This window comes from Arthrobacter sp. Y3223065 (genome assembly GCF_059090885.1).
The window spans coordinates 619,783-734,291 of sequence record NZ_JBNHGC010000002.1 but is presented as its reverse complement, the minus strand read 5'-3'; the positions used below and the strand labels follow the sequence as shown (position 1 = coordinate 734,291).

Annotated in this window: 103 protein-coding genes and 1 tRNA gene (2 of these 104 only partly in view); 45 read left to right on the top strand and 59 right to left on the bottom strand. The window is 69.0% G+C overall.

Translation table 11 applies throughout. The features are described 5' to 3' along the window. The 3 genes from AC5RUK_RS08375 to AC5RUK_RS08365 form a co-directional block, all read right to left on the bottom strand. Positions 1-1,878 carry the 5' end (the start) of an NAD-glutamate dehydrogenase gene (locus AC5RUK_RS08375; RefSeq protein ID WP_494151871.1) on the bottom strand. It extends 2,955 nt beyond the left edge of the window, so the window shows 1,878 of its 4,833 coding nt (coding positions 1-1,878); it begins with the start codon at positions 1,876-1,878; the stop codon falls past the left edge of the window. A 78-nt stretch (positions 1,879-1,956) separates the two neighbouring features. Continuing rightward, the gene (locus AC5RUK_RS08370) at positions 1,957-3,270 is read right to left on the bottom strand and encodes a CpaE/TadZ family protein (protein WP_494107819.1); all 1,314 of its coding nucleotides are present in this window, start codon (positions 3,268-3,270) and stop codon (positions 1,957-1,959) included. After that, a complete protein-coding gene (locus AC5RUK_RS08365) occupies positions 3,267-3,914 on the bottom strand; it encodes an SAF domain-containing protein (protein WP_494151870.1) in 648 nt (215 codons plus the stop codon). The genes AC5RUK_RS08370 and AC5RUK_RS08365 overlap by 4 nt, the downstream gene beginning before the upstream one ends. Positions 3,915-4,153: 239 nt before the next feature. Between AC5RUK_RS08365 and AC5RUK_RS08360 the strand changes: the two genes are divergently transcribed. Then, the gene (locus tag AC5RUK_RS08360; protein ID WP_493979122.1) at positions 4,154-4,369 is read left to right on the top strand and encodes a helix-turn-helix domain-containing protein; all 216 of its coding nucleotides are present in this window, start codon (positions 4,154-4,156) and stop codon (positions 4,367-4,369) included. Between the two features lie 4 nt (positions 4,370-4,373). Here the strand turns inward: AC5RUK_RS08360 and AC5RUK_RS08355 are convergent, their stop codons facing one another. Then, entirely contained in the window at positions 4,374-4,934 is a 561-nt protein-coding gene (locus AC5RUK_RS08355; RefSeq protein ID WP_494151869.1) for a hypothetical protein, read from the bottom strand. Positions 4,935-5,092: 158 nt separating this feature from the next. Here AC5RUK_RS08355 and AC5RUK_RS08350 point away from each other — a divergent pair, with 158 nt between their 5' ends. After that, on the top strand, positions 5,093-5,815 hold the full coding sequence (locus AC5RUK_RS08350; RefSeq protein ID WP_494151868.1) for a LysM peptidoglycan-binding domain-containing protein: 723 nt from the start codon (positions 5,093-5,095) through the stop codon (positions 5,813-5,815). Further along, positions 5,812-6,561 carry an Rv3235 family protein gene (locus AC5RUK_RS08345; RefSeq protein WP_494107815.1) on the top strand — a complete coding sequence of 250 codons (750 nt, stop codon included), beginning with the start codon at positions 5,812-5,814 and terminating at the stop codon, positions 6,559-6,561. Before AC5RUK_RS08350 ends, AC5RUK_RS08345 begins: the two co-directional genes overlap by 4 nt. 7 nt (positions 6,562-6,568) lie before the next feature. Here the strand turns inward: AC5RUK_RS08345 and secA are convergent, their stop codons facing one another. From secA to mtrA, 7 genes are all read right to left on the bottom strand, one after another. After that, positions 6,569-9,319, bottom strand: coding sequence for a preprotein translocase subunit SecA (gene secA, locus AC5RUK_RS08340; RefSeq protein WP_493989152.1), 2,751 nt, complete (start codon positions 9,317-9,319; stop codon positions 6,569-6,571). Between the two features lie 44 nt (positions 9,320-9,363). Further along, positions 9,364-10,614: a winged helix-turn-helix domain-containing protein gene (locus tag AC5RUK_RS08335; RefSeq protein WP_494151867.1), complete on the bottom strand. Its 1,251-nt coding sequence runs from the start codon at positions 10,612-10,614 to the stop codon at positions 9,364-9,366. 29 nt (positions 10,615-10,643) lie between these two features. Next, on the bottom strand, positions 10,644-11,366 hold the full coding sequence (gene hpf / locus AC5RUK_RS08330; RefSeq protein WP_493989150.1) for a ribosome hibernation-promoting factor, HPF/YfiA family: 723 nt from the start codon (positions 11,364-11,366) through the stop codon (positions 10,644-10,646). 239 nt (positions 11,367-11,605) lie between these two features. Further along, positions 11,606-12,457 (bottom strand): ComF family protein, encoded by an 852-nt coding sequence (locus AC5RUK_RS08325; protein WP_494151866.1) that lies wholly within the window; start codon positions 12,455-12,457, stop codon positions 11,606-11,608. Positions 12,458-12,565: 108 nt separating this feature from the next. Then, a complete protein-coding gene (locus AC5RUK_RS08320; protein WP_494151865.1) occupies positions 12,566-14,293 on the bottom strand; it encodes an LpqB family beta-propeller domain-containing protein in 1,728 nt (575 codons plus the stop codon). Further along, entirely contained in the window at positions 14,274-15,968 is a 1,695-nt protein-coding gene (gene mtrB / locus AC5RUK_RS08315; protein WP_494151864.1) for an MtrAB system histidine kinase MtrB, read from the bottom strand. The genes AC5RUK_RS08320 and mtrB overlap by 20 nt, the downstream gene beginning before the upstream one ends. After that, a complete protein-coding gene (gene mtrA, locus AC5RUK_RS08310) occupies positions 15,969-16,646 on the bottom strand; it encodes an MtrAB system response regulator MtrA (protein ID WP_493989146.1) in 678 nt (225 codons plus the stop codon). 190 nt (positions 16,647-16,836) lie between these two features. On the opposite strand from mtrA, the gene AC5RUK_RS08305 reads away from it, so the two are divergent. From AC5RUK_RS08305 to AC5RUK_RS08280, 6 genes are all read left to right on the top strand, one after another. Then, positions 16,837-18,270, top strand: coding sequence for a glycerophosphoryl diester phosphodiesterase membrane domain-containing protein (locus tag AC5RUK_RS08305; RefSeq protein WP_494151863.1), 1,434 nt, complete (start codon positions 16,837-16,839; stop codon positions 18,268-18,270). Beyond that, positions 18,258-18,971 (top strand): DUF4129 domain-containing protein, encoded by a 714-nt coding sequence (locus tag AC5RUK_RS08300; protein ID WP_494151862.1) that lies wholly within the window; start codon positions 18,258-18,260, stop codon positions 18,969-18,971. Before AC5RUK_RS08305 ends, AC5RUK_RS08300 begins: the two co-directional genes overlap by 13 nt. Beyond that, positions 18,968-20,227 (top strand): DUF4350 domain-containing protein, encoded by a 1,260-nt coding sequence (locus AC5RUK_RS08295; RefSeq protein WP_494151861.1) that lies wholly within the window; start codon positions 18,968-18,970, stop codon positions 20,225-20,227. Before AC5RUK_RS08300 ends, AC5RUK_RS08295 begins: the two co-directional genes overlap by 4 nt. Further along, positions 20,224-21,249 carry an AAA family ATPase gene (locus AC5RUK_RS08290; RefSeq protein WP_494107811.1) on the top strand — a complete coding sequence of 342 codons (1,026 nt, stop codon included), beginning with the start codon at positions 20,224-20,226 and terminating at the stop codon, positions 21,247-21,249. Before AC5RUK_RS08295 ends, AC5RUK_RS08290 begins: the two co-directional genes overlap by 4 nt. Before the next feature lie 8 nt (positions 21,250-21,257). Beyond that, on the top strand, positions 21,258-22,550 hold the full coding sequence (locus AC5RUK_RS08285; protein ID WP_494151860.1) for a DUF58 domain-containing protein: 1,293 nt from the start codon (positions 21,258-21,260) through the stop codon (positions 22,548-22,550). 66 nt (positions 22,551-22,616) lie between these two features. Then, positions 22,617-23,258, top strand: a complete 642-nt coding sequence (locus AC5RUK_RS08280) for a DUF4166 domain-containing protein (protein ID WP_493989140.1) — start codon at positions 22,617-22,619, stop codon at positions 23,256-23,258. 45 nt (positions 23,259-23,303) lie between these two features. Here the strand turns inward: AC5RUK_RS08280 and AC5RUK_RS08275 are convergent, their stop codons facing one another. From AC5RUK_RS08275 to AC5RUK_RS08255, 5 genes are all read right to left on the bottom strand, one after another. After that, entirely contained in the window at positions 23,304-24,377 is a 1,074-nt protein-coding gene (locus tag AC5RUK_RS08275; RefSeq protein ID WP_494107808.1) for a uroporphyrinogen decarboxylase/cobalamine-independent methonine synthase family protein, read from the bottom strand. A 1-nt stretch (position 24,378) separates the two neighbouring features. Next, entirely contained in the window at positions 24,379-24,744 is a 366-nt protein-coding gene (locus tag AC5RUK_RS08270) for a chorismate mutase (RefSeq protein ID WP_493989138.1), read from the bottom strand. A 147-nt stretch (positions 24,745-24,891) separates the two neighbouring features. Continuing rightward, entirely contained in the window at positions 24,892-26,028 is a 1,137-nt protein-coding gene (gene mnmA / locus AC5RUK_RS08265; protein WP_494107807.1) for a tRNA 2-thiouridine(34) synthase MnmA, read from the bottom strand. An 88-nt stretch (positions 26,029-26,116) separates the two neighbouring features. Next, complete coding sequence (locus AC5RUK_RS08260) at positions 26,117-27,340, bottom strand: cysteine desulfurase family protein (protein ID WP_494151859.1); 1,224 nt, start codon at positions 27,338-27,340, stop codon at positions 26,117-26,119. A gap of 79 nt (positions 27,341-27,419) precedes the next feature. Continuing rightward, positions 27,420-28,076, bottom strand: coding sequence for a helix-turn-helix transcriptional regulator (locus AC5RUK_RS08255; RefSeq protein WP_493989135.1), 657 nt, complete (start codon positions 28,074-28,076; stop codon positions 27,420-27,422). A 175-nt stretch (positions 28,077-28,251) separates the two neighbouring features. Here AC5RUK_RS08255 and AC5RUK_RS08250 point away from each other — a divergent pair, with 175 nt between their 5' ends. The 3 genes from AC5RUK_RS08250 to AC5RUK_RS08240 are packed head-to-tail and all read left to right on the top strand — an operon-like array spanning position 28,252 to position 31,243. Next, positions 28,252-29,487: an NAD(P)/FAD-dependent oxidoreductase gene (locus tag AC5RUK_RS08250; RefSeq protein ID WP_494151858.1), complete on the top strand. Its 1,236-nt coding sequence runs from the start codon at positions 28,252-28,254 to the stop codon at positions 29,485-29,487. After that, a complete protein-coding gene (folP, locus tag AC5RUK_RS08245) occupies positions 29,484-30,428 on the top strand; it encodes a dihydropteroate synthase (RefSeq protein ID WP_494151857.1) in 945 nt (314 codons plus the stop codon). Before AC5RUK_RS08250 ends, folP begins: the two co-directional genes overlap by 4 nt. Then, positions 30,425-31,243 carry a pyrimidine reductase family protein gene (locus AC5RUK_RS08240; protein WP_494151856.1) on the top strand — a complete coding sequence of 273 codons (819 nt, stop codon included), beginning with the start codon at positions 30,425-30,427 and terminating at the stop codon, positions 31,241-31,243. The genes folP and AC5RUK_RS08240 overlap by 4 nt, the downstream gene beginning before the upstream one ends. Here AC5RUK_RS08240 and AC5RUK_RS08235 read toward each other — a convergent pair. After that, complete coding sequence (locus AC5RUK_RS08235; RefSeq protein ID WP_493989132.1) at positions 31,165-32,070, bottom strand: diacylglycerol/lipid kinase family protein; 906 nt, start codon at positions 32,068-32,070, stop codon at positions 31,165-31,167. The two genes, AC5RUK_RS08240 and AC5RUK_RS08235, sit on opposite strands and share 79 nt — an antisense overlap. Before the next feature lie 116 nt (positions 32,071-32,186). On the opposite strand from AC5RUK_RS08235, the gene AC5RUK_RS08230 reads away from it, so the two are divergent. From AC5RUK_RS08230 to AC5RUK_RS08220, 3 genes are all read left to right on the top strand, one after another. Continuing rightward, positions 32,187-33,113: a J domain-containing protein gene (locus tag AC5RUK_RS08230; RefSeq protein WP_493989131.1), complete on the top strand. Its 927-nt coding sequence runs from the start codon at positions 32,187-32,189 to the stop codon at positions 33,111-33,113. A gap of 65 nt (positions 33,114-33,178) precedes the next feature. After that, positions 33,179-33,646: a tRNA (cytidine(34)-2'-O)-methyltransferase gene (locus AC5RUK_RS08225; protein ID WP_493989130.1), complete on the top strand. Its 468-nt coding sequence runs from the start codon at positions 33,179-33,181 to the stop codon at positions 33,644-33,646. Between the two features lie 74 nt (positions 33,647-33,720). After that, on the top strand, positions 33,721-34,305 hold the full coding sequence (locus AC5RUK_RS08220) for an anti-sigma factor (protein ID WP_493989129.1): 585 nt from the start codon (positions 33,721-33,723) through the stop codon (positions 34,303-34,305). Positions 34,306-34,430: 125 nt separating this feature from the next. Here the strand turns inward: AC5RUK_RS08220 and AC5RUK_RS08215 are convergent, their stop codons facing one another. The 4 genes from AC5RUK_RS08215 to AC5RUK_RS08200 form a co-directional block, all read right to left on the bottom strand. Next, a complete protein-coding gene (locus AC5RUK_RS08215) occupies positions 34,431-35,174 on the bottom strand; it encodes a PIG-L deacetylase family protein (protein WP_493989128.1) in 744 nt (247 codons plus the stop codon). Positions 35,175-35,179: 5 nt separating this feature from the next. After that, a complete protein-coding gene (locus tag AC5RUK_RS08210) occupies positions 35,180-36,124 on the bottom strand; it encodes an electron transfer flavoprotein subunit alpha/FixB family protein (RefSeq protein WP_493989127.1) in 945 nt (314 codons plus the stop codon). A 33-nt stretch (positions 36,125-36,157) separates the two neighbouring features. Continuing rightward, positions 36,158-36,973, bottom strand: coding sequence for an electron transfer flavoprotein subunit beta/FixA family protein (locus AC5RUK_RS08205; RefSeq protein ID WP_494107802.1), 816 nt, complete (start codon positions 36,971-36,973; stop codon positions 36,158-36,160). A gap of 155 nt (positions 36,974-37,128) precedes the next feature. Beyond that, complete coding sequence (locus AC5RUK_RS08200) at positions 37,129-38,781, bottom strand: S1C family serine protease (RefSeq protein WP_494107801.1); 1,653 nt, start codon at positions 38,779-38,781, stop codon at positions 37,129-37,131. A 342-nt stretch (positions 38,782-39,123) separates the two neighbouring features. Here AC5RUK_RS08200 and AC5RUK_RS08195 point away from each other — a divergent pair, with 342 nt between their 5' ends. Together AC5RUK_RS08195 and AC5RUK_RS08190 are read left to right on the top strand one after the other, a co-directional pair. Beyond that, positions 39,124-41,190 (top strand): TPM domain-containing protein, encoded by a 2,067-nt coding sequence (locus AC5RUK_RS08195; RefSeq protein ID WP_494151855.1) that lies wholly within the window; start codon positions 39,124-39,126, stop codon positions 41,188-41,190. 75 nt (positions 41,191-41,265) lie between these two features. Then, entirely contained in the window at positions 41,266-42,033 is a 768-nt protein-coding gene (locus AC5RUK_RS08190; RefSeq protein WP_493989123.1) for a PspA/IM30 family protein, read from the top strand. Between the two features lie 115 nt (positions 42,034-42,148). Here AC5RUK_RS08190 and AC5RUK_RS08185 read toward each other — a convergent pair whose 3' ends face one another. The 4 genes from AC5RUK_RS08185 to AC5RUK_RS08170 all read right to left on the bottom strand — a co-directional run bounded on the left by AC5RUK_RS08185 (position 42,149) and on the right by AC5RUK_RS08170 (position 47,837). Further along, on the bottom strand, positions 42,149-43,249 hold the full coding sequence (locus tag AC5RUK_RS08185) for a hypothetical protein (RefSeq protein WP_494107799.1): 1,101 nt from the start codon (positions 43,247-43,249) through the stop codon (positions 42,149-42,151). A gap of 135 nt (positions 43,250-43,384) precedes the next feature. Next, a tRNA-Met gene (locus AC5RUK_RS08180) sits at positions 43,385-43,461 on the bottom strand. A 45-nt stretch (positions 43,462-43,506) separates the two neighbouring features. Continuing rightward, complete coding sequence (locus tag AC5RUK_RS08175) at positions 43,507-46,431, bottom strand: UPF0182 family membrane protein (RefSeq protein ID WP_493989121.1); 2,925 nt, start codon at positions 46,429-46,431, stop codon at positions 43,507-43,509. Positions 46,432-46,703: 272 nt separating this feature from the next. Further along, entirely contained in the window at positions 46,704-47,837 is a 1,134-nt protein-coding gene (locus tag AC5RUK_RS08170) for a YlbL family protein (protein WP_494151854.1), read from the bottom strand. Between the two features lie 273 nt (positions 47,838-48,110). Here AC5RUK_RS08170 and AC5RUK_RS08165 point away from each other — a divergent pair, with 273 nt between their 5' ends. Beyond that, positions 48,111-49,568, top strand: coding sequence for a zinc-dependent metalloprotease (locus tag AC5RUK_RS08165; RefSeq protein WP_494107880.1), 1,458 nt, complete (start codon positions 48,111-48,113; stop codon positions 49,566-49,568). Between the two features lie 58 nt (positions 49,569-49,626). Here AC5RUK_RS08165 and AC5RUK_RS08160 read toward each other — a convergent pair whose 3' ends face one another. Continuing rightward, positions 49,627-50,295 (bottom strand): M48 family metallopeptidase, encoded by a 669-nt coding sequence (locus tag AC5RUK_RS08160; protein WP_494107797.1) that lies wholly within the window; start codon positions 50,293-50,295, stop codon positions 49,627-49,629. Between the two features lie 152 nt (positions 50,296-50,447). On the opposite strand from AC5RUK_RS08160, the gene AC5RUK_RS08155 reads away from it, so the two are divergent. Continuing rightward, positions 50,448-51,524 carry a TOMM precursor leader peptide-binding protein gene (locus AC5RUK_RS08155; RefSeq protein ID WP_494107796.1) on the top strand — a complete coding sequence of 359 codons (1,077 nt, stop codon included), beginning with the start codon at positions 50,448-50,450 and terminating at the stop codon, positions 51,522-51,524. Positions 51,525-51,553: 29 nt separating this feature from the next. On the opposite strand, the gene AC5RUK_RS08150 is transcribed toward AC5RUK_RS08155, so the two are convergent. Together AC5RUK_RS08150 and nudC are read right to left on the bottom strand one after the other, a co-directional pair. Next, a complete protein-coding gene (locus tag AC5RUK_RS08150) occupies positions 51,554-53,686 on the bottom strand; it encodes an ATP-dependent DNA helicase UvrD2 (protein WP_494151853.1) in 2,133 nt (710 codons plus the stop codon). Continuing rightward, a complete protein-coding gene (gene nudC, locus AC5RUK_RS08145) occupies positions 53,683-54,630 on the bottom strand; it encodes an NAD(+) diphosphatase (protein WP_494107794.1) in 948 nt (315 codons plus the stop codon). Before nudC ends, AC5RUK_RS08150 begins: the two co-directional genes overlap by 4 nt. Positions 54,631-54,793: 163 nt before the next feature. Here nudC and AC5RUK_RS08140 point away from each other — a divergent pair, with 163 nt between their 5' ends. Beyond that, positions 54,794-56,056 carry a macrolide 2'-phosphotransferase gene (locus tag AC5RUK_RS08140; RefSeq protein ID WP_494107793.1) on the top strand — a complete coding sequence of 421 codons (1,263 nt, stop codon included), beginning with the start codon at positions 54,794-54,796 and terminating at the stop codon, positions 56,054-56,056. 33 nt (positions 56,057-56,089) lie between these two features. Here the strand turns inward: AC5RUK_RS08140 and AC5RUK_RS08135 are convergent, their stop codons facing one another. The 3 genes from AC5RUK_RS08135 to AC5RUK_RS08125 are packed head-to-tail and all read right to left on the bottom strand — an operon-like array spanning position 56,090 to position 63,068. Then, on the bottom strand, positions 56,090-59,443 hold the full coding sequence (locus AC5RUK_RS08135) for an ATP-dependent helicase (protein WP_494107792.1): 3,354 nt from the start codon (positions 59,441-59,443) through the stop codon (positions 56,090-56,092). Continuing rightward, complete coding sequence (locus AC5RUK_RS08130; protein WP_494107791.1) at positions 59,440-62,700, bottom strand: ATP-dependent helicase; 3,261 nt, start codon at positions 62,698-62,700, stop codon at positions 59,440-59,442. Before AC5RUK_RS08130 ends, AC5RUK_RS08135 begins: the two co-directional genes overlap by 4 nt. After that, positions 62,697-63,068, bottom strand: a complete 372-nt coding sequence (locus AC5RUK_RS08125) for an MGMT family protein (protein ID WP_493989111.1) — start codon at positions 63,066-63,068, stop codon at positions 62,697-62,699. Before AC5RUK_RS08125 ends, AC5RUK_RS08130 begins: the two co-directional genes overlap by 4 nt. Positions 63,069-63,187: 119 nt before the next feature. Between AC5RUK_RS08125 and AC5RUK_RS08120 the strand changes: the two genes are divergently transcribed. The 4 genes from AC5RUK_RS08120 (at position 63,188) to AC5RUK_RS08105 (ending at position 66,797) form a co-directional block, all read left to right on the top strand. Continuing rightward, positions 63,188-63,886, top strand: a complete 699-nt coding sequence (locus tag AC5RUK_RS08120) for a 3'-5' exonuclease (protein ID WP_493989110.1) — start codon at positions 63,188-63,190, stop codon at positions 63,884-63,886. 183 nt (positions 63,887-64,069) lie between these two features. After that, entirely contained in the window at positions 64,070-65,062 is a 993-nt protein-coding gene (locus tag AC5RUK_RS08115) for a methionine ABC transporter ATP-binding protein (RefSeq protein ID WP_493989109.1), read from the top strand. Continuing rightward, a complete protein-coding gene (locus tag AC5RUK_RS08110) occupies positions 65,059-65,796 on the top strand; it encodes a methionine ABC transporter permease (RefSeq protein WP_493989108.1) in 738 nt (245 codons plus the stop codon). Before AC5RUK_RS08115 ends, AC5RUK_RS08110 begins: the two co-directional genes overlap by 4 nt. 161 nt (positions 65,797-65,957) lie before the next feature. Further along, positions 65,958-66,797 carry a MetQ/NlpA family ABC transporter substrate-binding protein gene (locus AC5RUK_RS08105; protein WP_493989107.1) on the top strand — a complete coding sequence of 280 codons (840 nt, stop codon included), beginning with the start codon at positions 65,958-65,960 and terminating at the stop codon, positions 66,795-66,797. Positions 66,798-66,929: 132 nt separating this feature from the next. Here the strand turns inward: AC5RUK_RS08105 and AC5RUK_RS08100 are convergent, their stop codons facing one another. From AC5RUK_RS08100 to hemE, 9 genes are all read right to left on the bottom strand, one after another. After that, positions 66,930-68,183: an AI-2E family transporter gene (locus AC5RUK_RS08100; RefSeq protein ID WP_494107789.1), complete on the bottom strand. Its 1,254-nt coding sequence runs from the start codon at positions 68,181-68,183 to the stop codon at positions 66,930-66,932. Between the two features lie 126 nt (positions 68,184-68,309). Then, positions 68,310-69,644, bottom strand: coding sequence for a glutamate-1-semialdehyde 2,1-aminomutase (hemL, locus tag AC5RUK_RS08095; RefSeq protein ID WP_493989106.1), 1,335 nt, complete (start codon positions 69,642-69,644; stop codon positions 68,310-68,312). 80 nt (positions 69,645-69,724) lie between these two features. Beyond that, entirely contained in the window at positions 69,725-70,699 is a 975-nt protein-coding gene (gene hemB, locus AC5RUK_RS08090; RefSeq protein ID WP_493989105.1) for a porphobilinogen synthase, read from the bottom strand. Further along, complete coding sequence (locus AC5RUK_RS08085) at positions 70,696-71,616, bottom strand: uroporphyrinogen-III synthase (protein ID WP_493989104.1); 921 nt, start codon at positions 71,614-71,616, stop codon at positions 70,696-70,698. Before AC5RUK_RS08085 ends, hemB begins: the two co-directional genes overlap by 4 nt. A gap of 2 nt (positions 71,617-71,618) precedes the next feature. After that, positions 71,619-72,590: a hydroxymethylbilane synthase gene (gene hemC, locus AC5RUK_RS08080; protein ID WP_494107787.1), complete on the bottom strand. Its 972-nt coding sequence runs from the start codon at positions 72,588-72,590 to the stop codon at positions 71,619-71,621. Further along, positions 72,587-73,720 (bottom strand): ferrochelatase, encoded by a 1,134-nt coding sequence (locus tag AC5RUK_RS08075; protein WP_494151924.1) that lies wholly within the window; start codon positions 73,718-73,720, stop codon positions 72,587-72,589. Before AC5RUK_RS08075 ends, hemC begins: the two co-directional genes overlap by 4 nt. Positions 73,721-73,776: 56 nt before the next feature. Then, positions 73,777-74,484, bottom strand: a complete 708-nt coding sequence (hemQ, locus tag AC5RUK_RS08070) for a hydrogen peroxide-dependent heme synthase (protein WP_493989102.1) — start codon at positions 74,482-74,484, stop codon at positions 73,777-73,779. A gap of 64 nt (positions 74,485-74,548) precedes the next feature. Next, complete coding sequence (hemG, locus tag AC5RUK_RS08065) at positions 74,549-76,024, bottom strand: protoporphyrinogen oxidase (protein ID WP_494151852.1); 1,476 nt, start codon at positions 76,022-76,024, stop codon at positions 74,549-74,551. Between the two features lie 2 nt (positions 76,025-76,026). Then, complete coding sequence (gene hemE / locus AC5RUK_RS08060; RefSeq protein WP_494107785.1) at positions 76,027-77,088, bottom strand: uroporphyrinogen decarboxylase; 1,062 nt, start codon at positions 77,086-77,088, stop codon at positions 76,027-76,029. 193 nt (positions 77,089-77,281) lie between these two features. On the opposite strand from hemE, the gene AC5RUK_RS08055 reads away from it, so the two are divergent. Then, positions 77,282-78,610, top strand: a complete 1,329-nt coding sequence (locus AC5RUK_RS08055) for a glutamyl-tRNA reductase (protein ID WP_494107784.1) — start codon at positions 77,282-77,284, stop codon at positions 78,608-78,610. Positions 78,611-78,656: 46 nt separating this feature from the next. Here the strand turns inward: AC5RUK_RS08055 and moeB are convergent, their stop codons facing one another. Continuing rightward, entirely contained in the window at positions 78,657-79,841 is a 1,185-nt protein-coding gene (moeB, locus tag AC5RUK_RS08050; RefSeq protein WP_494151851.1) for a molybdopterin-synthase adenylyltransferase MoeB, read from the bottom strand. Between the two features lie 117 nt (positions 79,842-79,958). On the opposite strand from moeB, the gene AC5RUK_RS08045 reads away from it, so the two are divergent. From AC5RUK_RS08045 to AC5RUK_RS08035, 3 genes are read left to right on the top strand one after another with little or no spacing between them, the layout of a single operon-like run. Further along, a complete protein-coding gene (locus AC5RUK_RS08045; protein ID WP_493989097.1) occupies positions 79,959-80,579 on the top strand; it encodes a TetR/AcrR family transcriptional regulator in 621 nt (206 codons plus the stop codon). Between the two features lie 58 nt (positions 80,580-80,637). Next, positions 80,638-80,862 (top strand): DUF3107 domain-containing protein, encoded by a 225-nt coding sequence (locus tag AC5RUK_RS08040; RefSeq protein WP_136784705.1) that lies wholly within the window; start codon positions 80,638-80,640, stop codon positions 80,860-80,862. A gap of 6 nt (positions 80,863-80,868) precedes the next feature. After that, positions 80,869-81,168 carry a hypothetical protein gene (locus AC5RUK_RS08035; RefSeq protein ID WP_494151850.1) on the top strand — a complete coding sequence of 100 codons (300 nt, stop codon included), beginning with the start codon at positions 80,869-80,871 and terminating at the stop codon, positions 81,166-81,168. Between the two features lie 7 nt (positions 81,169-81,175). Here AC5RUK_RS08035 and AC5RUK_RS08030 read toward each other — a convergent pair whose 3' ends face one another. Continuing rightward, positions 81,176-81,511, bottom strand: coding sequence for a 4a-hydroxytetrahydrobiopterin dehydratase (locus AC5RUK_RS08030; protein ID WP_494107781.1), 336 nt, complete (start codon positions 81,509-81,511; stop codon positions 81,176-81,178). A gap of 100 nt (positions 81,512-81,611) precedes the next feature. Next, positions 81,612-82,307 (bottom strand): ferritin-like fold-containing protein, encoded by a 696-nt coding sequence (locus AC5RUK_RS08025; protein WP_493989094.1) that lies wholly within the window; start codon positions 82,305-82,307, stop codon positions 81,612-81,614. Between the two features lie 51 nt (positions 82,308-82,358). Here AC5RUK_RS08025 and AC5RUK_RS08020 point away from each other — a divergent pair, with 51 nt between their 5' ends. The 3 genes from AC5RUK_RS08020 to AC5RUK_RS08010 all read left to right on the top strand — a co-directional run bounded on the left by AC5RUK_RS08020 (position 82,359) and on the right by AC5RUK_RS08010 (position 86,789). Then, a complete protein-coding gene (locus AC5RUK_RS08020) occupies positions 82,359-83,894 on the top strand; it encodes an RNB domain-containing ribonuclease (protein ID WP_494151849.1) in 1,536 nt (511 codons plus the stop codon). A gap of 286 nt (positions 83,895-84,180) precedes the next feature. Further along, complete coding sequence (locus AC5RUK_RS08015; protein WP_494151848.1) at positions 84,181-85,839, top strand: DEAD/DEAH box helicase; 1,659 nt, start codon at positions 84,181-84,183, stop codon at positions 85,837-85,839. Next, positions 85,839-86,789, top strand: coding sequence for a DNA-methyltransferase (locus AC5RUK_RS08010; protein ID WP_494151847.1), 951 nt, complete (start codon positions 85,839-85,841; stop codon positions 86,787-86,789). Before AC5RUK_RS08015 ends, AC5RUK_RS08010 begins: the two co-directional genes overlap by 1 nt. A 34-nt stretch (positions 86,790-86,823) precedes the next feature. Here the strand turns inward: AC5RUK_RS08010 and AC5RUK_RS08005 are convergent, their stop codons facing one another. After that, positions 86,824-87,687: a PHP domain-containing protein gene (locus tag AC5RUK_RS08005; RefSeq protein WP_493989091.1), complete on the bottom strand. Its 864-nt coding sequence runs from the start codon at positions 87,685-87,687 to the stop codon at positions 86,824-86,826. A gap of 74 nt (positions 87,688-87,761) precedes the next feature. Between AC5RUK_RS08005 and AC5RUK_RS08000 the strand changes: the two genes are divergently transcribed. Continuing rightward, positions 87,762-89,324: an aminopeptidase P family protein gene (locus AC5RUK_RS08000; protein ID WP_493989090.1), complete on the top strand. Its 1,563-nt coding sequence runs from the start codon at positions 87,762-87,764 to the stop codon at positions 89,322-89,324. Between the two features lie 112 nt (positions 89,325-89,436). Here the strand turns inward: AC5RUK_RS08000 and AC5RUK_RS07995 are convergent, their stop codons facing one another. Continuing rightward, a complete protein-coding gene (locus tag AC5RUK_RS07995) occupies positions 89,437-90,426 on the bottom strand; it encodes a YflT domain-containing protein (protein WP_494151846.1) in 990 nt (329 codons plus the stop codon). 163 nt (positions 90,427-90,589) lie between these two features. Between AC5RUK_RS07995 and AC5RUK_RS07990 the strand changes: the two genes are divergently transcribed. From AC5RUK_RS07990 to AC5RUK_RS07980, 3 genes are read left to right on the top strand one after another with little or no spacing between them, the layout of a single operon-like run. Beyond that, a complete protein-coding gene (locus AC5RUK_RS07990; protein WP_493989088.1) occupies positions 90,590-91,867 on the top strand; it encodes a magnesium transporter MgtE N-terminal domain-containing protein in 1,278 nt (425 codons plus the stop codon). Then, the gene (locus AC5RUK_RS07985) at positions 91,851-92,459 is read left to right on the top strand and encodes a DUF1003 domain-containing protein (RefSeq protein WP_494107775.1); all 609 of its coding nucleotides are present in this window, start codon (positions 91,851-91,853) and stop codon (positions 92,457-92,459) included. The genes AC5RUK_RS07990 and AC5RUK_RS07985 overlap by 17 nt, the downstream gene beginning before the upstream one ends. A gap of 3 nt (positions 92,460-92,462) precedes the next feature. Further along, on the top strand, positions 92,463-93,614 hold the full coding sequence (locus tag AC5RUK_RS07980; RefSeq protein WP_494151845.1) for an Mrp/NBP35 family ATP-binding protein: 1,152 nt from the start codon (positions 92,463-92,465) through the stop codon (positions 93,612-93,614). A 59-nt stretch (positions 93,615-93,673) separates the two neighbouring features. Here AC5RUK_RS07980 and AC5RUK_RS07975 read toward each other — a convergent pair whose 3' ends face one another. From AC5RUK_RS07975 to sigE, 3 genes are read right to left on the bottom strand one after another with little or no spacing between them, the layout of a single operon-like run. Beyond that, a complete protein-coding gene (locus AC5RUK_RS07975) occupies positions 93,674-94,096 on the bottom strand; it encodes a twin-arginine translocase TatA/TatE family subunit (RefSeq protein ID WP_493989085.1) in 423 nt (140 codons plus the stop codon). Positions 94,097-94,125: 29 nt separating this feature from the next. Further along, entirely contained in the window at positions 94,126-95,190 is a 1,065-nt protein-coding gene (locus AC5RUK_RS07970; protein ID WP_494151844.1) for an anti-sigma factor family protein, read from the bottom strand. 8 nt (positions 95,191-95,198) lie between these two features. Then, on the bottom strand, positions 95,199-95,804 hold the full coding sequence (gene sigE / locus AC5RUK_RS07965; protein ID WP_493989083.1) for an RNA polymerase sigma factor SigE: 606 nt from the start codon (positions 95,802-95,804) through the stop codon (positions 95,199-95,201). A 300-nt stretch (positions 95,805-96,104) separates the two neighbouring features. Between sigE and AC5RUK_RS07960 the strand changes: the two genes are divergently transcribed. Next, positions 96,105-96,737, top strand: coding sequence for an O-methyltransferase (locus AC5RUK_RS07960; RefSeq protein ID WP_494151843.1), 633 nt, complete (start codon positions 96,105-96,107; stop codon positions 96,735-96,737). Between the two features lie 54 nt (positions 96,738-96,791). On the opposite strand, the gene AC5RUK_RS07955 is transcribed toward AC5RUK_RS07960, so the two are convergent. From AC5RUK_RS07955 to AC5RUK_RS07935, 5 genes are all read right to left on the bottom strand, one after another. After that, positions 96,792-98,393 (bottom strand): leucyl aminopeptidase family protein, encoded by a 1,602-nt coding sequence (locus tag AC5RUK_RS07955; RefSeq protein WP_494151842.1) that lies wholly within the window; start codon positions 98,391-98,393, stop codon positions 96,792-96,794. A 12-nt stretch (positions 98,394-98,405) separates the two neighbouring features. Further along, positions 98,406-98,585: a DUF3117 domain-containing protein gene (locus AC5RUK_RS07950; RefSeq protein WP_127511285.1), complete on the bottom strand. Its 180-nt coding sequence runs from the start codon at positions 98,583-98,585 to the stop codon at positions 98,406-98,408. Between the two features lie 173 nt (positions 98,586-98,758). After that, on the bottom strand, positions 98,759-100,003 hold the full coding sequence (locus AC5RUK_RS07945; RefSeq protein WP_493989080.1) for a hypothetical protein: 1,245 nt from the start codon (positions 100,001-100,003) through the stop codon (positions 98,759-98,761). Next, a complete protein-coding gene (locus AC5RUK_RS07940) occupies positions 100,000-100,392 on the bottom strand; it encodes a DivIVA domain-containing protein (RefSeq protein ID WP_493989079.1) in 393 nt (130 codons plus the stop codon). Before AC5RUK_RS07940 ends, AC5RUK_RS07945 begins: the two co-directional genes overlap by 4 nt. A 34-nt stretch (positions 100,393-100,426) precedes the next feature. After that, on the bottom strand, positions 100,427-101,209 hold the full coding sequence (locus AC5RUK_RS07935; RefSeq protein WP_493989078.1) for an LOG family protein: 783 nt from the start codon (positions 101,207-101,209) through the stop codon (positions 100,427-100,429). Between the two features lie 163 nt (positions 101,210-101,372). On the opposite strand from AC5RUK_RS07935, the gene AC5RUK_RS07930 reads away from it, so the two are divergent. The 4 genes from AC5RUK_RS07930 (at position 101,373) to AC5RUK_RS07915 (ending at position 104,740) form a co-directional block, all read left to right on the top strand. Then, positions 101,373-102,188 (top strand): amino acid ABC transporter ATP-binding protein, encoded by an 816-nt coding sequence (locus AC5RUK_RS07930; protein WP_493989077.1) that lies wholly within the window; start codon positions 101,373-101,375, stop codon positions 102,186-102,188. Between the two features lie 53 nt (positions 102,189-102,241). Beyond that, a complete protein-coding gene (locus AC5RUK_RS07925; protein ID WP_494151841.1) occupies positions 102,242-103,117 on the top strand; it encodes a glutamate ABC transporter substrate-binding protein in 876 nt (291 codons plus the stop codon). Positions 103,118-103,184: 67 nt separating this feature from the next. Next, on the top strand, positions 103,185-103,880 hold the full coding sequence (locus AC5RUK_RS07920) for an amino acid ABC transporter permease (protein ID WP_493989075.1): 696 nt from the start codon (positions 103,185-103,187) through the stop codon (positions 103,878-103,880). Beyond that, positions 103,877-104,740, top strand: coding sequence for an amino acid ABC transporter permease (locus AC5RUK_RS07915; protein ID WP_494107767.1), 864 nt, complete (start codon positions 103,877-103,879; stop codon positions 104,738-104,740). The genes AC5RUK_RS07920 and AC5RUK_RS07915 overlap by 4 nt, the downstream gene beginning before the upstream one ends. A gap of 91 nt (positions 104,741-104,831) precedes the next feature. Here AC5RUK_RS07915 and dapE read toward each other — a convergent pair whose 3' ends face one another. Next, the gene (gene dapE / locus AC5RUK_RS07910) at positions 104,832-105,920 is read right to left on the bottom strand and encodes a succinyl-diaminopimelate desuccinylase (protein ID WP_494151840.1); all 1,089 of its coding nucleotides are present in this window, start codon (positions 105,918-105,920) and stop codon (positions 104,832-104,834) included. 79 nt (positions 105,921-105,999) lie between these two features. Between dapE and dapD the strand changes: the two genes are divergently transcribed. Further along, positions 106,000-106,971 carry a 2,3,4,5-tetrahydropyridine-2,6-dicarboxylate N-succinyltransferase gene (dapD, locus tag AC5RUK_RS07905; RefSeq protein ID WP_494151839.1) on the top strand — a complete coding sequence of 324 codons (972 nt, stop codon included), beginning with the start codon at positions 106,000-106,002 and terminating at the stop codon, positions 106,969-106,971. 20 nt (positions 106,972-106,991) lie between these two features. Next, positions 106,992-107,852, top strand: coding sequence for a hypothetical protein (locus tag AC5RUK_RS07900; RefSeq protein ID WP_494151838.1), 861 nt, complete (start codon positions 106,992-106,994; stop codon positions 107,850-107,852). Between the two features lie 15 nt (positions 107,853-107,867). On the opposite strand, the gene AC5RUK_RS07895 is transcribed toward AC5RUK_RS07900, so the two are convergent. Further along, entirely contained in the window at positions 107,868-108,479 is a 612-nt protein-coding gene (locus AC5RUK_RS07895; RefSeq protein ID WP_494107763.1) for a hypothetical protein, read from the bottom strand. 185 nt (positions 108,480-108,664) lie between these two features. Between AC5RUK_RS07895 and galE the strand changes: the two genes are divergently transcribed. Further along, positions 108,665-109,678, top strand: a complete 1,014-nt coding sequence (gene galE, locus AC5RUK_RS07890; protein ID WP_494151837.1) for a UDP-glucose 4-epimerase GalE — start codon at positions 108,665-108,667, stop codon at positions 109,676-109,678. A gap of 214 nt (positions 109,679-109,892) precedes the next feature. Here galE and AC5RUK_RS07885 read toward each other — a convergent pair whose 3' ends face one another. The 3 genes from AC5RUK_RS07885 to fdxA form a co-directional block, all read right to left on the bottom strand. Further along, positions 109,893-111,176, bottom strand: a complete 1,284-nt coding sequence (locus AC5RUK_RS07885; protein WP_493989068.1) for a citrate synthase — start codon at positions 111,174-111,176, stop codon at positions 109,893-109,895. Between the two features lie 153 nt (positions 111,177-111,329). Beyond that, on the bottom strand, positions 111,330-112,457 hold the full coding sequence (gene dapC / locus AC5RUK_RS07880; RefSeq protein ID WP_494151836.1) for a succinyldiaminopimelate transaminase: 1,128 nt from the start codon (positions 112,455-112,457) through the stop codon (positions 111,330-111,332). A gap of 5 nt (positions 112,458-112,462) precedes the next feature. Further along, positions 112,463-112,786 (bottom strand): ferredoxin, encoded by a 324-nt coding sequence (gene fdxA, locus AC5RUK_RS07875; RefSeq protein WP_127511272.1) that lies wholly within the window; start codon positions 112,784-112,786, stop codon positions 112,463-112,465. Positions 112,787-112,877: 91 nt separating this feature from the next. Here fdxA and AC5RUK_RS07870 point away from each other — a divergent pair, with 91 nt between their 5' ends. After that, on the top strand, positions 112,878-113,126 hold the full coding sequence (locus AC5RUK_RS07870; RefSeq protein ID WP_494151835.1) for a putative acetyltransferase: 249 nt from the start codon (positions 112,878-112,880) through the stop codon (positions 113,124-113,126). Here the strand turns inward: AC5RUK_RS07870 and AC5RUK_RS07865 are convergent. Then, positions 113,114-114,430, bottom strand: coding sequence for an MFS transporter (locus tag AC5RUK_RS07865; protein ID WP_494151834.1), 1,317 nt, complete (start codon positions 114,428-114,430; stop codon positions 113,114-113,116). The genes AC5RUK_RS07870 and AC5RUK_RS07865 overlap by 13 nt on opposite strands. Before the next feature lie 68 nt (positions 114,431-114,498). Here AC5RUK_RS07865 and AC5RUK_RS07860 point away from each other — a divergent pair, with 68 nt between their 5' ends. Then, positions 114,499-114,509, top strand: partial view of an ArsR/SmtB family transcription factor gene (locus AC5RUK_RS07860; protein WP_493989064.1) — the 5' portion only. The gene runs 484 nt beyond the window's last position; only the first 11 of its 495 coding nucleotides appear in the window; the start codon lies at positions 114,499-114,501; its stop codon lies beyond the right edge, outside the window.

The following is a 114,509-nucleotide window of genomic DNA, read 5'->3' as shown; positions in this document are numbered from 1 at the left end:
GTCGACGCCCGCCGGGTACCGGAGGCCGAAGTCGTACAGGAAGTAGTCTTCGCCGTCCGCCGTGGCGATCTCGAACGGGCGCTCGTCCAGTACCTCCAGCCCGGTGTTCTGCAGCACGGGCATGATGTTGCTCAGCGACCGCGCCTCCGGCAGGTACAGCTTCAGCCGGGCGTCGGCGGCGAGCACGTCGGCGCTGTCCTCGGGGACATAGACGTGCAGCACGGGGGCGGCGCCGGCGTCGCCTCCCTCGTAGTTGCGGAAACGGGCGATGTCCTCGAGCGCGTCTTCCACTTCGTAGTCCACCCGGTAGCTGGGCGGGAACGCGTCCTTCCAGTTCGCCGAGAGGCGGGCAGCCTCCTCGCCGTCGAAATTGGCGCGCAGCACCTCTTCGATGCCCTCCGACCAGGACCGGGACGCCTGGGCCAGCCGGCGCTCAAGGTCGGCGGTATCGACCTTCGGCACCGTGGAGTCACGCTTGAGCCGGATGCGGAAGAACAGACGGGCCAGGGCGGATTCGGACATCCGCGCCTCGTAGTCGATGCTCTGCGGGTCGAAGGTGTTGCGCAGTTCCTGCTCGATCCGCAGCCGGACGGCTGTGGTGTAGCGGTCGCGCGGCAGGAACACCAGGGCAGACACGAACCTGCCGTAGGCGTCGGTGCGCAGGAACAGCCGGGTCCGGCGCCGCTCCTGCAGCCGCAGGATGCCCATCGCGGTCTCGGCCAGCTCCTCGGCGTCCATCTGGAACAACTCGTCGCGGGGGTACGTTTCGAGGATCGAGAGCAGGTCCTTGCCGGAGTGCGAATCGGCCGGGAAGCCGCTGTGCTGCAGCACTGCGGCGACCTTTTCCCGGGCAATCGGGACGCTCTTCACCGAGCGGTTGTAGGCGCTGGTGGCGAAGAGGCCGATGAAGCGGCGCTCGCCGTCGACGTTGCCCTGCGCATCGAAGCTCTTCACGCCGATGTAGTCCAGGTACGCCGCACGGTGCACCGTGGAGCGCGAATTCGCCTTGGTAATCACCAGCGCACGCTTTTCCCGGGCGCGGGCGCGGCCTTCTTCGGTGAGGTGCTGGATCCGCTTCGTGTCGCCGATGTGGCGCATCATGCCCAGGCCGCTGTCCTCGCGGACCAGGAGCACGTCTTCGCCGTCCTGGGTGACGAGATCGTATTCGCGGTAGCCCAGGAAGGTGAAATTCCCGTCGTCGAGCCATTCAAGCAGCGCCTTGGCCTCCTGCAGGTCGGGAATCTCGTCGGCGCCTGCGACCGCATCCAGCGACGCGGCCACCTGCCGCACCTGCCGGCGCATGGCCGGCCAGTCCTCGACCGACGCCCGGACGTCCGCCAGGACGCTCTTGAGTCCGGTCATCAATTCGGCGGCCTTCTCCGGCTCGATACGTCCGGTCTCCACGGCCATCCAGGACTCGATCCGCAGGACCTGGTCGCCGCCGGTCTCAAACGATCCCAGATGCGGCAGTGCCGCCGTGTCGCCGCTGGAGACCCCGGCGGCGACCGGCACCTGTTCCACGCCGGCGAGGTCGTGGCTGTCCCGGGCCCGGGTGGTCACGAAAGTGGGGTGCATGATCATCCGGATGGCAATACCCTGCCGCAGCAGCTCGGCGGTGACCGAATCGACCAGGAACGGCATGTCGTCGGTGACGATCATGACGACGCTGGCCTCGGGTTCGTCGCGGATGCCGATCACTGGCTGGGCCGGCGGCCGGTGGACTGCCAGCTCCCGGTGCGCGAGCGCACGGGCGCGGAGCACATCCGGACTGTAGCTCGCGGCATCCTCCGCGGCCAGGTGCTCGTAGTATTTGGCGATGAATTCCTCATCGCCGGTTGCTGAGCTGGACAGATCCGCCATGCTGGATCCAGTCGACATGTAAAACGCCTCCGATAGGTGTGTCCCGACCGCGCCGTTGCGGTCCTTTGGCTAGCCTAACGCGGCGCGTTCAAAACTTCACTTTGGCCGGGTACGGCGGCGGATTCCCCGCCTGGGTGCCGCCGGCCGGCTTCCTGCCAGCCCGGCGATGGCGTGCCGCAGCACAGAGCCGGGCGCGGTCTCCAAGAGGACCGAACCGCCCAAGAGGGCGGCATCGGCCGCGGGGGAATCGGCCGGCAGCAGGGCGCGGATGTCACGCGCGGGCCCGAACCGCTCCCAAGCCTCCCGCAGCTGTGCTTCCGGCCTGGCTCCCACTGCTGCCGCCCGAACCTTGTTGAGCACGACTTCTGCCGGGGCCGAGGGGACTGCGTGCGCCAATTCGTCCAATCCGCGGACCAGCCGCGGCAGCCCCAAGGAATCGGCGCTGCCCACAGCCAGCACCCGGTCCGCCGCCTGGAGCACCCGCAGGGTGGCGCCGTTGCGCCGGGGCGCCATCGAGTCAAAGCTCAGCTCCTCGTCGTGTTCCAGCGAGAAACCGCAATCCACGACGACGGTCTCCGCAACCGCCCGCGCCACCTCCAGCACCGTTCCAAGCGCCGATGGCCTCAGCTCGGTCCACCGGTCCACCCTGGTAATCCCGGTCAGCACCAGCATCGAGGTTCCGGCCACGGCCACCTTCAGGCATACCCGCTCCAAGGCTTGAAGATCCAAGACGCCCTGGTCCGCCAGCCGGCAAGCGTGGGCCAGGGCGGCGGATTCGTCGAGCAGGCCGAGGAACGCGGCCACGCTGGCCCCATAGGTATCCGCATCCATCAGCAGGGTCCGCCGCCCCGCGGCGGCGTATTCGGCCGCGAGGTTGACCGCCACCGTGGTGCGTCCCGGCGCCCCGGCCGGACCCCACACCGCGATCAGTTCGCCCTTCGGCCCTGCAGGTACCGCCGGTCCGGGTTCAGCGCCGTGCGCGTGCAGGGCCCGGGCAGGGTCGGCCAGCGCCGCCGGTCCGGGCGCCGCAGCCCGCCCTGCCGCCCCGGCCGGCGTCAGCGAGCCCAGCTGTGCGACCGACTCGGCGACCAGTGCTGCCAGGGCCACGGGTTCGACGGTTTCGGCACCGGTGCGGATGCCGAGGGCTTCGAGCCGGAGGCGTTCGCCGCCGTCGTCGGTCAGCGCCACCACGGAAACCTCGGCGCTGTGCAGCCGCTCCAGCACGCTGCCGTCGAGTTCCCGGGTCCGGCCTGCCACGATGGCGGCCCGGGCCAGCCCGGACTGCGCCGCCGCCAGCAACTCGGCGAGCTCGGTGCAGCGCCGGACCACCGTCACGGGTCCATGCAGCCGTTCCAGGCCCGCGACGAAGTCGGCGGCCGCTGTGCCCAGCGTGACGACCGGCAGGCTCATGGGGTGCCGGCCGGGTTGAGTACGACGTTGATGCGTGCCCCGTTGGCGAGCGCATGCAGCAGCGCCGGCATGGTGTCATCCCCCACCAGGACGTGCAGCCGTTCCGCTCCGGACGAGCCGAAAGCGGTGGTGGCGTCGGTCAACTGCGACACCTCGGCCGCCTCGAGCAGCCTCTCCGGCTGCTTGAAGCCGTTCCGTCCGTCGGGCAGCGAAACCCAGACATCGACCCTGGAACCGGGGCCGGCGCCCTCGGGCAACGGGCTCTCGATGTTCAGGCCGATCGGCTTTCGGTCCAGGTCGTCGGCGACGCCCAGCACGGAGGCCGGCAGCAATTCCCCGCCCCGGACCAGTGCGGTGGCGACGGCACCTGCCGGCAGCCCCGTTGCTGCCGGCAGGTAGCGGCCCTCGGCCTCACCCAGCCGGACCTCGACGACGACGACGTCCGCGGCGGAGATTGGTTGTCCCACCGCGATGTCCGTCCTGGCTGCCAGGACACCGGTGGTTTGGTCCGCGCCGGTTACCAGCGCGGAGACTCCGGCCACCGAAGCCAACACCAGCAGCAGTCCCACCAGCAGCCGGGGATCTTTCCACGACGGGCGTTTCAACCGTTGTGCCGTGGTTTTTTCGGCGATGGCAGCGCTCACGGATTTTCCCCCTCAGCCCCGCGCCCCGAAGGGACAGCCACGCTGCGGTCCGAACAAGGGCTTCGAGGCCGCGGGTGGCACCATTCTGGTCGTGGCGGCAGGGAAAGGGAACCGCGGCGGCCGATCGGCCCCGGTCTGTGGAAAAACTTTTCGGGTCAACAGCACGGCAGCAGCCGGATCAAATGACATCAAACGATGCCATAATGGGGAAAACTATCCCCGTCCCAAAGGATCTGTCCATGCCACGGTTCCTGACTCTGTCCGATGTGGCGGAGGAGTTGCAGATCTCCTCGTCGCAGACGTACGCCCTGGTCCGCAGCGGCGAACTTCCCGCCATCCAGATCGGCGGCCGGGGCCAGTGGCGCGTCGAGCAGGTCATGCTCGATCAGTACATCCAGGACAAGTACGCCCAGACGCGGCGGCTGATCGAAGAAGCCAAGTCGACCACGGAATGAGCACCTAGTCCGGGCTGCGCGATACGAGGGCGGCAAGGGCCGGGAAGGGCACCGTGTAGACCGACCGGACATTTGCCGCGCGCCGGTCCTCGCCCGAGGGCACTGCCGCGACGTCGAAGGAGTCCGCCCCGACCCGGTCGATTACCCCCTCCGCCGCGGGCACGCCCGAACTACCGGATAGATAGACGGCGACAGGGGCGCGGTCGCGGCCCAGGGCCCGAAGCGCGGAACCGAGGCCGAGCCGACGCGCTCCGGACTCGTCGGCAATCGCATGCCGGCCCATGCCTTCGAGCAGCTGGAGGGCAGCCAGCGGCACGAGCATGCTGCGCACGCCCTGGTTGAGCACCAACCAGGTTGATCCCACATGGGCCAACGTTCCCTCGAACCTGAGGTCTGCGCCGAGATGCAAGCGCAGCCAGCTTCCCAGCTGCCCCCGAAGCCTGTCGGCCAGATGCACCGCGGCCAGCTCGATCCGGGCACGCTCGTTGGCCTCGGCTTCCAGCTCCAACCGCCCCGCGGCGTGTAGCTGCGTCTCCAGATCGGCAAACAGGGCGTCCCAACGCATGGCGCCAGCCTAGGAACCCCGATCAAATTCCGTCAATCGAAACCAGCCACTTTACAACAAGCCTTGGCCAGTGCCACCATGGGTGCTCAAGCAGCAACAAAAAGCAGCAAACTGCATCAAACGGAGTCAAAAGCCGATCCGGACCGGAGGCGCTTCCCATGCTCAGAACCACCGCCGATCTGGCAATCGCAGGGCTGGTCGCGGGTTGCGCCGCCGTGCTGATTCTCGCCGGGACCGAAGTAGGCGCCGGCGCCGCGTGGCCGGCGCAAAACTATCAGGACCTGCTGGCCGTCCTGTCGATCGGCGGCGGCGCGGCCGTGCTCTGTTGGCTGCTCCTGGGCATGGCAGCAGCTGCCGCCAGCGCCGTGCTGGCCAGGACCGGCCACCGGCGCCTGGCGGCTCGGTGGGCCGCCCTGAGTCCCGCGTTCCTGCGGCGCTTGGCGGGCGCGGTCGTCGGCCTCAACCTGGTGATGGTCGCCGGGGCCCACGCGGCGACCACAACGCGTACGGCTGAACCTGCGGCCGGGACCGGTATCTCCGGCGCCGAAGTCGTGGATCCTCAGTGGCAGCCGAACGGCCCGGCAGGTCCGGCAAATCCGCCGGTGGACCCCTTATGGAAGCCCGCGCCGCCGGCCGCGGCACCGGGCGTCGTCGCCAAGCCGCTGACCCGGCACACTCCCGGCAACCCGCGGACCGTTACCGTCACCGCCGGGGATTCCCTCTGGCATCTCGCGGCCGCCGAGCTGGGTCCGCTGGCGACCGACAGGGAAATCGCCGAGCGGTGGCCCGATTGGTATGCCGCCAACCGGACCGTCATCGGCCTCGACCCCTCGCTGATCAAACCGGGGCAAACCCTCGTTGTGCCTCCACCGGGGCAGTGAACCTTTCCGGCGGGCGGAGAGACGCACAGCCGCGGACCACGGACGCCGCGTGGATGGTGGAGCGGCTGGAAGTCAAGGCAGTACCAGTGCAGTACCAGTGGAAGGAACGGCAGGACATGGACAACGTGCGACACCTCCCGGCGGTGCAGGCGCCGGGCAAAGAAGCCGCGGCGGGCGCGCGGATCCAGGCGCTGGCACCCGCGAGCGGGGAGCCTCGGCCCCTGACGGTACGGCGGGTCAAACCGGCGGGGCCGGACGGTTATTTCGCCCCCGTCATCCGGTTGCAGCCCAGGCGGCCGGAGGACACCGGGGCCCACGGAACAGCCGGACCCGCTGCAGTGCCCCGGCCCGTTCCACTGCCCGTGGGCGGGGATCCGGAGACGGAGGCCGAGTTGAGCCACGTCACCGCGACGGCCCGGTCCGTGGCGCAGGCCTGCCTGGAGGCCGTCTCCGGCACGCGGCCGGTCCATCAGCTGGCCCGCTGGCTCGATCCCGTCAGCTATGAAAAGCTGGTGCACCGCGCGGACATCGTCCGGGCGCACCAGGCGAAACTTCGTTCCGATGGCCGGGCCCCGCTGCGGCTGCACCGCAGCGCCGTGGTCCGCTCCTCCCGGGTGTGCCGCGCCGCCGACAGCGCGTATGAAGCGTCGCTCGTGGTGGCCGAGACCCACCGGATTCGCGCCGTAGCGCTGCGCCTGGAGCTGATCCGCGGACTGTGGAAGGTCACGGCCCTGGAGATCGGCTGAACCGAAACTACTTCCGGCGCTTGCCGCTCTTGGCGGGCCGCTTGTCCCTGGCGGGACCTGCCGCCTTGGCCGGAGCCTGGCGTGCCGCCTTGGCCGGAGCCTGGCGCTCGACCCGCGTCTCGGCCTCCCCGGACGCGCTGGGCGCCGTGAACTGCAGGGCAACCGGGCGCTGCGGAGCTTCCAATCCTGCCGCAGTGATCTGCGGCCCCGCCGCCGCCCGGGCATCTGCGACCCCGGGGACAGTCGCCGCGGCAGGCTGCTGCACCTGAACCTCGAGGTTGAAGAGATAGCCAATGCTCTCTTCACGGATGGACTCCATCATGGCCTGGAACATCACGAATCCCTCGCGCTGGTATTCGACCAGCGGATCGCGCTGTGCCATGGCCCGCAGGCCGATGCCCTCCTTGAGGTAGTCCATCTCGTAGAGGTGTTCCTGCCACTTCCTGCCGATCACCGAGAGCACCACGCGCCGTTCCAGTTCGCGCATGGTCTCGGAGCCGAGTGCCTGCTCACGCTGCGCGTAGGCGACCTTGGCGTCGGAGACAATTTCTGCGCGCAGGAAGTCTGCCGTGACTCTCGAGCGCCCGCCGGCTTCCTCCAGCACCTCGTCGATCGTCAGTTCAATCGGGTAAAGCTGCTTGAGGTTGGTCCACAGCTGCTCGTAGTCCCAGTCGTCGCCATGGCCCTCCATGGTGGCTTCGTTGACCATCGCCGTCACCACGTCCTCGAGGAAGAACGAGACCTTCTCGTGCAGGTCGTCGCCTTCCAGGATCCGCCGCCGGTCGTTGTAGATTGCCTCGCGCTGCCGGTTGAGCACGTCGTCGTACTTCAGCACGTTCTTGCGCTGCTCGGCGTTGCGGCCCTCGACCTGTGCCTGGGCGTTCTGGATGGCCTTGGAAACCATCTTGGACTCCAGCGCCACGTCGTCGGGCATGCGGGAGGAGTTCATGATCCGCTCGGCCGCACCCGAGTTGAACAGCCGCATCAGGTCATCGGTCAGGGAGAGGTAGAAGCGCGATTCGCCCGGGTCGCCCTGCCGGCCGGAGCGGCCGCGGAGCTGGTTGTCGATGCGCCGCGATTCATGCCGCTCGGTACCCAGCACGTAGAGCCCGCCGAGCTCCTTGACCTCGTCGTGCTCCGCCTGCACGGCTTTCTGGGCCGCCGCCAAGGCGCCGGGCCAGGCAGCCTCGTATTCCTCGGGATTCGCGGCGGGGTCCAGGCCGCGGCGTTCCAACTCGGCCACGGCGTTGAACTCGGCGTTGCCGCCGAGCATGATGTCCGTACCGCGGCCGGCCATGTTGGTGGCCACCGTGACGGCACCCTTGCGCCCTGCCTGCGCGACGATGGCCGCTTCCCGGGCGTGGTTCTTGGCGTTGAGCACCTCGTGCCGGATGCCCTGTTTCGCCAACTGCTTGGACAGGTACTCGCTCTTCTCCACGCTGGTGGTGCCCACCAGGACCGGCTGGCCCTTTTCGTGGCGCTCGGCGATGTCCTTCACGACGGCGTCGAACTTGGCGACTTCGTTCTTGTAGATCAGGTCCGACTGGTCGAGGCGGGCCATCGGCTTGTTCGTCGGGATCGGAACCACGCCGAGCTTATAGGTGCTCATGAACTCGGCCGCTTCCGTTTCGGCGGTGCCGGTCATGCCCGACAGCTTGCCGTAGAGGCGGAAGTAGTTCTGCAGGGTCACCGTGGCCAGCGTCTGGTTCTCGGCCTTGATCTCGACGCCCTCTTTGGCCTCGATCGCCTGGTGCATGCCTTCGTTGTAGCGCCGGCCGGCCAGGATACGGCCGGTGTGCTCGTCGACGATGAGCACCTCGCCCTTGAGCACCACGTAGTCCTTGTCCCGCTTGAACAGCTCCTTGGCCTTGATGGCGTTGTTCAGGAACCCGATCAGCGGCGTATTCGCCGATTCATACAGGTTGTCGATGCCGAGGTAGTCCTCGACCTTTTCGATGCCCGACTCCAGCACGCCGACGGTGCGCTTCTTCTCGTCGACCTCGTAGTCCTCGGTGTCCTTCAGCCGCATCACGACGCGCGCGAATTCGGTGTACCAGCGGTTCACGTCGCCGGAGGCCTGGCCGGAGATGATCAGCGGGGTACGGGCCTCGTCGATCAGGATCGAGTCGACTTCGTCCACGATCGCGAAGTGGTGTCCGCGCTGCACCAGTTCATCACGGCTCCAGGCCATGTTGTCGCGCAGGTAGTCAAAGCCGAATTCGTTGTTCGTGCCGTAGGTGATGTCCGCCGCGTACTGTTCGCGGCGCGTCGCCGGGTTCTGGTTCGAAAGGATGCAACCGCTGGTCAGGCCCAGGAAGCGGTAGACGCGGCCCATCAGGTCGGACTGGTACTCGGCCAGGTAATCGTTGACCGTCACCACGTGGACGCCCTTGCCGGTGAGCGCGTTCAGGTAAGCCGGCGCTGTGGCCACCAGTGTCTTGCCTTCACCGGTCTTCATCTCCGCGATGTTGCCCATGTGCAGTGCTGCGCCGCCCATCAGCTGGACGTCGAAGTGGCGCAGGCCGAGCGTGCGGCTGGCGGCTTCGCGGACAGCTGCGAAGGCTTCGGGGAGCAGGTCGTCCAGCAGCTCGCCGTCCTGGTAGCGCTGCTTCAGCGTGTCGGTTTCCCCGCGCAACTCGGCATCCGTGAGGGACTTGAAGTCCTCTTCCAGGACGTTGATCGCATCGGCGTAGCCGCGCAGCCTCTTCAGCGTCTTCTTGTCGCCGGTACGAAGCACACGCTCGAGAATCGTTGGCACTACATTGCTCCCAGTCAGTTGCGCAGAAATCTGGCTTGTTCAGTCTACGTGAGAGACGAGTCCCGCACCGTTTTGGTTCCCGCCGGCTGTTTCGCTGCCTCACGGGCCAGGGCGGCGGCCAAATCACCCCTCTCCTCGACGACGACGGCGTCCAGCGCCAGCCATTGGGCCATCATGGCGAGCTCGGCTGCCAGCTCCGCAGCGGTTCCGGGCGGAGCGTCGGCCTCGGCGTGCGCGGCCCGGACCACGAGCCTGCCCGAGGCCCGGTCCGCTTTCAAGTCCACCCGGGCGCACAGCCGGTCCCCCAGCAAGAACGGCAGGACGTAGTAGCCGTAGGTCCGCTTCGGCGCCGGCGTATAGATTTCGATCCGGTAGCGAAAGCCGAACAGGCGCTCCACCCGCTGGCGTTCGAACACCAACGAGTCGAAGGGGCTCAGCAGCGCCCTGCCGGTGGCCCGGCGCGGCCGGGCTGCCTCGGCGTGCAGGTACACGTCTCCCCTCCAGCCGTCCACCTGCACCGCTTCCAGCTTTCCGGCCGCCTGCAGCGTCCGCACCGCCCCGGCCGCGGCCCGCGCGGGCACCCGGAAGTAGTCGGCGAAGCACTTAATCGTCCCGATGCCGTGAGCCAGCGCTGCGGCCTCGATCAGCCTCAGCATCGCCTGCTCCGGATCGGGCCGGTGCTGTGCGTCGTGCGGGGCGGGCAGCACCCTTTCGGTCAGGGTGTAGAGCCGTTCGAACTGCGGAGTGCGCGCGGCGGCGCTGACCAGCCCCTGTTCGAAGAGGTCCTCCAGCACCCGCTTGACGGCGTTCCAGTTCCAGCCCCAGTCAGTCTTCGGCTGGTGCGCGTCATGGCCGATTCGGGCGGCGACCGCCCGGGCGGTCAGGCCGCGCGAGGAGGCAAGGGTGTCCAGGATCTTCGCGGTCAGGTCCCGGACGAGGTCCGGGTCCATTCCGGTCGCGCCAACCCATCGGCGCCGCTGCCACTGGCGGAGGTCGGCGAAATCCTGCGGCTTGATATAGCTGGCTTCGTGCGCCCAGTACTCCATCATGCGGCGCGGCGGTTTTCCCGCGAACCGGTGGAGGATGTCCACGTCGTAGCCGCCGAGCCTGGAGAAAAACGGCAGGTAATGCGAGCGCACCAGCACGTTCACGGAGTCAATCTGCAGCAGCCGCAGCCGGTCAAAGGTCCGGCCCACCTGCCTTGCCGTGACAAGGCCGGTGGGCCGTTCCTGAACCAGTCCCTGCGCCGCCAGCGCGATGCGGCGGGCCTGGGCCGGAGTGATGCGGGCTGTCATGCCTTCATATTAGGCAGCCGCGGCGGCAGTCAGGCCTTCGCGCCCGCCGACGAGCGGTAGGCCAGCACCTCTTCGCGCGCCTCGGCTTCTTCGGCGCTGCAGTCGGCATCGAGGGTAATCACGCCGTACGTCCAGCCGCGACGGCGGTACACGACGCTGGGAGCGTTCGTCGCCTTGTCGATGAACAGGTAGAAGTCGTGTCCCACCAGTTCCATGTTGTCCACGGCATCGTCGAGGGTCATGGCCGCGGCCGGGAAGACCTTGCGGCGGATCAGCACCGGCGAGTCTCCGGCGGGAACGTCATTGTCAATCTCGTAGCCGGTCCGGTCCTCGGCCTGGTCCTGGGCAGTGGCCGCAGCCAGCGCCTCTTCATGCAGCGGCACGTCGGTGCTGGCCGGTTCCAGCGTGGCGGTAGCCTGGTGGACGGCGGTCGGGGTGTGGCGGCCGTGGTGGACCTTGCGGCGGTCCCGGGCGCGGCGCAGGCGCTCCAAAAGCTTGTTATAGGCAATGTCGAAAGCTGCAAACTTGTCCGCGGCCTTGGCCTCTGCGCGGACCACGCTGCCCCGTCCGAGCACGGTGAGCTCGACGGTCATCGAGCTTTCGGCATTGCGGGCATTGGCCTCTTTGGTGACTTTGGCATCAAGCCTCTGGACCTTGTCGCCCAGCTGCTCGATCTTGGAGATCTTCTCCTCAGCGTACTCGCGGAACCGGTCCGAAACGGACAGGTTGCGGCCGTTGATGTTGAATTCCATGGTGCCCTCCATAATTGCCTAGATGACACAACAGCGACCGAAAGTGAAACTCCTTTCAGCCGCTGAAGACGGGTTGCCTCCCTCGCGGGAGCCCATACCTCACGTTAGATCACTGACACTTTTTATTCACCCTTTACCCACGAATATCTACAACATTTCCCGACGATGCCTTGGGGCACTCCGACGGCCGGTGCACGGGTCGGCGCGTAATCGTTACACCGGGCGCCACACCGCGGCGCTCATGCGGGTCGGGGTCCGGCCTCCCCGCCCGCATATCCGCCGGCGGGCCCGGCCGGAGCCGAGGCGGCTGCCAACACCGCTCCGCCCAGGGGAAGTCCGCCGGCGGCACGCAGCGCCCGGGCCAGCTCACCCATCGTGGCCCCGGTGGTGAGCACATCGTCCACCAGGAGGCAGCACCTCCCGGCGATCAAGCGTGCGTATCCCGGCGGCACGGCCATGCTCCCGGCAACGTTCCGTTGCCGGGCCGACCGGCCCAGCGCCTTCTGCCCGCCCGGGGAACCCGGCCGCCGCAGCCGAGGCACCGGGTCCACCTGGCGGACGGCGGGCAGCAACTGCAGACCGGCCGGCAGCAGGCCTTGCCGCGCCAGGCGGGACAACAGCAGTTGGAGCGGATCGTAGCCGCGGCGCCGGCGGGAGCTGCCGCGCGGGGGAACCGGGACCAGCACCGCTGCGGCGGGCCGGCCGGCCCGTGCCGCGGCCGCGTCCAAGGCTCCGGCCAGCACGACGGCCAGCACCGGCGCCAGCTCGGTCCGGCCGTGGTTCTTGAACGCCAGCACGGCCTGGGACAGTTCCCGCCGGTAGGGTCCCCCGGCGGTCACCGGCAGCGGCCGGCCGGCCTCGTCCAGCGGCAAGGAGTCGGCGTCCTGCTCCACGGCGATCGGGCGCACCGTCGCCCGCCGCAGCCGCTGCCGGCAGGCGGCGCACAGGACGTAATCCGGCGCACCGCAGGCCACGCAGTCGGTCGGCAGCAGCAGCCGCCCGAACTGCCCGGACCAGATCCGCAGGGCCTGGGCTGCCCGGCTGAAATACAGCCTGTCCAGCCCGGCGCCCACGTCCGCCGTCGCCCTCATGAGCGGGTCCCTGCCATGCCTCCAGCATGGCCGCGCCCCAACCCGCCGGGGGTGACACAGCCACCGGATGTGGAGACGGCCCGCGCTGCGGCGGCTGTGGAGGCAGGGCTACCCCGGGAAGGACGGATCGATGACCAGCGGCGAATTGCGTTGCGGGGCCCAGCTGTTGCCCACGCGGATGTAGAGCATCTCGTTGGTCTGGGCGTACACATCCTGGTCGCCGTTGCCGGCGCTGATCTCCACCATCCCCTGCAGGGGCGCGGTCCGCAGCGTGCTGCCGTCCAGGTTCAGCACCTCCGCGGTCACCGCTTCTTCGGGCGAGGCCTGCATGACGACGACGGTGTCTTCGTCGGCCCAGACGCCGGAGTCCACCGGCACCGAGGGGTTCAGCCGCTTGGGCGTGGTGATGCCCCGCGGCCTGCCGTCCTGGTCGCGGACGACGCCGGCAATATAGACCGAGGTGCTCTCGCCTTCGCGGGTGGTGATGAGCGCCCTGGAGCCTTCACGGGAAATCTGCAGCTCGGTCACGGTCCGCTCCGTCAGCCATTGGGCGCTGACCGCGACCGCTTCATCCGGCTTTTCGATGGAAACCGCCGAGACTTTCCCGCCGCCGTCTCCGGCCGCCGTCCAGGCCCAGCCGAAGGGATCGACGCTGGGTCCGGTGAGGTTGCTCCCGGATGCCGCCTCCACCGCGCGGCGGTCACCGCCGATCACGAACATCCGGTCGCGCTCGGCGGTCAGGAAAGCAAAGCGTTCCTGGTCCAGCGACATCGCCGGTTCGCGCGGCCGCAGCCGGTCAACGGACGGCAGGTCCTCCGGCCTGACCGGCCGCGATCCCTCGTAAAACACCAGCTCCTCGTCCAGGACCCCGATCTGCACATCGCCGACCGCGGGGTCCGTCACCGCGGCTTGGAACTGGGGATCGGGCGAATTGCCCAGGTCCACTTCCCGCTGGTCCACCGTCATCTGGACGGTGGAGACAGTATTGAGCCCTCCCAACGTCAGCTCCAGCTGCTGTTGCATCTGCTGCCGGCGCAGGAACGTGGTGCCCGTCAGGACTTCGGCCGACAGGTCCACGCTGGCAGCACCCGATTCAATCGGTACGGCCCGGCGCACCAGCTGCGACCCTTCCGGGAAGGCACTGATCACGGCGCCGGCCAGGTACGGTGCCGGCCCCTCCAGCATGGCGGCCACGATGGCCGCGGAAATGCCCTGCCGGTTGGCGAACCAGCGGACGTCCGGCACGGCATAGGTGTACGTCGGATCGTAGTAGTACAGGTTGAACGGAGAAAACAAGCTGCGGAAGTCCACCGTGGAGACCATGGTTCCGTCCGGAACGCTGGAAATCCGCCATTCACCGTCCACTTGGGTCAGTTCCACCGGCAGCGATTCGGTGGCCCCTTCCTCGGCCTGGGTCCGGACGCCCGCTTCGTTGATCGTGGTATCGACCTCCACCTGCAGAACGAATTCGGTTTCGGACGGCGATCCGACAATCCTCACGACGTTCCGGTACACCAGCGTCCGCTGCACCGGCTGCCATTCGCCGGCCAGGTCCGGAGCCAGGAATTCGCGCGCGATCCGGTAATCGTCCTGCGTGGCCGTGCCCGCCTGGATGAAGCCGGCGACGATCTGCTGCGGGGTGTCCCCCGGCGACGGCCCCGGCGGGTTGAAGGTGTAGCCGGTCCCCCCGGTTTCGCCTGAATCGGCCTGGACCGTGCCCACCGGCCCCGACATCGGGATGGAGGAACAGGAGACCAGCGCCAGCATGGCACAGAGCATGACGACGACGGCGCGCAGCCGGGTGAGGCGGGCAGGGTCAGCTGGGATCCGGAACACCGTTTTCCTCCTGTTGTTCGAGGAGTACGTTCTCGGCCACCAACTGCCCGTGCCACGCCGAGGCACCGGCCGGTGGCAGCGGCAGCGGCGAATGCGTGAGCGTGCCGCCGCTGTGCCGCGGCAGCGTGAGCCGGAAGCAGGCACCGTTACCCGGCTCCCCCCACGCCTGCAGCCAACCGCCGTGGAGGCGGGCATCCTCGGTGGAAATCGACAGCCCCAGGCCGCTGCCGCCGGTGGTCCGCGCCCGGGCCGGGTCGGCGCGCCAGAAGCGGTCAAACACCCTGGAGGCTTCCATGGGGGTCATCCCAATGCCGTAGTCCCGGACCGAGACGGCCACGGCGTCGTCGGTTGCCCCGACCGTGACTTCCACCGGTTTGCCTTCGCCGTGTTCCAGCGCATTGACAATCAGGTTGCGCAGGATGCGCTCGATTCTGCGGCGGTCCATGTCCGCGATGCAGCGCGGCTCGTGGGCGATCAGGCGCAGTTCCGACCCGCTGTTGTCCGCCAACGGCTGGGCGGCGTCGAGCGCGGTGCGGGCGATCTCCACCAAATCGGTCGCCTCCGCGTCCAGCGCGGCAGCACCGGCGTCGAAGCGGGAGATTTCCAGGAGGTCGGCCAGCAGCGCCTGGAAACGCTCTACCTGGTTGTACAGCAGTTCCGTGGAGCGGGCGTTGATCGGATCGAAGTCCCGGCGCGATTCGTACAGCACTTCAGCGGCCATTCGGACCGTGGTCAGCGGCGTCCGCAGTTCGTGCGACACATCGGAGACGAACCGCTGCTGCATTTCGGACAGCGCGGCCAACTGCGTGATTTGCTCCTGCAGGCTGTTTGCCATGTGGTTGAAGGAGGCGCCCAGCCGGGCGAGTTCGTCTTCGCCCCGGACTTCCAGCCGTTCCTGCAGTTGTCCTGCCGCCAGCTTCTCCGACGCGATCGCCGCCTGGCTCACCGGGTGCACCACGGCGCGGGTCAGCAGCCACACGATGCCGCCGACCAGGACCAGCAGCAACCCGCCGCCGATCCAGAGCACCCGGTGGATAAAGTCCAGGGTCTGCTGCACGGAGGAGAGGTCGTAGATCAGGTACAGGGCATAGGAATTGCCCGGTGGCAGCGACACCTTGGTGCCGAATCCGATCGCGGGGACATCGCTGTCGCCCACCGGCAGGGCGAGCGCCTGGCGGTACTGCCCGGTGCCGGTGGCGACTTCCTGGGCCAGCCCTTCCGGAATGATGTTGGCGGTGATGGAGGTGTTCGACTGGCTGAACACGTAGAGGTTCTGGCCGCCCGGCAGCGGCGTCAGCAGGTAGTAGCGCGGCGCTTCGGCGCCGGTGCCTTCCAGCAGTTTCAGCGTGTCCGCCACCATGCTGGAGACGGTCGAACGGTCGCTGGCAGATGAACTCTCGAAGATCGTCTTGACCTGGGAAAGCCCGCGCCGGGACTCGGCCTCCGCCTGGTTCACCCGCTCCTGGTAGAGCCCGGAGGCTATCTGGCTGGAAAGGAAAGCGCCGACGCCCATAAAGGCGAAGGCGGTGAGCAGCACGGCGGCCGTCACCGTGCGGAACTGCAGCGACCGCCGCCATTTCCGGTTCAGGAACTCGCGGGCCCGCTGCGTGGCATGCCAAGCGGCCTCAGCTGCCGCCTTCAGCTTGGCTGTCCACCGGCTGAGAACCGGCTCCACTTACCCTTGGCCGGCCTTGTAACCGACCCCGCGTACCGTGAGCACCACTTCGGGGGCTTCCGGATCGCGTTCGATCTTGGAGCGCAGCCGCTGGACGTGGACGTTGACCAGTCGGGTGTCTGCGGCGTGGCGGTAGCCCCAGACCTGCTCCAGCAGCAATTCGCGGGTGAAGACCTGCCAGGGTTTCCGGGCCAGGGCCACCAGCAAGTCGAATTCCAGCGGGGTGAGCGAGATCTTCTCGTCCCCGCGGTGGACCACATGCCCGGCAACATCGATCACCACGTCGGCGATCCGCAGGGTCTCCGGTGCCCGCTGGTCTCCCGGACGCAGGCGGGCGCGCACCCGGGCCACGAGTTCTGCCGGCTTGAACGGCTTGGGCACATAGTCGTCGGCACCCGATTCCAGGCCCCGGACCACGTCGGAGGTGTCCGACTTGGCTGTCAGCATGACAATGGGAACGTCCGATTCGCCCCGGATCTGGCGGCAGACCTCAATCCCGTCCAGCCCCGGGAGCATCAGGTCGAGCAGCACCAGGTCCGGCTTGCTGCTGCGGAAGACCTCGAGAGCCTGGGCGCCGTCCGCGCAGAACACCGGATCGAATCCGTCGTTGCGCAGCACGATGCCGATCATCTCGGCCAGGGCCTCGTCGTCGTCTACGACCAGAATGCGTGCCTTCATATCTCCCTATTGTTCCCTATTCACCTCATCCCCGGCGTAACGACGCACAGGGCACACCGACAGCGCGCCCACGGCCGGGCCCACGGGAATGATAGGAACTGGCGGACCGAAACTATAGGCTGATGAGAGGCTAACACTTCACCGAAGGCCTCCGGCCGTCGGCGACACGAGACGAGGAAGACGGGACGCGATGAGCCACGGGGCCAATGACGCCGGGCACGACAGCAGGGATCCGCAAGGCCAGGGCCCCGGCGGCCCCGGCTCCAACTCCGCCGCCGGCTCCAACGGCCAGGCGCCGGGCCAGCCGGCGTGGGGACAGCAGCCGGTGTGGGGACAGCCCGCGCCCGGCGCGCCGCAACCCGCGTGGGCGCCGCCGGGCCAGCAGCCTCCGACCGCCCAGTCAGGGTGGGGCCAGCAGCCTCCGCCCGCCCCGCCCGTGTGGAACCCGCAGCCGCAGTGGGGACAGCCCGGGCCCGGCGGGCAGCAGCCGGGAGGCTGGCCCGGGCAGCCTGCCTGGACGGGCCAGCCAGGCGGCGGTTGGCCGGCCCCGGCCGGCCCGGGCCCCTACCGCGGCTACGTTGCTCCGCCGAAACCGGGCGTCATCCCGCTGCGTCCGCTCCGCGTCGGCGAGATCCTCGACGGCGCTTTCCAGGCTGCCCGCAAGAACGCCGCGGCGGTCTTCGGGACGGCGGTGCTGCTCCAAGTAGTGGTCAGCGCGCTGGCCTGGCTGGTCGGCGGACTGATCATCTCCGCCTTCGGCGGCCTGCAGGTCATGGCGAACGAGGAACTCACGGACGAATCCGCGGTGGCCTTCGGCCTGTCCATCATCATCTCTTCCCTGGTGCTGGGCCTGCTGTCCGGGGTGGGGATCCTGGTCCTGCAGGGCATCCTTGCTATTCCCACGGCCCGGGCCGCGGTCAACCAGAAAACCGGCTTTGGCCTGATGTTCGCGCTCGCGAAGGGCCGGATCGGCGCACTGGTCGGCCTGGCCCTGCTCTATCTGGCGCTCACTGCTGCCGCGCTGGTCGCGATCATCGCCGGCTCCTTCTTCCTGGCCGACCAGCTCGGCGTGTCCTCGGCCTGGATCATCGTGCTGATCATCCTCGGGCTGACGGCGGTGTCCGTCTGGATCGGCATCAAGCTGATGCTGGCGCCCGCGGTCATCATCATGGAACGCGCACCGCTCTTCCGGGCGCTCGCCCGGTCGTGGCAGCTGACCGACCGCAGCTGGTGGCGGACCTTCGGCATCATCCTCCTGTGCACCATCATCGTCACGGTGATCACCTCCGTGGTCAGCATGCCGATTTCGTTCATCGTGGGACTCGCCGGTCCCCTGCTCGGCGATCCGACGTCGGCCGAGAGCATGCTGGCGACCATGGGGCCGCTCACGCTGGTATCGATGCTGCTGTCGTCCATCTTCTCGGCCATCGGCTATGCCTTCCAAGCGGCCGTGATCGCCCTGGTCTATATAGACCTGCGGATCCGCCGCGAAGGGTTCGACGTGGTGCTGTTGCGCGAGCATGAAGCCTCCGGCGGCCAGGACACCCGGACCATCCCGGGACTCGGCACCGGCGCCGCGCCCGGCCCCGCGGTTCCCGGGCCATCCGGTCCATGGACCACGTGATCGTGGTCCCCATGGGCGTGGCGCCGGTGGCACCGGGCTTCGCAGCTGTCCCCTTCGACGTCCCGGTGGAACCGGGACCGGAAGAGGCGCGTGAACTGCTGGTCCGTGAACTGGCCAAGGAGGAGTACCAGGATGCCCGCCCCGGAGTCTTGGAATCGGTGCTGCAGGCTATCCTCGACTGGCTGGCGGAGCTGATCGCCCAACTCAATGGCTTCACCCCCAATCTCGGCACGCTGGTCCTGGTCCTGGCTGCCCTGCTGCTGATCGGCGCGGCCGTGTGGCTGGTCAAACCCCGGCGCAACTCCCGCCGCCGCGCGGCGGCAGAGATGTTCGACGGCGCCGTCCCGCTCACAGCCGACGAGCACCGCCGGAACTCGCGGGCGGCCGCGGCCGAAGGCGACTGGGACTCGGCGCTGACCGAGCGGTTCCGCGCGCTGGTGCGATCGATGGAAGAGCGGGTGGTTTTGGACCCCCAGCCGGGCCGCACCGCCGACGAAGCTGCCGCCGGCATCGCCACCGCGTTCAGCACCGAGGCCGGGCGGCTGCGTGATGCCGCCACCCGGTTCGACTCCGTGCGGTACGGCAAGGTGCCGGCAACCCGTGAGGACGTCGACCGGCTGGCAGCCCTGGACGATGCCCTGGCCGTGGCGACGCCGCACCCGGGCGGCAGCAGCCCGGCGCCGCTAACGGTTCCGCGATGAGCCGCGCCGGCGCCGCGGATCAGGCGGTTGCAGCACCCGGCGGCTTCGCCGGAGGCGCCACCGGAACCGGCGGCGCGCCCGGATCCCTGCCGGAGACCATCGGCGACGGCGGCTCGGTGCTGTCCACGCTGCGCAACCGGCTGCGCCGGTGGAGCTTCTGGCTCCTGTTGCTGGTGCTGCTGTGCGGGGTGGTAGCGCTGGAGCTGCTCCGCGGCCCGGCCGCCGACCGCGCCGACCTCTCCCCCGGCAACGCCGCGCCCAACGGGGCCAAGGCCGTGGCCGAAGTGCTCCGTCAGCAGGGCGTGCAGGTGACCGCGACGAATTCGCTGCAGGAAACCCGGGACCAGCTGAAGGCAGGCGACACCGCCTTGCTGGTCCACGACCCGGACGGCTACCTGACCACCGGCCAGCTGGAACCCCTGAAGGAGCAGGCTGCCCGCATCGTGCTGCTCGAGCCCGGCTTCGAGGCGCTGCGGGCACTTGCCCCCGGCGTCCGGGCCGCCGGCGTCGTCCCTGCCGACGGTGGCAACCTCACGGCGGCATGCGGCGTGCCGGGCCCTGCCGCAGCCGGCGAAATCACCCGCGGCGGCTTGTCCTACCGCGGCGGCGGCGAACTGTGCTTCGCCTTCGAGACACCCGCCGAAGACGCGGCCCCCTTCGTGGTGTCCGACGACGGCGGCACCATCGTGCTCGGCGCCGGACACGTGCTCAGCAACGAAGGCGTTGTCCGCGCCGGCAACGCCGCGCTGGCACTGCACACTCTGGGAGCCACCGAGCGGCTGGTGTGGTACCGGGCGGGACTGGAGGACCTTCCGGTGTCCGACGAAGCGGTCAACCCCCTGAACCTGCTGCCCCGCTGGGTGCTCCCGGTGTCCCTGTGGCTCATGGGGGTCGGCGTCGCCGCGATGTTCTGGCGCGGACGCCGGCTCGGACCGCTGGTGTCCGAGCCGTTGCCGGTGGTGGTCCGCTCGGCCGAGACGATCGAGGGCCGTGCCCGGCTTTACCAGAGCGCCAAGGCCGTGAACCACGCCGCCGACAACCTGCGCGCCGCCACCCTGACCCGGCTCGCCGCCCACCTGCGGCTGCCCGCAGGAGCCGCCAGCGCCGACGTCGTCGATGCGGTAGCCCGGGACAGCAGCCGCCCGCGGGCGGACGTGGAGCGCCTCCTGCGCCATGAGGCACCCGGCACCGAAGCCCGGTTGGCGGCCTGGGCACAAGAACTGCAGCAGCTAGAGAAAGAGATAATGCACCGATGAGCGATCAGCCAGGACAGCAGCAGGCATCCCACTACGGCGGGGGCCCGGCCGTCGCCACGCCGCCTGCCGACGACGACCGCCTGCGCCAGACGCTGCACGACGTCCGCAGCGAGGTGGCGAAAGCAGTGGTGGGCCAGGATGCCACCGTCACCGGGATGCTGATCGCCCTGCTGTCGCACGGGCATGTGCTGCTGGAGGGAGTGCCCGGCGTCGCCAAGACGCTGCTGGTCCGCTCGCTCTCCGCCGCACTGAGCCTGGATACCAAGCGGATCCAGTTCACCCCGGACCTGATGCCCGGCGATGTCACCGGCTCCATGATTTACGACACCCACACCGCCGAATTCCGCTTCCGTGAGGGCCCGGTGTTCACGAACATCCTCCTGGCCGACGAAATCAACCGGACGCCGCCGAAGACGCAGGCCTCGCTGCTGGAAGCGATGGAAGAACGCCAGGTGTCGGTCGACGGCATGTCGCGGAAGCTGCCCGAGCCGTTCATCGTGGCGGCCACGCAGAACCCGGTGGAATACGAGGGCACCTACCCGCTGCCGGAAGCCCAGTTGGACCGCTTCCTGCTGAAGCTCACCATGCACCTGCCCGACCGGGACGCGGAAATCGAAATCATCCGCCGCCACAGCCAGGGCTTCGACCCGCGCGACCTGCGCGGCGCCGGGGTGCGGGCCGCCGCCTCCGCCGGGGACCTGGTGCAGGCCCGGGCCGCCGTGGCCCGGGTGGCGATCGCGCCGGAGGTGGTCGGCTACATTGTGGACCTGGTCCGGGCCACGCGCTCGGCGCCTTCGTTCCAGCTGGGCGTTTCGCCTCGCGGCGCCACCGCCCTGCTCAACACCTCCCGCGCGTGGGCGTGGCTGAACGGCCGCGGTTTTGTCACGCCGGACGACGTCAAGGCGATGGCCCTGCCGGCGCTGCGGCACCGGGTGGGCCTGCGGCCGGAGGCCGAAATGGACGGCGTGCAGGCCGACGACGTGCTGCAGAGCATCCTCGCCACTGTGCCGGTCCCCCGCTGAGTGACGCCGTGGCGATCACCGGACGTTTTGTCCTGCTGGCCCTTGCGGGCATCATCCCGCTGATCCTCTTCCCGCGGCCCGTCACGGTGCTGGTGTGCTGCCTGCTGCTGGCCGCGGCCGTCGGCGTTGACCTGGTGCTGGCGCTTTCGCCGCGCCGCGTCGGGCTTCAGCGGAGGCTGCCGTCGAATGTGCGGCTGGGAGAATCCGTGACGGCCGGGTTGCTGCTGGCGAACCATGGCCGCACCCGGCTGCGGGCGGTGGTGCGGGACGGCTGGCAGCCCTCGGCCGGGGCCGCCAATCCGGAGCAGCGGGTGCGCCTTGCACCGGGGGAACGGCGGCTGGTCGACGTGCAGCTGACACCGCAACGCCGCGGCGACCTGCTGTCGCACCATGTCACGATCCGGTCGCTGGGGCCGTTGGGAGTGGCCGCGCGCCAGGTCACCATCGGCCTGCCCGGCCGGCTGCGGGTGCTGCCGCCGTTCCATTCCAAGCGGCACCTGCCGTCCAAGCTGCGCAAGCTGCGCGAGCTGGACGGCCGGGTGGCGGTGCAGGTCCGCGGCGCCGGCACCGAGTTCGACTCGCTGCGCGACTACGTGCGCGGCGACGACGTACGCTCCATCGACTGGCGCGCCACCGCCCGGCGGCAGGCCGTCGTCGTCCGCACCTGGCGTCCGGAACGCGACCGCCGGGTGGTGATCGTGCTCGATACCTCCCGCACCTCGGCCGCACGGATCGAGGACGAACCGCGGCTGGACACCGGAATCGAAGCCTCCCTGCTGCTGGCCGTGCTCGCCGAGCGCGGCGGCGACCGCGTGGATTTCCTGGCCTTCGACCGGCGGCCACGGGCCAAGGTCGCCTCCGCGGCCAAAGGCAACCTGCTCAACCAGTTGGTCAACGCCATGGCCCCGCTGGAGCCGGAATTGATCGAAGCGGACTGGTCGCAGATTCCCGCGGAAATCCACGCCTTGTCCTCGCACCGGTCCCTGGTCGTGCTGCTGACCGCGCTGGATTCCGGAGCGGCCGAGGAGGGGCTGCTGCCGGTGCTGGCCCAGTTGAGCGCCAAGCACACCGTGGTGGTCGCCTCGGTCAACGATCCGCACGTGGATCGGCTGCGCACCGTCCGAGACACCGTCGATGACACGTTCCGGGCCGCCGCCGCGGAGCGCGCCGTGCTGGAACGGGCAGCAGTCGCCGCACAGATCCGCCAGCTCGGCGCGGAAGTGGTGGACGCTCCCCCGCACGAACTGCCCCCTCAGCTGGCGGATATGTACATCCGGCTCAAAGCCGCCGGACGGTTGTAGCCGCCGTGGATCCCGTCAACGTCATGAGTGGCCGCCAGCCCGCCTCCCGGCGCGGGTGGTGATGCTGTGGTTTCCGTCTACCAGATGGCGCTGGGGCCGGACTTCCGGTTGCTCCAGCCCGAACTGCAGGAATACTTTTCGCTCGCCCCGCCCGGCGCGGACGACGGCGGAACCGGAGCCGGCGGGATCGGCTCCGGCGTGTTCGACGTCGCCGGCTGCCCCCGTCCGGCGTTGCGGCCGTTCCTCGGCCTGACCAGCGCCGACAACGCCTTGTTCCCCGAGTACCAGCACAATGTGCCCTTCAGGATCGAGAACCGGGCCTCCCTGAATGCCCGCGGCGAGCCGGAGCTCACCGCCGTCAGGACACTCAGCTTCCACCACCGGACCCGGATCGTGGAGGACCGGACCAGCTGGGACCGCGATCTGGGCCTTGCCGTCGGCGCCCTGGGCCGCAGCGGCCGCCTGCTGACGGACGTGGCGTGCTCGGTCGGCGCCGACGGCCGGATGCGCCTGGCCTCGCGGCGCTGCCGGCTGTCGGCCGGCCCGCTCAGCATCGGCCTTCCGCTGCTGCTGGATGCCGCGGCTTTCACCGAACAGTGGTGGGATGGATCCGAGCGCCGTTTCCGGATCCGGACGAAGGTCATCCAGCGCCAGTTCGGCACCGTGCTGGAATACTCCGGGTCCTTCTCGTACAGCCTCGTGTCCTAAGGAGTCAGCCGGTTCTGCCGTGCGGTGGTGGGCCGGCCCTCGGGCTCAGGCCTCCGCGACAACCTGGTTGAGCGCGTCCGCCGCCTGGGTGAGCCGCTTGACCACCGCGCGCGCCGTGTCCGGTGCGTGTCCGGCCAGGCCGGAGGACGGCGTGACCCTCAACCGGGGCAGCTGCGTCAACGGCAGGCCCAGCTGCCGCCAGGGGCGAACGACGGAATCCACGAGCGCGCTGACCTGCGGGACGGTGCCTGCGGCCGGGTCGATGAGGCCTGCCCACACCGTTCGGTCCGCTTCCACCGCGGCAGCGATGGTTTCCCACTGCCGGGTGGTCAGCGCGCCTGTGGGGACGGCGAAACCGTCCAGGCCGCTGGCGGCCACGGCGTCGAGGGACGAATCCGCGGCGGGGATCAGGGCGACGACTTCCACGGCTCCGGCAGCGCGCAGGGCGGCGGCCACCAGGTCCCAGGCGGCGGCCGCTTCCGAGGCCGCGACCGACCGCAGCGTGCGGTATCCGCTGGCCGTGGGAATGGTCCCGGCCAGCACGGCATCGAGCTCCGGCTCCTCCAACTGGACCACCAGATCCGTGCCGGCCGGCAGCGCGGCCCTGACGTTGGCCAGGTGTCCGGCCGCACCTGCCGCGAGCGACTGGGCGAGGTCCCGCCGGGCGCCGGCGTCGATCAGGGCACGTTCGCCGTTGTGCAGGTGGAGGTTTGCCGCCAGGGACATGGGCCCGCGCACTTGGACCTTGAGTTGATTGCCGGGGCGGTCTTCGGCGCCGGCCACATCGGCCAGCACGTTCAGGTCGGTGCGCAGCGCGGACACAGCCCTGCGGTGATCCTGGCCCGGACGGTCCACCAGGCGCCAACCGTGCGGCTGCAGGTCGATGAACAGTCCCTCCAGCATGCCCGCGGTTCGTCCGGTCGGGTCCGACCCGGGGCCGCGGTCCGGCAGTTCGACCAGATGAGGCAGGTTTGGCTCGCCGAGTTCACCGCGGACGATGCGTGCAGCCTCGGCTGGTTCCGCGCCGGGCCAGCTGCCCAGCCCGGTGGCGCTGACGTGGGCGGGCCGCCCGCCGGCGGCAGGTGCGGCGGCGGCAGGCACGTCGGAACCGGCTGCCATCTCAGTTACCGCCGTTGTGCTCGTCGGAGATGGCCTGATGGTGCCTGATGACCTCGGAAATGATGAAGTTCAGGAACTTCTCGGCGAAGGCCGGATCCAGATGCGCTTCTTCGGCCAGCCGCCGCAACCGGTTGATCTGGGCGGTCTCGCGGTCCGGGTCGGCCGGCGGCAGCTTGTGCGTGGCCTTGAGGTACCCCACCCGCTGGGTCGCCTTGAACCGCTCGGCCAGCAGGTAGACCAGCGTCGCATCGATGTTGTCGATGCTTCCGCGCACAGCCAACAGCTCCGCCATCACCTCGGGCGCTACCTGGTCGGAGAGGGAGCTGGCGGTCGGGTCGTAGTCATCGGCAAGGTGGGGCTCGGTCATGCCACCAGTTTATGGTTCGGCCCGCGCAGGCGACGCACCGGTTACCGCTCTATGAAGTACCGCCGGTCCTCCGGGCCGGCCCCGGCCGGAGGACGTTCGCGTCCGGCCCGGCCGGAAGAAGGTTCCCGCTCCCCGAAACTTGCGCCTTCAGGAAACGTTGGCCGGGTCCCAGCTCAACGACCGCGCCGAGTCGATGGTTGCCTGGCCCAGCACCCTGGTTCCTTGGTAGAGCACCATGGTCTGGCCCGGGGCCACGCCGCGCATCGGCTCGATGAGGGTCACGACCAACTGCTGGCGGCCGTCGTCGCCGACCTCCGCCTGGGCCCGCGCCGCCACCGGGTCGCCGTGCGCGCGGACCTGCACCATGCAGTCGAACTCGGTGTGCGACTGGACCTCGGGCAGCGGCAGGCCGGCCCAGGAGACTTTGATGCCGCGCATCTGGTCGACGGCCAGCAGGTCCTCGGGTCCCACCACTACCTTGTTCTCCTTGGGCCGGATCTCCAGCACGAACCGCGGCTTGCCGTCGGGTGCCGGCCGGCCCAGTTTGAGTCCGCGGCGCTGGCCCACGGTGAACGCGTTGGCGCCCTCGTGCTCGCCGACGACCTTTCCGTCCTGGTCAACGATGGAACCGGACTCCATCTCGATCTTTTCGGCCAGCCAGCCGCGGGTGTCGCCGTCGGAAATGAAGCAGATGTCGTGGCTGTCCGGCTTGTTCGCCACGGACAGCCCGCGCCGTGCGGCCTCCGCACGCACCTCGGCCTTCGACGGCGTTTCTGCCAGCGGGAACATGGAGTGCTTGAGCTGTTCGTGGGTCAGCACGCCCAATACGTACGACTGGTCCTTGGCCCAGTCGGCGGCGCGGTGCAGTTCGCGGTTGCCCTGCGCGTCCTCCACCACCTTGGCGTAGTGGCCGGTGCACACCGCGTCGAAGCCCAGCGCCAGCGCCTTCTCCAGCAGGGCGGCGAACTTGATCCGTTCGTTGCAGCGCATGCAGGGGTTCGGCGTCCGGCCGGCGGCGTATTCGGCGATGAAATCGTCCACCACATCTTCCTTAAACCGCTCGGAGAAGTCCCAGACGTAGTACGGGATGCCCAGGATGTCGCACGCCCGCCAGGCGTCGCGCGAATCCTCGATGGTGCAGCAGCCCCGGCTGCCGGTGCGCAGCGTGCCGGGCATCCGGCTCAGGGCCAGGTGCACGCCCACCACATCGTGGCCGGCCTCCACCGCCCGTGCCGCCGCCACAGCGGAGTCCACGCCGCCGCTCATCGCTGCCAGTACCTTCATGAATTCGTTTCCCTACTGATTCGTTGTCTGTGTCCGCCGCGGCCGCCAAGCCCTGCGCCCCACCGCACCGGCCCGGTCCGCCGAGGCGTCAGCCGGACTGGGTGCCTGCGGTTTGGATGCTGGAGACGTGGCCGGCCATCCCGGCCTTCCTGGCCCGCGCGTATGCCTCCGGCAGCGCTGCCACCAGTGAGTCAACGTCTGACTCGGTTGTTGTATGCCCGAGGGTAAAGCGTTGTGCTCCGCGGGCTTCTTCTTCGCTCAACCCCATGGCCAGCAGGACGTGCGAGGGCCGGGGCACTCCCGCGGTGCAGGCCGACCCGGTGGAGGACTCCACGCCGGCCAGGTCCAGCAGGAACAGCAGGGAGTCGCCCTCACAGCCGGGGAAGGTGAAATGCGCGTTGCCGGGCAGCCGCAGGCCCTCGTGGTGCGGGTCCGGGGTGCCCCGCAACACCGCCTCCGGGACGCTGCGCGCGACGCCGGCGATGAGCTTTTCGCGCAGTCCCGCCAACCGTGCGGCTTCTTCCGGCAACTGCCCGACGGCGGCCTCCGCGGCCGCGGCGAACGCTGCGATCGCCGGGGTGTCCAACGTGCCCGACCGGATGTCGCGTTCCTGTCCGCCGCCGTGCTGGACAGGCGTCAGCTTCACGTCCCGGCGGACCAGCAGCGCACCGACCCCGACCGGGCCGCCGATCTTGTGCCCGCTGACGGCCAGGGTGTCCAGACCGGACGCTTTAAAATCCACCCCCAGGTGGCCGAACGCCTGGACGGCGTCCGAGTGGACCGGGATCTTGTGCGGCTGCGCGGCGGCGACGATCTCTGCCACCGGCTGGACGCTGCCGACCTCATTGTTGGCCCACATGACGGTGACCAGCGCCACCGCGGCAGGGTCCGCTTCGATCTCCCGTCGCAAGGCCTCGGCTGAGACCACGCCGTGGGCGTCGACCGGCAGCCAGACCGCCTCGGCGCCCTCATGCTTTTCCAGCCATTCCACCGTGTCGAGCACGGCAGGGTGCTCCACCGGCGAGCACAGGATCCGCCGCCGCCGGGGGTCGGCGTCACGCCGGGCCCAGTACAGGCCCTTGACGGCAAGGTTGTCGGCTTCGGTACCGCCGGAGGTGAAAATCACCTCGGACGGATGCGCTCCGGCCGCGGCGGCGATGGTCTCGCGGGCTTCCTCGACCACCCTGCGGGCACGCCGGCCGGAGCCGTGCAGCGAGGAGGGGTTGCCGCTGCGGCTGAGTTCATGGGTGAGTGCGGCCAGGGCCTGCGCCGTAAGGGGCGTGGTCGCCGCGTGGTCAAGGTACACGGGCACGCCAATATTTTACATGCCCCGGTGCGCCTGGTTTCAGCGCTCCTTCCGAACCCGGGGCGGCCCGGTGCCGGCAGGCGGCTCAGCGCCGGTTGATCCTGGCGCAGCAGAACGGCCCGTCCGGATCTGCGGCGACGCCGTGGGACTGGTCGGCACAGCCGGCCAGCATTCCTTCCAGCAGGGCGAGGTTCAGGCCGCATACCGTTTGCGTATGGCTGCGGGCCAGCAGGTGGAACGGGCAGTTCCCCAGCGCATAACCGGCCCCGTCCGGCAGCGGCCGGTAGCCTGCCGCGGCCAGGGCTGCCTCCAGGTCGCCGGCGCCGGCCCCCAGCTCAAGGCCTTTGGCCCGGGCAGCCTCGGCCACCAGTTCGTGCGCCGGGCGGGCGGTCCTGGCCGATTCCTCCACCGCCGTGGCCAGCAAGTCGCCGGCCAGGTTATAGGCACGCTCCGGCACGGAGGCCGATACTTCCGGCACCGCAGCCGCGTAGACCTTGGCCGGCCTGCCCGAGCCCGGTCCCGATTTACCGCTGAGTTTGCGGAACTCGATGGTCAGCAGCCCGTGCCCGGCCAGCGCGTCCAACTGGAGGGACACGGTGCTGCGCGGCAAATCCAGGGCGGCAGCGGCCTGGTCCCGGGTGACCGGTCCGGCGCTGTAGCGGACGAATTCGAAGAGGCGGCGGCGCACGTCGTCGCCCAGGGCCGAGACGGCAGAGAGTCCGGGTGGCGGCTGGTCGGCCATGGCGCCCCTTCCGGTGGCAGGTGCATTGACTTATCCGGAACTGATTTCTAAAGTCGGATGTACCCATTTTAGAACATCTGGCCCTGCCCGGACAGGCAGCCGCCGGTGCTTCCATCAGATCGGCTGCCAGGGGCGGACCCGCTGCGTGCCCGCCGGCACATGAAGGAGCGCTGCCATGGCAGGGAACCCGATCGTCATCGCCGGAGCCGGCCTGGCCGGAGCCACCGCCGCCAAGGAGCTGCGCAGCGGCGGCTTCAGGGACGAGATCGTGCTGGCCGGTGCCGAGGACCAACACCCTTATCTTCGGCCGCCGCTCTCCAAGGGCTTCCTGGCAGGACGGGAGGACGCACAGTCGGGGCTGGTGCAGCCGCCCGGCTGGTATGACGAGCACGCCGTCCAACTGTTGCGCGGCACCACGGTAGTATCCTTCGATCCCGCTGCCTGTACTGTCACGCTCTCCGATGCAGGCACGCTGGAGTACTCGCAGCTGCTGCTGGCCACCGGGGCATCGCCGCGGAGGCTGGAACTGCCCGGCGCCGGGCTGGGGGGCGTGCACTACCTGCGCACGCTGGCGGACAGCCAGAGCCTGCACGCCGTGCTGGCCTCCGGGGACCAGCGGCTGGTCGTGATCGGCATGGGCTGGATCGGCATGGAGGTTGCGGCCACGGCCCGCCAGCTCGGAAACGAGGTCACGGTCCTGGGCCGCGGCGACATCCCGCTCGCCCCCGCGCTGGGCGACGCCGTCGGCAGCATCTTCGCCGATACCCACCGCCGCGAGGGCGTCCTGCTGCGCACCCGGCGCTGGCCCGTGGAAATCCTCGGCGAGGACGGCAAGGTCACCGGCATTGTTTTGGATAACGGCGAGCGCCTGCTCGCCGACGCGGTTCTGGTGGCCATCGGCGCCGTCCCGAACACCGCGTTGGCCGAAGCTGCGGGGCTGGCCGTGTCCAGCGGCATTGACACCGACCAGACGCTGCGCACCTCCGCGGAGCATGTCTATGCTGCCGGCGACGTTGCCCGTGCCTACCATCCCGGTTACGGCGCACCGTTGCGCAGCGAGCACTGGGCGAACGCCCTGGCCCAAGGGAAGAACGCTGCGTCCGCCATGTTGGGCCATAACCCGTCCAACGACGAGATCCCGTACTTCTATACCGACCAGTTCGGAATCGGAATGGAGTACTCCGGCTATTTCCCGTGGTCGGCGCGGGGCGAGCCGGTGTTCCGGGGGAACTACCAGGACCTCGACGCCCTGGAGTTCATCGCGTTCTGGCTGCGCGATGGCAAGGTGGTGGCTGGTATGAATGTAAATATTTGGGACGTCCAGGAAACCATCCAGGACCTCATCCGATCCGGCCGCAGCGTGCATGCCGCGGACCTGTCCAATCCCGACAAGGAGCTGACCAGCCTGTGAGCCAGCCACTGATGGCGCGGACGCCGTCCAGCGCCTTCCTGCCCGAGCTGTACCACCCGGTGCATGACTTCGGCGTCCGCCGGATCGACTTCCGCCGCCACGTGGCGCTGATGGCCATCGTCAACCGCACCCCCGATTCCTTCTACGACACCGGCCGCACCTTCACCCGGCAGGCGGCCATCGACGCCTCCTTGGCGGCGGTGGCCGCCGGCGCGGACTGGGTGGACATCGGCGGCGTGCCGTTCGCCCCGGGCCCGGCATTGTCCGCGCGCCAGGAAGCCGAGCGGATCGTTCCGGTGATCGAGGCCGTGCGGGCCGGTTCGGACGCCATCATTTCCGCCGACACCTACCTGCCCGAGGTTGCCGAAGCGAGCATCCGCGCCGGGGCCAACGTCATCAACGACACCACCGGCCTGCACCATCCGGAGCTGGCGGCGGTCGTGGCGGAAGGCGGCGCGCATCTGGTCATCACCCACTCGCTCGCCGCCCCGCGCACCGTGTATCCCCGCCCCCGGTACGACGACGTGGTCGACGACGTCGCGGAGTTCCTGCGGCGCAAGGTTCAGCTGGCCTTGGAATTGGGCATTCCGGCCGGGAAAATCATCGTCGACCCGGGCCACGACCTGAACAAGAACACGCTGCATTCGCTGGAAATCACCCGCCGCTTCGGCGAAATCGCCTCCCTCGGTTACCCGGCGCTGGCGGCGGTGTCCAACAAGGACTTCATCGGCGAGACACTGGCGCAGCCCAAGCAGGAACGGCTCTCCGGCTCACTGGCCGCCGCGGTGATGTGCATCATGAACGGTGCGCGGATCCTGCGCATGCACAACGTCGCCGAGGCCAGTTCTGCCATCCGGATGACCGAGGCCGTGATGGGCTGGCGGGAACCGTCTTACCTGAAGCACAACATGGGCGACGTCAACGAACCGGCGGCGCCGTGACCCGCCCGATTCGCCGCCTCCTGCCGCCAGGACCGGAACAGGCCACCGACCAGCAACTGCTGGCCTGGTACGGCGAACTCCCCCGCTCCGGCACGTGGGTCCGCTTCAATTTCGTCGCCAGCCTGGACGGCGCCGCGACCTATGCCGGCCGCTCCGGAACCTTGGGTGACGAGGTGGACCAGCGGGTCTTCCTGCTGCTGCGCAGGCTGGCCGACGTCCTGGTGGTCGGTGCCGGAACGATTCGGGCCGAAGGCTATGGCGGTGAGCTGCTCTCGGCCGAGTCCCAGGCGTGGCGCCTGGACCGCGGCATGAGTCCGCACCCGCCTGTCGCCGTGGTCTCAGCGTCGCTGGACCTGGACCCGGGCAGCGCGTTCTTCACCGCCGCGCCCGTGCGGCCGATCGTACTGACCAGCGCCGCGTCGCCCGCGACCCGGCGCCGCGCACTGGAACCGGTGGCCGACGTGCTCGACGCCGGCACCGCCCGGGTGGAACCGGCGCGGGTGGTGAAAGCGCTGGCAGCCCGCGGCTACGAGCAGATCCACAGCGAGGGCGGGCCCCTTCTCTTCGGCAGCTTCCAGGCGGCGGGACTGGTGGACGAGCTGTGCCTGACCATCAGCCCGGTGTTGGCCGGCGGGACCGCCAAGCGGATATCGGACCACCTTCCCGGCGCGCGCGAGTCGCTGCAGCGGCTTCAACTGCGGCAGGTGCTCGAGTCCGGGTCCATGCTGCTGCTGCGCTACACCGCCGCAAACAGCGCGCCGGGGACCGCGTCCACCGACACCGGCAGCCTCCCCACCCGCTCGCCGTCCGCGTAAGCGGTGACGCCGGCAGCTTCCAACCGGACCGTCCTGACCTGCTCGATGTGGACCGCCGGATGGCTGATGTGCCGGCCGGCATAGACGCGCGGAAAGATGCCGACGAAGGCGGGACGGGACAGTGGCGAGACGATGAACAGATCCAGCAAACCGTCGTCGTACGCCGCCTCCGGCACGACGCGCATCCCGCCGCCAAAGGAGCGGCCATTGGCCACGGCCACGAGCATCGCGTCGGTCTGCCGCGGCACGCCGTCCACGACCAGGCGGTAGCGGATGGGGCGGAAGGCGGCGAGTTCGCGCAGCATGGCCAGCGGATAGCGCAGCCGGCCGCGGGGGAAGCTCCAGCGGTTGGCACGGTCGTTGACCGCCGCGTCGAAGCCGGCCGAGAGGACCCCGGCGAACCAGGCTGTGGAACCGTCCGGATGCGTTACCCGGCCAAGGTCCACCCTGCGGGGCTGCTCCAGGGCGCGCAGGAAATGCCCGACGGCGGCGACCGGCCCGGCGGGCAGGTCGAACAGCCGGGCGAAGTCGTTTCCGGTGCCTGTCGGCACGATGCCCAGCGGAACCTGTGAACCGGCCAGCGCGTTGACTGCTAAGTGAACCATTCCGTCACCGCCCACTACCAGGAGGGCGGAGACCCCGCGGCGCAGCACGCCGGCAACCAGGTCAGCGAGCGCAGCCCACGTTTCCGCCCGCAGCTCGACGGCGGGGCGGCCGCGCTGGGCGAGTTCGGCCATCACTTCCGCTCCGGCACCGGCGGCCGCTCCGAAGGACGCGTGCGGGTTGACGGCAACGGCGATAGGCGCGGAGGACGGCGGCGAAGTCACAGCAGATCATTGTGGCATCGCGACGGCCCGCCGCTGCGGTACGACACAGGCGGCCGGCAGGTGGCGGTTACACTTGGCTTCGCGCAGGACCCCGAGACCCTACAGAGAGGCGGCCGGTGATTCCCCTATCCCACTACGACGTCCTGGGGCTGCCGGTCAATGCCACGGCGCACCAGATCAAGGCCGCCTACCGCCGGGCCGCCCGTGCCACGCACCCGGACCACGGCGGGGACGCCGCCGAGTTCCGCCGCGTCAGCCTGGCCTACGAAATCCTCAGCAACCCGCAGGCCAGGTCCCGCTATGACCGTTCCTACGGTGCCGCCGATCCGGGCGCCTCGCCGGACGGCACCGGAACCTTCGCGGCCGGCCCAGGTCCCCGACACTCTGCGCCCGGACAACGCGGCCCGTCGGCGGCGGACTCCCCCGTCTACGTTCCCGCCTACGGCTCCCCGGACGAATCCCCTGCGCTGCCGGAGAGCATAGCCCGCCAGCACATCCACGGGGTGCCGCGAAAGCGTGGCATCTTCGGTGCCGGAGCCAGGCTGCGCCGCGAGGCGCTGACGGTGCAGCTGATCAGCCGGCAGATCCTGCCGGCCATCCCGTCCGCCCGGCTGGTCAACGGCCTGCATTCGCCGGCGGACAACGGCTTCATCGACCACGCACTGTTGGCCGGCTACCGGCTCGCACTGATTGATTCGATGCTGCTGCCGCGGGGGAACTTCCGCTGGGACGGCCGAACCCTGCACAAGGACGGGCGGATCGTGGAACCGCCGAGGCTGGCACCGGCGGTGCGCAGGATGCAGGAACTTTTTCCGGAGCTCAATGTCACCGGCTGGACGGTGATCCACTCCGCGGACGGCAACCTCCACGAACCGGTGATCGATTACACGCGCGGCTACGACCCGGACGGGATCGTCCCGGTACACGTGGTCAACGCGGCCCGGCTGGTGCGCGAACTCAAACAGTTCCTGTCCTCCGGCCCGGCGCCGAACACCGTGCACGTCCCCTCGCTCGCCAAGCTGCTGGGCGGCATGCACGCCTGACGTCCTGCTTCCGGGCCCGACGGCGGATGCCGGGCCGCGGCCGCGGCGCGCTTAGGATGGAATCCGTGTTCCGCATCCTCTTCTACACTCCCGAAATCCCCGGCAATACCGGCAACGCCATCCGGCTGGCGGCGGTCACCGGGGCCGAACTGCACCTGGTCGAACCGCTGGGCTTCACCTTCGAAGACTCCAAGCTGCGCCGCGCCGGGCTGGACTACCACGATCTTGCCGTGGTCCGGGTCCACGCGGACCTGGAAGCGGCGTGGGACGCCCTGCAGCCGGAGCGGGTCTTCGCTTTTGCGTCCGACGGGGAGCGCTCCTACACAGACGTCGCCTACGCTCCCGGCGACGTGCTGATGTTCGGGCCGGAGTCAGTCGGGCTGCCGGCATCGGTCAAGCAGGATCCGCACGTCACGGCGCGGCTGCGCCTGCCCATGCTTCCGTCGCTGCGGTCGCTGAACCTGGCCAGCTCGGCCTCCATCGCCGTCTATGAGGCCTGGCGGCAGCACGGTTTTGCCGGGGCGAAACTGTAGCGCCTACGCGACGGGATGCCCCGGCGTGTCGGGCTGGACCCTGCCTCCCCCGCGGACGGATAGACTTGAAACCTATGGATACGCCCCAGCCATCTGATCGCCTGGCCAGCCCCGGTAACTCCACCGGGGACAACGACTACGCACCGGATGACGACGTCTCCGTGCTGCACGCCGACCAGCTCACCGGCGGATCAGAAGACACCGAGCGGCGGCCGATGCCGGCCGTGACCAAGTGGCTGCTGCTTGCCCTGGCCGCCGTCGTGGTGGTGGTGGGGGCCATCGCCGTAGCGAAAACCCTGGGCGGAACCTCGGACCAGGACGTCACGGCTGCTCCGGACGTCTTCTCCAGCCAGCAGGAGCTGGAGGGAGGCGGCACAGTGGACGCCTCGGTGTCGCTCCGCGAGAACGCTGCCGTCCTGACGTTCCGCGGCGTCCAGGCGTCCGAGGGGCGCACGTACCAAGTCTGGCGGCTTCCGCTGGACGGCTCGGCACCGGTGTCGGCTGGGACCATCGACGCCGCCGACATCACCTCGGGCAACCCGGTGGTCATCGACGGCATCTCCACCAGCCGCGAACTTGCGGTCTCTATCGAGGCACCCGGCGGGGCCGAGTCCCCCAGCCTGCCGTTCGCCGTCGTCATTCCGCTCGCCACGCCGTAGCCCGGCGCCGCCGGCGACCTGCCGAGGCCGGGTGCGACGCCCGGCGCAGGCCTGCCACAGTGCTGCCGCGTGGGGCAACCAGCCCCGGTGCCGCCGCGAGGGCAGATCGGCCAGCCGACAGCCTGTCAGAATCCGGCGATGGTTTCCGGCGTATTGATCCCCACCACGTGGAAGGCTTCCGCGCTGCGTCCGGGCAGGCCGCCGCGCATGGCGTTCTCCGCCAGGTTCTGGCGCACGCGGGCGTCCATCGCGGCCAGGTCCGGATGCTGGCTCGCGTGGATCCGGATGGCGGCCAGCTTTGTGTCGACGTGGTCGGTGATGTCCACGTAGTGGTTCTCGCGCTCCCGCGGCCCGCCGTAGAACCACAGGAACGGCACCTTGTAGGCGGCCAGCCCTGCCTCGAGCAGTTCGGGATAGGCGTAGGGATTCTCCACGGCCGGGTAGATCGCGCGGGTGACGATTTCGCCGCAGGCCAGGTGGTCCGGGTGGCTCTTCTGGATCCGGTCCCAGGCGCGCTCCGGATGCATGGAGAGCACGATGTCGGGACGGATGCGGCGCATCAGTTCCACCGCCTGGCGGATCACGTCGTGGGTAGGCTCCAGGTAACCGTCGGGTTGATGAAGGAAATGCAGGTCGGTGACGCCGGCGAGCGCTGCGGCCTTGGCCTGCTCGGCTGCCCGCAGTTCGACGATTCCGGCGCGCTGGGCCTCGTCGAAGCCGCCCGCGTCGCCGTCGGTCATGATGCAGTAGCTGACCTGAACGCCCGCTGCCGTCCAGCGGGCGATGGTGCCGGCGGCCCCGAAGTCCAGGTCGTCCGGGTGCGCAGCAAAGACCAGGACGCGTTCCGGCTGGAATTCCTCAACGGTCACCGCGGCTAGCCCTTCCGCCGGCGGATCTCGGCGGCGGCCTGCGGCAATACGGTGGCGAGGTCGCCCACGATGCCGAAGTCGGCGATCTCGAAGACCGGCGAGTCGGCGTCGTTGTTGACCGCAACAATCACCTTGGCCGTCTGCATGCCGGCCTTCTGCTGGATCGCCCCGGAGATGCCCGCGGAAATGTACAGCTGGGGCGAGACGGTCTTGCCGGTCTGCCCCACCTGCGCCGAGTGCTCAATCCAGCCGGCATCGGTGGCGGCCCGGGACGCGCCCACCGCCCCGCCGAGGGCGTCGGCCAGGTCTTCGATCGGCGAGAAATCGCCGCCGGTGCCGCGGCCCCCGGCCACGACGACGCGTGCCTCGGTCAGGTCCGGCCGGCCGCTGGCGGCCTTCTCGGTGCGTTCGGTGATGCGGGCGGCGGGGCCGAAGTCCCCGGCCTCGACCGTCACAACCTGCGGCACCGCCGCTTCGGCCGCCGGAGCTTCGGCCACAACATTGGCCTTCACGGTGATGACCGGCGTGCCTTCGGTGACATTGGCCTGCACGGTGTAGGCGCCGGCCAGCACGCTCTTGGTCACCGTCAGGTCGGCCGAGACGTCAATGGCGTCGGTGATGACCCCGGATGACAGCTTGATGCCGACCCGGGCCGCGATCTCCTTGCCTTCGAAGGTGTTGTCCAGCAGCACCGCGGCCGGAACGGCCTGGCGCGCAGCTGCCGCCACGAAGGCGGACTTCGGGGCCACGAGGGCGCCGTCCACGTCCGCGGCCGGCACGTAGACGGTGCCCACGCCGTACTCCCCGAGCTCGGTCCGCAGGGCGTCGGTGAGATCGCCGTTCAATGCTGCCACCGGTTCTCCGATGCTGCGGGCGAGCGTGAGCAGTTCCCGTTGGATCTTGTGCAGGGCTTGGCCGGGACGGTCGATGAAGACAAGAACAGAAGTCATGGTGCCGATATCCTTCGCGGTTTCCGTGGCGGACTAGAGCAGGTTCTGGGCGGCCAGGAAGTCCACCAGGCGGATCCCGGCGTCGCCCTCATCGGTGATGATGGTGCCCTGCGACCGCGGCGGCCGCGCTTCTGCCTTGGCGACGGCGGTCCAGGCGCCTGCGGTGCCGACCGCGCTGGGTTCGATGCCCAGGTCCGCCAGCGACACGGTGGCAACGGGCTTTTTCTTGGCGGCGATGATGCCCTTGAAGTTCGGGTAACGCGGTTCGTTGATCTGGTCGGTGACCGATACCACCGCGGGCAGTTCCGCTTCGAGGCTGTCGGCGTGGGTATCGCCCTCCCGGCGGGCGCGCACGGTGGTCCCGTCCACCTCAAGGCTGGCGGCGAAGGTCAGCTGCGGCAGGCCCAGGCGTTCGGCCAGCTGCGCCGGAACCAGCGAGGTTTCGCCGTCGGTGGAGGCCATGCCGGTGAGCACCAGGTCGACGTCGCCGAGGCTGCGGACGGCGGCCGCCAGGACCAGCGACGTTCCGGCGGCGTCCGAGCCGGCCAGGGCATCATCGTTCACGTGCAGGCCTTCGGTGGCGCCGATCTGCAGCGCCTTCTTCACCGCGGTGGCCGCCGCTGCCGGGCCCATGCTCAGCGCGATCACCCGGTTGCCGGCCTTCGGCCCGCCGCGCTCCTCCGCCAACTGCAGGGCGGATTCAATGGCGTATTCGTCCAGTTCGGACAGGATGCTCTCCGACCGGTCCACCGTCGCCGGATCGCCGGTCAGGTGCCGGTCGAACTGCGCGTCCGGTACGTGCTTCACCAGCACCACGATGTTCAAGGCTGTGCCTGCTGCTTTTTGCATCCTCGCTGAACTTCCTTCCGCCGTCCGCGGCCCGCGCGGGTGTTGCGGGTCGCTGCAAACACCCTAACCTTACCGGCAACGCCGCGGCGGTAAACACCTGCGGCGCTGCCGTGTGCGCCACCCGGGGCGGCAGGTGCGCCCCGGGGACGTGCGGGTCAGGCCTGGCCTTCGCCCAGGGTCACGTCGGCGGTGCGTTCTTCGCCGCCGCGCAGGTAGGTGACCTGCACCGTGCTGCCGGCGGCGTGTTCGCGGATGGCCGCGGTCAAGGACTGGCTGTCGCCGATGACCCGGTTTTCCACCCGGGTGATGACATCGCCCTTCTGCAGGCCGGCCTCCTGTGCCGGCGAGCCCTCAACCACCTCCACGACGGCCGCCCCCACCGAGAACTGGGTGTTGCCGGAAGAATTGCCGGAGGGCTTGGCGGTCACTGTCACACCGAGTTGGCCGTGGCTCGCCGTCCCGTCTTCGATCAGGTCCTGGGCGATCCGCTGCGCGTAGTTGCTCGGGATGGAGAACCCCACGCCGATGCTGCCGCTGTCCTCGCTGGAGGACGCGATGGCCACGTTGACGCCGATGACCTCTCCGTTGGTATTCACGAGCGGCCCGCCGGAGTTGCCGTGGTTGATCGCCGCGTCGGTTTGGATCACGTTCAGGAAAATGCTGCCCTGGTTCGAGGAGCGTTCCTCGCCGGGGAACTGGAAGTTCCACTGGTCGCCCGGACCGGGCTGGGCACTGTCGCCGGAATCTTCCGGTACGGCGGAGGACGAGACGCTGATGGTGCGGCTCAAGGTGGACACGATGCCGTCGGTGACGGTGCCCGCCAGGCCCAGCGGCGCGCCGATGGCAATGGTGGTGTCGCCGACGTTGAGCTTGTCCGAGTCGGCAAACGTCGCGGGCGTGAGGCCCTTGGCGTCGGTCTTGATCACGGCCAGGTCCGACAGCGGATCGGTGCCGACCACCTTGGCCCGGTGCACGCCGCCGTCGCTGGTGCGCACCTCGACGTCGGGATTGGCAGTCTGGCCACCCAGCGTCACCACGTGCGCGTTGGTGAGGATATGCCCCTCCGTGTCCAGGATGATGCCCGACCCGGACCCGCCGGTGTTGCCGCTGGCCACCGAGATCGTCACCACGCTCGGCGAGGCCTTGGCCGCCGCGGCGGTGATCTCGTTGACCGAGTCCGTGTTGTTCACGATCAACTGCTCGGGCCCGCTGCCGGTAATCGCGGTGCCCGCGGAGCCGTCAGCCAGTGCCTGCGAACCTACGGCGACTCCGCCGCCCGCCAAACCGGCCAGCAGCATCCCGGCGATCAACGTCCCGGTGCCAAAACGCTTCTTGGTGCTCGCCCCGGCCGGCTGCCCGCCGCCGAAGCCGTAGCCGGAGCCCAGCCCGTGGCTTCCATTGCCGTAACCGGAGCCTGAGCCCGTCGCGTTCCCATACCCGGAACCTGTCGCGTTCCCGTAGCCGGACCCGTAACTTCCACTGCCGTGACCGGAGCCCTGGCCTTGGCTCCCGTAGCCGCCGTGGCTGCCCGCGTTGTCCTGGCCGTAGGCCGGCGCGGCATACTGGCCGAAGGTGCCCGGGGCGTTCTGGCCGTACCGGGGCTGCTGGGCTGTGGCGTTCCGGGGCTCCTGCCGGGCCTGGTCTTGTGCCGGGACCTGCCCGGCCGCCTCAGCTGCCGGGCGGCGGAACGGTTGGGTCTCGTCGGCTGACGCCGGGTGCTCCCCGGCACGGGAGGCCGGCGGATTCTCCGGCAGCGGGGGCATGGGCCGGGCGGGCCGCTGCTGCGGTTCCTGGTTGTTCTCGCTCATGGCAGGTCCTTTCTTGGTCTGCCCTCCACTATGCACGGCTTCGCTGGGATAACCTCGCACGTTTCCTGTAAGGACTCTGGAAACCAGCCGGATGCGCACGGCGGCCGCGGTCCCCGCCGTCGGCCGTGCCCGATGCCGAACCGTGGTGGAACGATGAAGCAGGGCGTTCCAGAGCCGGGAAAAGGGCTGCTCCCGCGTTCGCCACCGGCGGAGGGCGGTGGTGGACGGTGCCAAACGCGGACCATAGAATCACCAGTGGGTGGATCCGCCCCGGCCGGGGCCAGGACCACGTTGACGAGCCGGGGCGCCACGGCCCCAGCTTGCGTTGCTGAAGGGACCTTTATGCGCTCACCGCTCAGGCGTCTGGCGGCCGTAGCCGGCCTGACGGCAGTCTTCCTTGCGCCGGCAGCACTGGCGCACGCCGTGCCGCCGGTCGACATCCCGCCGGGCGAGTTCGTGGTGGACCAGGCCGGTGTGCTGGGCGGCCGGACGGCCGAGGTCGAGGACGCCGTGCGCGAGCTGCAGCAGTCCGAAGGCCTGAACGTCTACATCGTCTTCGTGGATGAATTCACCGAGCCGGCCGACCGCGACCAGTGGGTGCTGGACACGGCGGAGCTGAACTCGCTGGGCTCCGTCGATAGCCTGCTTGCCGTTTCCGTCGACGGCCGCGAATACCTGTTCCAGTCGGCCGAGGACAACCCCGTCGTCTCCCGGGACCAGAACATCGCGCAATCAATCCGGCCGGCCCTCGGCCAATCGGACTGGGCGGAAGCCGCGTTGACCGCCGTGGCGGCGGTCGAGGACGCTGCCACCGGCGGCGACGGTTCCGTTGATTCCGGTGGCGGGGGCGGCTCGCTGGGCCCGGTGCTGCTCATTGGCGGCGTCGTGGTGGTCGGCGGCGGCGCGGCACTGCTGTATGCCCGGTCCAAGCGGAACAAGAACCAGCGCCCGCAGCCGCAGCTGCAGACCGGCCCCGACGGCCGGCCGCTGGATCCGCATGACGCCATGTCCGTGGAGGACCTTCGCAAGAAGGCCGGCAGCCTGCTGGTGGCCGCCGACGACGCGATCAAGTCCAGCGAGCAGGAATTGGGCTTCGCCATGGCCCAGTACGGCGACGAAGCCGTGCAGCCGTTCCGCCAGGACATCACCGCGGCCAAGTCCCACATGATGGAGTCCTTCAAGCTGCAGCAGCAGCTCGATGACCATATTCCGGACACCGAAGAAGAGCAGCGTGCCTGGCTCGGCGACATCATCCGCCGCTGCGAGGCGGTCAACGATTCCCTCCAGGCACACAAAGAGGACTTCGACGCGCTGCGGGAGCTGGAAAAAACCGCACCGCAGGCGCTCGAGCGGGCCCGGGCCGCCGCCCGGGAAACCCGCGGCAGGCTGGATGACGGCACGGCCCGGCTGCGGGAGCTTCGCGCCCGTTTTGCCGACAGCGCGCTGCAACAGGTGGCCGACAACATCGGCCAGGCCGGGGAGCGGCTGGATTTCGTCGAGAACGCAGCCAACACCGCGCAGGACAAGCTCGACGAAGGAGACCGCAGCGCCGCCGTGATTGCCGTGCGTGCGGCCGAGGAGAGCCTGCACCAGGCCAACATCCTCTTGGAGGCCATCGCCAAGACGGCCAAGGACCTCGACGACGCCCGGAACAGCATGGACCGCACCATCGCCGACGCGACGCAGGACATCGCCCAGGCCAGGGCCATCATCGCCTCGGGGCAGCACCCCGAGCTGACGGGCCCCTTGGCCGGGCTGGAAGCTGCGGTGTCCGCGGTCCGGCAGGAGGTCGCCGGGGGACGCGTCGATCCGATCATGATGGTGCAGCGGCTGGAGGCAGCCATGGAGCCCCTGGATGCCTCGCTCTCCGGGATCCGGGACGCCCAGGACCGCAACCGGCGTGCCCGTGAGGCCCTGCAACACGCCATCATGTCCGCGCAGGCGCAGATTTCCGGCACGTCGGACTACATTCAGGCACGGCGCGGCGGCGTTCGCAGCGAGGCACGCACACGGCTGGCCGAGGCGGAACGGAACCTCGACCATGCGCTGGCCATCGCCGACTCGGATCCGGAGCAGGCGCTCAACTATGCCCGCCAAGCCAATGCCTTGGCACAGCAGGCCAGCCAGATGGCCCAGGAGGATGTGGACGGTTTCGGCGGCGGCATGGGCGGCTTCGGCGGCGGCGGGATGTTCGGCGGTCGCGGCGGCGGCTTGGGCGGGGCGATCCTCGGCGGCATCCTCATCGATTCCATCCTGCACGGCGGCCACGGCTCGCACGGCGGCGGCGGAATCTTCGGGGGCGGCGGAGGCGGTGACGTTTTCGGCGGCGGCGGCTTCGGCGGGTTCGGCGGTGGCGGCGGCGGCTTCGGTGGCTTCGGCGACGGAGGCGGCGCCGGCGGCAACTTCTAGACCGACAGGCCGGGCAGCCATGTGGGCTGCCTGGAAGGCAAACAGTTCGAGTAATCCCGATCGAAAGGCATCACCGTGGTAAAGCACTCAATATTCGGCCGCATGGCCCAGCTGGCCAAGGCAAACATCAACGCCCTGCTCGACCAGGCGGAGGATCCGCAGAAGATGCTGGACCAGATGGTCCGCGACTACACGAACAACATTGCGGAAGCCGAAAGCGCCGTCGCGCAGACCATCGGCAACCTGCGCATGCTGCAGGACGACTACAACGAAGACCTCGAGAACGCCCGCAGCTGGGGCGCCAAGGCCTTGGCCGCCAGCCGCAAGGCCGACGAATACCGCACCTCGGGCCACGCCGCCGACGCCGAGAAGTTCGACAACCTCGCCAAGGTGGCGATCCAGCGCCAGATCTCCTCCGAGAACGAAGCCAAGGGCGCCGAGCCGACGATCTCCTCGCAGACCGAAATCGTCGAAAAGCTCAAGCAGGGCCTCAACCAGATGAAGTCCAAGCTCAACGAGCTGCAGAACAAGCGCGATGAGCTGATCGCCCGCGCCAAGACCGCGCAGGCCCAGTCGCAGGTCCACGACGCCATCAAGAGCATCGACATCCTGGATCCGACCAGCGAAGTCGGCCGCTTCGAGGAGAAAATCCGCCGCGAGGAAGCAAAGGTACGCGGCCAGGCCGAGCTTTCCGCTTCCAGCCTGGATGCCCAGTTCGAGAGCCTGGAAGACCTCGGCGAGCAGACGGAGGTGGAGGCCCGCTTGGCAGCGCTGAAGTCCGGCACCAGCCCGGCCCCGTCGTCGCTGGAGGCCGGCAAGGAAACTACCTCAGAAAGCTACTGAGCACCAGCCGTCCAGGCCCTCACGCATGAATGGCTCCGGGCCGCACCTTCCCTGGTGTGGCCCGGAGCTTTCTTGTGGGGCCACGGGACCCTGTTCACGGGGTGGTCCGACCGCGTCAACGGCGCGGCTTTACGACCCGGAGAAGGCGGCGGCCGGTGAAGCCCCCCGGCCGGGAGGCAACGGCCCGCGCGCGGCGCAGGGCCTTGGGATTGTAATGCCGGGGACGGTGCTCCGCTGCGTCCGGCACACGGGCACTCCGCCCCCGCGGTGCTGCGGCCGCTCCCCCGTCCTGCTGCGGCGGACGACGGCGGGACCCCGCCTTGGGGACCGCCGGCACGGCCTGCGCGGCCGGCGCCACGGCAGGAGCAGGGGTGGCGGCCTGGTCCGGCCCGGACCCTGTTTCCTCGGGCCCGGGACGCCGCCTGCGCAGCAGGAACCAGCCGGTCAGTGCCAGGTAGGCAGCCGGAACCAACCAGGCGGGGACGGCCTGCAGCGCGTCGGTGAGCAACCCGTGGACGCCGTGCGCGGCGTCGATCAGCCGGTCCTCGACCTCGTGCCCTGCGGCATTCCGGACAGCGAAAAAGGCGTAGTAGGCGGTGCCCAGCCCGGCGAGCAGCAGCAGGTAACCCTGGGCCTTTTCCAGCAGTGTCCCGGCCTCGGGCCACCGGCGGCCGGCGCCGGCCCCGAGCGACGACGCAGCGGCGCACAGCAGCCCGAAACTGGCGAGCAGGCCCAGAACGTAGGCGGCCAAGCCGGCGACAGGGGCTTCGGCTGCGCCCTGCTCCCCGGCCGCGGCCAGCAATTCCGGCAGCTGTGGCGCGAGTGATGCCAGCCCGACTACCGCCCCGGCAACAGCCATCCCGCTGAGCCGGACTAATGATCCGCCCCCCGCCGCAGCTGCCTGCAACAGCCGGACACGCCCGCCTGCCACCAGGAAGGACGCCAGCAGGACCAGCAGCATCCCGGTCCCGGCCGAAATGTAGGCCAGGACGCCGGCAGCGGTTGCCGGATTTCCTGCGGCCAGCAGCGCCGACGAGAAGGACGTCATGTAGCCGCCGGTCAAGACAAGCGCGGACAGTGCGGACCGGCGCACGGCAGCAGCGGGCGGGGTGCGCCAGCTGCCCACGGCGACCGTCAGGAGCCAAGCCGGCAACAGGAGCAGACTGCATGGATTGAACAAGGCTGCCACTCCGGCGGCCAGGGCGTAGCTGCTCACTGATTCCAGCATGGGACAACAACGATCTTTCCGAGGGAAAATCGGGGACGGGTGAAACCATTCTACCGGCCCGGGTTGTGGTCCCGGACACGCAAAAGCCCCGCCCGATATGACATCGGACGGGGCCTTAGCTCTTGGTTGCGGGGAGAGGATTTGAACCTCTGACCTCTGGGTTATGAGCCCAGCGAGCTACCGAACTGCTCCACCCCGCGGCGCAGTGAATACATTACCGGCCGCGGGGTAGCGAAGCAAATCGGTCAGTTGCCCTCGGTCGCCTCCGGAGAAGGCTGCTCCGTTGCCCCCTCTGCGCCGCCTTCGGGGGTGGCACCGGAGATCGCTGCCTCGGCGTCGATGGCGTCCTGCAGCGCCGCCTGCAGCCGCTCCTGGGCCTCGCCGTAGGCGGCGAAGTCGCCCTCCGCCAGCGCGGCCTGTCCCTCCTGGATCGCGGTGCGCGCCGCCTGCAGGGCCGCCTGCAGATCCTCCTCGGCGCTGGTTTCCGGAGCGTCCGGCGTCGCCGGTGTCTCACCGACGTTCTCTTCGTCGCCGGTGGTGGCACCCGAGTCGCCTTGGAACACCTGATCCAAGGCTTCGGACAGCGTCGGGGCGAAGCCGACTTCCTCACCGAAGCTCACCAGCACCCGGCGCAGGATCGGGTAGGAGGAAGCGCCGGAGGACTGGACGTAGACCGGCTGCACGTACAGCATGCCCCCGCCGACCGGCAGGCTGAGCAGGTTGCCGTTCTTCACCTCGGAAGCACCCTGGCGCAGCAGGTTCAGCGCCTGCGAGACTTCGGTGTCCGAGTTGAACAGGTTCTGCGCCTGGCCCGGACCGGGCACGGTGATGTCGCGCGGCAGTTCGAGCAGCCGCAGCGTGCCGTAGTCCTCGGACTTCACACCGTCCTCGCCGGTGCCCGCGTCCGCGTTGGCGGAAAGGAACCCGTACAGCACGTTGCGTGCCTGCTCGCCGGGAACGGCAAACGGAATGAACGGCGTGGTCAGCGAGAAGGACGCCGCGTCCTGGTTGGGCATCTGCAGGGACAGGTAGTACGGCGGCTGCTTGACGGTCGATCCCTCGCCCAGCGTCGGATCCGTGGGAACACTCCAGGCATCGGAGTTCTCGTAGAAGCGGTTGACGTTGGTCACGTGGTACCTGGTGAGCAGCTCCCGCTGCACCTTGAACAGGTCCTCCGGGTAGCGCACGTGTGCCATCAGGTCGGCCGACATTTCGCTGTACGGCTTGATCGTCGTCGGGAACACGTTCGTCCAGGCCTTGAGCAGCGGATCCTGGTCATCCCACGCGTACAGGTTCACGGACCCGTCGTAGGCGTCCACCGTTGCCTTGACGGCATTGCGGATGTAGTTGACTTCCTCCGCCGGCAGCGCCACGGTGGCGCCCCCGGTGGTCCCGGAGTCAATGGTGGCCGACTCCAGCTGCTGGGGAGTCGAGTACGGGAAGTGCTCGCTGGTGGTGTAGGCATCCACGATCCACTTCACGCGGCCGTCAACGATGGCGGGGTAGGCGTTGCCGTCCACCGTCAGGTACGGAGCGACCTTTTCGATACGCTGGCGCGGATCGCGGTCGTAGAGGATCTGCGACTCCGAGTTGACCGCGTCCGACAGCATCAGGTCGGTCGACTGGAATTTCAGGGCGTAGACCAACCGGTTGAACCAGTTGCCGATGTTGGGACCGCCATCGCCGTCGAACGTGTTCCGGGTATCGGTTTCTGCATTGGCGCTCTGCGGCCGGTCGATTTCGATCGGAGTGCTGCCCTCGGGCGCACCGACGATCGAGTAGTCCGGAGATGCTTCGCCGAAGTAGATCCTGGGTTCGTAGGTCGAGTCGTCGCCCAACACGCCCTGCGACGGAATCCCGGAGAGCATGAAGGACGGTTTGCCGTCCGGCTCCACGCGGGACCCGGCGGCCGCAACCACGCCGTAGCCATGGGTGTAGAGCAGGTGCTCGTTCACCCAGCCGGCCGGCACGCCCGCGGTGTTCAGTTCGCGGACGGCAATGACGGTGTCCTGCACCTCGCCGTCGACCGTGTAGCGGTCCACGTTGAGCGTCTCGTCGAACTGGTAGTACTGGCGGAACTGCTCCAGCTGCGCGAACGCGTCCGACACCAGGTTCGGATCCAGCAGGCGGATATTCGCCGTCGTCTCGGCGTCCTCGCGCAGCGCGCCGGCTTCCGCGTCCACCGTGGCTTCGTAGTTCATGGTCTGGACGTCGTCCAGACCGTACGCCAGGCGCGTGAGGCCGATGTTGCGTTCGATGTACTGGGCCTCGACGTCCTGCTCATTCGGAATCACCTGGAAGCGCTGGACGATCCACGGGTAGACCCCGCCGGCGAGGATGGCGGTGACGATCAGCATGGCGGTACCGACGATCGGCAGCCGCCAGCGGCCGATGAAGGCCGAGACGATGAAGAGGATGGCCACCAGCACGGCGGCGACGGCCAGAATGGCCTTGGTGGGAATCACGGCGTTGACGTCGGTGTACAGCGCACCGGTCCAGTTTCCGGCGTCGGACTGCACGGTGGCGTAGCGGTCCAGCCAGTAGTTGACGCCCTGCAGGATGAGGAACAGTGCGGCAAAGACGGCCACATGGATCTTCGCCGCGGTGGAGGCGAAGAACCCCTTGTCCTCCAGCCGGATCCCGCCGTAGAGGTAGTGGGTCAGCAGCCCGGCGATGCCGGCAATCAGCACCACGCTGATCAGGAAGCCGTTGATGAAGCCCAGGAACGGCAGGGTGTTCATGTAGAAGCTGTAGTCCAGGCCGAACTGCGGATCGGTCTGGCCAAACGGCTGCTGGTTGAAGAACAGCAGGACGGTCTGCCACGCCGAGGCGGCGGCGGTGCCGGCGAACCCGGCCAGGACTACCGGGATGCCTATCATCAGCAAACGCCGCACCGGCTCCAGCTGCTGCTGGTAACGGTTCAGGTTGTCCTGCAGCGAGCTGTCCGGCGCGTACACCGGGCGCGAACGGTAGGCCATTCGCAGGCTGAAGTAGACGGCAAGGCCCATGATCAGGAAGGCAATCAGGAAGATGGCAATCTTGGTGCCGGTTTCCTTGAGCATGACTTCCAGGTAGCCCAGCTGGTTGTACCAGAGGATGTCTGCGTAGATTTGGGAGAAGAAGACGAAGCCCACTACCAGGACGGCCACCACGATCAGGGTGGGCACCAATGCGGAACGTTTCTTGCCAGGACTGCTAAGCGGTGTTGGCCGGTCGCCGTAAGACCGGTCTTGTCCGAACGTCACTCGTTACCTCGTTGTCTACATGCGTGGCATCACGGCGAAACCGCCGCTGCTGGGGACACTCCCCCTAGATGCCACGAACGGACGCCTCGGAGGGTTCCGTTCCCATTCTGCCTTGTCAACACCGGCCCCGGCGAACCGCGGCGCCGGGACGGGCCGGCACTGTTGCCGGAATGTGACCGGGCCGCTGCTGAAACGAATCAGCTGCAGCCGGGCAGGGCGGCTGCGTCGCCGCCCTCGCCGATCGACGTCACGGCTTCAACGGCGTCGTCCAGCGTCGCCACCGGGACAACCTGCAGCCCTTCCGGGACGCGGCCGGCCACCTGCGCGCAATTTGCTTCCGGCGCCAGGAACACGGTGGCGCCGGCTTCCCGGGCGCCGATCATTTTCTGCCGGATCCCGCCGATCGGCCCGACGGTGCCCTCCGCGTCGATGGTGCCGGTCCCGGCAAAGTGTTTCCCGCCCGTCATTTCCCCTTCCGTCAGGGTGTCGATGATGCCCAGCGCGAACATCATGCCGGCGCTGGGGCCGCCCACGTTGTCCAGCTGGATCTTCACCTCGAACGGGAAGTCGAATTCGGTGCCCAGCAGGACGCCCAGCTGGTAGTCGCCCTCGTCGTTGGCCTGCGGTGCCACATCCACGGTTTCCTCGCGGCCGTCGCGCGCGATGCCCAGTTCCACCGGGGCGCCCGCGCTGGCGTTGAGCTCCTCGCGCAGCACCTCGATACCGGTGACCGGCCGGCCGTTGATGGTCCGGATCGCGTCCTGCAGCTCCAATACTCCTGCCGCCGCCGCGTCCGGGGTGAAGTCGGCGACCGAGAGGGTCTGCGAGTACTCCACGTCCAACTGGGTCAGGGCAGCCGCGACCGATGACTCCTGCGACGACGCCATCAACGCCGCGTTTTGCTGCTGGATGTCGTCCTGCGTCACGTCCGGCGGATAGACCAGGTCGGCCGGTGCCACGCTGCGCTGGGGGTGGAGCCAGGCGGCCAGGACCTGCAGCATGTTGACGTTCGAGTTGGGCCCGCCTTCCACGTACACCGTCGTCAGGTCCAGGGCACCGGAAGTCTCGTAGGTGGGGCGGTCCGGAACCTCGATCAGCGGGGTGCCGGAGACCTCACCGATGGTGTTGATGGCAGGACCGGGTATCTCGATGACGTAGCCTGCCGGCAGCGCCAGCCCTGCCGCACCGGCCACGACGGCAACGACGGCGGCGGTCGCCATGACCGGCTGCCTGAGGTTTCGGGCCTGCGGCGCGGCCGGCTGCGGACCGGGAGCGTTGGCGGCCCAGCCGTCCGTGCCGTGCTCGGTGCCCTTGTTGGTGGACTGTGTCACCTGCTGGTTTCCCTCTCGCTGCTGTCCGGGTCGCACACCTCACGCGCTGCCGCCCGACGGCGCTCGCGGCGCCTGCTCTAGCGTACGCCGTCGGCCCGGCATCGGTGGTGCTGCGCTGCTCGGCCTTGAGCGAACTGCCCTTCTCCGGCGCGACAAGGAATCCCGGCTGCCGGTAACGTGGGACTCACGCAACATCCCGGGCACAGCCCCCGCCGCCTCCCCGGCAGCCGCTCGACCCGTGCCCGCTCCAACCCTCGAGGACCGGTGGTAGTGATGACCCCTAAGCAGCCCGACGACGACCCGCAGGATCCGCTGGCGGAGATGTTCGCCAAGCTCTTCGGCGGCCAGGCCGGGGCAATGGATCCCGCGGAAATTGCCAAGGCGGCAGGACTGCCTTCCGACCCGAATGCCCTTGCGCAGATGTTCCAGCAGGTCCAGGCGATGATGAGCGCCCCCGCCGAAGGTCCTGTCAACTGGAAACTGGCCCATGAAAGCGCCCGCAAGGTGGCGGCCTCGGACAGCGATCCGTCCGTCTCGTCAGCACAGGGCCGCGCCGTCGACGAAGCGCTCCGGCTGGCCGAGATGTGGCTTGATCCGGTGACGAGCATGCCCGGCACCGGCCTGATCGGCAGGGCCTGGTCCCGTGCCGAGTGGGTTGAGGCAACGCTGCCGACCTGGAAGCGGCTGACGGAGCCGGTCGCCAACAGCATCGCCTTCGCGCTGACCAGTGCGCTGACCGAGCAGGTGCCGGAGGAAATGAAGCAGATGCTCGGTGGGGCGCATTCCATGCTGCAGAACCTCGGCGGCGCGATGTTCGGCATGCAGCTGGGCCAGGCTGTCGGGGCCTTGGCCAAGGATGTGGTCAGTTCCACCGACATCGGTGTCCCGCTGGTGGAGGGCAAGATGGCCCTGCTGCCGGCCAACGTTAAGTCCTTCGGCGAGGGCCTGGACATCCCCGGGCAGGACGTGCTGCTCTTCCTGGCGATCCGGGAAGCTGCGCACACCCGCTTGTTCACCCACGTCCCGTGGCTGTCCGGCTATTTGCTGGGCGCCATCGAAAGCTATGCCCGCGGCATCCACATCGACATGGGGCGGATCGAGGAAGTGGCCCGCGACCTGGATCCCACCAACCCCGAATCCATGCAGCAGGCACTCTCGCAGGGGGTGTTCATGCCGAAGCGCACGCCGGACCAGGAGGCCGCCCTGGCCAAGCTGGAAACAGCGCTCGCGCTGGTCGAGGGCTGGGTGGACGAGCTCACCGCCAGCGCGGCGGCCAACCTGCCCTCCGCCCCGGCGCTGCGCGAAACGGTCCGGCGGCGGCGCGCCACCGGCGGCCCGTCGGAACACGCCTTCGCCGCACTGGTCGGACTTGAGCTGCGGCCCCGCCGCTTGCGGGATGCGGCCGCCCTGTGGTCCGCCCTTAAGGAGGAACGCGGGGTCGAGGGGCGCGACGCGATCTGGCACCACCCCGACCTGCTGCCGACCGCGGAGGATCTGGACGATCCTGCCGGCTTCAGCGCCCGCCGGAAACTGCTGGACGCCTCCGAGGCAGAAGTCGACGAGGCCCTGCAAAAGCTCCTGAGCGGCGGATTCGAAGAGCAGCCCGGCGAGGGCGATGCCGGGAAGCCGGACGGTACCGCCGATGGCGGCCCGGACGGGCCCGCCGACGGTGAGGACTCCGGTACCGGAGACGGCGGTCCGGAGGGTACCGGAAACGGAGACCGGAGCTAGCTGTCCCTCCGGCACCGCCGACGGCAGTGCCGGAAGGTACCGGAAACGGAGACCGGAGCTAGCTGTCGCTTTCGGCGGCCCCGGCGCCGTCCACATCGTCCTCGTCCTGTAGGCCGCGGCCCATGGCAAAGGCCGCGCCGGAGAGGAAGGCCTTGGCCAGTTCCAGCTGCGGATAGGCCTGCAGCAATTGCCAGAAGCGCGGGCCGTGGCCTGCCTCCAGCAGGTGCGCGAGCTCGTGCAGGATCACATAGTCGATGACCCAGCCGGGCATGTCCTTGATCTTGTCCGAGATGCGGATGGTGCCCCGTGCCGGCGTCGCCGACCCCCAGCGGTCGTTCTGGTTGGAAACCCACCGGATGCTGGTCGGGATGGCGTTGCCGGCCAGGTAACGCTGCGACAGCTCCGCTGCGTGCCGGGCCAGGTCCGTGTCGCTCGCAGCGGTCCGTCCCGCCGGACGGGAGCTGCGCGTCTCGAGCCTGGCCAGCATCCGCTGCACCCACTCCCGTTCCTGCGCCTGCGAAAAATGGCCGGGAATGGAAATCACGGCGGCTCCGTCCCGCCAGGCGGCCGAGACGGTCCGGCGCCGGCGCGCGGACCGTTTGACCACCACGGGGGCGCCGTTGGATGTGGTCAGGGCCACCCGCTCCCCCGTGCCGGCCACCAGTGGCACCGGCCGCGTAGGCGTTGCGGTGTCGGGGAATTCCTGGGTCTGTTCTGCTCGGGACATGCGATGAGGTTACCGGGTGTCTTCGACCGTCCGCATCCGCGAACGCCCGCTGCCCGTTTTCTGTGGATAACCGTCCGGCGCCTGCCACCGCCGTGCCAGCATGGAGGACCGGGACGCGCCCGGACCACGGGCTGGCGGCGAGGAGGGTGGCGGTGGCACAGTTGAGGATCAATCCCGGCCTGCGCACGCTCGAAGGCGCCGCGGGCAGCGTCCAGTTCGGCCTGGGTGCCGGCGGACTGGTGATCGAGGGAACCGGGGAAGCGGACCGGCGCTTCCTGCGCCGGCTGTGCCAGGGGATCGAATCGGCCGATCTGGACGACGTACGGGCAGGCTGCGGCCTGGATAAGGAGCGGGCCGCGTCGCTGCTGGCGGCGCTGGCACCGGTCCTGTTGCCGGACTCCGGCGGGGAACGCCTGTCCGGTTTGCGCGCCGACCGGCTCGCGCCGGATGCGCGCCGTTGGTCGGCGGTCTACTCGGCCGACGGTGAAGGACAGCTCGCCGCCCGCGGCCGCTGCATAGTGCAACTGATCGGGCTGGGACGCACCGGCGCAGCGTTGGCCACCGCCCTGGCGGCGGCCGGCGTCGGCACTCTTCTGCTGGAGGACCCGGCGGTGGCCGGCCCGTCGGATGTCGGTTCCGGGGCCTTCCGGGTCGCCGACATCGGCCTGGGCCGCGGGCAGGCCGTGCGGCGGGCGGTGCACCAGATCGATCCCACGGTCTCCTGCCACCTCTTGCCCGGCGCGACCGCGGAGCAGGGCGCCGCGGGCATCTTTCCGCGGGCGCTCAGCCTGGCCGTCTACGTGGACCGCGACGTGCCCGACCCCCGGGTCGCCGCGGCGCTCATGAGCCGGGGCCACCCCCACCTGAGCGTCCTGGTGCGCGAGCAGGACACCCTGATCGGGCCGTTGGTGGTTCCCGGTCAGACAAGCTGCCTTGGCTGCGTGGAACTGCACCGCGCCGACGCCGATCCGGCGTGGCCCGACGTCGTTGCCCGGTTAACCAGCCGTCCGTTCGCGCCGGCGGCAGACCGGGGCCCGGCCGACGAAGTATCGCAGTCGGTAGCCGCGGCCGGGCTGGCGGCGATGCAGGCACTGCTGTTCCTGGACGGGCGGAACCAGCCCGGCAGTTTTTCCGCCGTGCTCAAACTCGACAGCGGCGACGGCACCGTGTCGCGGCACGCCTATCCGCCGCACCCGGCCTGCGGCTGCGTGCCGGCCCCGGCATCCTGAGCGCGCACTGGCCGCGGGCGCCTGCAGGCTCAGTTCGCCGCCAGGACGCGCAGCACATCCTCGCCGTAGCGCTCCAGCTTGGACGGCCCCACTCCGGCCAGCCTGGACAGCTCCTGCAATGACTGCGGCCGGGCTTCGGCGATGGCCACCAGGGTGGCGTCGGTGAAGATCACGAAGGCGGGCATCGAGGCTTCGCTGGCCGTGTCCTTGCGCCATTCGCGCAGCGCCTCAAACGTCGACTCCTCGTAGGTGGGAGGACAACTGTTGCACCGGCCGACCTTGCGTTCCGCCCCGCTGCCGAGCAGGCTGCCGCAGACGCGGCAAACCGCCGGCGCGGCCTGCTTGCGCCGAGCCGGGCGCTGGCCCGACGCGCCGCGGACCGAGGAGGAAGAGGCCGGCCGCAGCCCGTCCAGGAACCGCGACGGTTTGCGGTTGGCGCGGCCCCCCGGGGTCCGGGCCAGCGACCAGGACAGGGCCAGGTGCTGGCGGGCACGGGTAATGCCCACATAGAGCAGCCGGCGTTCCTCGTCCACGGCCTCGTCAGTGTCGGCGAAGGAGATCGGCATCAGCCCCTCGCTCAAACCGACCAGGAAGACTGCGTCCCATTCCAGGCCCTTCGCCGAGTGCAGCGAGGCGAGGGTGACACCTTGCACCGTGGGAGCATGCTGCGAGGCCGCCCGTTCGTCGAGCTCCGCCACGAAGTCGAGCATGGTGAACACACCGCCCGCTGCGGAACCGCGGGCGGTGTCCAGCTCATCGGCCAGTCGCACCAGCGCGGCCAGCGATTCCCAGCGTTCCCGGACAGCTCCGCCGGTCTGCGGAGCCTCCCGGGTGTAGCCCAGGTTCGCCAGGACGTCCCGGACCAGTTGGGGCACGGGCTCAGTTCCGGCCGCACGGGACGAGGCCCGCAGCTGAAGGATCGCGTCGCGGACCTCCCGCCGCTGGAAGAACCGCTCTCCGCCGCGCAGCTGATAGCCGATACCGGCGCTGGCCAGCGCCTGTTCGTAGGCCTGGGACTGGCCGTTGGTGCGGAACAGCACCGCTATCTGGGCAGCGGCCACGCCGTCGTCCAGCAGTCCGCGGATGCGGGTGGCCACCTGCGACGCCTCCGCCTCGTCGTCGGCACATTCCGTGAACGAGGGCTCGGGCCCGGCCGGACGCTGGGCGATGAGCTCCAGCGGCGTCGGCCAGCTGTCCGTGCCCCGCGACGGCTGCCGGGTGCGGGCGGCCAGCAGCGAGTTGGCCAGCTGCACGACCTGCGGCGAGGAGCGGTAGTCCCGGACGAGTTTCACGACGTCGGCTCCGGGGAAGCGTTTGGTGAACTCGAGCAGGTGGCGGGAGGTCGCTCCCGTGAAGGAGTAGATGGTCTGGCTGGCGTCCCCGACCACGCAGAGTTCTTCGCGGTCCCCCAGCCAGAGGTCCAAAAGCCGCTGCTGGAGCGGCGAGACGTCCTGGTATTCGTCCACCACGAAGTGCCGGTACTGGTCCCGTACGGCGGCCGCCACCTTCGAGTCTTCCTCGAGGATCCCCACGGTGATGAGCAGGACGTCCTCGAAGTCGATGATGTTCCGGTCCGTCTTCACGTCCTCGTACGCCTGGTACAGCCGCGCCACCGTCGTCAGGTCGTAGCCTGCCGGTGCGGCACGGCCGGCCGCCCGGCGGACATAGCTGTCGGGCGTGAGCATGGAAACCTTGGCCCACTCGATCTCGGCCGCCAGGTCGCGGATGGCGGCACGGTCGGTGGTCAGCCGCAGGCGCCGGGCAGATTCGGCGATCACGCTTGCCTTGTGGTCCAGCAGGCCGGGCAACGGACCGCCGACCGCCTGCGGCCAGAAGAACTGCAGCTGGCGCAACGCCGCGGCGTGGAACGTGCGCGCCTGCACTCCGCCGACACCAAGGTCGCGCAGCCGCGTCCGCATTTCGGCGGCTGCGCGCGCGGTGAACGTCACGGCCAGCACCCGCTGCGGCGTATACACCCCGGTGTGGACGCCGTAGGCGATCCGATGGGTGATCGCGCGGGTCTTGCCGGTGCCCGCTCCGGCGAGGACACACAGCGGTCCGGCCAGGCTGGTGGCCACCTGCCGCTGTTCGTCGTCCAGCCCGGCCAGGATCTGGTCTTCGAGGCTGCTGTCCGGGAGGGGCCCGGCGGCGGCTGCGCTCATCGTCCGGCCTGCGGCAGCTCGCCGCCGTACCAGTGCTCGATCATCGCCCGCGCAATCGAAATGCCGCTGGCCACCTGGACCTCGTCGGCCCTCAGCGCCGCGGCCAGTTCCTTCCGGCTGAACCAGCGTGTGTCCAGGATCTCCACGCCATCGGGCACCGACGCCGCGTCGGTCGCTACGGCCGTGAAGCCGATCATCAGCGATGCGGGGAACGGCCACGGCTGGGAACCGAGATATCGGGGCGAGTGCACCACGACGCCGGACTCCTCCTCGATCTCCCGCATCACCGCGGCCTCGAGCGACTCCCCCGGCTCGACGAAGCCGGCCAGGGTCGAATAGCGGCTGGCCGGCCATGCGCTGTTGCGGCCGAGCAGCAGGCGGTCGTCCTCGTCGACGACCGAAACGATGACCGCGGGATCCGTGCGTGGGAAGTGCTCGCTTCCGTCGGCGGGACAGCGGCGCACCCAACCGCCCTGCTCGATCTCCGTGCGGTGGCCGCAGCGCGGGCAATGGGTGTGGGTCAGGTGCCAATTGGAAATCGCCGCGGCCTCCACAAACAGCCCCGCGTCCTGCGCAGAGAGCTCCCCCGCCACATCGCGCAGGCCCAGCCACTCGCCGTCGTAGCCGGCCGCTTCTGCACCCTCCGCCAACACGGACAGGACAATGTCCGTCCCGACGGGCACATCCGCGCCTTCCACGGCCCGTCCGAGGTAGACGGACAACGTTGTTGCGGTCCGTTCACTGCTCGGAAGCAACACGATCCTTCCGCCGCGTACCAGCGTCTTGCCGTCGGAAATGAGCATCACGTGGGTGGTGTCCCTGTCCCAGATGCCGTCCACCAGGCCGGGATGGCTGCGTCGCTCACAGCCGCGGTCCATGGTGGTGCGCGCCAACATCAGCTGGCCCAGCGGCGGGAACCCTGCAGCGGCGGTGCTAAGACTCATGCTCTCTACCGTACTCACCACAGCGCCCGGACTGTTATTCGCGCCGCCGCCGCTGTGGACTGCGCGACGGCGGTGCCTGCCGGTGCGGCCTGCGTCACCCTTCCGGCGACTCGCCGCGGCCGTGGCCGGGCTGCCGGTACCGGTTGCACGTACGGTGGACTACGTGAGAAAGACACCCCTGGAGCTGGCGGCGATAGCCAGCGCGGCCGTACCCGGGTTGACGCCCACGGGCGTTGCCGGTTTGCCAGACGATGCGGCGGATTTCCAGTCCGCCGTACTCACCGATGCGGCCGGCAAGCGGTGGCGCGTGCGTTCCCCGAAACACGCCGAGGCCAGCATGCGGCTGGAAACGGAACTGCTGGTGCTCCGGGCCTTCTCGCCTGCCATCCGCGCGGAGCTGCCTTTCCAGGTGCCCACGGTCGCCGGGACCGTCCAGCAGTCCGAGCTGCGCACCTTCGTTTACAACCACGTGCCGGGGAACATGCTGGCGCTGGAAGCGCTGGTCGCCGCCGGCGCCGCCGTCCCGGTATCCATCGGACGGGCAACGGCCGGCATCCACGACCTACCCCAGCGCATGGTCGATGCCGCGGACCTGCCCAGCTACACCGCCGACCAGTTCCGCCAGCGCAAGCTCAACGAACTGGACCAGGCTGCCACCACCGGCAAGATACCGCCGGCCCTGCTGCGCCGCTGGGAGCACGCCCTGGAGGACGTGGCCCTCTGGAAGTTCAACCCGTGCGTGGTTCACGGCGACCTGCACGAAGACAACCTGCTGGTCAATGACGGCAGCGTCAGCTCCGTGACCGGTTGGACCGACCTGCGCATTGGCGACCCGGCCGACGACTTTGCGTGGCTGGTGGCCGTGCACGAACAGTCATTCGCCGACGTCGTGCTGGAGTCCTACCGGAAATACCGCAAGGACCCGGTCGATCCCCACCTGATGCGCCGGGCAGCGCTGTCCGCCGAATTCGCGCTCGCCCAATGGCTGGTCCGCGGACTGGCAGCCGGCGACCAGACCATGGTTGACGAAGCAGTCGACATGCTGAACGAGCTCGAATCCGATGTCGCCGAACACGGCGGCCAGCCCATCAGTGTGACCGCTCCCCCGCCGCCTGCCGCTCCCCCCACGGTGTCTGCGGCTGCGCCTGCGGCTCCGGCCCGGGAACCGGCCGCGGGTTCCGAGGGCCGGAACCGTGCCGCGGAGCCCGCTCCCAAGGTCACGCTGCTCCCGGTTGAGGGTCCGGCCGGCGATCCCGCATCTGCGGCATCCCCCACAGCCAGGCAGGACGCCGCGGAGCCTGCGCCGCCGGAGGACAGCAGCGCTGAAGGCACTTCGGCCGCCGGGGACGAGGCCCGGCCGGCCAAGGAAGCCGACCCTGCGTCCGCGGACACCAGCGCGATTCCGATCATCAACCAGCAGCGCTGACGCTGCTGCCGCGCGGCCTTCCCGTGGCCGGCCCTAGGCGTAGGCCCGCAACACCGCCGATTCCAGTTCCGCTTCGCCGGCCAGATCGTGCGGGCGCACCAGTTTGTCCTGCCCAACGTAGTAAAAGGCAGCCTTAACCCGGTCCAGGTTGATGCCGTGCAGGCGCGCCCACGCCAGCCGGTAGACGGCCAACTGCACCGATTTCACCGACATTTGCCTGCCCGTCGGCGCCGTACCGGTCTTCCAGTCGATCAGGTCCCAGCTGCCGTCGGCGTCGCGGAACACTGCGTCGATGCGTCCACGCACTACGACGCCGCCGACGCGGGTCTCGACCGGCACCTCAATGGCTGCCGGGACCCGGTTGGCCCATTCGGAGGCCTTGAACGTCTCCACCAGGCCGGCCAGCTCATAGGCCTCGTCGACGTAGGCGTCCGCCGCCCCCGGGTAGTCCTCGAGATCGAACATCCCTGTCGTGCCGAAGTATTCCTCGATCCAGCTGTGGAAGGCGGTGCCCTTTCGGGCGGCCAGGCCGGGTTTCCGGGGCACCGGACGCCGCAGGCGCCGCGTGACTTCGTCCGGGTCGTCGGCCAAGTCGACCAGCAGCGACGCGGAGATATGCGCCGGCAGCTCCACCTCGCCGGCGGTGGGGGCGGCATTGTGCCGTTCCAGGAGCAACCTGGCTTCATGTGCCCACTCGGAGTCCGCGGCCGGCTGCCGGTCCTGTGCCAGCGACCCGAGCACTGCCTGCGCGGCCTGTTCCATGGCCGCCCGGCGGCCTGCACGGTGCCGCTGCGGGATACCGCTGCGGTAGACCTGCGGTCCTTCCAACGGATCGAAGGGCCACAAGGCTGTTTCCACTTCGGCCCGAAACGGATTCTCCGGCCCGAGTTCCTCGTCCCCTACCCATTTCCACACCTGCACTGCGGTGGGTTCGTCGTGTGACATCTCGTGCAGTTCGGTCAGAAAGGCCGACGCCGCGGTTGGCTTGACCTTGGTGCCGGTCCAGCCGGCTGAACTGCAGACCAGCAGGTGCTTGGCCCGGGTGTAGGCGACGTAGGCCAGCCGGCGCTCTTCGTCTTCACCGTGCGCCTGGACTTCCGACTTGTAGTCTGTTTCCGCGTTCAGCCAGGACAACTGGTCCGGCTGGTCGGTATCCCACTGGGGAAGGTCGGACCGGTCGCCGCGCAACGGCCAGGGCAGGGCGGCGTGGCCGCTGCTCCACCGGTTGTCCGAGGAGGAGGGGAAGGCGCCGTCGTTGAGTCCCGGGACGAAGACCGCGTCCCACTCCAGGCCCTTGGAAGCGTGGACCGTCAGCAGCTGCACGGCATCGTGCCGCACGTCCACTTGCGCCATGTCCAGGCCCCCCTCCTCGGTGGCAGCTGCTTCCAGCCATGCCAAAAAGGCCAGCAGGTCCACTCGCTGTGATGTCTGCATGAATGCGGCCGCTGCATCGTGGAACGCATCAAGGTTGCGCCGCGCCTGGTGGATGCTATGGCCCGGCTTGGAGGCAACTTCGATGTCCAGCAGCATGGTGCGTTCCACTTCGCCCAGCAGCAGCGTCAGGTCATCGCCGACGAAGCTGCGCAGGTAGCGGACCTCTTCTGCCAAGCGCTCCAGACGCTTAAGCGCGATGGGCGTCAGCGATCGTCCGTGGCGCGAGGTCCAGCCCGGCTTGGGCAGCCGGTCCAGCGCCTCGATCAGGGACGCGGCCTCGGCCAGGTCCTGTTCGACGACGGGCTCCCCCGCTGCCTCATCCCGGTCCAGGTCGGCCGCCTCGCCTGCCGCTGCCGATCGGCGCCGGCTCTCCAGGAACCGGGACCAATCGGCGAGGGCCATCAGGTCGGCCGGCCCGATCCGCCAGCGGGCCCCTGCCAGCAACCGCATCAGCGCGTCGGAGCGTCCGGGATCGGCCAGGACGCGCAGGGTTGCCACGAGGTCCACGATCTCCGGCTGCGCCAGCAGCCCGGCCAGCCCGATGATTTCGTAGGGAATGCCCCGCTCGTCGAGTGCCTTGGCGATGCCGGGGATCTGTGCCCGCCGCCGGCACAACACGGCGGTGCTGACGGGTTCGGCACGGCCCGTTTCCGGATCCCGGGCGAAGACCGTCATCCGCGCTCGTTCGATCGCGTCGGCGAGGGCGAGGGTCTCCTCCGCCTCGGTCGCGTAGCGTCCCAGTGCCACCGTTCCGTCCGTGGCTCCCGGCCGTGGGCGCAGCGGCGGAACGCTGATCCTTCCGGGGCGCGGCCGGTTCGGATCTTCCCGGTTCAGCGGTGCCGAAATCCGGTTGGCCATCATCAGGATGTTTTGGCTGTTGCGCCAGGCCACCGTGAGGAAACCGGCCGGAGCCGGGGCCCTGCGGCCGTCGTCGTCGACCAGGGGGAAATGCTCCCGGAAAGCGAAGAGCTGGCCGGCGGAGGCACCGCGGAAGCCGTAAATGGACTGGTTGGGGTCGCCGACCGCGGTGACGGCATGCCCGTCCCCGAACAGTTCGGAGAACAGCACCATTTGGGCGTGGGAGGTGTCCTGGAATTCGTCCAGCAACACCACTTTGTATCGGCTGCGCTCCAGTTGGCGGGCCTGCGGCACTTCGCGGCCGATGCGGGCCGCGAGGGAGACGAGATCACCAAAATCCAGCACACCGCGTTCCCGCTTGGCCCGGTTGTAGCCCGCGGCCAGGTTGGCCACGGTGATCCGGGTCCGCAGCCGGTCCAGCATTTTCCGCACGTCCTGCTTGGCCGGCTTCGTGCTGCCCTCGATATAGGGAAGTGCAGCGATCCGCTCCACCTCCTCCGCCAGATAGCCGGCTGCATGGTCCGGGGTGACCAGGTGTTCGGAGCATTCCCCGGCGAACTGCATCACGGCGTTGACGAGGGTCGATTTGCTGGCCGCCAGGTGCTCGATGGGGCCGTCGTACGCCTCCACGCAGTGGCTGGCCAGCTGCCAGGACTGCGCGGTGCCTAACAGCACCACGTCGCGTTCGATTCCCAGGCGCAGCCCGTAGTCGCTGACCAAACCGTTGGCGTAGGAGTGGTAGGTCGAGACCTTCGGTTCCATCAGTCCGGCGGCGTCGTCGGCCTCCTGCGGCAGAAGGCCCTTGCGGTCCAGCCTGGCCAACTGCGCGCGGATCCGGGCGGCCAGCTCGCCTGCGGCCTTGCGGGTAAAAGTGACACCGAGGATTTCATCCGGGCGGACGAGGCCATTGGCCACGAGCCAGACCACGCGGTCGGCCATCGTCGCTGTCTTGCCGGAGCCCGCGCCGGCGATGACCAGCATCGGCTGCAGCGGAGAGCTGATGATGGCCGCCTGTTCCGCTGTCGGCAGATGCTGGCCCAGCAGCCCGGCAAGTTCTTCCGGGCTGTAGGTGGTGGTGACCGCTCCGATGCTCATTCGGTGACCTGCCTTCCTTCTGCGCACAGGGGACAAATTTCCGGAGCACGGCAGCCGTGGCCGCCGTTGCCGGTACGCTGCGGATCGTGCCGGGCCTCGAATTCCGAACCCGCCATGAGCGCCGCGGCCTCATGGATCATCGCTGTGGCCCACTCGTCGCCGTCGGCCAGGCTCTCCTGCTGCTGGACCTTGACCGTTTTCAGGTCCTGTCCCAGTTGGACCAGGGAAGCGCCGCCGGCACTAGATGCATGCTCGGAGAATCCTCCGGCCTGGACCGCTGCCTGGTAGCTGCCCAGCTGCGGGTGCCGCTCCAGTTCTGCCTTGGTGGGGGCAGCCCGACCCGTTTTCAGGTCCACGATATGCAGCCGCCCCTCGGCGTCCAGTTCCAACCGGTCCACTTGCCCGCGAAGCCTGGCCACGCGTTCCGGGCCCTGCAGGTCCACGGAGAAGTCCTGTTCCACGCCGACCAGGCTCCGGCCCTCCGCGCGCATCTGGATGACGTACTGGGCAAGCCTCCGAACCATCCCTTCGGCACGGTTGAAGTCCAGCCGTCCCTCCCAGTTCTCCTTCATCCCCAACTGCGGCCAGCGCCGGACCAGTTCGGCAACGTATTCCGTTCCCGTGGCCTCGGGAAAGTCCTGCGCAATTCCGTGGACCAGGGTGCCCAGGCTGCGGGCGAAATCGGTGGCCGCTTCGCCTCCTGCCGCTTGGATGAACCAGTCGAGCGGAGATTTCTGGACGGCCTCTACCTTCGAGGGAGAGACCGGGACGGGTTCCCCGTCCGGCACGACGGGTGCCGTGCTGCTCAGCGGCTGGAGGCCCCACCAGTCGCGCGGGTGCGCCCCCGGGACCGGAACCGGGCTGGCCGCCAGCATAGCGAGCACGGCTGCAGCATCCGACGCCTGTTCCGGACGGGTCGCGGCTTGCTGCGCAGCCTGCCGGAGTTCCGCTGCCAAAGCACGCACGGTTCGCGGCCGGAGGACTTCGGTCGCCGGCCGGGGGGTTTCCGGGTCGAGCCAGGGGTCAACCAGATCCAGGAACTGGGACGGCTGGGCGTCTTCGGACTGCACTGCCGTGCAGATCAGCCGGCGTTCGGCGCGCGAGATCGCCGTGGAGAAACTGCGCAATTCGTCGTACCGGATTTCCCGCAGCCTGGTCACCGCGTCGATCCGCCGGGCGTCCTCGACGCCGTGCTCCAAAACCTCCACGAACTCCGTGCTGCCCAGCAGCTCCCCACGCAGCCTGGTGTTCGGCCACACTCCTTCCTGGACGCCGGCAACGATGACCAGCGGCCAGCCCCGGCCTGCCGCCGAGGCTGGCGTGAGCAGTTCGACAGCTTCGCGCACCTGGGCCCGCGGCGCGAGGTTGTCCATCGGCAATTCCTGGTTTAACAGGTATTCCAAAAACTGCCGCGGGCTCGAGCCGGGCAGTTGGTCCACATACCGCTCGGCGGTCTGGAACAGCGCCATCATGGCGTCGAGGTCCCGGTCGGCCCGCACGCCGACCGGTCCGCCTTGCAATGCCTGTGCAGCCCAGCGATCGGAGAGCCCGGCGGCGGACCACAGTGCCCACAGCATGGTCTCGGCGTTGGCGCCCGGCTCGGCCGCCGCGTCCCGACCGGCTTTGAGCATCCGCGCGATCCTTCTGGCGGATCCGCCTTCCCTTCCGAGCGTGCCGAGGAAAGCGGGGTCGCCGAGGGCTTCCACGAGGAGCGAATCGCTGGACCGGCCTCCGCCGCCGAGCAGCTCTTCGCGCCGGAGTGCCTGGCGCAGGCGGCGCAGGTCGATCGCCGTCGCGCCGCCGATCCTGGAGGTCAGGAGGGCGACGGCAGCGTCAGGGGTGAGAAGTTCCGGCTCCAAGGCCACGGCCAACGCGTCCAGCAGCGGCCGGACCGCTGCCTCGTCGCGCACCGCGGTTTCGGCAACCGGGACCTTGACCGCGATGTCCTGGCCGGTGAGGTAGCGCGCGAGGGCCGAGAGCTGGCCGCCGGTCCGGACGATCACAGCCATCTCGCTGAGCCGGTACCCCTCGAACAACCTGGCTTCCAGGATCCGCTGCGCGACATAGCGGTGCTCGTGGATCGGCGACGCGACCACGTGGGCGCTGGCGGCGGCCACGCCGTTCCGGTCCGCGGCGTCGTGGGCGGGTTCGGCTCCGCCCCCCGCTTCTGCTTCCGCACCGGGATGGACGAGGTCACGGGCGCGGTGTGCCCCGGCGACCTGGGAGATCCGGGCCGCAGCGGACTGCCAAGCGGTTGCGATGCCGGGCGCCATCCGGTGCGAGCTGGTCAGGACCAGCGTTTGGAGCGGCCTGTCCGGTGTGCCAACCAGCCCGGGCAGCTTGCCGAGGACATCCGGACGGGCACCGCGGAACCCCTGGACGACGGTGTCCGGCGAGGCTGCGAGCACGGCATCCTGTCCCTCCACGAGCAAGGCCAGGAGTTCGAAGACAGCGGGATTGGCTTCCTGAAGGTCGTCCGCCAGGATCAGCCGGAGGCGGCTGCGCTCCCGGTCCAGCAGGCCGGGATGCTCCAACAGCAGCTGGCGTGCCGAGGTGATGATTCCGGCGGGGTCGAAGGCCTCGGGCATCCGGAGGTCAATCACGTCACGGTACTCGCGATACAGCCGGGCCGCCGCGATCCAGTCCGGCCGGCCATACTCACCGCCCATCTGCTCCAGTTGCCCCGCGGTGCTGCCGTACTCGGTCAGCCGGTCGAAGAGCTGGCGGACCTCCTGCCGGAAGCCGCGGGTGGTCAGAGCCTGCTGCAGGTCTTCCGGCCAGCCGGCCCCCCGGCCGAAGCCGGCGCGATGGCCGGCCAACAGTTCGGCAATGATCTGGTCCTGCTCGGGCCCGGACAGCAGCCGGGGCGCCCGCTCCACCAGCGGCAGCAGTCCTTCCACCCGTGCCCGCCGGATCAGGTCGAAGGCGTAGGCCGACCAGGTCCTGGTCGGGGACGTGCCCAGGCTGCGGTTGAGGCGCCCGGTCAGCGCGTCGCGCAGGCGCGCGGCCGCCAGACGGTTCGGGGCCAGGAACAGCAGGTTCGCCGGGTCCAGCCCGGTTTCCTCCACGCGACGGACCGTGTGCTCCACCAAAGCGGTCGATTTTCCTGTACCCGGGCCGCCAAGGACCAGTACCGGGCCGCAGCCGGCGGGCAGGTCGATGACCTGCGCCTGGTCCGGGCTCGGAAGCGGCGCACCGGCGGACCTGGTTTCGGGCCGGACGAGCTTCAACCCGGCGGATGGCTTGGTCTCGATCATGGCCCCATCCCATCAGCCGCTTCGGACACTTTGCGCCGGAGCTCCTCAATCGCTGCAAATTCTTCAGGCCCGGGCACCCAGCGGGCTTGCGCCATGCGCACCCTGGCCGGCCACGCCGGCTCCGCCAAGGGTGTGCCTTCCCGGCGGTAGTGCGCGACGGCCTGTTCCATCAGCTCATCGGGCAGTGAACCGTTGGCGCGAATGATGCGCCACCAAGGAACCGCGGCCCCGTGCAGGGACATGATCCTGCCGACCAGCCGGGCGCCACCGGCATCGAGCAGCTCGGCGACATCGCCGTACGACAGCACCCGGCCCCGCGGAATGATTGCTGCGAGGTCGAGGACCGCCTCTACTATCGCATCGCGCATTACACCAGTGTAATTTGGTCGTCCCGCCCGCCCTGCACCGGCTGACGGCAGGCGCCGGCTTGCACACACCCCGCGGCGCCTCCCCGGAATTGTCGGATCCGCCGGATAGCGTTGCGGACATGAACAGCTGGCATACCGGTCCCCGCGCGGCATTCGATCTCGAGACCACGGGCCGTGATCCCCACAGCGCGCGGATCGTGACGGCGTCGATCGTCCTGGTCGACGAAGCGGGACAGCCGCTGCAGGAGCGGGAGTGGCTCGTAGACCCCGGAGTCGAGATCCCGGCGGAAGCCGCGGCTATCCACGGGATCAGCACCGAGCGGGCCCGCAGCGAGGGCCTGCCCGCGGCATTTGCCACCGCCGGTATCGCCGAGGCCCTGACAGGTTACTTCGACGCGGGCATTCCGGTCATGGCCTTCAACGCTGCCTACGATTTCACCGTGCTGGCGCACGAATGCTCCCGGTACGGCCTGACGGCTCCGGTGGCGGCTCCAGTGATCGATCCGTATGTCCTGGACAAGCAGATGGACCGCTATCGGCGGGGGAAGCGCACCTTGGCGGCGCTGTGCGAACTCTACGGTGTCCGGCTCGACGCCGCGCATACGTCGGCGGCCGATGCCCTGGCCACCATCGGCGTCGCGGATGCCCTCGCCCGCCGCTACGCAGGCTTGTGCATCGACGCGTCCGAGCTGCATGCCCTGCAGATCGACTGGTGCGCCCAGCAGGCGGCAAATTTCGAGGCCTGGCTGCGGCGCAAGGATCCGCAAGCAGTCGTGGACGGTGTCTGGCCGGTGCGCCTGATGCCCGCGGCCGTCTGACGCTTCCGCCCTGCACCACCCCAGGCCCCCCGACTCAGCGCGGCGCTGTCAACTTCGGGTCGCCGTATGACGCAACGTCCCGTCGAATTCTGGCGCGTTGTCGCGGCTGTCATAATTAATCCTTGATGGCAGCACATGCTATGGCGGCTGTCGACGCTCCAGAAATCAATTTCCCGAGGTTCCATGATCACCGTTACCGACCTGCGCAAGGTCTACCGCCAAGGCGGCCGCGAAGTGGTAGCCCTGGACGGCGTCAGCCTGTCCGTTCCCAAGGGCACCGTCCACGGCATCGTCGGCCATTCCGGTGCCGGCAAGTCCACCTTGGTGCGTTGCCTGACCCTCCTGGACAGCCCGACGTCCGGGTCGGTGTCGATCAACGGGGCTGAGCTCAGTGCCGCCCGCGACGCCGACCTGAGGTCGGCCCGGCGCCGCATCGGGATGATCTTCCAGCACGCCAACCTGATGGACTCCCGCACCGCCGCCCAGAATGTGGCGCATCCCCTGGAGATCGTCAAGACGCCCAAAGCGTCCATCCGCGCCAAGGTTTCGGAGCTGATCAAGCTCGTCGGCCTGGAGGGGTTTGAGGACGCCTACCCGTCGCAGCTCTCCGGCGGCCAGCGGCAGCGGGTCGGCATCGCCCGCGCCTTGGCTTCCGACCCGGACGTCCTGCTCTGCGATGAGCCCACGTCAGCCCTGGACCCGAAGACCACCGACGAAATCCTGACCCTGATCCGCGATCTGACCGAGCGGCTCCAACTGACCGTGCTGGTGATTACGCACGAGATGCAGGTCATCAAGCGCATCTGTGATTCGGTGTCGCTGCTGGAGGCCGGCCGGATCGTCGAACACGGCCCGTTGCGTGAGGTCGCCGCCGATTTGGGCGGCCGCCTTTCCAGCACGCTGCTGCCGCTGCCTTCGGCGGAGGCGACAGGCGGCGGCACGATGCTGGAAATCCTTTATTCCGGCGAACGGGCGTCGGAGCCTGTGCTGACCGGTGCTGCCCGGGCCTTCGGCCTGGACTTGAACGTCCTGGCCGGCAGCGTGGAGTCGTTGGCCGGCACCCAGTTCGGCCATTTGCGCATCCAATTGCCGGCCGGAGCGGACACGGCTGCCCTCACCGAGCACCTGGTCGGCCAGGGCGTTGCCGTCCGCGTCCTCCAGGAGGAGGCGGCATGAACTTCTTTGACGAACTGACGACCAACCCGGGCATCACCAACGCCCTGCCGGAAGCCATCGGCGAAACGTTGCTGATGGTCGGGGTCTCGGGGGCCTTTACCCTGCTGATCGGCCTGCCGCTGGGCATCTTCCTCTACACCAGTGCGCCCGCGGGGCTGCGGCCCATGCCGGTGACGAACCGGATCGTGTCGGACATCATCGTGAACATCACCCGGTCCATCCCGTTCGCCATCCTGATGATCTCGCTGATCCCGCTGGCACGGGTCATCACCGGCACGTCGATCGGGGCCTTGGCCGCTTGTGTCTCGCTCACCATCGGCACGGTGCCGTTCTTCGCCCGGTTGGTGGAGACCGCGCTGCGGGACGTGAGCTCCGGCAAAATCGACGCGGCCCTCGTCATGGGTTCCACCCGCCTGCAGGTCGTGGCCAAGGTCCTCGTTCCCGAGGCCTTGCCCGGGCTGGTGGCTGCCTTGACGACGACGTTGGTCACGCTCGTGGGATACTCCGCCATGGCGGGACTCACCGGCGGCGGCGGCCTCGGCCAGCTCGCCTACAACTACGGCTTCCAGCGTTTCGACACCACGGTCATGGTGGTCACCATCGTGATCATGGTGGTCCTGGTCCAGCTGATCCAATGGGTCGGCGATGCCGCGGCCCGGCGGGTGGACCACCGCAGCGCTTCCACCGCCGGCTCACAGAAGCGCCGGCGCCATGAGCCGGAAACCGCTGTCTGAACCGCGGCGCCACGACCGTGTCGGGACACTGCCGTCCCGCTCCCCAAGCTTCCCGCCTGCCTGACGGGCAGCGGAAGAATGCAGCCAGTAGCCGCTAGCTGCACCACTTCCGGGACGAGCCGCCCTCGGCCAGCCCGGTCATTCGAAAGGAACGCACGCAGATGCGTAAAGCACTAACGCTCATTGGTACCGGCCTGGCTGCGGCCTTGGCGCTGACGGCTTGCGGTGGCTCCGAATCCACCCCCAGCGCCGAGACCACGCTGGATCCGGCCAATCCCGTCACTGTCACCGTAGGCGCCACCCCCGTGCCGCAGGGCCGGATCCTGGAGTTTGTGGATGAGAACCTGGCCCAGGAGGCCGGAATCGATCTGGAGATCAAGGAATTCACCGATTACCAGACCCCGAACATTGCCCTGAGCGATGGCTCGCTGGATGCCAACTACTTCCAGCATCTGGACTTCTTTGAGCAGCAGGTGGCCGACAAGGGCTACGACCTCGAACATGGCGAAGGCATCCATATTGAGCCGTACGCCGGGTTCTCGTCGAAGCACAAGAGCGTCGACGACCTTGGCGAGGGCGCAACCATTGCGATCACCAACGATCCGGGCAACCAGCCGCGTGCGCTCAAGATGCTCGAGACGGCGGGCCTGCTGACCGGGATCGAGGACGATTCGGCTGCCCTGACGCTGACCGACGAGCAGAACCCCAAGGGCCTGAAATTCGAGGAGAACCAGCCTGAAATCCTGGTCCAGCTGATCGAGGATCCGAAGATCGACCTGGCCATCATCAATGGCAACTTCATCCTGGATGCGGGGCTGAACACAGACGATGCAGTGGTCGTCGAGTCCTCCGAGAACAACCCGTATGCCAACTTCCTGGCCTGGAACGCCGGTGACGAAAATCCCGGCATCGCCAAGCTCGAAGAGCTGCTCCACACGCCGGACGTGAAGAAGTTCATCGAGGAAACGTGGCCCAACGGCGACGTCTTCCCCGCTTTCTAGCAAACAGTCCGGCGCCGCCGGTGTGAGCGGCAGCAGCCGACGCCAGGAAGGTCCCCGGAAGCTTCGGCTGCCGGGGACCTTCCCGTTCCTGGCCCGCTGGTACCTGCCCCGCGGCGGCCCGCCGGCGCCTGGTCAGCGGCCCGGCCGGGCCGGCGCGGGGTCCTCGGCGGTGGCCCTCCCCGACAGCACCTGGATCACCACCCAGCCGACGGCCGTGACCGGAACGGCCAGGACCGCGCCGATGATGCCGCCCAGGATGGTCCCCGCGGTCAGGGCCAACAGGATCACCAGCGAGTGCAGGTCCACCGAGCGGCCCATCACCACCGGCTGCAGGAAGTTGCCTTCCAGCTGCTGCACGATGACCACGACGGCGATCACCACCAGCGCGGCCAGCGGCCCGTTGGCCACCAAGGCCACCAGGGTCGCCAACACACCGGCGACCGTGGCACCGACAATCGGGATGAATCCGCCGATGAAGATCAGCACCGAGAGCGGCAACGCCAGCGGCACCTGCAGGATGAACAGGGCCAGGCCGATGAAGAAAGCGTCAACGGCCGCCACGGTGGCCGTGCCCCGCACGTAGCTGCCCAGCACGTCCATGGCGCGCGAACCGGCCAGTTCCAGCTGCGGCCGCCGGACCGCCGGGAACCAGCTGAGCAGGAAACGCCAAATGCGCGGGCCGTCCTTGAGGAAGAAGAACAGGATCACAGCCATCAGGACGGCCCCGGTGACGACTTCGGCCGCCGTCGACAACCCGCTCAGCGCGCTGCGTCCAACCGTGGCGCTGGTCAGGAAGTCGACCACCCCGGCGAGCGCCTCGTCGATCTGCTGCTGGCTGACCGGCAGCGGGAAGTTGGCCAGGAACTGCTGAAGCTGCATCCAGCCCTCGCGGGCGGAGCTGACCAGTTCATCCGATTCGTTGCGGACCGCGAAGACGATCCCGGTTATCACGCCGCCGAGCACCACGAGGATCCCGAGGAACGCGGTTGCCGTAGCCAGCGCCGCGGACCAACCCCAGCTGCGCAGCAGCCGCACCACCGGGCCCACGGCCGCCGCCAGGATCAGGGCGATCAGGACGGGAATGACGAGCAGCCTCACCTGCAGCAGCCCGTAAATCACCACCACAGCCAGCAGCAGCGTCAGCAGCAGCTGGGCGGAGCGCGTGGCCGTCCGTCCCAGGCCGTCGGACCACATCGCGCGGGGCACGGGGGCGGGGCCGGGATCCGGCCGGGAGAGCGCGGGCGCCGGGCCGGCCTCGGGTTGGGGCGGCACGGCGTCGTACGCCGCCTCCGGGTGGGGCGGCGTACGCACCGGGGCGCCCTCGGGCCGGGCAGCCTCGGCGTCGTGATTTTCCTGCGTTTGCCTGCGCCTGGAGAACAGGCCCATCTGCACTCTCCTGGGTTCGCGCGGCGGTTCCGTGTACCGCCGTCAGCATCAGTCTGCCATGCCCGTCTCCCGGGGACCGGACGGCAGCCGGATGCGGACCCCGTCCCGCGGGTCCCGGAGCTGCGGTCAGGCCGGCGGCGTGGCTGCCGCGGCGGCCCGGGCGGCTGCCGGCAACGCGGCGAAAATCTTCTCCATCGCGGCGTCGTCGTGCGCCGCGGAGAGGAACCAGGCCTCGAAAACCGACGGCGGCAGGTAGACGCCGGCGTCGAGCATGGCATGGAAGAAGGGGGCGTAGCGGAAGGCCTCCTGGCCCTGGGCATCGGCGTAGTTGTGAACGCCGTTGGCCGAGGTGCCGAAGGCCACGCTGAACAGGTTCCCCGCGGTCTGGATGCTGTGGTCCACGCCGGCGTTGGAGAGGGCGGCGGTCAGCGCGGCCTGCAGTTCGAGCGAGCGGGCATCGATCGTCGCGTAGACATCCGGCGTCGCGGCGGTCAGCGTCGCCACCCCGGCGGCCATGGCGATCGGGTTGCCGGAGAGCGTGCCTGCCTGGTAGACGGGACCGGACGGCGCCAGGTAATCCATCACGTCGGCGCGGCCGCCCAGGGCCGCCACGGGCATGCCGCCGCCGATGACCTTGCCGAAGGTCAAGAGGTCGGGCACGAACGGATCGGCGGTCCCCTCGGCTCCCCCGGTCAGGCCCCAGTAGCCGGCATAGCCGGTGCGGAAACCGGTCAGCACCTCGTCCAGGATCAGCAGCGCTCCGTGTTCCCGGGTGATCCGGGACAGGGCCGCGTTGAAACCGTCGGCGGGGGTGACCACGCCCATGTTGGCTGGGGCCGCTTCGGTGATGACTGCGGCGATCTGGCTGCCGCGGGCGGCGAAAACTTCCTCGACGGCGGCGATGTCGTTGTACGGCAGCACCAGGGTCTCCGCGGCTGTCGCCTCGGTGACACCGGCCGAACCGGGCAGTGCCAGGGTGGCCACGCCCGAGCCCGCGGCGGCCAGCAGCCCGTCCAGGTGCCCGTGGTAGCAGCCGGCGAACTTCACGACGAGGTTGCGGCCGGTATAGCCGCGGGCCAGGCGTACGGCGGTCATCGTCGCTTCGGTGCCGGTGGAGACCATGCGCAGGCGCTCGACGGCGGAGACCCTGCCGACGACCAGGGCCGCCAGCTCGGACTCGGCGGGCGTGGAGGCACCGAAGGACAGGCCCCGGTCCACGGCCGTGTGCACCGCCTCGAGGACGGCCGGATGGGCGTGGCCCAGCAAGGCCGGGCCCCAGGAGCACACGAGGTCAACGTACTCGCGCCCGTCGGCGTCGGTGAGGTACGCCCCCTTGGCGCCGACCATCATGCGCGGGGTCCCGCCGACGGAACCGAAGGCCCGGACCGGGGAATTCACCCCGCCGGGCATCAGCTGGCGGGCGCGTTCGAAGAGTTCCTCGGAGCGGACGGCTTCAGTCATGGTCTTGGGTCCTTTCGGGACAGCGGAATCCGCTGCGGGCAGGGTGGTGTGGCGCGGCACGCGGCGGCCAGGGTGAACGTCTACTTCAGCCAGCGGGCGATTTCCGGGGCCCAGTAGGTCAGCACCATGTCGGCACCGGCGCGGCGGATGCCCAGGACAGATTCCAGGATTGCCGCCTTCCGGTCGATCCAGCCATTGGCTGCGGCTGCCTCGATCATCGCGTACTCGCCGGAGATCTGGTACGCGGCCACCGGCACCGGAGACATCTCCGCCACATCGGACAGGATGTCCAGGTAGCTCATGGCGGGTTTGACCATGACCATGTCCGCGCCTTCCGCCAGGTCCAGTTCCACTTCGCGGATGGCTTCGCGCCGGTTGGCGGCATCCATCTGGTACGTCCGCCGGTCTCCGGTCAGCTGTGAGTCCACCGCTTCGCGGAACGGCCCGTAGAAGGCCGAGGCATACTTTGCGGCGTACGCCAGGATGGAGACGTCCTGGTGGCCGGCCTCGTCGAGTGCCTGCCGGATCACCGCGACCTGGCCGTCCATCATGCCGGAGGGGCCGAGCACGTCCGCGCCGGCCGCGGCCTGGGCCACGGCCATCTCCGCGTAGATCGGCAGCGTGGCGTCGTTGTCCACCGTGCCATCGGGAGCCAGCACGCCGCAGTGGCCATGGTCGGTGAATTCGTCCAGGCAGACGTCGCCCATCACCACCAGGTCGTTCCCGACCTCCGCCTTCACCTCGGCAATGGCGCGGTTCAGTACGCCGTCGGGATCCACCCCGGCGCTGCCGGTGGCGTCGCGCACCTGCGGAATGCCGAAGAGCATGATGCCGCCGAGGCCCAGCTCCACGGCCTCGGCGGCCGCGCGCTTGAGCGTCTCGGCGGTGTGCTGGACCACGCCCGGCATGGACTGCAGCGGCACCGGTTCGCTGAGGCCTTCGCGGATGAAGGCGGGCAGGATCAGCTGGTTCGGGTGGGTCCGGACCTCCGCGGTCATCCGGCGCATCGCCTCGGTGGCCCGCAGTCGGCGGGGCCGGTGGTAGGGGAAGCTCATGGCGTTCCTTCGGGTTCGGTGGGATGGTTTTCAAGCGACCGGGCCAGGGCGTCGGCGATGCCGGGCGGCGTCGGTTCGGCAGCGGTGGCGGCGATCTCCAGGCCCAGTTCGGCGGCCTGCCGCGCGGAACTGGCGCCGATCGCGATCAGCCGCAGTCCGGCCGGCCACGGGTCAAGGAGGCCGGCCAGCCTCCTGGTGACGCTGGGCGAGGTCAGGACGACGGCATCGATGGTGCCGCTGCCGGCGCGGCTGCGGAAATCCGCGGCGGTGATGAGTTCCAGGTTGTCGGCGGGCTCGTGGGCCGCGATCTCCAATTCCGCGGTCAGGCGGAGCTCGGGACGGGCGGGGTAGTCCACCGTGCGGTAGGCGGTCACGGGCAGCACCTGCCAGCCCTTCGCCATCAGGCCTTCGAACACCGTGGGCGCGGCGATGTCGGCCTGGGGCAGCAGGACCAGCATCCGCTCGGCCGGACCGCCGGCGGTTTCCGGCGGCAGCGGCCAGGCGTCCACCAGGCCGACGGCGTCCATGCTGCCGGGCGGCACGAGGTCGACGGTGAGGCCCTCGGCCTCCAGCGCCCTGGCGCTGGGGCTTCCGACGGCCGCAATCTTCGTGTCCCCTGCCAGCGCCGCGAGGCTGGTGCCACGCTCCAGTGCGCAGGCCTTCAGCGCCCGCACAGTCGTGATGCTGGTGATGACCAGCCAGACCGCCTTGTTCTGCGCCAGCAGGGTGAGTGCCTGATCCAGTTCGTCCGGCTTGTCCGTCCGTTCGAAGTCGATCAGCGGCAGGACGCTGGCGGACGCGCCGCGGCGGACCAGTTCGGCGGCCATGCCGGCCGCCCGGTCAGGGCTGCGCGGCAGCACCACCCGCAGCCCCTGAAGCTGGTTGTCCGGCGCGCCGCGCTGCCACAGCAACGCCATCGTCAGCGCCCAACCAGGCTCATCAGGTCGCCGGCGCCCTTCCCGAGCAGCTCTTCAGCCAGTCGGGCGCCCAAGGCCACGGCATCTTCGGAACCGGCTGCCTGAACCGTCCGCTCTCCGTGCAGCAGCCGGCTGCCGTCGGGGCTGCAGACCACCGCCCGCAGCACCAGGGAGCCGGCGTCGACCGATGCCAGCGCCCCGACCGGGGCGCTGCAGCCGGCTTCCAACCGCGCCAGCAGCGACCGTTCGGCCGTCACCGCCAGGCGGCTGTCCGCGTCGTCGTAGTCGGCCAGCGCAGCGGCCAGCGCCGTTCCGGAAGCGGCGTCGGCCACCCGGCATTCAACGGCCAGCGCGCCCTGGCCGGGGGCCGGCAGCATGACCGACGGATCCAGCAGCTCCGTGACGTGCTCGGTGCGTCCCAGCCGAGCCAGCCCGGCCGCGGCGAGCACCACGGCATCAAGATCCGCGTGCTTTCCCTCGTGCCTTTCTTCGCCCGTGAGCCCCTTGACCCGTCCCAGCCGGGTGTCCACGTTGCCGCGGATATCCACCACGTCCAGGTCGGGGCGGGCGGCACGCAGCTGGGCTGCCCGGCGCGGGGAGCCCGTGCCGACCTTGGACCCGGCCGGCAGCCCGGCCAGGGTCAGCCCGTCCCGGGCGCACAGGGCGTCGCGGACGTCTACGCGGGCGGGAATGGCCGCAATTTGCAGCCCGTCGGCCACGCCGGTGGGCAGGTCCTTGAGCGAATGCACGGCAACGTCGCAGCGGTCGTCGAGCAGCGCCTCGCGCAAGGCGGCGGTGAAGACTCCGGTTCCGCCGATCTGGGCCAGCGGCCCCCGCAGCACGTCGCCCTCGGTCTTGATCCGGACGAGTTCATACTCCAGGGCCCCGCCGGCGGCCAGCGCCTCGGCCACGGTGGTGGTCTGGGTGACCGCCAGGGCGCTGCCGCGGGTGCCGATGCGGACTTTAACGGTCATGGCTGCGGCACCCCTACGGTCGAATCCATGCCGGCCACCGTCGGCTTCTCGCCGCGGCGGTTGGCGCAACAGCCGGGCATGCACACGTCCATCCAGGGTCCCAGGTCGGTCAGCGCAGGACGGTCGGCGCGGTGCTGTTCCATCGTGCGCTCGCAGACCAGGTCCACGAGGCCCTCGACGAACTTCCGGTGCACGCCCGGGGTCGGAACGCGGGCGGCGGCCAGCCCGAGGCTGCGGCAGGTCTCCAGTGCCTCCGTGTCCAGGTCCCACATCACCTCCATGTGGTCGCTGACAAAGCCCAGCGGCACGATGACCACGCCCTTCACCCCCTGGGCGGGCAGCTCTTCGAGCGCGTCGTTGATGTCCGGCTCCAGCCACGGCACATGCGGCGCGCCGGAGCGGGACTGGTAGACGAGGGACCAGTCGACGCCGGCTGCTCCCGGCACCCGTTCCAGGACGGCCCGGGCGGTGGCCAGGTGCTGCGCCACGTAGGCGCTGCCGCCCTCGTATTCCACCCCGCGCGGCCCGGCGTTTTCGGCGTCGCCGATGGGGATGGAGTGGGTCGCGAACAGCACGTGGATCGGCGCGTCCGCGGCGCCCTGGGCGGCCAGGTCGGCGCGCACCCGGCCCAGGCCCTCGGCCAGGCCCTCGGCGAACGGTTCCACGAAGCCCGGGTGGTCGAAGTACTGGCGCACCTTGTCCACTTCCAGCTTGCCGGCCAGCCCGGTCTCGACCAGGGCCATGCCGAAGTCCTCGCGGTACTGGCGGCAGCTGGAATAGCCGGCGTAGGCGCTGGTGGTCACCGCCAGCACGCGGCGGTGGCCGGCGTCGTACGCTTCCTTGAAAACGTCGGTGATGTAGGGATCCCAGTTGCGGTTTCCCCAGAGCACGGGCAGGTCGAGCCCGCGGCGGGCGAGCTCGGCCTCAAGCGCCGTCTTCAGCGCACGGTTTTGCGCGTTGATGGGGCTGATGCCGCCGTTGGCGCGGTAGTGCGTGGCGACTTCCTCCAGCCGTTCATCGGGGATCCCGCGGCCGCTGGTGACGTTGCGGAGGAACGGAATGACATCGTCCTGGCCCTCGGGGCCGCCGAAGGAGGCCAGCAGCAGGGCGTCGTACTTCTTCGGCTGCATGGTCCCGTCGGCGGCGACGCCGGCACGCGGGTCAAAGGACGGTTCGGCTGACTGGTTCACCGCAGCACCTCGGCGATATCGGCAGTGCTGATGCGCTTGCCGGTGTAGAACGGGATCTCTTCGCGCACGTGGTTGCGGGCGTCGGTGTAGCGCAGGTGGCGCATCAGGTCGACCAGATCGATCAGTTCGGGGGCTTCCAGGGCCAGGATCCATTCCCAGTCCCCCAGCGCGAACGAGGCCACCGTGTTGGACAGCACCTGCGGGAAGTCGCGGCCGAGCAGGCCGTGGTCGCGCAGCATCTTGCCGCGCTCCTCGGCCGGCAGCAGGTACCACTCGTAGGAACGCACGAACGGGTAGACGCAGAGCCAGGACTCCGGCTCCTTGCCCAGCGAGAAGGCCGGGGCGTGGTTCTTGCTGAACTCGGCATCGCGGTGGACGCCCATCGCGGACCAGACCATCTCGGTGGGGGCGAACAGCTGCGTCCGGCGGATGTCGCGTACCGCCGCCTGGAGTTCGTCCGGCTGCGGGCCGTGCAGCCAGATCATCACGTCGGCGTCCTCGCGCATGGCGGAAACATCGTACGCTCCGCGCAGGGTGACATTGCGGCCGGCGAGTTCGGCAACCGTCTCATCGAACGCTGCGGCAGCGGACGGATCCGCGGGTGCGCCGGTGCGCTTGAAGACGGTCCAGAGGGTGTAGAACAGTTCCTCGTCGGTGCCGCCGGCGGCGGGGATTGCTGACTCTGACCTTGCCGATTCGCTCATGCTTACCAGTCTGCCTTCTGCATCGTAATTAATCGAAAACTGTGTTTCTACACATTGTAGAAGATCAGGACGCCGCGGGCCGCAGCGGTGCGGCGAGGTCCCGTGCACGGCGCCGCGCATCCCCCACCACGGCCACCAGCCCGGTGCCCGCCAGCCAGGCCCCGGTGATGCCCAGCCCGGCGTGCGGGAGCAGTTCGCGGCGCACCGCTGCCACCCGGTCGCGGTGCCCCACGGTGGCGGACGGAAGCGCACCGATCCAGCGCACCACCTTCGAGCCCACCACGTCGTCGTCGCCCACAGCCACCCCCATCAGGAAGCTGGCATCAACCAGTGCCTGTCGGTACAGCTCGTCGTCGGCCCAACCGGTAAAGTCCTCGGCCCCCTGCTGCCCCACCGCGCGGCCGTAGGACAGCCGCAGCACGTGGCTTCCCGGACCGGCTTCGTCCGCCAGCCACGGCCATTTTGCGGTGGCATGGGTGAGCGCCTTGGCCTTGACGTCGCGGACCGACGGCGCCACCAGCATCCCGGTGCCCCGCGGCATCGCGTCGAGGTCGGGCAGGTCCACCACCAGCGTCACCAGCGAGACCGCGGGTCCGGTTTCGGGTTCCAGCCCGGCCAGCCCGGGCACGGTGCCGGCCAGCAGCCGGACGGCGGCAGCGCCGTCGGCTGCCATCATGACGGCGTCCGCGCGGAACGCCCCGGCCGGGGACTCGACCAGCCAGCCGCCGTCGTGCCGGGTGACGGCGGTGGCTTCTTCCCCGGTGCGCAGTGCCACGTGGCGGGCTTTCAGGTCGGCCAGCAGGGCCTCGGTCAACCGGCCCATGCCGCCGGCGATGCCCGCCACGTTGGAACCGGCCGGGGCGGCTTTCCGGATGGCACCCACCGCGGCGGTCAGCGACCCGTGGGCGGCCACCGAGGCGCGCAGCCCCGGCATCACCGAGTCCACGTCCAGCACATCCGGATCCGCCGAGTAGACCCCGCCTGCCACCGGCGCGACCAGCTTTTGGAGCACGGCTTCGCCCATCCGGGCGCGCACCAGCTGGCCGAGACTGAGCTGCTCGCGGCGCAGCAGCGAACCCAGCGGCATGACCTTGTCGCCCGAGGCCCGCAGCGCCGCGCGGCGGCCGATGGCACGCACCACGTCCGGGTCGGAGGGGTCGGCCGGAATGCCGAGCACCCCCGTCTTGGGGAGCCGTTGGGCACCGTCCGGCAGCTGGATCCAGGCGCCGGCCGGGTTCGGCTGGACAATGTCGTTGCCCAGGCCGAGTTCGCCGATCAGGTCGGAGACCACGCTGGAGCGCGTGGCGAAAGATTCGGCGCCGGCGTCAAGCACCAGCCCGCCCACCTCGTGCCGGGTCACGCAGCCGCCGAACCGGGGAGCGCGTTCCAGCACCGTCACCTCGACGCCGGCCAGCGCCAGCTCGCGGGCGGCGACCAGGCCGCCGATCCCGCCGCCAATGACGACGGCGGTGCCCGGCCGGGGCTTGCGCCCGGCCTGCCGTTCGGGACGGCGGGCGGGATGCGGGTGCGGGTGCTGCATGGCTACGGGGCCACGGAATGAATCAGGTCGACCACGCGGGTCAGGACCTGCGGGTCGGTCTCCGGCGGCACGCCGTGGCCCAGGTTGACCACGTGGCCCGGAGCGTCGCTGCCGGCGGCCAGCACCTCGCGGACATGGGCCTCCAGCACCTCCCACGGCGCGGACAACAGCGCCGGATCGATGTTGCCCTGCAGCGGCGTGCGTCCGTCCAGCCGGCGGTTCGCCTCGTCCAGCGGCAGCCGGTAGTCGACGCCGATGACGTCAGCCCCGACGTCGCGCATGGCCACGAGCAGTTCGGACGTGCCGGTGCCGAAGTGGACCAGCGGCGCGCCCAGATGGCGGACATGGTCCAGCGCGCGCGACGACGCCGGTGCCACGCGCCGGCGGTAGTCCGCCAGGGACAGCGAACCGGCCCAGGAGTCGAACAGCTGCCCCGCGCTGGCGCCCGCTTCCAGCTGCGCCCGCAGGAACTTGCCGGACGCGTCCGCGGCCCAGCCCGCCAAGGCATTCCAGGTCTCCGGGTCGGCGTGCATCATGGTGCGCGGCCCCAGGTGGTCCCGGGACGGCCGGCCCTCCACCATGTACGCGGCGAGCGTGAACGGGGCGCCGGCGAAGCCAATCAGCGGTTTGGCACCGAGTTCCGCCACCGTCAGCCGGACCGCCTCGCGGATCGGTTCCAGCGCCTCGTCGGTGAGTTCGGGCAGGGCGGCGACGTCGGCGGCGGTGCGGACGGGGGCACCCAGGACCGGGCCGACACCGGGAACGATGTCCACGTCCACCCCGGCCAGCTTCAACGGGATAACGATGTCGGAGAAGAAGATACCGGCATCCACATCGTGGCGCCGCACCGGCTGCAGGGTGATTTCCGCTGCCAGTTCCGGCTTCAGGCAGGCATCCAGCATCGCGATGCCCTGCCGCGCTTCCCGGTATTCGGGCAGTGAGCGCCCGGCCTGCCGCATAAACCAGACGGGACGGCGCCCCGGCTTCCCTCCGCGGTAGGCGGTGATCAGGTCCGAGTCGGCGGTACGCCCATCCAGCAAGGGATGGGAAGCATTGAGTGTCATGACATAGATTCTGGTCCAGCGGCCATGCTTCTGGCCAACCGCGGGCAGCGCCGAGGTGCGCGGGGCGGCGGCGACCGCCGGCCCGAGTGGCCAATATCACCGGCGCCCACGGCGCCCCAAATCAGATTAACGCCGGGTTAATGGGCCAAGCTTGGAGAAGCCGACGCTGGCTTCCCGCTAAGATAGAGGCGCTGTGGTCTTACTTTCACTTGTTGCAACCCATTCCAAGGTCGATCTGGAAACGGTGGCCCGCCTGAGCGCCGGCACCTCCCGGATCGATACAGACGTGCTCGCAGACGGGTCCCCGGTCACCGGCGCGGTGGTCCTGGCGACCTGCAACCGGGTGGAAGTTTACTGCGAGACCGAGAGCGAGTCCGACCTGGAGTCCGCCCGCGCCGCGCTCATCGAACAGATCAGCCGCTGCTCGGGATTGGACAATGCGCTGGTTGCCCGCTCCTTCGACCTGAACACCGGCGAGGATGTTGCACGGCACCTGTTCGCGGTCGGGGCGGGCCTGGATTCGGCCGTCGTCGGCGAACGCGAGGTGGCCGGCCAGGTGCGCCGGGCCCTGATCGAGGCGCAGGAGAAGGGCACCGCGAGCGGGGGGCTGGTCAGGCTCTTCCAGACCGCTTCCCGTACGGCCAAGGACGTGGGCACGCAGACGGCCCTCGGCGGCCGCGGGCTCTCGATCGTGTCCGTCGCGCTCGACCTCGCCACCGATCTGGCCGTCGAGAAGGACTGGTCGGACAAGCAGGTTGTACTCTTCGGGACCGGCGCGTATGCCGGAGCCACCATGGCGCTGCTGCGCGAACGCGGCTGCACCCGGATCAGCGTCTACTCGGCTTCCGGCCGCGCCGCGGCGTTTACCGAGACCCGCGGCGGCGTCCCGCTGACCCACGCGGCGCTGGACGACGCGATCGCCTCCGCCGACGTCGTCATCGGATGCAGCGGCAGCGACAACCAGATCAGTGCCGAGCGCGTGGCTGGCGTGCGCACCGGCGTCGACAAGCCGCTGACGATCATCGACCTCGCGCTGAGCCACGACTTTGACCCCGCCGTGGGCACGCTCGAGGGCGTGGAGCTGATCACGCTGGAGTCGGTGCGCATGGCCGCCCCCGAGGAACAGGCCGAATCGGTCCAGCAGGCGGCCGAAATCGTCGCCAACGCGGCCCGCAGCTTCGAGGCCAGCCGGCAGGCCCGCAGCGTGGACTCCGCCATCGTGGCACTTCGCAAGCACACCATGCAGGTGCTGGAGAACGAGCTCGAGAAGGTGCGCTCCCAGCACGGCTGCACCGGCCCGGCCCAGGAAGTCGAATTCGCCATGCGCCGCATGGTCAAGCAGTTGCTGCACCTGCCCACCGTGCGGGCGCGGGAACTGGCCGCCAACGGCGAACAGGAGCGGTACATCGCCGCCCTGGAAGCGCTGTACGGCATCACGCTCGAAGAACCCGCCCTGCCCCGGGCAGCTGACCCGGCGTCCTGCCCGGTCGCCGGGCACGGCGAAGACGCCGCCACCGCCTGACGCTGGGACAGCGCCGCAGCCCGACCGCCGCCGCAGCAGGCCAGGCCTAGTACACCGGTTTCGAGGGCTCCACGTCCCTGACCCACGCCAGGATCCCGCCGTCGAGGTGGGCTACCCGGGTGTAGCCCTGCGCCAGCAGGCTCTGCAGCACCTCGGCCGACCGCACGCCCGACTTGCAGTGGAATACCAGGTCCTTCTCCCGCGGCAGGTCGTCCAGGGCCTCGCCGGAAAGGATGCGTCCCTTCGGGACCAGGACCGCGCCCGGGATGTTCACAACGTCGTATTCGCCCGGTTCCCGGACGTCGATCAGCTGGAAGTCGCCCCGGCCGGCAGCGCGGTCGGCCAGCATCCGGGCCAGGGTGGGCGCGTCCACCGCGCGGCCGCCCTCGACCTGGGGCACCGGCGCCACGCCGCAGAACGCCTCATAGTCGACCAGCCGGGTGATCGGCTCGGCCTCGGGATCCTTGCGCACCTTCAGCTCCCGCCAGCTCATCTGGAGGGCATTGAAGACCAGTACGCGGCCCAGCAGAGTCTGCCCGATACCGGTGATCAGCTTGATTGCTTCATTGACCATCACGGAGCCGATCTGTGCGCACAGCACGCCGAGCACGCCGCCCTCGGCGCAGGAGGGCACGGAACCGGGCGGCGGCGCCTCCGGATAAAGGTCGCGGTAGTTCGGCCCGTGGGCATCCCAGAAGACACTGACCTGCCCGTCGAACCTCAGGATGGAGCCCCACACGTAGGGTTTGCCCAGCAGCGCCGCGGCGTCGTTGACCAGATACCGGGTGGCGAAGTTGTCCGTGCCGTCCAGGATGACGTCGTAGCCGGCGAAAATCTCCAGGACGTTGCCGGTGTCCAGCCGGACCTCGTGCAACACCACGTCCACGCCGGGGTTCAGCGCCAGGATGCTGTCCCGTGCCGAGGCCGCCTTGCTGCGCCCCAGGTCCGCCACGCCATGGATGACCTGGCGCTGCAGGTTGCTGGCTTCCACCTCGTCGTCGTCCACGATCCCGATCCGGCCCACGCCGGCAGCGGCCAGATACAGCATGGCCGGCGAACCGAGGCCGCCGGCACCGATCACGAGCACCTTCGCGTTCTTCAGCCTCAGCTGGCCGGCCATGCCCACTTCGGGAATGATCAGGTGCCGCGAATACCGCTCGGTCTCCTCCCTGCTGAGGGACCCGGCCGGTTCCACCAGCGGCGGCAGCTGCCCGCTCTCCAAGGTGCTCATTGTTCCAATCTACGCCCCAGCGGGTTGCTGGTGCGTAAACTGGTCGGGACTGACACTTACTGCACCGTGGCGCTGTAAGTTTCCTGACCGCAGCGCCGGAAGAGGCCGTGTAATACCGTGACGACAGAACCCCGCTCAGCCGCCAAGCCCACCCGACTGCCGCGGGAGGAACGGCGGCGCCAGCTGCTGCAGGCGGCACACGAGGTCTTCGTGGTCAACGGCTACCACGCCGCGGCGATGGACGAGATCGCCGACGCCGCGAACGTGAGCAAGCCGGTGCTCTACCAGCACTTCCCCGGCAAGCGGGAACTCTACCTGGCCCTGCTGGATCACCATCTGGAATCCCTGAACGCGATGCTGATGGCGGCACTGAACTCGACGACGGACAACAAACAGCGCGTGCATGCCACCATCCGGGCCTACTACCAGTTCATCGCCCAGGACAGCCAGGCGCACCGGCTGGTCTTCGAATCCGACCTGAACAACGACCCCGACGTGAGCGCCCGCTTGGAGGACTTCAATGCGGGGCTGGCCAGCGCCATCGCCGGTGTCATCGCCGAGGACACCAAGCTGTCGGCGGTCGAGGCCACCCTGCTGGGAAGGGCCCTGGCCGGCATGGCGCAGATCAGCGCGCGGCACTGGCTGCGCTCGGGCGGCGAACTGGACCAGGACGCCGCGAGCGAACTAATCTACCGTTTAGCTTGGCGCGGAATTTCACGCTTCCCGAAGGAACCCTAGGATAGATTCGCCAGTAGGGAACCCACCCGGCTTACAGCATTAACCAGGAGGCATCAGCGTGGAAGTGAAGATCGGCATGCAGAACGTCGGCCGTGAAATCGTGCTCGATTCGTCGCAGTCGCCGGACGAAGTGGCTGAGATCGCGAGCCGCGCCATGAACGGCGGCGCCGAGCTGCGCCTGACCGACGCCAAGGGACGCCTGGTCATCATCCCGTCCAATGTGCTGGCCTATGTCGAGATCGGCGCCGAGGGGCCGCGACCCGTCGGATTCGGCGCCCTGTAACCACCCATGGTCCCACTGGTCCTGCTGGTGCTGGTCGCCGCCGCCGTCGGCTTCATTGCCTGGGCGGTGGACCGACGGCGCCATGCCTACGGGGTGCTGTTGCTGCCCGGGATCGCGGTGGCGGCGGCGGTGCTGCTCTGGTTCATCCTCATGGCCGCCGGCCTGGGCTCCGAACCGGGAGTGCACTTCCTGTCCTGGCTGCTGCCGATGGGCGTTTCCATCCCGGCGGCGTGGGCCGGTGCCTGGTGGATCGGACGCCGGCGCGTGCAGCGGGATACCGAACAGCTGACCGCCCTGCTGGGCTGAGCGAAGCTTAGTCCGGGTAGCTGTCCGGGTCAGCGTCCGCGGCGAGCTTGCGGGCCAGCACGCTCACCGCTGCCGCCGCGGACACGTCACGGGTCGTGACTTCGGAATCGGCGTCATGCGACGTGAAGCGCAGGAAGACCTTGTTGTACCGCCAGTCCAGGTCGGGGTGGTGCCGCTGCTCCTCGGCCAAGTCACCGACGGCGGCAATGAAATTCAGCGCCTCGCGCCCGTTGTCCAGCTTGAACGCGCTGACCAGCGCTCCGCCCGCATAGCGCCACTCCGGCAGCCCGCGCAGCTGCCGGTCGATTTCTTCACTGCCGAGTACGTCTTTCGCACGTCCCACGATGCCCTCCCGGTTTGCCGCGCGGCCCCGCTGCCCGCAGCATGGGGCCCGCCTGTGCCGCCAGCCTACCGGCGAACCCGGCCGGGCTGAAGGCTTCCGCTCAGGCCGTCAGGCCCAGATCGTTCATTCGGCGCGAATGGTTCTGGGTCAGCCGGGCAAACAACTCTAGGGTGGCTTCCGCCTGCCGGTCGGGGTCCTGTCCCCGCATCAGCTCGCTCAGCACGGCGCGCTCAATCCCGATCCGCTGGGCTTGGGTCAAGGCCTCGCCCACCAGCCTGCGCCCCCACAGCGCCAGCCGGGAGGACAGCCGCGGATCGTCGGCCAGCACCTGTTTCAACCGGGCCGCGATCAAGGAGATCTGCTCGGTGTTTTCCTTGATCCGGGCGACCAGCTTCTGCGTCTCGCCATCGAGGGCTCCGGCGATGTGCAGGTAGAAGTCGCCCAGCACGCCGTCGGTGACGTAGGCCTTCATCAGGGACTCGTACCAGTCGGCCGGGCGCGTCCGGTCATGGAAGGCATCGATGGAGGGCTGGAAGGGAGCCATGGCCGTTTCCACGTCCACGCCGAGTTGCTCCAGCTGCGCGGCCACTGCCTCGAAATGTTCGAACTCGGTCACCGCAAGCCGGCCAACCGCGGCCCGGTCATGCAAAGTGGGCGAAAAGCGTGCGTCGGAGGAAAACCGCTCGAAGGCGGACAGCTCGCCGTAGGCCATCACGCCGTACAGATCGATCAGGAATTGCCGGCGGCGGCCGGAATCCTCTCCAGGCGCTGCGGGAACGGGGCTCACGGTGCTCATAAATCCAAGGGTAGCGTCCCATTTCGGCGCGGCTGCCGTTAGGCTGGCCGTGTGCCGTACCCGCATTTGGATCCGAAGGTCAACGAGTCCCAGCATCTGCTGGCACGGGTGCTGAAGGACCTGCGGACAGAGTTCGACCTGCCGCAGGAGTTCGACGCGGGCGCACTCGCGGAAGCCCGGGCCGCCGTGGCCGCCCATCGGCTGCCGGAGACCGATCTGACGGCACTGGAATTCGTGACGATCGACCCGCCCTCGTCCACCGACCTGGACCAGGCCCTGTACATAGAGTCCAACGACGGCGGGTACACGGTCTGGTACGCGATCGCCGATGTCCCCGCTTTTGTGGAAGCCGGCGGCGAACTGGATGCCGAAACCCGGCGGCGCGGCCAGACCATCTACGCCCCGGACGGACGGATCCCGCTGCATCCCGACGTCATCGGCGAACAGGCCGGGTCGCTGCTGGCGGACCAGCTGCGGTCGGCCTACGTGTGGCGATTCGAGCTCGACGCCGGTGCGCGCGTCACGGCGGCCACGCTGGAACGCGCCAGGGTGCGCAGCCGGGCCAAGCTGAACTACGAGCAGGTGCAGCAGGACATCGATTCGGGCGACGCGGCGCCCACCCTCCTGCTGTTAAAGGAAGTGGGCAGCAAGCGGGTGGAGCTCGAACGCGAGCGCGGCGGAGCCAGCCTGAATGTCCCCGACCAGGAGATCGCCCACGACGGCCGGCACTATTTCATTGTCACCAAGCCGCCGTTGCCGGTGGAGGACTGGAACGCCCAGATCTCGCTGATGACCGGGATGGCCGCGGCCAAGATCATGCTGGAGGGCAGGATCGGGATTCTGCGCACCATGCCGGGCCCGGACGCGGACGCCGAAGCCCAGTACCGCCGGCAGACCGAGGCGCTCGGGTTCCCGTGGCCGCATGAGATGGCCTACGGCGACTATCTGCGCAGCCTGGACACCACCGATCCCAAGCAGTTGGCCCTGATGCACGGGGCGACCGCGCTGTTCCGCGGTGCCGGCTACACGCCGTTCGTCGGCGAACTCCCGCCCGAACGGCAGCAGGCGGCCATCGCCGCACCCTACGCGCACGCCACGGCTCCCCTGCGCCGGCTGGTGGACCGTTTCGTGCTGGTGATCTGCCACGCCCTGTGCGCCGGCGAACCTGTTCCGCAGTGGGCCCGGGAAGCGCTGGACGAACTGCCCAAGCTGATGGCGGCTTCCGACCAGCTGGCGGGGCGGGTGGACCGCGCTGCGCTGGACGCCGTTGAAACGGCGCTGCTCAGCCACCGTGTCGGGGAGGAGTTCGACGCCGTCGTCATCACCGGCACCCGCTACCCCGGCAACGGGAACGGCAACGGCCAAGGAAGCCGCAACGGCAACGGAAACGGGAAAGTGCTGGTGGCGGGCAGGGGCAAAGGCAACGGGAACGGCGGCCAGGAGCCGTATGGCGTGGTCCAACTCAGCGACCCGCCGGTCACCGCACGATGCTCGGGAGTGCTGGAGGCGGGGGCCACGGTGCGCGTTCGGCTGACGCTGGCGGACATCGAGGACCGGCGCCTGCACTTCGAACTGGCCGACGGTTAAGGCCCCGCCCGGTGCGCCGGAGGGCCCGGTTTGCCAACGACCGGTAGACTTAACCGTGTAGTACTGGATGCCCGGTCGTTGATTGAGTGAAGTGAATCCATCAACAGATCCGTCCCTACGCGATCTTTAACCTCCTTGGCTGCCTCTTTGGCCGGCCGGGAAAGCAGTTGTTAGCCCGCGATCGGCTTCCACTGGTTGCGCCACGCTTCCGCCTTGTTCCGCTCCCGCAGCACCTGCAGGACCGTTGAGCACCGCCGGCGTCGGCGCCTGAATGAACGGTATGTAATTGAACACTGAAAATATCCAGGTGGCTGGCGAACAGCTCATCCACGCTGACAACAGCGCCGAAGAGCTGGTCGTCGAGGCCGTGCTGGCCTCCGACGAACGCCCGCACGAACTGCCCAAGCAGACCTTCGCCGACCTCAACGTCCGCGCCGACATCGTGCGGTCGCTTTTCGACGCCGGCATCACCCACCCCTTCCCGATCCAGGCCATGACCCTGCCGGTGGCCCTCGGCGGCCACGACATCATCGGCCAGGCCAAGACCGGTACGGGCAAGACCTTGGGCTTCGGCATCCCCGCGCTGCAGCGGGTGGTGGGCCCGGACGACGACGGCTTCGACAAGCTTCCGGTGCCCGGTGCACCGCAGGCCTTGATCGTCGTGCCGACGCGCGAACTGGCCGTGCAGGTCGGCAACGACCTGACCACCGCCTCCAAGCAGCGCAACGCGCGCGTCGCGGTCATCTACGGCGGGCGTGCCTACGAACCCCAGATCGAGATGCTGCAGAAGGGCGTCGAGGTCGTGGTCGGCACCCCCGGCCGGCTGATCGACCTGCACCGCCAGAAGCACCTGAGCCTGAAGAACGTCCGCATCGTGGTCCTGGACGAAGCCGACGAGATGCTGGACCTGGGCTTCCTGCCGGACGTCGAGACCCTGCTGGCCGCCACCCCGGCCGTGCGCCAGACCATGCTCTTCTCCGCCACCATGCCCGGGCCGGTGATCGCCATGGCCCGGCGGTATATGACGCAGCCGACGCACATCCGCGCCGCCGATCCGGACGACGAAGGCATCACCAAGAAGGACATCCGCCAGGTTGTCTACCGGGCGCACAACCTGGACAAGGACGAGGTCGTGGCCCGCATCCTGCAGGCCGAGGGCCGCGGCCGGACCATCATCTTCACCAAGACCAAGCGCACTGCCGCCAAGCTGTCCGAGGAGCTGATCGACCGCGGATTCGCCGCCGGCGCCATCCACGGCGACCTCGGCCAGGGCGCCCGTGAACAGGCGCTGCGCGCGTTCCGCAACAACAAGGTGGACGTGCTGGTCGCCACCGATGTCGCCGCCCGCGGCATCGACGTGGAAGACGTCACGCACGTGATCAACTTCCAGTGCCCCGAAGACGAGAAGGCATACCTGCACCGAGTGGGCCGGACCGGCCGTGCCGGCAACAAGGGCACCGCCGTCACCTTTGTGGACTGGGATGACGTCCCGCGCTGGGGCCTGATCAACAAGGCACTGGGCCTGGATGTACCGGAACCGCAGGAGACCTACTCCTCCTCCCCGCACCTGTTCACCGACCTGGACATCCCCGAAGGCACCAAGGGCAGGCTTCCGCGCAGCCAGCGCAAGCTCGCAGGCATCGACGCCGAGAAGCTCGAAGACCTGGGCGAGACCGGCAAGCACCCTGCCCGCTCCGGCGGCCAGCGGCAGGACGGCGGCCGCAGCGGTGTCCGCCGCGGCGGGGCACGCCAGGGCGGCCCGCAGGGCCGGTCCGACGCGGGCAACCCCCGGCAGCGCCGCAGCGGCGAGGAGGCAGCCGCGGAGAACACGGCCGTCGCCCCGGCCGAGAAGCCGCGCCGGAAGCGTTCACGCACCCGCCGCCGGAACGGCGAGGTCGTCACCGGGACCGCACAGCAGGTCACCGACGGCGCCAGCGGGGAATAGTGGCCGGTATCCCGTGGAGGCCCGACGGCAGCTCGCTGGTGGTCCACGCGGACAACGCCGACTTCCTGCCCACGCTGCCCGACGGCGCTTTCACCCTGATCTACCTGGACCCGCCGTTCAACACCGGCCGGGTCCAGGTCCGGCAGCAGACCTCCATGGTGCGCAGCGCCGATGGTGAAGGCGACCGCATCGGGTTCAAGGGGAAGTCGTACCAGACGGTCAAGGGCACCCTCGCCAGCTACGACGACGCGTTCGACGACTACTGGTCCTTCCTGGAGCCCCGTCTCTCCGAAGCCTGGCGGCTGCTGGCCGACGACGGCACACTCTACCTGCACCTGGATTACCGCGAGGTGCACTATGCCAAGGTGCTGCTGGACATGCTCTTCGGCCGCGAGAGCTTCCTGAACGAGATCATCTGGGCCTACGACTACGGCGCCCGCGCGCGCAACCGCTGGCCCGCCAAGCACGACAACATCCTGGTCTACGTCAAGAACCCGAAGGCCTACCACTTCGACAACGCGGAAGTGGACCGCGAGCCGTACATGGCTCCGGGCCTGGTGACGGCGGAGAAGGCCGCACGCGGCAAGCTCCCGACCGACGTCTGGTGGCACACCATCGTCTCCCCCACCGGCCGGGAAAAGACCGGCTACCCTACCCAGAAGCCCGAAGGGCTGCTGCGCCGCATGGTTGCCGCGAGCAGCCGGCCGGGCGACTGGGTGCTGGATTTCTTTGCCGGCTCCGGGACCCTCGGCGCCGTGGCCGCCGGCATGGACCGGCGGTTCGTGTGCGTGGACCAGAATCCGCAGGCCATCGACGTCATGCGCAAACGCCTGGGCCGCCATGCGGCCGTGGTTGCGGCCGATGAGTCCGCGCTCGGCGAGGTCAGTATCGGCGCCGGCGAGGTCAGTATCGGCGCCGGCGAGGTCGCGGCAGCACAGCCCGCGACCTGAACCAGCGGGCCCGCCGTAGCAAAGGCGTACCCAATCAGCGGACGATGCGGCCGGGAAGGTGCGCCGCGGCACCCGTCCCGGCGGCGAGGATGCGGTCCAGCATGGCCGGGTCGGTGGTGTTTTCGCCCAGCCGGTTCGGCTTGCCCGCACCGTGGTAATCGCTGGATCCCGTGATGATCAGATCGTGCTTGGCGGCCAGCCGGCGCAGCTCTTCCCTGCCCTCTTCCGGGTTGTCCCGGTGATCGATCTCCACGCCGGCCAGCCCTGCGTCGAGCATTTCCTCGACGACGGCATCGCCGACCACCCGGCCCCGGCTGCTGGCCACCGGATGGGCAAAGACAGGCACTCCCCCGGCCTCGCGCACCAGTGCGACGGCGGTGGCCGGGTCGGGGGCGTAGTGCGACACGTAGTAGCGCGAGTGGGCGGTCAGGATCCGGGCGAAGGCTTCGCTGCGGTCGGACACAATCCCGGCTGCCACCAAGGCGTCGGCTATGTGCGGCCGGCCGATCGTCGCTCCGTGGCCGACGCGGGCCGTGACCTCCGCCCACGTGATCGGGAAGTCCTCGGCGAGCAGTTCCACCATGCGCTCGGCCCGGGTCATGCGCGCGTCCCGTGCCTTGTTGATTTCGGCCAGCAAGCCGGGGTGGGCGGGATCGTGCAGATAGGAGAGCACATGCACGCTGATCCCCGCCACGGTACGGCACGTGACCTCCATGCCCGGCACGAAACCGATGCCCGACTCGACGGCGGCGGTGCGCGCCGCTTCCCACCCGGCAGTCGAGTCGTGGTCGGTCAGCGCCACGACGTCAAGACCGGCGGCTGCCGCGGCACGCACCACTTCGTCGGGAGGTTCGGTGCCGTCGGAAACAGTGGAATGCGCATGCAGGTCGATCTTCACACGACCAATTTACGCCAGGATCCCCGCCGCCCGCGGATGTTGGCAGCGCCTTGGGCCGATGAGACGATGGGACGGTGAGTACTTACCAAAATGAAGACGCCTCACAGCAGCCCGCCGGGGAGCAGCCGCTGGAAGACCGCGTCAACAACCGTTCCCAGCGTCCTGAATCGGATGCCTTCAAGGAGTTTATGGGCAGCCACTGGGCTCCGGCCGGCTCGTCCGCCCCGGAGCAGGCAGCCGTCGCGCCCTTCGCCGCGCGCCGCCGTCGGGCGCTCTCCGAGAAATTCCACGGTGAGCGCCTGGTTATTCCGGCCGGCCCGTTGAAGGTCCGCTCCAACGACACCGACTACCGCTTCCGCCCGCATTCGGGGTTCGCCCACCTGACCGGCCTGGGCCTGGACCATGAGCCGGACGCCGTGCTGGTCATGGAGCCCACCGAGGCGGGCGCGGGTGACGACGGCGGCCATCACCGGGCCACCCTCTACTTCCGCCCGATGTCCGGCCGGGATTCCGCCGAGTTCTACGCCAACGCGCGGTACGGCGAGTTCTGGATCGGTCCCCGGCCCACCCTGGAGGAACTGAACCGTCGGCTGGGCCTGCCCACCGCCGACCTGGGCGAACTCGAAGTCGCCATCACCAAGGACGCAGGGGTTGTCCACGTGGGCGGGATGCGGATTCGGCTGCTGCGCGAGGTCGACCTGAACGTGGACGCCCTCGTGGACACCTCCCGGATCAACACCGGCGTGGACCTGGAGGAATCCGACCAGCTCGACGGCAAGCTCTCCGAAGCGCTGTCCGAACTGCGCCTGCTCAAGGACGAGTGGGAAGTCCAGGAGATGAAGAAGGCCGTGGAGGCGACGGTCAACGGCTTCCATGAGGTGGTCAAGGTGCTGCCGCGCGCGCTGACGCATGAGCGGGGCGAACGCGTGGTGGAAGGCGCGTTTTTCGCCCGGGCACGCGAAGAAGGCAACGACCTGGGCTACGACACCATCGCCGCCAGCGGCAACAACGCGACCATCCTGCACTGGATCCGCAACAACGGGCAGGTAAAGGCCGGAGACCTGCTGCTGTTGGATGCAGGGGTGGAAGCCGACTCGCTGTACACCGCGGACGTGACGCGTACGCTGCCGGTCAACGGCACGTTCACCGAGGTCCAGCGCAAAATCTACCAGGCGGTACTCGATGCTGCCGACGCCGGTTTTGCCGCGGCGCAGCCGGGCGTGAAGTTCCGTGACGTCCACACTGCCGCGGTCACCGTGCTCGCCGAACGCCTGGACGAGTGGGGCCTGTTGCCGGTTCCCCTGGCCGAAGCGCTCTCCCCCGAGGGCCAGCACCACCGGCGCTGGATGCCGCACGGCACCAGCCACCACCTGGGCCTGGACGTTCATGACTGTGCGCAGGCGAAGCGCGATTTGTACCTGGACGGTGTGCTCACCCCGGGCATGGTGTTCACGATCGAGCCCGGACTCTATTTCAAGGACGAAGACCTGGCCGTCCCGGCCGAATACCGCGGCATCGGGGTGCGGATCGAGGACGACATCCTGATGACTTCCGATGGTCCGGTGAACCTGTCGGCGGCCCTGCCGCGCAAGCCCGAGGACGTGGAGTCCTGGATGGCCGGCATCTACGGCACCTGAGGGGACTAACGACTCCGGCGACAGCCGCCGAAGCAACGCCACATGGGATGGGATCCGCCGTCTGCAACGGCGGATCCCATCCCATTCGCGTGCGAGGCTGGTGGCGTGCGGGCTACGTGCCGGGGCGGTCGTCGTCGCGGAAGGAGCCTGCGTCCCCCTCGCCGGCTCGTGGGGTGGCGCCCGGCTGGGCCTCGCCGGCCCGGGGGCTGGTGCCCGGCTGGGTCTCGCTGGTCTGGGGGCTGCCGCCGCCGGGCTCGGTCTCGCCGGCCTGGGGGCTGCCGCCGGGCTCGGTCTCGCCGGCCGGCCGGGGCTGGGCGGGCTCGGGAGTCACGCGGATTCCGTACTGCGGGCGGCCGTCGGGCAGATCGGGAAAGCGTCCGCGCACGGGCTGACCGGTCACGCCGGGCTGGGCCGCGTCGGGCTGGGCCGGGCCGGGCTGGGGCTGCTGCGCCGGGGCGTTGCCGCCCTGGCGGTACGGGTCCTCGCCCCACTGGGCCGGGCGTTCCGGGGCCTGCGGCTGTTGGCCGGCAGGAGGCTGCTGCCCGTAGCCGGCAGGAGGCTGCTGCCCGAGGGGTGCCTGGCCCTGGTTTGCCGGCTGGCCGGGGCGCGCGGTGCCGGCCATCGGCAACTGCGCGGCGAGCCGCCGGGCTTCGTGTGCCACCTCGGTGGACACCACCACGTCGTAGCTGGTCGCGATGACCTGGTTGGTGGAGGTGAAGTCCCGCTTGCCGCGCTGCAGTGCGTAGGAAATGATGCCGAACAGCATCCAGAAGGCCGCGCCCATGGCCATCGACGAGATCAGCAGCACAAAGGTTTCGCCGCCGCCGAAGAGCATCAGCAGCAAGCCGACGAAGAGTCCGAACCACGCGCCGGTGGCCGCGCCGGAGAGGGCGACCCGCGGATAGCTGAGCTTGCCGGTGACCCGCTCGACGGTCTTCAGGTCGTTGCCGACGATGCTCACGTGCTGGACGGGGAATTCCTCGTCCGCGAGATAGTCCACCACCTTCTGGGCATCCAGATACGAGCGGTAGTTACCGATCAACTCGCCCTGCGGAAGGGTACGGCTGAGGTCCCGGGAATCTGTACGGCCAAGCATCGACATACCCCCATTGTCGCTGATATATGCAACCAGTGGTTCGGGTATCGCTTCAGGTGAACGTGGGAACCCCTCGTGCACCCTCCGCCGCCGCCCGGGCGCGCCTCTGCGCGGGTCCGGCTGGCCCGCCAAATCCCGGATTTCGGGGCCCAGCACGTAGCCTAAAGGGGTGAGCACAAAAACCAACCGCGTCTTCGTAGCCCGGCTGCTCGGCCTGGACGTCTTCGACCCGCTCGGGGACCGCCTGGGCCGACTGCGCGACGTCGTCGTCCTCGACTACGGCCCTGCCAAGCCGCCCCTGGTGGTCGGCCTGGTGGTCGAGGTCCCCGGTAAAAAACGCGTGTTCGTCCCCATGACCCGGATCACCTCGATCACCGCCGGGCAGGTCATCTGCACCGGGCTGGTGAACCTGCGCCGGTTTGAGCAGCGCGGCGCCGAAACCCTGGTGGTCGCCGAGATGTTCGACCGCCGCGTCACGCTCGCCGACGGCAGCGGCGATGCCACCATTTTGGACATCGGCATGGAGCAGTCCCGCGACGGCGACTGGTATGTGTCCCAGCTCTTCGTCCGGCGCGGCCATTCCACCTCGCCGCTGCGCAGCCTGCGCCGCAACGAGACACTGATCGTGGACTGGCACGAGGCCTACCAGGGCGCCCGCCACGAACCGCAGGCCGCCACTACCTTCGTGGCCAGCCACGAGGACCTCAAACCCGCCGACTTCGCCGAGGCGCTGCACGAAATGACGCAGAAGCGCCGGCTGGAAGTCGCGAGCGAGCTGCAGGACGACCGGCTGGCGGATGTGCTCCAGGAGCTGCCGGACGACGACCAGGTGCAGATCCTGACGTCGCTGGATGCCGAACGCGCCGCCGTCGTGCTGGAGGAAATGGATCCGGACGATGCCGCGGACCTGCTGGCCGAGCTGCCCGAGGAGCAGAAGGAAGAGCTGCTGCAGCTGATGGAGCCGGAAGAAGCCAAGGACGTCCGGCGGCTGCTGGAGTACGAGGAAAACACCGCCGGTTCCATGATGACGCCGGTGCCGGTGATCCTGCCCCCGGAAGCCACGGTGGCCGAGGCCCTGGCGCATGTGCGCCGTGAAGAGCTCACGCCGGCGCTGGCGTCGGCCATCTTCGTCTGCCGGCCCCCGCTGGAGACGCCCACCGGGAAGTACCTGGGCGTGGTCCATATCCAGCAGCTGCTGCGCTATCCGCCGCCGGAGGCGCTGGGCAATATCGTGGATTCGGACTTGGAACCGGTGCTGGACCTGAGCGATGTCAGCGAGGTGGCCCGCACCCTGGCAACGTACAACCTGAATGCCCTGGCGGTGGTCAACAGCGCCGGCCGGCTGGTCGGCGCCGTGACGGTTGACGACGTGTTGGATCATCTGCTGCCCGACGACTGGCGGGCGCAGGACGACTCCCCCGTAAGCGGAGGTGGACGCTTTGGCTGAGAAGGCAGATCGGAAAATCAAGGTCGCGGGACTGGACACCCCGCGCGAGACCCGCACGCGCCTGCTGGTCCGGTTGAGGCCCAACCCGGATTATTTCGGCAAGGCCACGGAGTCCTTCGCCCGCTTCATGGGCACCCCGCAGTTCCTGATGTGGATGTCGGTTTTCTGTCTGCTCTGGCTGGCCTGGAACACGTTCGGACCCGAACACCTGCGCTTCGACAGCGCCGCGCTGGGCTTCACGGCGTTGACCCTCATGCTCTCGCTGCAGGCCTCCTACGCCGCTCCCCTGCTGCTGTTGGCGCAGAACCGCCAGGACGACCGGGACAAGGTCTCGCTGCAGCAGGACCGCCAGCGCGCGGAACGCAACCTGGCGGACACCGAGTACCTGACCCGCGAACTGGCAGCGCTGCGGATCGCCATCCGCGAGGTGGCCACGCGCGACTTCGTCCGCAGCGAGCTGCGCTCGGTGCTGGAAGAACTGCTGGACGACGAGTCCGGGGACGAACGCCGCCGCGGCCGGCGCCGGCCCTCCGATGCCACCACCTCGCTGCCCAAGCTGCCGCCGCCTGGAAGCGGCGGCCAGGAGAACTGATCCATGACTGATCCACACCTGTCGCAACACCCGGATCCGGCCGCCGTAAGGCGCGCGCTGGGAACGGTGATCGACCCCGAGCTTCGCCGTCCCCTCGCGGAGCTGGGCATGCTCAAGGACGTCCGGATTGACGACGGCGGACGGGTCACCGTCGGCGTGCTGCTCACCATCTCGGGCTGTCCGCTGCGCGGCACCATCACGACCGATGTGGAGCACGCCCTGGCAGCCGTCCCGGGCGTTTCCGGGGTGGCGGTGGAGCTGGACGTGATGACGCCGCAGCAGCGCAACGATCTCAAGGAACAGCTGCGCGGTGCCGGACGCGGCAATCCGTTCGCCGATCCGTCCTCGCTTACCCGCATCTACGCCGTGGCCAGCGGCAAGGGCGGGGTGGGCAAGTCCAGCGTGACCGTCAACCTCGCGTGCGCCATGGCCGCCCAGGGGTTGCGCGTGGGCATCATCGACGCCGATGTCTACGGTTTCTCGGTTCCCGGGCTGCTGGGCATCACGCAGGCCCCCACCCGGGTGGACGAGATGATCCTGCCGCCGGTGGCCTACGGGGTGAAGGTCATCTCGATCGGCATGTTCGTGTCGGGCAACCAACCGGTGGCCTGGCGCGGGCCCATGCTGCACCGGGCCCTGGAGCAGTTTCTCACCGACGTCTACTTCGGCGATCTTGATGCGCTGTTCCTGGATCTGCCTCCGGGCACCGGGGACGTGGCAATCTCCGTCGCACAGCTGCTCCCGTCCTCGCAGATCCTGGTGGTGACCACCCCGCAGGGCGCCGCGGCCGAGGTGGCGGAACGCGCCGGCGCCATTGCCGCGCAGACCGGGCAACAGGTGGCGGGAGTCATCGAGAACATGTCCTGGCTGGCGCTGCCGGACGGATCCAGGATGGAAGTCTTCGGCTCAGGCGGCGGAACTGCCGTCGCCGAGCGGCTCTCCGCCGTGCTGGAGACGCCGGTACCGCTGCTGGGAAGCATCCCGCTGGAACCCCGGCTGCGCGCCGGCGGCGACGCCGGCCGTCCCATCGTCTTGGACGGGGCAGACGGCTCCGGATCCGGGGGCGCCGCGGCCGAACTGCGGCGAATGGCGGCGGAATTGGCAGCGCGTCCGCGCGGTCTGGCCGGACGCACGCTGGGCGTCACTCCCCGCTAGCGCGTGCAGGGGCACCGCGCTGGGCGCCACCGAGCGACGACGGATGCCGCGCTTCGCGGTCAAGTCGCCTCGGTGTCGAACGGCGCCGCCTCGCCCGGGGCAAGCCGTGCCGCGGGCCCGGCCGCCGGACGCGCCGGCGCCCTCGAACCGGTTGACATGCCCGTGCCGGCTGCGGTTGCGGCTGCTGCCGCGACCGCCGGCGCCGCCGGGGCCGGACGCGGCGTCTCGTCGTCGTCCAATAATGCTTCTTTGATGATCCGGCGGGGGTCGTATTGCCGCGGATCTAGCTTCCGCCAGTCCATGTCGACGATGTCGTCGCCGACTTCCTCGCGCAGCTGCTCCTTGGCGCCCGCGGCCATGGTTTTCAGCTGTTTGACGAACCTGCCCAGCTGCGCGGCGTATTCGGGCAACCGCTCAGGTCCGAGGATCACCAAGGCAAGGATTGCCAGGATGATCAGTTCTGAGCCGTTGATTCCAAACACGATTGAAGGTTACCCGTTCGCCGGGCCGGTCAGCCACTTGGCGGGCTGACCATCATGCCCAGCCCGCGGATGATGCGGCTGAGCGGATCGTCGGCCGGCGACGGCGCCGGGAGCTTGAGGCGGGAGTTCTCCGACAGCACCACGTGGCTGACCGTCTCCGGCATCTCGGCCAGCGGAAGGTCGGACCACAACGTGTACGTCACCTCGTCGGAGTGGAGCACCACGGTCCAGTCCTCGCCGCCGCGGATCCACACCGCCCGGTTCAGCCCGGCGACTTCCCGGAACCCGTCCATGGTCACGGGATGGCCCGTGGTGGCATTCACCGGCGGCGCGGAATCCGTCACCCGGGCCGTTCCGTCCGCGCTCCCGTCCCCGCGCCGCTGCTCGGTGACGACCACCCGGTGGCTGCCGTCGCTCAGCTCGAGCCGGACGGCAGGCTGCCCGTCGACGATCGTCTGTTCCGCGCTCTGCATGCGGTAGCCAAGCCCGGGCAGCAACGGGCAGGTCCAGCCACTGCGCCGGAGCTCCTCGAGTGCCGCGCTGTCCATGGCGATCGGACGGGCGGCGCCTGCATCCGCGGCCACCGGCACCCAGGCCGTGCCTGTGGCAAGGCCTTGGCCGGCGTCCGCGTCCGGGGTCTCGCCGCCCAAAACGAAAGCCGCGGACAACGTCAGCACGGCGCAGCCGCCCACCACGCCGCCGGCGACGGCCAGCACCCGCCTGACCGGCCTGCGCGCGGGCACCGCCTCCGTCCGGGAGCCGCCGGCCGCCGGGAGGGCAGCGGCACCGGACACCGCGGCAGCGCCGGGTACGGCAGCGGGCCGGTTTTCCGGGGCCCGGAAGGGCACGGCGCCGGGCGGGGGCCCGTCCGGCTCGGCAGCCCCGGGTCGGCTGCAGCGCAGCAACCGCGCGGTCAGGTTGTCATCAGGGGGCGGCACGTCCAACGAGCGGAGGCGATCCTGAATCTGGCGGAACTCGTCAACGCTCTTGCGGCACCGCCGGCAGCGTTGAAGATGGCGTTCGAGTGCGGGGCGGCGGTCATCGGAGAGTTCGCCGTCCAGATACTCCGCCAGCTCTCTTTCCGGGTGGAGCATGGCAACGATCAGTGGGCTCCGGCGATTCGGGGCAGTTTCAGGCGCGCGCGTTTGCCGGCGGGATCCCGGTGCGCCAGCTTCTCCCGGAGCATGGTCCGGCCGCGGTGGATGCGCGAGCGGACGGTGCCCAGCTTAACGCCAAGGGCCGCGGAGACCTCGTCGTAGGACAACCCCTCGAGGTCGCAGAGCACCACCGCGGCGCGAAAGTCCGGCGGCAGCTCGTCCAAGGCGGCCTGGACATCGATGTCCAGGTTGTTGTACTCGAAGCTGCGCTCGGGGCCGGGATCCTTGCCGGGCAGCCTGGCTTCGGCTTCGTCGCTCAGTCCATCGAACCGGATGCGGCTTTTGCGCCGGGCCTGGTCCAGGAACAGGTTGGTGGTGATCCGGTGAAGCCAGCCGTCCAGCGTACCGGGCTTGAAGTTATCCAGCGACCGGAAGACGCGGACAAAGACTTCCTGGGTGAGGTCTTCGGCGTCATACCGGTTGCCCGTCAGCCTGAAGGCCAGTCGGTAGACCTTGGCGGAGTGGTTGCGGACCACTTCTTCCCACGTCGGAGCAACCCACTGATCGTTGCCGGCCGCGGCGTCCGACGCGGCGTCCTGAAGCTTCGTCATCTTTGTGCCCCTTCGTCGACCCGCCCGCCTGCCGCCCGCCTCCTGGGCGTCCGGGAATGCGGCTGGCGTGCTGCCGGTCTGATTTCGGCGTCCCGGGTACCCATCTTGGCCCAAAAAACTGGGAGAATTCTGTAAACGGGCTGCACAAATACCGCTAAGTGCTCCCCGGCTGTCTTCCCCGGCCGGCGGCGCCTGCCCCGACGCCGCGGCACGCGCCCGATCCCGTCAACTGTGGCAGTAGGCTTGGCACTGCGGCCCTGCGCCGTTTCCCCGGAACAGCCGAAGAGAAAGTGATGATACATGAGTGCCGACAAGCAGACGAGTTGGTCCTACACGGAGGGGCTCCCCGCCGAGGATGACGTCTTGCTTCGGGCCCGTGAGCGTTCCCATGAACTGGGCGTTGCGGCCGTCGGCACCGGGGTCGGCGCTGCTTTGACTGTCCTCGCCGCGGGAACCAAGGCGCAGACTGTGGTGGAGATCGGTTCCGGCGCCGGCGTGTCCGGGGTCTGCCTCCTGCGGGGGCTCCCCCCGGCCGCGGTGCTGACCACCATCGACGCCGATGTCGACCATCTGCGCGCGGCCCGCCAGGCGTTCGTCGACGCCGGCATTCCGGGCAACCGCACGCGCACCATCTCCGGCCGGGCGGCCGACGTGCTGCCCCGGCTGACCGACAACGCCTACGACCTCGTCTTCGTCGACGCGGACAAGCCCTCGTATCCGCTGTACGTGGAGCAAGCGGTCCGGCTGCTCAAGCGCGGCGGCATGCTGATCGTCAACGACGCCCTGGACCATGACCGGGTCTCGGATCCGGCCATCCGCGAAGATTCCACCACCACGCTGCGCAAGGTCGGCAGGGCCATCCGGGAAAACGAGCAGTTGCTGTCCACCATCCTGCCGACCGGCGAGGGACTGCTGCTGGCCGTCAAACGCTGACCGTTCCGCTGCGCCCTGCCGGCGGGCAGCCCGGCCGTCCGACGACCGCCTGCGCTAGCCGCGGTAGGAGCGCAGGAAGGACAGCAGCAGCCGGGCACCGTATCCCGTGGCCCCCTTCGTGACCTCGGCCCGGTCGGAGTCCGCGCGGGCCGTTCCGGCGATGTCCAGGTGGATCCACGGGAAGGTGCCGACGAATTCGCGCAGGAACAGCGCCGCGGTGATCGATCCTCCGCCGACCTTCGAACGCTGTGACGCTATGTGCGAGATGTCCGCGATGCCGGATTCCAACGCGAAGCCGTACTCGTCCGCCACCTCGTCCAGCGGCATGTGCCAGACCCGCTCCCCGGTGGCCTCGCCCGCGGCTTCGAAAGCGCGCACCAAGGACGGCCGGTTGCCGTACAGCGCCGCATGCTGCCTGCCCAGCCCCATGGACGCCGCGCCGGTGAGGGTGGCGATATCCACCAAGACGTCAGGCTGCAGCCGGGCGGCGGCGTAGGAGAGGCCGTCCGCGAGCACCATGCGCCCTTCCGCGTCCGTGTTGCCGATCTCCACCGTGGTGCCGTCCTGGACGGTCACCACGTCGCCGGGCCGGTAGGCGTCGGCGCCGATGGCGTTCTCTGCCAAGGCGAGCAGCCCGGTGACACGGTGCGGTACGCGCAGCTCCGCTGCGGCGGCGAGCACCGCCAGCACGACGCCGGCGCCCGCCATGTCGGTCTTCATCGGCAGCATCGGTTCGCGCGGCTTAAGCGACAGCCCGCCGGTGTCGAAGGTGATGCCCTTGCCGACGATGACGATGTGCCTGGTGTCCTCGCCGGCCTGTGCGGGCGTGTAGTCCAGCTGCACCAGCCTGGGCGGAGTCGGCGACGCCGATCCCACGGCCAGCAGACCGCCAAACCCTTCGGCAGCGAGCTGATGCTCGTCCCAGGTGCGGATACCCAGGCCGCTGGACGCGGCGAGGCGCCCGGCCTGGCCTGCCATCCACTCCGGACTCTTCACGTTGGAGGGCATGTTCGCCAGGTCCCGCGCCAACCACGTGGCCCGGGCGCCGATAGCTGCCGTTGCGGCAGTCCCTGCCGAGATTCCGGTAAGCTCCAGCACCGCGGCCATCGGTTTTGGCCCGTCGGACGTGCCCGCGCGCGGCGGCCGGTAGCCGCCCAGCAGGAATCCCTCGATGAAAGCCTGCTGCAACTCGTCCGGCAGGCCGTCGACGGCGGTGCTGCGCACCCGGTCGGTGCCCATCGTCGCCTTGGCCAGGGCGGCTCCGGCCTTGCGCAGCTCCGCTGCGCTGCCACTGCCCAGCCCAATCAAGACCAGGCGCGCCGGCAGCTGCGCGGAACGAGGCGGCGCCGGCGCCGCCAGCACGTCGCCTGCCTTGCCGGAGATCCCGTGGACCTCCGCCAGGGCCGCCACGTCGGCGCCAAAGTCTGCCGCCGCTTCGGCGGCTCCCTGGCGCGGCTGCGGCGTCACCTGCTCAGCATTGAACTCGCCTGCAGCGATGGGTACCGCCAGCACGGTGACTTCCTCGGCACCTTGGGCCGGCGACTGTCCGCGGCCGAGGGCCGGCAGGGCCAGGACGCGCGCCATCTGCGGTTCAATCAGGGCCTGTTCCAGATGACGGGCGGTTTGTTCCTCTGCGGTGGAGGGAACGCGGCTCACAGCAAACGGTTCCTAGCTTGCCACGTCGCTGGTGACGCCGAGCAGGCAGTCCTTGAGGTTGCCCGCTTCTTCGGCGTTGAGTTCCAGCACCAGACGTCCGCCGCCGTCGATGGGCACCCGCAGGATGAGGCTCCGCCCCTCCTTGGTCACTTCCATCGGTCCGTCACCGGTACGCGGTTTCATCGCAGCCATCTGGGAATTCCCTTCCGCCATGGGGCAGCCCGATCCGTGATCGCGCTGCCCGCCAACCTCACATCGGCGGCCTTGGTTCCCCGGCCGCCATGTCCAACCACTACCCATTATCGCGTACATCACAACCGGGTGCTAATTTCCGCGACACGCGGTCCCTCGGCAACCCGCTGGCGCTAGGGCGGATAGTCCCCGCCACCGGGCAGCTCGGCCCATGACCAGAGCCAGGTGACCCAGACAATCTGCCCCGCCAGGAACATCACTGCCAGGCACACATGGTAGGCCCGGCTGCGCGATACGAAGGCCGCCGCCAAAGCCAGCGGAAAGAGCGGAAGCAACAACCGGAACGTGCTGGTCTGCGGATGAAGAAAGGCCAGCAGATAGCCCAAGTAGCAGGCGCACCACAGCCTCAGGTCTGCCCCGATGTTCCGGGTCGGCGCGCAGCAGAGGAACCAGGCCGCCGCGGCTACCAGCAGCAGCGGGGCGATCATCCCGCCCAACAGCCCGAACAGGTTCACGCCCATGTCGAACCAGGGCCTGAACAGGATCAGGTCTTCGCCCCGCCAGGCGGTTTCCGTCTCGGTGTACGCGGTCATCTCGCCCGTGACGGACCAGGCCAGCACCGGCCAGGCGAGGGCCGCGGCACAGCTGACCAGCGCCAGCACGGCTGCGCGGAGGAGTTCCGGGGTCTGGAGCGGATCGGTGCGGCGCTGTTTGATCCGCCACAGCAGGTGCAGGCCGGCGAGCGCGGCGAAGGGCACGCCAACGGGCCGGGAGAGGCACATCAGCACGACCACGGGGATCGCCAGCACGTACTTCCGCTGCAACAGCAGCAGCAGTGCCGCCGCCAGCAGCGCCAGGTTCAGCGATTCGGCATACGGAACCTGGAGGATCGGCGAGACCGGAAAGACCGCCACGAAGACCACGCCCCACAGCGCGGTGCCGTGGGGAGCATAGCGCCGGAAAATCTTGTAGATGAGCAGCACGGCGGCAAAGCCTGCCAGGGTGGCAACCAACGGTGCCAGCAACTGCCACCCCAGCCCGGTGGCCGTCGCCAGGACGCGGACGATGCCGGGGAAAAGAGCGTAGAACGCCCACTGGTTCTCGTCGACCCGCCCGTCCTGGCCGCGCGGAATATCGGTGGGATAGCCCTCCAGGTAGACCTGCCGGTACCAGGCGCTGTCCCAGATTCCGATGAAGGACAGATAGTCAGGATGCGCGCGGGTCCACGGATTCGGGCCCTGCTGACGGGCCACCGCGAGGAAGACCAGCAGCGAATACAGCCGGGAAAGGGCGTAGAGCGCGGACACCTGGACCCACCACGGCCAGCCTGAGATCCGCCGGCGCCAGAAGGAAAGCTCCGCGTGCACGGCCTCCCGAAGCACCCGTGTCCGCGGAAGGCGGTCCTGCACCCCCGTCATCCTTCCCGAGCCGGGTGGGCACCGCCGTCGTGCTGTGGCTGTTCCTGGCTCAGTTGCCGGATCAGGCGCTCCTTGGCTCCCAGCTCTGCCCGCAGGACGTCCAGCACTTCATCCACCTGGTCCATCCGGTAGCCCCGCAGGGCGGTGGAAAACCGGACGCTGTCCAGGTCTTCGGCGCGGGGGTGTTCGGGCAGCAGAACCGCCGGCAGCCGAGCCTCGTGCTCGCTCAGGCCCTGGAGCGCGGCCACGTGCCCTCGCTCCCAGGCGGTGCCGGGGCCGCCGCCGGCCGCATTGTCAGCGGCTGCCTTCTTCCGGGCCCACCGCCCGGATGCAGCAACAGCTGCCGCACCTGCAACGGCGATGGCAAGGAAAACGAGGAATGCGCTCACAGCACCATCGTGCCAGAGAGGACGCCCCGCCGGGTCAAAATCCGGAGCGGGGAGACAACCCGGAGATGATCTGCTCGACTGCTTCCTCGGCGGTATCCACCACACTGACCAAGTCGAGATCAGTCTCCGCGATCATTGCTTCCGCCAGGAGCGTGTTGCGGATCCAGTCGATCAGCGGCGACCAGAATGCCGTGCCCACCAGCACGATCGGGAAGGATGTCACCTTCTTCGTCTGGACCAGCACCATTGCCTCGAACAGCTCGTCGAGCGTGCCCAGCCCGCCGGGGAGCACGATGAACCCCTGGGCATACTTGACGAACATGGTCTTGCGGGCGAAGAAATACCGGAAATTGATGCCCAGGTCCACCCAGTTGTTGAGCCCCTGCTCGAACGGCAGTTCGATGCCCAGTCCGACCGACACGCCGCCGGCCTCGCTGGCCCCCTTGTTGGCCGCCTCCATCGAACCGGGCCCGCCGCCGGTGATGACCGCGAAATTGTGCCGGACCAGCAGCTGCCCGATCTCTTCGGCGATGGCGTAGTGCTTGCTGCCTTGCCGGGTGCGGGCCGAACCGAAGACGCTGATCGCCGGGCCGAGGTCGGCCAGGGTGCCGAACCCTTCGACGAATTCGCTCTGGATCCGCAGCACGCGCCAGGGATCCGTATGCGTAAACTCCGCCCGGTCTTTGGTGTCCAGCAGGTACTGGTCAGCCTGCGGGATGTCCGCCTGGCGGCGCCGCAGCTCCACTGGTCCCTTGAAACGGGTTTTCGGTGCGCCCGGAAGTTGCGACGGGAGCGGAATGTCTTGCTGGTTTGTCATTTCCCAAGGCTACAGATTCGCCGGCCATCCGTAACGGTTTCCCCTGTTTCAGTGGCATTCCGGCGTCCAAGCGGTGCGGGGCGCAGGTTGCTCTTAAATCACGATTCCGGCGGTTCGGTCGCGAATGCATTGCTTGAAGGGAATCTTTCGCTAGATTCGTTCCATGACCAGTGACGCATCGCACAGTAAAACGCCGCCTGCTGCTCCGGCGGCAACCGGAGCCACGTCCGCCGCCCCGGCGGGCCAGCCGCTGGTGTCCCTGAAGAACGTCAACAAGCACTTCGGTTCCCTCCACGTGCTGCAGGACATCAACCTGGAGGTCACCAAGGGCGAAGTGGTGGTCGTGATCGGGCCGTCGGGTTCCGGCAAGTCCACCCTCTGCCGGGCGATCAACCGCCTGGAGACCATCGACGACGGCGAGATCCTGATCGACGGCGAGAGGATGCCGGCCGAGGGCAAGGCTCTGGCCAAGCTGCGGGCCGACGTCGGCATGGTGTTCCAGTCCTTCAACCTCTTTGCCCACAAATCGATCCTGGAGAACGTCACCCTGGGACCGATCAAGGTCAAGGGGATGAAGCAGTCCGAGGCCAAGGAGCTGGCCATGAGCCTGCTCGAGCGCGTAGGCGTCGCCAACCAGTCGCAGAAGCTGCCGGCCCAGCTCTCCGGCGGCCAGCAACAGCGCGTGGCGATTGCCCGGGCACTGGCGATGAAGCCGAAGGTGATGCTCTTCGACGAGCCCACCTCCGCACTGGATCCGGAAATGATCAACGAAGTGCTCGACACCATGGTGCAGTTGGCCAGGGAAGGCATGACCATGATCGTGGTCACGCACGAGATGGGATTTGCCCGCAAGGCAGCGGACCGGGTGCTCTTCATGGCCGACGGCCGGATCGTGGAGCAGGCCACCCCGGAAGAATTCTTCACCAACCCGAAGAGCACCCGCGCCAAGGACTTCCTCGGCAAAATCCTCGAACACTGACCCCTCACACCTGGCCCTCTACTGACGGAGGGCCGACAACGCAAGGAGAAAACATGCGAAAGACCCGTTATGGAATGGCTGCCATGGCAGCCGGAGCTGCGCTCGTGCTGTCCGCCTGCGGTGGCGGCGGCGGCACAGGCGGCGAAGGCGGCGGCGGCGGCGGCGAGACTGCCGGCGGCGGCACAGGCGGCGGCGAAGGCATCCGCGTCGGCATCAAGTACGATCAGCCGGGCCTGGGCTTTTCCTCCGGCGGCCAGTTCACCGGCTTCGACGTGGATGTAGCCAAGTACGTGGCCAACGAGCTGGGCTACTCGGAGGACCAGATCGAATTCGTCGAGTCGCCGTCGGCCAACCGCGAAAACATGCTCGCCAACAACCAGGTGGACATGATCTTCGCGACGTACTCCATCACCGACGAGCGCAAGCAGACGGTTGACTTCGCCGGTCCGTACTTCGTGGCGGGCCAGGATTTGCTGGTCCGGACCGATGACACCGAAATCACCGGCCCGGATGCGCTCAACGGCAAGAACCTCTGCTCGGTGACCGGCTCCACTTCCGCCCAGCGCATCAAGGACGAGCACGCCGCCGGAGTGAACCTGGTCGAGCGTCCCAGCTACGCCGAGTGCGTGACCGCCATGCAGGGCGGCCAGATCGATGCGGTGACCACCGACGACATCATCCTGGCCGGACTCGCGGCGCAGCCGAACAACGCCGGCAAGTACAAGGTGGTCGGCAACCCGTTCTCGGAGGAGAACTACGGCGTCGGCCTGCCGAAGGGCTCCGAGCTGTGCGCGGACATCAACGCAGCCATCAACAAGATGGTCGAGGAAGGTGCCTGGGAAGAAGCCCTCGCGAAGAACACCGAGGGTGTGGACTACTCCTACAACAAGGACCTGAACCCGCCGAAGCCGGGCGAAGCCTGCGCCTAGCAACACCTGTTGTGGGGCGGGCCTCTCCCGCCCCACAACATGGCCTGCCTCTTCCCACCGAAAGGGGATGGACAGTTTGTCCGAGTACTTCCAGAGCTACCTGACGGCGCTGGAGACCTACGACGTCGTCGGAGCCTTGTGGGTCAATATCCAGCTCGCTTTTTGGGCCGCCCTGGGTTCGTTGGTGCTGGGTACCGTCCTGGCCCTGATGCGCATTTCACCGGTGCCCAGCTTCCGTTGGGCCGGCGCCGCGTACGTCAACGTCTTCCGGAACACGCCGCTGACCATCATCATGGTGTTCTGCATTCTGGTGGCGGTCTTCCAGCTTCAGCTGAACCTCTCCGGCGATTTCGACTTCAACTTCTTCCTCTGGGCCATCGTCGGGCTGTCCGTCTACCACGCGGCCTTCGTCTGCGAATCCATCCGCAGCGGCGTCAACACCGTGCCCCTGGGACAGGCCGAGGCCGCCCGTGCCATCGGGCTGAGCTTCCTGCCGGCAGCACGGATTATTATCCTGCCCCAGGCCTTCCGCGGCGCGGTTGCTCCGCTCGGCAACACCATGATCGCCCTGACCAAGAACACCACGGTGGCAACGGCGGCGTCGGTCGCCGAATCCGCCGGGCTGATGAAAACCATGATCGAGTTCCGGCCGGATGTCATCATGGCCATTTTCGCGACCTTCGCCATCGGCTTCGTGATCATCGTGCTGCCGATCGGCCTGGTGACCACTTGGCTCTCCAAGAAACTGGCGGTGTCACGATGAACATCAAGCAGAGCGTCCTCTTCGACGCGCCCGGCCCGAAGGCCCGTGCGCGGATCATGGTCACCAACGTCATCGGCATCCTGATCTTCCTCGGCGCGGCGATCTTCGTCATCGTCGGATTGAACGACAAAGGGCAGTTGGCACCCGAACTGTGGACGCCGTTCCTGACCGGGGAGGTCTGGCAGTTCACCATTCTGCCGGGCCTGATCAATACCTTTAAGGCAGCGGCAGTCTCGATCCTCACGTCCGTGGTCTTCGGATTGCTCTTTGGCGTGGGCAGGCTCGCCTCAAACGGCCCCCTCCGGTGGCTCTGCGGAGTGATCGTCGAACTCTTACGGGCTGTCCCGGTGTTGCTGATGATGATTTTCTTCTGGCTCCTGTTTGGGCAGCTGAGAATCGGCACCCCTGCGGACATCCCGTTTTACGCCGTCGTGACGGCCCTGACGCTGTACAACGGATCGGTGATCGCTGAACTGGTCCGCTCCGGCGTGTTCGGCCTGCCCAAGGGCCAGCGTGAAGCCGGGATGGCGATCGGCATGAGCCGTGGCCAGTCGTTGCGCAGCATCGAACTGCCGCAGGCCCTGGTGGCCATGCTGCCGGCCCTGGTCAGCCAATTCGTCGTGATCTTGAAGGACTCAGCCCTCGGCTACATCATCACCTACTCCGAGTTGCTGCGGTCGATGCAGATTTACGGCTCCGCCGGTCCGATCCTGCAGTCGCTGACGATAGCGGCCGTCCTCTTCATCGTCGTCAACTTCGCCTTGTCCTGGGTGGCCAACTGGCTCTCCAAGTTCCTGAGCAGCCGGACCGCTGGCGAGACCACGCCGCTGACCACGCAGCCGATGGCCGTCAAGGTGTGACCGGCTGCCGCTGACCGTCCGACAGGGAAGGGGAGGATGCCTGCGCGTCCTCCCCTTCCCTGTTGCCCGGCGCGCCGGCTGCCGCTGCCGGTCAGGCCGTCAGCCAGCGGCGCAGCGCCGCCCGGCACTCGCGGACGGCCTGCGCCGGCACGTGTTCGTTGTCGGTGTGGGCCAGCAGCGCGTCGCCGGGGCCGAAGTTGACGGCCGGAATCCCCAGCTCGCTGAACCGCGCCACGTCGGTCCAGCCGTACTTGGGCTTCGGCTCCGCCCCCACGGCGGCAACGAATTCGGCGGCGGCGGGATGGTTCAGGCCGGGCCGCGCCCCGGCCGCGGCATCCGTGCACACCACCGTGAAGCCCTCCAGCAGGTTGCGCACGTACCGCTCGGCGTCCCCGGGTGTCTTGTCCGGTGCGAACCGGTAATTGATTTCCACCGTGGTGCTGTCCGGAATGATGTTGCCGGCTGTGCCGCCCCTGATCTTCACCGCGTTCAGGCTTTCGCGGTAGTCCAGTCCGTCCACCGTGACCGTGGCCGGTTCATGGTCCCGGAGCCGGACCAGGATGTCCGCCGCGGCGTGGATCGCGTTGACGCCCCTCCACCCGCGGGCCGAATGCGCCGCCTGGCCGACCGTGCTCGCTTCGAACCGGGCCGTGCCGTTGCAGCCGCCTTCCACGGTTCCGTCGGTCGGTTCCAGCAGGATGGCGAAGTCGCCCTGCAGCAGCTGCGGGTGGTTGCGCGCCAGCCGGCCCAGTCCGCTCAGCGACGCGTCCACTTCCTCATGGTCGTAGAAGACGTAGGTGACGTCGCGGCCCGGCGCCGCCAGCTCGGCGGCCAGCGCTAGCTGCACCGCTACCCCGCCCTTCATGTCGGTGGCGCCGCGCCCATACAGCACGTCTCCGTCCCACACCGACGGCACGGTACCGCGCGAGCCGGGCACGGCCGGTAACGGTACGGTATCCAGGTGGCCGGCCAGGATAACCCGCTCCGGCCGCCCCAGCTGCGTGCGGGCCACGATGGCGTCGCCGTCACGCACCACCTTCAGGTGCGGCAGGGCACGCAAGGCGGCTTCCACGGCGTCGGCGAGGGCGGTTTCGTTGCCGGACACGCTGTTGATGTCGATCAGCGCCGCGGTCAGGTCTGCGACGTCGGCGGTCAAGTCCAGGGCGATGGTGGAAGTCACTCCCCCAGCTTAGCCAGACGTCCGCCTGCTCACCTTCCCGGCATCACTGGGCCCCGGCGCGCTCGGTAGACTTGCATCCATGACCGCGAGCACCACCGCACACACCGCGCCCCGCACCGCCCACGGCACCGGCCTGGCCACCGTCACCGACAACGGCACCGTCCTCGACGTCTGGTATCCCGCCCCGGGACTGGGCCCTGCCCGCGCCGCCCGGGACGCGGAGGCCGGCCTCGAGGCCGACGCCGCCGACGGCGCCGACGCGGACCGTGGCACCCATCTGGAGGTCCTCACGCGCAGCATCGACCTGGACGCTGCGCCCGCCGACACCGCTGATGCCTACCTCCGCCTGCATCTGCTCTCCCACCGCCTCGTCACACCCAATTCGCTGAACATGGACGGCATTTTCGGGCAGCTGCCCAACGTGGTCTGGACCAACTTCGGCCCGTGCGCCGTGGACGGTTTCGAATCGGTCCGCCGCCGCCTGCGCCGCCGCGGCCAGGTCACCGTCTTCGGCGTGGACAAGTTTCCGCGCATGGTCGACTACGTGGTCCCCTCCGGCGTGCGGATTTCCGATGCCGACCGCGTCCGCCTCGGCGCGCATCTGGCCGCCGGGACCACCGTGATGCACGAAGGCTTCGTCAACTTCAATGCCGGCACGCTGGGCACTTCCATGGTCGAGGGCCGCATTTCCGCGGGCGTCATCGTGGCGGACGGTTCGGACGTCGGCGGCGGCGCCTCGATCATGGGCACGCTCTCCGGCGGGGGGAAGGAACGGATCAGCATCGGCGAGCGCGTGCTGCTGGGCGCCAACTCGGGCGTCGGCATCAGCATCGGCGACGACTGCGTGGTCGAGGCCGGCCTGTACGTCACCGCCGGAACCCGGGTGAGCCTGATCGACGTTGCCACCGGGGACCACCGCCAGGTCAAGGCCGTGGAGCTCTCCGGCATGCCCAATCTCCTGTTCCGCCGAAACTCCACCAGCGGCGCGGTGGAAGTCCTGCCGCGCAAGGGCCAGAGCGTCGAGCTCAACGCGGTCCTGCACGCCAACTAGCAGTTCCGGACGGCACCGCCATGTCCCGGCAAGCCCGTGCACGCAGGACACGCAGCCTGCTCAGCCTGATCGTCCTGTTGACCCTGGTCGGCGGTGCCGCCTACTTCGCCGCCACCTTCATTGACCGTTCCCAAACCCTGGTCCGGGAGCGGTGCACCGCCGTCGTTGGTTCAGACACCTTCGAACTGGCACCTGACCAGGCCGCGAACGCGGCGCTCATCTCCGGGATTGCCATCGGGCGCGGGCTGCCCGCACGCGCCGCGTCGATTGCCCTCGCGACGGCCATCCAAGAGTCGAAGCTGCGCAACATCGACTACGGCGATACGGCCGGTCCCGACTCCCGGGGCCTGTTCCAGCAGCGGCCGTCCCAGGGCTGGGGCACCGAGGAACAGGTGCAGGACCCGGTGTACGCGGCAAACAAGTTTTACGAGGTGCTCGAACAGGTCCCGGGCTATGAGTCCATGCCGGTGACCGACGCGGCCCAGACCGTCCAGCGCAGCGCCTATCCGCTGGCCTACGCGGACCATGAGCCCGAAGCCAAGGCCTTCGCTTCGGCACTGACCGGCCACTCGCCTGCCGCCCTGAACTGTGTGCTCAAGGATGCCGAGGCAGCCGGCGACCCCGCTGTCGTCCTGGCGCAACTGGAGGCCATGCATCCGGGCCTGGAGATGGCCGTCGCCGGCCGGGAGGTCCGGGTGGCCGCAACCGATGAGCGGGGCTGGGCCGTGGCGCAGTGGGCGGTGGCTTCTGCCAAGGAGCTCGGCCTTGAGTCGGTTGCCCATGCGGGCCTGCGCTGGCAGCGTGACGACGGCGGCTGGGTCGGCGCTGATAGCGACACCGGCTACGTCGTGATCACCGTGGCGCAGGGGTCGGCCGCCTGAGTTACCCGCGCGCGGCTAGACGATGAGCTCGACGATCGGCTGAAGGTAACTGCGGAAGGCACCTTCGTCGTCCATCAGTGTCTGGCACAACAGCACCCGGTCCGGCTCCACGAACCAGGCACGCGGCTCGCACAGCGGCAGTTCGATGAGCTTCAGCTCGAAGGCCCGCGCGGCACGTCCGAGTTCCATTTCCCGGTCCTGGACCAGTTCGCGGATCAACCCGGTGGTGCCCTTGGCCTCACGTTCCTGCGCCAATTTCCCGTACTCGGCCATCCGGGCCCGGGCCCAGCTCATCCCGGCGCCAAAGTGGGCCTGCAGCAGCCGCTGCAGCGCGGGGCTGCCGGCGAAGGCGGGAAAGGACGGCGGTGCCAGTTTCGCGGCGTTGCCCGGGCGGTCACGGACCAGGTCCTCCCACCACTTCTCCCACTCGTCCCGCAGCGCCGCCGGGCCGCCGACATGCGCGGTTAGCTGGGTGGGATCGGCGGTGCGGACCGTCGGCAACACCGGCGAGACCGCCGGCCAGCCGGCTCCGGCCAGGCCGGCGACGTCGCGAAGGTAGAGTGCCAGCAGCATGTGTCCCGAGGTGTCTGCGGTGATCCGCCACCCTGGCCCACCCGTCTCGTGCATCCTGTCCGCGTCCTTTCGCTCGGACCGACGACGCAGCTAATCTGCAGTGGCTCCCGCTGCGGGTGCCGCCCGCGGGGTTCCCCCGCTGCCCGTATTTCAACTCTAGACCTTGCTGTCCAGCCCTGTACTGAACCCGCTGCGGACCGTACCGGGGAGACGGGGGGTGAGCTACTAAGCTGGTTGGCATGAGAATTTTGGTCACCGGAGGAACCGGCTTCATCGGCTCGCACACCACGCTCGCCCTGCTGGAGGCGGGGCACGACGTGGTGGTGCTCGACAACCTGGCCAATTCCAGCGAAGAGTCGCTGCGCCGGGTCCAGGAGCTGGCCGGCCGGCAGGCACGGTTCCACCAGGCCGACCTCCTGGACGAGGCCGCGCTGAACCGGGTGTTGGAGGCCGAATCCGTGGACGCCGTGATCCACTTTGCCGGCTTGAAGGCCGTCGGCGAGTCCGTCGAAAAACCTTTGCACTACTACCACAACAACGTGGGCGGCACGCTGAACCTGCTCCGCGCGATGGACGCCCACAACGTCCGCACGATCGTTTTCAGTTCCTCTGCCACCGTGTACGGCGCCACCGAGGAAGTGCCGCTGACCGAGAAGCTTCCGCTGGACGCGATCAATCCCTACGGCCGGACCAAGGAGCAGATCGAGGACATCCTGTCCGATCTGGGCGATTCCGACCCGCGCTGGCACGTGGCCCTGTTGCGCTACTTCAACCCCGTCGGCGCGCATGAAAGCGGGCGGATCGGCGAAGATCCGACGGGCGTGCCGAACAACCTGCTGCCGTTCGTGGCGCAGGTGGCCGTGGGCCGCCGGGACAGGGTCCGCGTCTTCGGCAGCGACTACCCGACGCCGGACGGCACCGGCGTACGCGACTACATCCATGTGATGGACCTGGCCGCCGGACACCTGGCGGCCCTGGACTTCATTGCCGACCGGCCCGGAGTCCGCCGCTGGAACCTGGGCACCGGCAAGGGCTCGTCCGTGCTGGAGGTGCTCGCCGCGTTCGGCAAGGCCGCGGGATTCGACATCCCCTACGAGCTGACCGACCGGCGCCCCGGCGACGCCGCCATCAGCTATGCCGACCCTTCGGCCGCGTTGGCCGAGCTCGGCTGGTCGGCCGTGAAGAACCTCGAGCAGATGTGCGAAGACCACTGGCGCTGGCAGAAGAACAACCCGAACGGCTACGCCGGCTGACCAAACGGTGCAGGCGGCAGGCGGGGATTATCGTAAGCGCGCATCGCCGAGCGAGGAACGAGCGCAAGCGAGCAGCGAGGGACCCGGCCTGAGCTTGCGAAGGTCGGGAAGCTGCGAACGGCTAAGCGCGTCGATGATCTCCGCCTGAAGCACAACGAACGGCCCCCGGATTGCTCCGGGGGCCGTTGGCGTTAAGGCGTGCACCGCCGTCGTGCTAGCGGGCCGGGTACTCGCGCTCCTGCGCACCCGTGTACAGCTGCCGCGGGCGGCCGATCTTGGTCTGCGGATCCTTGATCATTTCCCGCCACTGGGCGATCCAGCCGGGCAGGCGGCCGATGGCGAACAGCACGGTGAACATCTTCTCCGGGAAGCCCATGGCCTTGTAGATCAGGCCGGTGTAGAAGTCCACGTTCGGGTACAGCTTGCGCTCGATGAAGTAGTCGTCCGCCAGCGCCTTCTCTTCCAGGCGCATGGCGATGTCCAGCAGCTCGTCGTTGCCGCCGAGCTTGCCGAGGATCTCGTGCGCGGTGGCCTTGACCAGGCGGGCGCGCGGATCGTAGTTCTTGTAGACGCGGTGCCCGAAGCCCATCAGGCGCACGCCTTCTTCCTTGTTCTTGACCTTTTCCATGAACTGCTCCGGGGCCTGGCCGCTGGCCTGGATTTGGCGGAGCATGTTCAGCACGGCCTCGTTGGCACCGCCGTGGAGCGGACCGAACAGGGCGTTGATGCCGGCGGAGACGGACGCGAACATGTTGGCGTTGGAGCTGCCCACCAGGCGCACGGTGGACGTGGAGCAGTTCTGCTCGTGGTCTGCGTGCAGGATCAGCAGCAGGTCCAGCGCCTTCACCACGGTCGGGTCCAGCTCGTAGGGCTCGGCCGGCAGGCCGAAGCTCAGGCGCAGGAAGTTCTCCACCAGGTTCATGGAGTTGTCCGGGTAGAGCAGGGCCTGTCCGATGGACTTCTTGTGCGCGTAGGCGGCGATCACCGGGAGCTTGGCCATCAGGCGGATGGTGGAGAGTTCCACCTGCTCGTCGTCGAACGGATCCAGCGAGTCCTGGTAGAAGGTGGACAGGGCGCTGACCGCGGAGGAAAGCACCGGCATCGGATGTGCGTCGCGCGGGAATCCGCCGAAGAAGCCCTTGAGCTCTTCGTGCAGCAGGGTGTGGCGGCGGATTTTCTGGTCGAAGGCCTCCAGCTCGGTGGGCGTGGGCAGTTCGCCGTAAATCAGCAGGTAGGACACTTCGAGGAAGCTTGAGTGCTCGGCCAGCTGCTCGATCGGATAGCCGCGGTAGCGGAGCACACCGGCGTCGCCGTCGATGTAGGTGATGGCGGAGGTGGTCGCCGCAGTGTTCATGAACCCCGGGTCGAAGGTGACCGCGCCGGTCTGCTTCAGCAGTTTGGATACGTCATAGCCGTCGTTGCCTTCCGCGGCCTTGAGCCGTGGGAGTTCGAGTTCGCCGCCGTCGAAGTGCAGCTTGGCACCGGTCTGCTCAGTCATTGAGTCCCCTTCAGGAGGTTTGGAAGCTTAGGGCACGCCGGCGCTTGTGGCACTGACCATGCACATACTCGGGTAAAACGCTACCCGTAGAGTCACGGATATATCTAATCCAAGACATATATTTTTGTTCATATCCACAGTCAGGCGCCGGGATCAGGAAAGCCGTTCGACGGCGGCGTCGATCCGTTCGTCGCTGCCGGTCAACGCAACCCGGACGTAGCCGCTGCCGGCCTCGCCGTAGAACACGCCGGGCCCGATGACAATGCCCAGCTCGGCAAGGCGGCCCACGGTGGTCCATGTATCTTCCCCCGCGGTCCCCCACAGGTACAGGCCGGCCTCGGAATGGCGGATCTGCACGCCGAAATTCTCCAGCGCCGGCAGCAGCCGCTCGCGCCGGCTCCGGTACAGGTCCTTCTGCTCCTGCACGTGCGCGTCGTCGCGCAGGGCGGCGCGCATCGCGGCCTGGACCGGGAACGGCACGATCATGCCCGCATGCTTGCGGCTGTTGATGATGTTCGGCATCAGCGCCGGGTCTCCGGCCAGGAAGGCGGCCCGGTACCCGGCGAGGTTTGACTGCTTGCTGAGCGAGTAGGCGCACAGCAGGCCCTCGTGCGAGCCCTGCGCGACGTACGGATCCAGCACGCTCGGCACGGCCTGCCCGCCGCGGGCGGTGTCCCAGGCGCCCCAGCCGAGCTCCGCGTAGCATTCGTCGGAGGCGACGACGGCGCCCAGGCTGCGGGCGTCCTCCACCAGGGTGCGCAGCTCTGCCCGGTCGCGCACCAGGCCGGTGGGGTTGCCCGGCGAGTTGACCCACACCAGTTTCACCCGGCTCCTGGTCTGCGCATCCAGATCCGCCAGGTTGTCGGCCGCCACCGGGGTCGCGCCGGCCAGGATGGCGCCGATGTCGTACGTCGGATACGCCACGACGGGGCGCACTACGATGTCGCCCGCCCCTAGTCCCAGCAAGGTGGGCAGCCAGGCGACCAGTTCCTTCGAACCGACGGTGGGCATGACCGCTTCCGGATCCATCCCGGGAACGTTTCGACGGCGCCCGAACCACTCCACGATCGCTTCCCGCAGTTCGGCGGTGCCGTGCGTCGTCGGGTAGCCCGGGGCGTCGGCGGCTGCGGCCAAGGCATCCCGGACGACGGCCGGAGTGGGGTCAACCGGCGTGCCGATGGACAGGTTCACCGTGCCGCCCGTGTGTTCGGCCGCTTTTTGCGCGTAGGGCGCCATGGCGTCCCACGGGTAGTCCGGCAACTGCAGGCCGAAAGAACTCATCGAGTTCAGTCTTGGTTCTGCGGCGGCAGCGCGGCGATCAGCGGGTGGTCCTTGTGGGTGTTGCCCAGCTTGGCGGCACCGCCCGGGGAACCCAGATCGTCGAAGAACTCCACGTTGGCCTTGTAGTAGTCGGCCCACTCCTCGGGAGTGTCATCTTCGTAGTAGATGGCTTCGACCGGGCAGACCGGTTCGCACGCGCCGCAATCGACACATTCATCCGGGTGGATGTACAGGGACCGTTCGCCTTCGTAGATACAGTCCACCGGGCATTCTTCGATACATGCCTTGTCTTTTACATCCACGCACGGCTGTGCGATTACGTACGTCACGTCCGTCAGCACCTTTCTGAACAGTTCCCTCTAGCGTATCGGTTGGGACCATTATCTCCCCAGCCGGGGACGGCCCACCTAAGATGGTCACGTGATACCCGCTACCCCCGCCGCGTTTCTGGCCGCAGCAGCACCGGGAACACGCGTGGTGGTCCGCTACCGGATCGCGGGCGGCTTCACCGACGTGCTCGGCGAGCTGCTGGCCGTCGATGCCGACAGCTGCACGGTGGGCACCAGGCGCGGCGACGTCGTCGTTTCCTTGTCGGCCGTGGCCGCGGCCAAGCAGGTGCCGCCCGCCCCTCCGCGGCGCCGCCCGCGGGCCGGCGGTCAGCCTTCGTAGCTGTCCGGCAGTTTCCGCAGCGCCCACAGGGGTGAGAACAGCACGGGCGCCGCGGCGAGCGCGGACCCGGCCGCACCGATCCACAGGGTGGGCACCAACCCGATGGTTTCGCCCAGCACGCCCGCCAGCAGCCCGGAGAGGGGCAATACGCCGTACACCACGAACCGGATCGAGGCGTTCATCCTCCCGAGCAGCCGCGGCGGGCAGACCCGCTGGCGCATCGTCACCTGCATCACGTTGTAGACCAGGGAGCAGAAGGAGACGCCGGCCTCGCCGACGATCAGCAGGAGCAGTGCCGAGGCGGTGTCCGGCATCAGCACCGACAACGGCATCGCCGCCAGGAACACCGCCGACGCCACGCTCGCCAGCGGAATCAGCGCCCCTTCGCCGGTCAGCTTCGCCAGCTTGGGCGCCGCCACCGCGCCCAGCAGTCCACCGGCCGCGGCGACCGAGTAGACCAGTCCCAGCGCGCCCGGGCCCAGGCCCAGTTCGCGCAGCACCAGGATGGGAAACAGCGTAAAGGCCAATCCGGCGAAGAAATTTGCCAGGCCCGTGCACGCCGCTATCCGGCTGATCAGCGGATGCCGCACCACGAAGCCGAGCCCTTCCTTGATTTCCGCCACGAGCGGCCGCCGGCCGAGCCGCGGTGCAGGCACTTCGCGGTCTGCGGTGCGGACCAGGAACAGGGCCGAGAAAAGGTAGCCGAGCGTGTCCGCGAGGAACAGCAGCGGAGCCGCCATCACCTGCAGCAGGCCGCCGCCCGCGGCGGGTCCGCCCATCCTCGCCAGCTGCGCGGTGCTCTCCAGCTTGGAGTTCGCCGAGGCCACCTGGTCGCCGCGCACCAGGACCGGGATGTAGCTCTGGTAGGCCACGTCGAAGAACACCGTGGCGCAGCCGAGCACGCCCGCCACCGCATACAGGTGCCACATCTGCAGCACGCCCATCCACCACAGCAGCGGCACGGACAGCATGGCGGCGGCACGGACCAGGTCGGCCGTAATCATGACCCGCCGCTTGAGCCAGCGGTCCACCCAGGCGCCCGCTGGCAGGCCGATCAGCAGGAAGGCCGCGGTGGCGCTGGCATTGAGGACACCCACCTGGAATTCGCTGGCCCCGAGAACGATCACCGCGAGCACCGGGACGGCCAGCTGGCCGACCTGGACGCCGACCTGGCTGATGGTCTGCGCCGACCAGAAGGTGAGGAAGTTCGGGTCCCGCCACAACGACGGCGGTGCGCTGCCCGGGTGGGCAGCGTCGGCTGCCGGGGCGGTTCCGGAGCCCCGTGGAGCGGGTGCCTGAGTCACAGGTCACAGTCTCGGGCAGCGATTGGGGAAAGTCAATCATTAGGCAGCTGGTGTCGTATGCTGGAGACATGCCTACGGA

Coding starts and splice junctions, on each gene's coding strand:
- AC5RUK_RS08370 (WP_494107819.1), bottom strand. CDS start 3,270: ATGAGCCTGCCGGTCGTCACGCTGGGCACAGCGGCCGCCGACTTCGTC.
- AC5RUK_RS08360 (WP_493979122.1), top strand. CDS start 4,154: ATGCCACGGTTCCTGACTCTGTCCGATGTGGCGGAGGAGTTGCAGATC.
- AC5RUK_RS08355 (WP_494151869.1), bottom strand. CDS start 4,934: ATGCGTTGGGACGCCCTGTTTGCCGATCTGGAGACGCAGCTACACGCC.
- AC5RUK_RS08350 (WP_494151868.1), top strand. CDS start 5,093: ATGCTCAGAACCACCGCCGATCTGGCAATCGCAGGGCTGGTCGCGGGT.
- AC5RUK_RS08335 (WP_494151867.1), bottom strand. CDS start 10,614: ATGACAGCCCGCATCACTCCGGCCCAGGCCCGCCGCATCGCGCTGGCG.
- hpf (WP_493989150.1), bottom strand. CDS start 11,366: ATGGAATTCAACATCAACGGCCGCAACCTGTCCGTTTCGGACCGGTTC.
- AC5RUK_RS08325 (WP_494151866.1), bottom strand. CDS start 12,457: ATGAGGGCGACGGCGGACGTGGGCGCCGGGCTGGACAGGCTGTATTTC.
- mtrA (WP_493989146.1), bottom strand. CDS start 16,646: ATGAAGGCACGCATTCTGGTCGTAGACGACGACGAGGCCCTGGCCGAG.
- AC5RUK_RS08305 (WP_494151863.1), top strand. CDS start 16,837: ATGAGCCACGGGGCCAATGACGCCGGGCACGACAGCAGGGATCCGCAA.
- AC5RUK_RS08300 (WP_494151862.1), top strand. CDS start 18,258: ATGGACCACGTGATCGTGGTCCCCATGGGCGTGGCGCCGGTGGCACCG.
- AC5RUK_RS08295 (WP_494151861.1), top strand. CDS start 18,968: ATGAGCCGCGCCGGCGCCGCGGATCAGGCGGTTGCAGCACCCGGCGGC.
- AC5RUK_RS08290 (WP_494107811.1), top strand. CDS start 20,224: ATGAGCGATCAGCCAGGACAGCAGCAGGCATCCCACTACGGCGGGGGC.
- AC5RUK_RS08275 (WP_494107808.1), bottom strand. CDS start 24,377: ATGGCAGCCGGTTCCGACGTGCCTGCCGCCGCCGCACCTGCCGCCGGC.
- AC5RUK_RS08270 (WP_493989138.1), bottom strand. CDS start 24,744: ATGACCGAGCCCCACCTTGCCGATGACTACGACCCGACCGCCAGCTCC.
- mnmA (WP_494107807.1), bottom strand. CDS start 26,028: ATGAAGGTACTGGCAGCGATGAGCGGCGGCGTGGACTCCGCTGTGGCG.
- AC5RUK_RS08255 (WP_493989135.1), bottom strand. CDS start 28,076: ATGGCCGACCAGCCGCCACCCGGACTCTCTGCCGTCTCGGCCCTGGGC.
- AC5RUK_RS08250 (WP_494151858.1), top strand. CDS start 28,252: ATGGCAGGGAACCCGATCGTCATCGCCGGAGCCGGCCTGGCCGGAGCC.
- AC5RUK_RS08220 (WP_493989129.1), top strand. CDS start 33,721: ATGGATACGCCCCAGCCATCTGATCGCCTGGCCAGCCCCGGTAACTCC.
- AC5RUK_RS08210 (WP_493989127.1), bottom strand. CDS start 36,124: ATGACTTCTGTTCTTGTCTTCATCGACCGTCCCGGCCAAGCCCTGCAC.
- AC5RUK_RS08205 (WP_494107802.1), bottom strand. CDS start 36,973: ATGCAAAAAGCAGCAGGCACAGCCTTGAACATCGTGGTGCTGGTGAAG.
- AC5RUK_RS08200 (WP_494107801.1), bottom strand. CDS start 38,781: ATGAGCGAGAACAACCAGGAACCGCAGCAGCGGCCCGCCCGGCCCATG.
- AC5RUK_RS08195 (WP_494151855.1), top strand. CDS start 39,124: ATGCGCTCACCGCTCAGGCGTCTGGCGGCCGTAGCCGGCCTGACGGCA.
- AC5RUK_RS08165 (WP_494107880.1), top strand. CDS start 48,111: ATGACCCCTAAGCAGCCCGACGACGACCCGCAGGATCCGCTGGCGGAG.
- AC5RUK_RS08160 (WP_494107797.1), bottom strand. CDS start 50,295: ATGTCCCGAGCAGAACAGACCCAGGAATTCCCCGACACCGCAACGCCT.
- AC5RUK_RS08150 (WP_494151853.1), bottom strand. CDS start 53,686: ATGAGCGCAGCCGCCGCCGGGCCCCTCCCGGACAGCAGCCTCGAAGAC.
- nudC (WP_494107794.1), bottom strand. CDS start 54,630: ATGAGTCTTAGCACCGCCGCTGCAGGGTTCCCGCCGCTGGGCCAGCTG.
- AC5RUK_RS08135 (WP_494107792.1), bottom strand. CDS start 59,443: ATGAGCATCGGAGCGGTCACCACCACCTACAGCCCGGAAGAACTTGCC.
- AC5RUK_RS08130 (WP_494107791.1), bottom strand. CDS start 62,700: ATGATCGAGACCAAGCCATCCGCCGGGTTGAAGCTCGTCCGGCCCGAA.
- AC5RUK_RS08125 (WP_493989111.1), bottom strand. CDS start 63,068: ATGCGCGATGCGATAGTAGAGGCGGTCCTCGACCTCGCAGCAATCATT.
- AC5RUK_RS08120 (WP_493989110.1), top strand. CDS start 63,188: ATGAACAGCTGGCATACCGGTCCCCGCGCGGCATTCGATCTCGAGACC.
- AC5RUK_RS08115 (WP_493989109.1), top strand. CDS start 64,070: ATGATCACCGTTACCGACCTGCGCAAGGTCTACCGCCAAGGCGGCCGC.
- AC5RUK_RS08110 (WP_493989108.1), top strand. CDS start 65,059: ATGAACTTCTTTGACGAACTGACGACCAACCCGGGCATCACCAACGCC.
- AC5RUK_RS08105 (WP_493989107.1), top strand. CDS start 65,958: ATGCGTAAAGCACTAACGCTCATTGGTACCGGCCTGGCTGCGGCCTTG.
- AC5RUK_RS08100 (WP_494107789.1), bottom strand. CDS start 68,183: ATGGGCCTGTTCTCCAGGCGCAGGCAAACGCAGGAAAATCACGACGCC.
- hemL (WP_493989106.1), bottom strand. CDS start 69,644: ATGACTGAAGCCGTCCGCTCCGAGGAACTCTTCGAACGCGCCCGCCAG.
- hemB (WP_493989105.1), bottom strand. CDS start 70,699: ATGAGCTTCCCCTACCACCGGCCCCGCCGACTGCGGGCCACCGAGGCG.
- AC5RUK_RS08085 (WP_493989104.1), bottom strand. CDS start 71,616: ATGGCGTTGCTGTGGCAGCGCGGCGCGCCGGACAACCAGCTTCAGGGG.
- hemC (WP_494107787.1), bottom strand. CDS start 72,590: ATGACCGTTAAAGTCCGCATCGGCACCCGCGGCAGCGCCCTGGCGGTC.
- AC5RUK_RS08075 (WP_494151924.1), bottom strand. CDS start 73,720: ATGCAGCCGAAGAAGTACGACGCCCTGCTGCTGGCCTCCTTCGGCGGC.
- hemQ (WP_493989102.1), bottom strand. CDS start 74,484: ATGAGCGAATCGGCAAGGTCAGAGTCAGCAATCCCCGCCGCCGGCGGC.
- hemG (WP_494151852.1), bottom strand. CDS start 76,024: ATGCAGCACCCGCACCCGCATCCCGCCCGCCGTCCCGAACGGCAGGCC.
- hemE (WP_494107785.1), bottom strand. CDS start 77,088: ATGACACTCAATGCTTCCCATCCCTTGCTGGATGGGCGTACCGCCGAC.
- moeB (WP_494151851.1), bottom strand. CDS start 79,841: ATGAGCACCTTGGAGAGCGGGCAGCTGCCGCCGCTGGTGGAACCGGCC.
- AC5RUK_RS08035 (WP_494151850.1), top strand. CDS start 80,869: ATGGTCCCACTGGTCCTGCTGGTGCTGGTCGCCGCCGCCGTCGGCTTC.
- AC5RUK_RS08025 (WP_493989094.1), bottom strand. CDS start 82,307: ATGAGCACCGTGAGCCCCGTTCCCGCAGCGCCTGGAGAGGATTCCGGC.
- AC5RUK_RS07995 (WP_494151846.1), bottom strand. CDS start 90,426: ATGTCGATGCTTGGCCGTACAGATTCCCGGGACCTCAGCCGTACCCTT.
- AC5RUK_RS07980 (WP_494151845.1), top strand. CDS start 92,463: ATGACTGATCCACACCTGTCGCAACACCCGGATCCGGCCGCCGTAAGG.
- AC5RUK_RS07970 (WP_494151844.1), bottom strand. CDS start 95,190: ATGCTCCACCCGGAAAGAGAGCTGGCGGAGTATCTGGACGGCGAACTC.
- sigE (WP_493989083.1), bottom strand. CDS start 95,804: ATGACGAAGCTTCAGGACGCCGCGTCGGACGCCGCGGCCGGCAACGAT.
- AC5RUK_RS07960 (WP_494151843.1), top strand. CDS start 96,105: ATGAGTGCCGACAAGCAGACGAGTTGGTCCTACACGGAGGGGCTCCCC.
- AC5RUK_RS07950 (WP_127511285.1), bottom strand. CDS start 98,585: ATGGCTGCGATGAAACCGCGTACCGGTGACGGACCGATGGAAGTGACC.
- AC5RUK_RS07945 (WP_493989080.1), bottom strand. CDS start 100,003: ATGACGGGGGTGCAGGACCGCCTTCCGCGGACACGGGTGCTTCGGGAG.
- AC5RUK_RS07935 (WP_493989078.1), bottom strand. CDS start 101,209: ATGACAAACCAGCAAGACATTCCGCTCCCGTCGCAACTTCCGGGCGCA.
- AC5RUK_RS07930 (WP_493989077.1), top strand. CDS start 101,373: ATGACCAGTGACGCATCGCACAGTAAAACGCCGCCTGCTGCTCCGGCG.
- AC5RUK_RS07925 (WP_494151841.1), top strand. CDS start 102,242: ATGCGAAAGACCCGTTATGGAATGGCTGCCATGGCAGCCGGAGCTGCG.
- AC5RUK_RS07920 (WP_493989075.1), top strand. CDS start 103,185: ATGGACAGTTTGTCCGAGTACTTCCAGAGCTACCTGACGGCGCTGGAG.
- AC5RUK_RS07915 (WP_494107767.1), top strand. CDS start 103,877: ATGAACATCAAGCAGAGCGTCCTCTTCGACGCGCCCGGCCCGAAGGCC.
- dapD (WP_494151839.1), top strand. CDS start 106,000: ATGACCGCGAGCACCACCGCACACACCGCGCCCCGCACCGCCCACGGC.
- AC5RUK_RS07900 (WP_494151838.1), top strand. CDS start 106,992: ATGTCCCGGCAAGCCCGTGCACGCAGGACACGCAGCCTGCTCAGCCTG.
- AC5RUK_RS07895 (WP_494107763.1), bottom strand. CDS start 108,479: ATGCACGAGACGGGTGGGCCAGGGTGGCGGATCACCGCAGACACCTCG.
- galE (WP_494151837.1), top strand. CDS start 108,665: ATGAGAATTTTGGTCACCGGAGGAACCGGCTTCATCGGCTCGCACACC.
- AC5RUK_RS07885 (WP_493989068.1), bottom strand. CDS start 111,176: ATGACTGAGCAGACCGGTGCCAAGCTGCACTTCGACGGCGGCGAACTC.
- dapC (WP_494151836.1), bottom strand. CDS start 112,457: ATGAGTTCTTTCGGCCTGCAGTTGCCGGACTACCCGTGGGACGCCATG.